The following is an 89876-nucleotide window of genomic DNA, read 5'->3' on the forward strand; positions in this document are numbered from 1 at the left end:
TGAGGCTAAGGAAGAACTTCAGGATATGTTCTCCAGGAGGTACTCCTAATGGTTTACACAAAATTATTGACACAACCCATTCCTTGCATGCAGTAACCAAATTTTCCCATTCCCATTTGCCTTCCTTGCTTTTAGGAATTATGTGATCCACTGTTACATTATTATCTTTTAAGTATTTTCCACAGTAGGCACATCTAAAGTTATCTCTCAGAAAAATAGTTTTCCTTGTTGGTGAAGAGCGGCTCCACTCTTTTTTCAAAATAGCCACTTTTATTACCATAGGTGCATTATATTCTCTATTAACAGTTTTTATTGAAAAGTGCTTGTAATATTCCAGACACTCAGCTCTGCCTGTATAGGTGAGAATAAACGCTTTTGTGTGAGAAAACAGCGTAAATGGACGATACGTTATATCAAGAACAATAACCGGCCAATTTTTCAATTGTTCCTCAAAAGCAGATTTGCAAGTTTCAATTTATTGCATGAAATGTTAAAAAAGTTAATTAACCATAAATATTAATAGTTAACCTACACTGCTAAAAACTTTGTCGGCAACTTTAAACATAACATCATCGCGAACCTTAGCATATCTTGCAGTTGTGTTTGGCGATGCATGGCCTAAGAATGCCTGTATGATTCTTATGTCAACACCTCTATCAACTAAAATTGTGGCAAAAGTGTGCCTTAACTTATGGGGATGTAGTTTTACTCCTGTTTCTTCGGCTATTCTGTTAAAGATGTATTTCGCCCCCTGGTAGGTTAAAGGAAACAGTTTTTCACCGTCTAAAGAGTTTATGTATGTTTCAAGTTCTCGTGAAAAATCTTCCGGAAGAGGTATAAATCTCTCCTTACCTCCCTTTCCAACAACTCTTAAGACTTTTCTTCCCTTTGCAGTAACTATGTCTTTTTTATTTAAGGATAAAAGTTCTGAGATACGCAGTCCGCAGAAAAGGATTGTTTTCACCATTAAATAATCTCTATAACACCTCTTTCTGGCCGCCTGAAAAACCTTATTCACTTCTTCGTAAGAAAGTGCTTCTGGAACTTTTTGTTTAACCTTTCTTATCCTTAAAGACTTTTTAACAGGATTGTTTTTTATAACTTCCATGTCAACTAAAAAGTTAAAAAATGAGTTGAGGGCAGAAAGACGCCTGTTTATGAGAGAAGGACTGCAGTTTAAACTTCCTCTAAAGATCATGATGTCTGATGTTTTTATCTCTTCTACTTCTTTGTCACCTATCAGTTCTTTGAAAATAGATAGATCCTTTCTGTATTCTTTGATAGTTCTTTCAGCCAGTTCCTTTGATTTAAAGTTGAGAAACAGTTCAACTGCCTGAGAAAACTTCATATTGCCCCCAAGAGATTGATTAGCAATATCTTTCCTCTATACTCGAATTTTATCATTGACTATAACAAATGTCAATTTTCTATAGTCATTCTTTCTGAACATCGACTGAAACACAGTTGTCTGTCTGAACTCGCCTCGGCTACCTACATTTATTAACCATAAATATAAATAGTTAATAGAAAAATAGCCATATATTTTACCTATAACAGAACAGTAAATATAAATATACTCTCCAAAAGCAAAATTCGCTTGAAGGGCGAATGGTTCGATATTTTTGAGAATATCCGGATATAGCTAACCATAAAATTTTATAGTTATAAATATTTGTTAAGGATATTAAGAAGATCAGGCAAAAATTTAGTAATAGAAAAAATTTGAAGGAGGTACCAGTATGACTCGTCAGGTCTCAATGAGAGAGAAAGGAATCCTCATTATTGAAATAGCATCGTTTTTAATTGCTTCATTTTTTACTGGTATTTTGACAGTGGCTATTTTCCCATTCTGGATGTTGATTTCAACGGTTTTAGACATGGCAGAATAAAAACTTAACAAAGTATTGACATTTTCCTCCTTATCATAATTAAAACTTTAAGGAGGAAAAAAATGAGAAAATTTGTTGCTCTCGCAACGGTTGCTGCTGTTTTAAGTTCCTGCGGCTTAAAAAGAAACTGTTTGAAGACCACCCCTGAAAAACCTGTAACTATCACTATCATTCACATGAATGATATCCACTCTCACTTAAAATCGGACAGAAGAAAGTTGCTGTTTAACGAAAAAAAATACTATGTTTATATGGGAGGTCTAAACAGAGCAATAACGAAAATAAAAGAATTACAGAGGCAGTCTGAAAATCCTGTAATTCTTAATGCCGGAGATATGATTCAGGGCACGCTCTATTATGTTCTGTTTCATGGCAACGCTACGGCAGATCTTCTCAATCTTATTAAGTGGGATGCCGTTACAATCGGAAATCACGAGTTTGATAATGGAGACAGAGGCTTAAAACTGTTTTTAGATAGATTGAAAGCACCTGTGGTAAGTGCAAATATTGTTCCTGAAAAAGATAGTTCACTCTACGGATATTGGAAACCTTACAGAATAATTAAAAGAGACGGTGAAAAGATTGGCATCATAGGTATAGGGTATTCTCAGAAGACTAAAAATTCTTCCAACCCTGGGAAAGATATAAAGTTTTTAGATGAAAAGGCAACAGTAAGAAAATACATTTCTGAGCTGAAGAATAAGGGAGTTGATAAGATTATTGTCCTTAGCCATTTTGGAATGAAAAACGACATATCTATGGCAAAAGAAGTTAAGGGAATTGATGTCATTATTGATGGAGATTCCCATTCTCTTCTTGGTAATTATACTGCTTATGGTTTAAAAAGTGCCTATCCAACCTATCCAGTTACAGTTAAATCTCCAGACGGCAAAAAAGTTTGTGTTGCTTCTGCCTGGGAATATGGATATGCCGTTGGGGACTTAAAGGTAAAATTTGATGCAGATGGAAACGTGATAGATTGTAATGGTGTTTCAACAGTTGTTCTTAAAGATAAATTTTTGAAAAAGGAAAACGGGAAGAAAGTTCCTGTTTCAATAGAAGAAAGGATAGCAATAGGTAAAGAGATAGCAAAAAGTGATGGGAAACTTGAGGTATTACCGGCAGATAAAGATGCCACAAGAATTCTTGCCAGATACTCTTCTAAGGTTGACAGATTAAAGAAACAGGTAATAGGAGTATCTGCCCAATTTCTAGGACACAATAGAATACCAGGGGATAAATGGGATGGAGTCAGCTACCTGCCTGAGCACGGAAGTGAAATTGCTCCTCTTGTTGCAAAATCTTTCTACCTGAAGGTCAAAGATGCAGATATTGCTATTCAAAACGCAGGTGGCGTGAGAACTCCTTTAGATGAAGGGAATATTACTATCGGAGAAGTTTATAAAATGTTGCCTTTCAGCAATACTCTCTACACGATAAAAATGACTGGAAAAGAGGTGAAGCAGGTCCTTGAAGATGCAATTTCAAACTTTATGGATAAACACGGTTCTACCGGTTCTTTCCCTTATGTTTATGGGATTCGATACGATGTTGATCTGAGTAAACCTTACGGAAGCAGAGTCTATAACATAGAAATCATGGAGAGAAGGACAGGAATCTGGCATCCAATAAAAATGAATAAACTTTACACAGTGGTAACTAATAGTTACGTTGCTTCAGGCAAGGATGGATACGTAACATTCGTAACAGCGCAAAAACTTCACGGTAAAGGGGTGAATACCTATTTTGGATATGCAGAAAGTTTTGTGGATATGGTTAAAAATTTAACGGCTCAAAGAAAAAAACTTAAAGAGTTACCTTTAAATGAAAAACCGGTGCAGCATTTTAGAAGATAGGGGAAATTCCCCTATCTTAAAAATTTTTTCCCTTTTGCCGATAACAGTTTCAAATGAGGTAAAGGGGAAAACAATGAGAAAGATTGATAATCTGCTGTTCTTCTATGAGCTTTACCTTGAAGGGTTGGATGAGAGAAATCTTCTTCAATGGAGTATGGTTCTTGATGTCCGTAGCGAAATTGAAAAGTATCTTAAAAGAAAGAAGGAAGTTCCTTCTGCAGCAAGAAGAGTCATAAACAGGCTTGATGAAATATTGAAAAGAAAGCTTTCAAGAGCTTATTCATACGTTAACTTCGAAAGGTTGAGGGAAATGCAATTTCCCAAACCTTCTCCAGAGTTATGGTGGTACTATCCCGAGCACTTTTCATATCAGAATATTCACTTACAAACTGTTTAGTAGAGCAATTTTACCGTTCCATTTAATATTATTTTACCGTTTTCTATTTTTACTTTGAAAGCTTTAAATTCAACTCCTTTATCAAGTGCCATGTAGAAAGTTTCGGCGAACTGCGGATCTGTTTGCTCGTTAGGCTTGAAAAACTTAGCATCTCTTAAAATCATCAGAAGTATATATGTGCAAAATCCTTTTTCTTTTAGCCTTATAAGTTCTTCCAGATGCTTTTTTCCTCTTTTAGTGGGAGCGTCAGGAAAAAGGCAAATTTCATCTTTCCGCAGATTACACCCTTTAAGTTCAACGTAGTGGCTTCCATCGACTAAAAAGTCTATTCGACTTTTCCCGATAGTTACCTCTTTTTTTAAACTTTTCGGGATAAAACCTAAAATACCCTGTTTTATAGCAGCTTCTCCAATTAAAGAATGAATGGAAGTATTTAGCAATATAAAACCTTCTTTCATTTTTGCCGCTATAAGTTTTGAGTCTGTTTTAAGATGAGGAGGATTTAATGAGATCAGAATTTTCCTACCTTTTACAAGAATTTCCTTCAACCTTCCGGTATCAGCAATATGACAGGTTATGATTTTTCCGTTTAACAGACATTCACCTACAAAACGGTTTTTTCTTTGAAGGAAAGTAGCTTCTTTTAAGTTTCCAAACTTTTCTGAAAGATCAAGAAGTACTGCCATTCATCAACCTGAAAGGAGGGGAAAAACTCCCCCCTTTAAAGTGATTTTTGAATTTCAAAATCAATGTCTTTACCTAAATGGCCTGTAGCATTTGCAACGTGAACAATGACATTCTTCGTTTTCGGATTGTATTCAAGAACAGTTATTCCACAGTTTGCCTGCTTAAATGCCCAAAACTTATTGAGGTCTGTCTCCAGAACATGGCACATTATAACTTTATTTGTAGCGTCATGACCCACTATAACAATTAAGTCATCATCATCAAACTGAGACACAACTTTTTCAAAAGCTTTTACAGCTCTGTCATAAACGTCCTGGAGGGTTTCTCCACCTTCTCCCGGCATTCTCACTTCTGCCGGTTTTTCTCTCCATAGCTTTAAAAGTTTTGGATATTTTTTCTCTACGTCACTTGCTAAAAGTCCTTCCCATTCTCCGTGGTCAATTTCTTTAAAACCTTCTTCTGTTTGAACAGAAAGATTATGATGCTTTGCTATTTCGGCCGCAGTGTCGTAACACCTTTTGAGAGGACTGGCAAAAACTGCCTTTACGGGAAAATTCTTCAAAGCCTCTCCTGCTTTTCTTGCCTGTTCCTTTCCCTCTTCGTTTAACGGAATATCCATCTTCCCCTGATATCTTCCTTCTGCGTTCCAGACAGTTTTTCCATGTCTGACAAGTATTATTTTTGGCATACTTCTCTCCTGCTTATTCTATTGTCATTATTACTTCGTCAGGGTTAATCTGATCACCGGGCTTTACATAGATAGCTTTAACAGTTCCACTTATAGGTGCGTGGACTTCGTTCTGCATTTTCATCGCTTCAACAATGGCAACAACGTCTCCTTCGTTAACCTGATCACCTTCTTTAACTTTTATCTCAACAACCTTTGCAGGCATTGGTGATGTAACGTCACCTTCTTTTATTGCCTTTGGACGTTTAGAACTACTTGTAAGTCCACCGCTGATTTCTACTTCTCCGGCAGTCGGAACAACTTCAACGAGTGGTTCGACGACAACTTCTTCAAGCCTACCGTCTATCTTAATGAAATAAGGTTTTTTTCCGTCAGTTTTGTGTCCAACGCCTGCAATCTTTACATGGTAGCTTTCACCGTGAACGTTGATAATAAATTCTGTCGGAGCAAGAGGTTGAGGACACAGCTTTTCTTCCTCGAGCGTATCTGCAAGATCTTCTTCAGAAATCGCAGGAATCTCTCCTTTCTCAACTTTTTCTCTCCATTCAAAAAACTCTTTTGCAACCTGTGGAAAGAGGCAGTAAGAAAGAACATCTTCTTCGGATCTTGCAAGGCCTTCGATTTCCTTTCTTCTCCGTTCTAGTTCAGGTTCAAGCAAATCTGCAGGCCTGCAGGTAATAGGCTGCTCATCTCCAAGAATTTTTTTGATAATCTCTTCTTTTATTGGAGCTGGAGGTTTACCGTAAAGTCCTTTTACATAATTCTTGGTTTCCTGAGTAATCATCTTATATCTTTCACCTGCAAGAACATTAAGAACTGCCTGTGTTCCGACTATCTGACTTGTAGGTGTAACAAGGGGAGGATAACCGAGATCTTCTCTAACTCTTGGAATCTCCTTTAAAACTTCTTCTAATCTATCAAGAGCGCCCTGTTCTTTAAGTTGATTGACAAGGTTTGACATCATTCCGCCGGGGATTTGATGTTCAAGAACTCCTGCATCTACACCTTTAAAATTCATGTCATATTTTTGGTAGTGTTTCCTTACTTCTTTAAAGTGTTTTGCCATTTTTGCAAGAGCTTCTTTATCAAGATCTATTTCATATCCAAGTTCTTTTAGAACATAAGCCATCGTTTCGGTAGCCGGGTGTGAAGTATCTGAAGCCATTGGTGAAATGGCAACATCAAAAAGATCTGCTCCAGCTTCGGCTGCTTTGAGCTGTGTCATCTCAGCCATACCACTCGTGCAGTGGGTATGAATATGAACAGGAAGACCTGTTTCTTCCTTTATCGCCTTTACAAGGGAATATGCCTTTTCTGGAGACAAAAGGCTCGCCATGTCTTTTATCGTTATGATATCAACACCCATGTCCTTGTATTGAAGAGCAAGTTCAACGTATAGATCTTCAGTGTGAACGGGACTTATTGTGTAAGATATCGCTCCTTCTACTATCTTCCCGCATTCTTTCGCCGTTTCTACAGCAACTTCAACGTTTCTAAGGTCATTAAGAGCATCAAAAACCCTGAAAACATCTATCCCGTTTTCGGCTGCTTTTCTTACAAAAGCTTTAACAACATCATCAGGGTAATGTCTGTAACCTACCAGATTTTGACCTCTCAAAAGCATTTGAAGCTTTGAGTTCGGCATAAGTTTTCTCAGGATTTTTAATCTTTCCCATGGATCTTCTCTTAAAAATCTCAGGCAGGCATCAAATGTAGCACCTCCCCACATTTCAACAGACCAAAAACCTGCTTTGTCAATAACAGGTGCTATATCTATCATGTCTTTTGTCTTCATCCTCGTGGCAAAGAGAGACTGATGGGCATCTCTCAATGTTACGTCTGTAAACTGGAGTTTCTTTTCCATGCTCAATCCTCCTGATTAAAGTCCGTGGTGTGCTGCAATCGCAGCAGAAAGAGCCAAAGCAAGTATTTCTGGATCAGGCTCTTTGATAAAAGTAAATTCTTTTATCTTTCTATCTATGAAGGATGTGTCAAACTTACCGTGAATGAACTCCGGATCGTTTAATATCTTTTTAAAGAAAGGAATTGTTGTAGGAACACCTCTAATTACAAATTCATCAAGTGCTCTTCTTGAACGTCTTATAACTTCATCCCAGTTTCTTCCCCAAACTATTAACTTGGCAATCATGGAATCATAGTAAGGAGGAATTTTGTAACCTTTATAGACAACTCCATCAATTCTAACACCTATACCACCAGGAGAGTAGTAAGCTGTAACTGTTCCAGGAGAAGGAACAAAATCTCTTGTGACATCTTCCGCATTGATTCTAAACTGCATTGCAAAACCGTATATGTTTACACTCTTTTGAGAAAAGGAGAGGTTCATACCAGCTGCTATTCTTATCTGTTCTTGAACAATGTCTATACCTGTAACGGCTTCTGTTATGGTGTGTTCAACCTGAAGTCTCGGGTTCACTTCCATAAAGTAAAACTTTCCATATTTATCCATTAAAAATTCCCAAGTTCCAACACCATAATAGCCGATTTCTCTTGCTACTCTTACGCATATCTGCCCAAGTTTTTCTCTCTGTCTTTTCGTAAGAACAGGAGATGGAGCAATCTCAAGCACTTTCTGGTGGCGTCTCTGCATGGAACAGTCTCTTTCACCAAGGTGAACTACGTTACCGTTTTTGTCAGCAATTATCTGAATTTCTATGTGTCTTGGTTCTTCTATATACTTTTCAATAAAAACTTCTCCTTTACCAAAAGCGGCTTCCGCTTCGGCAACGGCAGTTTTAAATTGACTAACAAGTTCCTTTTCGTTTCTGGCAACTCTTAAACCTCTACCGCCGCCGCCGTGAGATGCTTTTATCATAACGGGATAGCCTATTTTTTTTGCAAGTTCCTTGGCCTCTTCAATATCACTTACCGCTCTGTCACTTCCTTCTGCAACCGGAACACCCAGTTCTTTCATAACCTTTTTTGCTTTAAGTTTGCTTCCGAACATTTTTAAATGTTCCACAGAAGGTCCTATAAATTCAACACCTTTTTTTCGACAGTACTCGGCGAAATCAGGCCTTTCTGAAAGGAAACCGTATCCAGGATGAATAGCATCAACACCTGCACGACGAGCTATGTCAACTATTTTGTAATAATTCAAATAGGCTTTAACTGGATCTCCATGAATCATATAGGCTTCATCTGCTTTTTTAACGTGAAGGGAATTCACATCTGCTTCAGAATAGATAGCAACTGTTTTAATGCCAAGTTCTTTACATGCACGAATCACTCTTGTAGCTACTTCACTTCTGTTAGCTATAAGAATCTTTTTAAACATAGTGCCTCCAGATAAGTAACCTTAGAAGGATGTTGGAGTATAAGCCGGCAAACATATCATCCACAGTTATACCAAAACCACCTGGTAACTTTTCGAATAACTTAATAGGTGGTGGCTTCATTATATCAATAATTCTAAAGATTACCAAAGCGGCCACCACTACGGGAAGGGTTGCTTTTATACCTAACATGGCAATTTCCATTCCAATTATTTCATCAATAACAACACTATCTGGATCTTTATCATCTAACTGTTCAGATAGAGATTGAGACGAAACTACACTCGAAACAAATGTTACTGCAACAATTAGCAATTGATAAACAATATTTTCTGGCCAGAAAAAATAAAGAAAAATAGCCGCAACGATGGATCCCCAGGTTCCCGGCATTTTGGGTAACTTACCACTGTAAAATCCCGTAGCTATAAATTCCCATATTTTTTTCACCTAATTCCTCCTTCGGGTAAAAGTGTCATTTGAATATAATTATCTTTCAGGAATTCTATTCCTTCCAAGAACTTTTCAAGTGTTAACTCTTCAATTTCCCTTATAAACTCTTCGTAATAGTTTAGATTTTCAAAAATGGTAGCAGAATATCCAAGTTCCTCGGCTTCAGATTCCACGCTTTCTCTCTTGAAAATTTCTGTTTTTAAAACCTTTTTCTTTGCAAGTTCAAAAGTGTCTTTGTCTATAGATGATTTAACGATATCCAATGCTTTATCCTTAAAAATTTCTACCTTTGAAGGCTCAGTTATTCCATAAATGTAAAACAGACCTGAAGAGAGAAATAGATCCTTTGCTCCTACTGCAGCATAAGCTATCTGGTTTTCTACTATTTTCTGGTAGAAAGCAGAACTTTTACCGTAAGAAAGATAAGATTCAAGAACGCTTAATACAGCAATATTAACGTCTTGAGAAAGCCCAGGAAGTTTCCAGCCTATAAGAACGTGAGCATTGGCTACCGCCGGATGTTTAACAATTTCATTTTCGGGTTTAAGTTTTGGCTCTACAACATACGGAGGAATATTTGTTTCTCCTGAAGACAGGTTTATCAACTCTTCTTTAACTAAAGAAAAGAGCTTTTCTTCATCGATATTGCCAGTAACGACAACCGTCAGATTGGATGCATGATAATTCTTTTTATGAAATTCCTTTAAATCTCTATCGGTAAATGACTGTACAGTATCTTTAAATCCTAAAATGGGATAACGGTAATTCACTTTCTCAAAAACTCTCTTATAAAAATTCCTCCAGAATATCTGCCTCGGATCATTCTCTGAACGGGCTATTTCTTCAAGCACTATCGGCTTTTCCTTCTCAACCATTTCGGGTAATAATAAAGGATAAAAAACAAGCTCCTTTAAAAGCTTGACAGCGGTGAAAACATGGTCTTTGGGAATCGTTATGTAATAGTATGTATAATCATAAGATGTTGCTGCGTTTATTTCTCCTCCGTTATTTTCAACAATTTGTTCTATAATCCCCGGTGGATAATTACGAGTTCCATTGAAAACCATATGTTCAAGGAAATGAGCAATACCTCTGTTTTCAGCATCCTCCCAGAGTGCACCCGCTTTAAGCCAGAATTGAACGGAAACCGAAGAAACATCTTTCCTGCTTTTCAAAATAACATTTGCACCATTTTCAAGCCTTTCAATAATCATGTTAACTCCATAAATTTAAGTTCTCGAAAGCAATTATAAACTATAAAGAGGTTCTGGTAATGAACGTGCTTATTATAGGAAAAGGTAAAAGTGGTCTATCTGCCGGAAGGTTGCTTGAAAAAAATGGTTACTCTGTCTTTTATTACGATGATAGGGAAGATTGTGAAATTCCCGAAGATGTGAGTTTTGTGATTAAGTCTCCCGGGATTCCTCAATCTCACCCAGTAGTAAGCTGTTTCAGAGAAAAGAATGTAGAAATTTTAGGTGAAGTAGAAATAGCTTCAAGATATATGAAAGGAAAAATAGTAGGCATCACAGGGACAAACGGTAAAAGCACAACAACCGCTCTTGTTTATCATGTGTTGAAGAAATTATGGAAAGGTAAGGTTTTCATCGGTGGTAATTTCGGTATTCCGGTTTCTGAGTTTGCACCTGAAACGGACAAAACTTCAATATCCGTAATAGAACTTTCAAGTTATCAAATAGAAGATCTGAAAGATTTTAAGTGTGATGTCTCTACGATACTAAATATTACTCCTGATCACTTAAACAGATACAAAACTTTCGAAGAGTATGCACAGGCGAAACTGAAATTGCTAAAACTTACTAAACAAAATGTAATTTTAAATGCCGACGATCGGTTATTAAAGGATTTCTTAAAAGAAAAGAATGTTTTTACTTTCAGTATGGAAAAATCTGCCGACGCCTTTTTCGATGGAGAAAAAATAGTTGTAAGAGATTTCTCTCTACCGGTCTCTTCCCTTCCCGTAAGAGGATACCACAATATTCAAAATTTCATGGCAACGTTATTAATACTTCAATCTTTGGACATAAATCTTAACGAGGCAGTTAACGCGTTACAGGATTTTAAAGGATTGGAACACAGACTCGAATTTGTAAAAACAGTAAACGGAATAACATTCATAAATGATTCAAAATCAACAAACGTTGACTCTCTGGAAAAAGCCCTTTTAAGTTTTGATAAAGTTATTCTTATCGCCGGCGGAAAAGATAAGGGAATAGATTTCAGTCCCATCAAAAATCTGGTTAAAGAAAGGGTGAAGAAAGCATTTTTTTTAGGAGAAACTGGGAGGAAATTGGAGAAATTGTTTTCCAACGTAACAGAAACTGAGTTTAAAGCAACATTAGAAGAAGCTGTTTTCTCTGCCTATAATGCAGCCAAAAGTGGAGATATTATTCTCTTTTCTCCAGGTTGTTCAAGTTTTGATATGTTTAAAAACTTTGAAGAGAGAGGTAAAATTTTCAAACAAATTGTTGAGGAATTGAAATGAAATCAGATGCCCTTGGAAAAGTAATATTCGTAGTATCGGTAATACTAACAGTAATAGGTCTAATTTTTATATATACGGGAAGCTCTTATTTTTGTAGAATGAAGGGAGAATCCCCTTATTACCTGTTTGTTAAGCAACTAATAACTTTTATCCTGAGCCTTATAGTCTGCTATGTAACCTATAAATTTTTTGATTATAAGAAGCTTAAAAATAAAGGATGGCTCTGGTCAGTTTACGGTCTTACAATTTTTATTCTAATTTTTGTTCTTCTATTTGGAAAAGAGGTTAACGGTGCAAGAAGCTGGATAAAGATAGCAGGAATATCCCTTCAACCTGCAGAGTTTGCTAAAGTGTCTCTCATAGTATTTGTAGCAAGTTATCTTGAAAGAAAATGGTATGAAATTGAGAATGACATGTCCGTATTTGCAGGATTTATGTTCCTTGTATTTTTGCCTATTTTTCTGATTCTTGCAGAAAAAGATCTTGGTTCTGCTATGATAGTTTTTATTTCCATATTTGCAATGATATTTATTACAGGTTTTCGTCTCACGTATATTTTTACACCTCTTGCAATCGGAACTTTTATGTTTGTTATTGCCGTGATAACAGCTCCCTATCGTATAGCAAGAATAAAAATGTTGTTTAATCCTTTTGCTTTCTATAAAGCTCCCGGTAAAAACGATAGCTATCAGCTGGTGCAGGCACTTGTTTCGTTTGCAAAAGGTGGCATAACAGGCGTAGGTATCGGACAGGGACAGCAGAAGCTTGCATTTTTGCCTCTTGCTTTCAGTGATTTTATCTACGCCCACATAGGTGAAGAGGGTGGTTTCATAATGGCACTTATCGTTCTTCTTCTTTTCTTCACAATTCTTGTTGTCGGACTTATGATTGCCGACAGAACCGACGATAAGCTCGGAAAATTTTTATCTCTCGGCCTCACGTTGTATATATTTCTTGAAGCAATCGTTCACATAGGTGTAAACATAGGTGTAGTTCCCACCACGGGTATCACTCTTCCATTTGTAAGTCAGGGAGGAACATCTCTAATTTCAATGTATATAGCTGTGGGATTGTTAATGAGTATAGCCCGCTCATTGCCAGAGAAGAGCCGTGTGAATTTCGAAAAAATAGACCAGGGAAGTTATAGATGAGAATTGTTGTAGCCGGCGGTGGAACCGGAGGACATTTCTTTCCGGCAGTTGCCGTTATCAAAGAACTTATAAGAAATGGTGATAAAGTTTTATACATAGGAACAGAAAGAGGAATAGAGTATAGGAAAAGCGAGCTTATTCCATGTGAAAAGCAATTTATAAATGTTTCGGGAGTAAGTGGAAAAACACCTCTAAAAATGTTGAAAGGAGGCTTCTCTATCCTATCTTCAACCGTTAAAGTTATTTCAATGATCAAACGGTTTAAACCAGAAAGAATACTCATTTTTGGAGGATATGTTTCAATACCGGTCGGTTTTGCAGCAAAGTTTGCAGGAGTTCCTCTTGTCATACACGAGCAAAATTCCATACCTGGAAAGACGAACAAACTTTTAAGTAATTTTGCAAGGAAAATTCTTATAGCAAACAGCTACTGCCTTAAATTTTTCCCGGAAGGGATTTTAACCGGCAATCCTCTGAGAGAAGAAATTTTAAAGTGTAAACTTTCCAAATCTTACGCAAGAAGCATTCTGAACCTTGATAAAGAGAAATTTACCATATTGGTTTTCGGCGGAAGCCAGGGAGCCTTGTTTTTAAACAAAATTGTTCCGGAAGCGCTGAAAAATTTTGAAAATAAAAGTAGCATACAGGTAATTCACGTTTCTGGAGAAGGGAAAGAAAATAGTTTACAGGAAAAATATGACAGACTTGGAATAAAAGCTCTGGTTATACCTTTTACAGAAGAACCCTGGCTACTTTATAGAAGCACTGATGTTGCCATTTCAAGAAGCGGTGCCCTTGCTCTGTCTGAACTCTGTTATTTTGGCATTCCTTCTATATTTATACCTTATCCTTATGCGGTAGACGACCATCAGTATTACAATGCAAAACCTGTAGCGGAAAAAAACGGATGCTTCCTTGTGAGGCAAACCGAAATAGACGGTAAAGGTCTTGCAAATTTGTTAAAAAAACTTTACACTGATGAGACCTTGAGAAGCTCTTTTTCTTCTATCATGAAATCATTTGCCATTCCAGATGCAACCTTAAAAGTGGTAAGAGAGACGGAAAATGCAGGAAGTTGAAAAGATACTGGAAGCTGTTATTTTTGTTTCAGAAGAACCTGTAACAATAGAAGAAATTGCCAGAAAACTTGAGCTTAACATAGACGAACTACAGAAAGCATTCAAACGCATAAAAAGTAAATATTCAGATGGCGGCGTAATTCTAAAAGAGGTAGCGGGTGGCTACAAGTTTTATACCGCGCCTGAAATATCTTCTTACGTCAAAAAGTTTGTTGAGGACAAACCGATAAAGCTTTCCAAACATTTGCTTGAAGTTCTTGCCATTGTTGCTTACAAGCAACCGGTAACAAAGAAAGAAATTGAGACCATCCGGGGAAGAACTGCCGACGGTGCAATTAAAAGTTTACTCGAAAAGCGGTTAATACAGGTTGTTGGACGGAAGAAAGGTCCTGGAAGACCAAAACTTTACGGAACAACCAATGACTTTCTCGTTCACTTTGGACTGAAAAGTATAGAGGATCTGCCATCAGTTGATCTGGAGGAGTTATTTGAATAAGGAATGGATAGAGGAAGCGATTGATATACTTTATGAAGATGAAGAGATAGTTGAAAATGTATCCGGAAATTTTCTCACTTTTGTGGAAGAAAGACTTCCGGAGTTTGCCAAAAGATTGCCGGAAAACTTGAGAGAATCAGACTTTTTTGAGATAATTAATATACTGAGAGATAAAATTATTGAGGGTAAAATAAACAGAGTTAAAAATATCCTGGAGGGAAAGATGGGTGTTGTTACTGTTACCTTTGAGTATGGTTCTAAAGGCCTGGAGTTTGCTAAAGAATTGGCAAAACTTACTGGATACGATGTTCTTTATAAAGAAATCCTCATTCAGACAGCAAAGAGATTGGGACTTCCCACCGATAAATTTGAAGATTTTGACGATTTTAACTATCTTGCTGCCAAGCTTTCTCTAGCGGATTTTCTCCAGTTCAGCAGAAAATTTCTCGACTTTTCCATACTAAAAGGAGAGAGCGAAGAGGAAAAAGAGGTGACGTTTGAGGAATTTAAGGAAATGCTCGTGAAAGTTATTATGAATATGGCTTTCTCAAATAACGTTATCCTTGTAGGACATGCTGCCTGCGCAATCTTAGCAGAATATCCAAATACCGCTCATATAAAAATAGAAGCTCCTATGGATTACCGTGCAAAAATGTGTGCTGAAAAACTCGGTATTTCTATCGAAGAAGCAATAGAAAGGATTGAACAGTTAGATGAAAGAGAGCTGAAATTTTACAAAGATATTGCAGGTGTAGATATCAGAAAGATAGACCTTTTCCACGTTAAATTTAATTCTGCTAAGTTAAGTCCTGCAACAGCGGCAAAGGTAGCCTATGAACTTGTTAAGAAAGTTGCAAACGACTAATCTAAACCTCAGTAATAGATAAGAAAAAAGGGGGGCTGCCCCCCTTTTTTATTTTTTATCCGACAAAGCTATAACTCCAGGCAATTCTTTTCCTGCCAGGAACTCAAGGAAAGCACCGCCACCAGTAGAAGCATGATCTACCGAATGTTCAAGGCCTAAAAGCTCAAGAGCAGCAACACTATCTCCGCCGCCGACAATTGTCAAAGCTTCCTTTTTAGAAGCAACCAGCTTTCCTATTTCCATGGTTCCAAATCTGAACTTCTCCATCTCAAAAACACCCATAGGACCGTTCCACACTATCGTTTTTGCGTCTGCCATTGCCTCTTCAAAAAGCTTTGTGGTAGCAGGTCCTATGTCCAGTCCCATCATATTTTCAGGAATCTCTTTAAACGTTGTTAACTTAACTTCCGTATTTTCTTTAAACTCTTTAGCATTCATGCTGTCAACTGGAATATACAGTTTGACACAGTTTCTATCGGCCTTTTCCATTATCTCTTTCGCAGTTTCTATAAAATCATCTTCAACGAGAGATTTTCCAACCTCATAACCAGCAGCTTTTAAAAACGTGTAAGCCATGCCGCCACCTATAAGCATCTTATCGACAACTTTAAGCAGATTTTCAATCACTTGAAGTTTACTAGAAACTTTAGAGCCACCAATGATTAAAACAAACGGTCTGTCTGGATGCTCAAGAACTTTTTGAAGATACTCTATCTCTTTATGAAGCAAGAAACCAGCAACTGCAATATTCACAAATTTTGTTATTCCATAAGTTGATGCATGCTTTCTGTGAGCAGTCCCAAAAGCATCGTTAACATATATGTCTGCAAGTTTAGCCAGCTTTTTTGCAAATTCTTCGTCATTTTTTGTCTCTTCAGGATAAAATCTCACATTCTCAAGAAGGGCAACTTCACCGTCAGAAAGACTGTTTACTTCTTTCTCTACCTCTTCTCCTATGCAGTCTGGAATAAACTTCACAGGCTGTTCCAGAAGTCTTGCCAGCCTTTCGGCAACAGGTTTTAAAGTGTAACGGGGATCTCTTCCTTTTGGTCTGTCAAGGTGGGAACAGAGAATGATTCTGGCACCGTGATCAATAAGGTAGTTAATTGTAGGTAGAGCCGCTCTGATTCTTTTGTCATTCATTATTACTCCGTTGTCTATCGGTACGTTAAAATCAACTCTTACAAAAACTTTTTTCCCTTTTAACTCTGAAGGGGGAATATCCTTCAAACACATTTTATTGAACATGCTTTTACAAACTGCCATTCTCTCTCCTCCTCATAAGAATGCTTACCGAATTATATTCAATTATTCGTTATTTGGAAGATTTAAGCCAGTCCCCTTAAAGTGTTAGCGATGTGTCCGGTTCGATTTATCCCTGAAAATATCTTTTCCATTTCCTCTTCCGTGTATGTTTTATAGACAAAATCAAACCTTGGAATAAAAGGAGGTAAATCCTTTCTCAATCTGTTCAAATTGAAAGCTCTATCCCAAAGAAGAATTGTTCTACAATTTTCAAATTCCACTTTAAACCTATCCTTTATTTTTCCAGCAACTTTTTCTATCCTGTAATCAGAAAGGCATTTTTCGAATATTTCCATATTTTTGTTTGGGCAGAAAAAGAAAACTTTCTTAATACATGTTTGAGACTGGAAAAGCGGTGTATCCTGATAGATGGTAATAATGTCACAAAAATCAGATAGTGATTCTATATTCTGCCTATCATCTTCAACACTTATCGTTAGATAAGAAAAATGGTTTTTTAGGAAAACGGCACTTTCCCTGTTAAGAGTATAAATTGTGTAATCGGCAAATAGATTTAACCCATTAAGTTCTTTAAGCATTTCAATCCCGTAATAGTGGGGAACCAGAATGTTTTTAATACCTATCTTAAATGCCTGATGAACAAACTGGCGAAAACTCTCTTCTTCATATGTTTTCAAAATCAACGGCATAACCAAACCGAGGGACATCCCCTTTTCAATAAGCTCTTTCAAAAGATTAATATTAAAAGTTTTAACGAAGAGTACAAAATCTTTTTTCAGCCGTTTTGAAAACTTTAAAAATGCCGGAAGATTATTTTTATCTACAACAAAAATAGCAGATAATCTTTTTTCGTTTTTAAAGCTTTTCTCAAAAGTTCTATAATGTTTTTTCGGAAATAGATCCTTTTCAATTAGTCTAAACAGCTCCTTTCTTATCTTTGAAAGCTCGCTTCGCCTTACGAAGAATTCTTCCTCAATTTTTACGCTGTTTATTACTGCTTCAAAGGAAAAATCCCCGCTTTTTTTAAATTCTTTAATAATGTCATCGGCACAAATAGGTGCCTTCTGAGCAGGTTCGGTTCTCATAGAAAAAAAGTAAGATTTTGCGACCTCTCTAACACGATTTTCTGCTTTTACATCTATTGACCCTTCTCTTAACCTGATGGAAAGAAAGATTTGAGGTTTAAAAGGCTTCAGATTATAAACTTTTACGGGAAACCTGTTTTGAACTCTTACGGAATGAACAAGATAAACTTTACTCCCTTTTCGAAAACGTTTATGCAAAGAAATAAAAACAGTATTTCCCTTTACATTTAAAACTTTTGCAGGCACAGGCTCCTTATTTTCAAAAATCAGGATACCATCATGCCTGCTTAAAGGAAACGAAAGCCTATCAAGAATCATCTGTCCTTTTTTAGCACTTTTAACCTTTCCTATAAACAGTCCGTAATTCCCGGGAAAATTGGGATCTATCGAATCATCAGGATGATCGGTAACAAAATAACCATTCCACCTTTTTCGTGAAAAGACAATAGCAGATAGTTTTTTTAATCTTTCACGTTCCTTTTTATCAAGAAAAATCTTTCCTTTCGCGATATCTATAAATTGTCTGTAAACAAAAGCGTTAACAGCTACGTAAAGCTCATCTTTTAATCTACCTTCTATCTTTAAACTATCAATTCCTATCTCGTAAAGTTTCTTAACAAAATCAAAACCTGCAAGATCTTTAAGATTAAAAGCAAATCCATTCACATCACCTTTAAAAAGCATCCTGCATACCTGAGAACATTTGCCTCTGTTTCCAGAATTTCCTCCGAGGAAAGAAGAAGCAAAACAGTATCCGGAGAAGGAAAAACAGATAGCGCCATGTATGAAAACTTCCAGCTGAATTGAGGATGCCTTCCTTATACTTTCTATCTCTTTTAAAGTTAATTCCCTTGAAAGGATAACCCTTTTAAAGCCAAAATCCTCTGCAAACTTAATGCCGCTTACATTGTGAAAACCCATCTGTGTGCTTGCTATTAGAGAAACCTTGGGAAATTCCCTTTTTATTAAAGAGGCAAGACCTATATCCTGAACAATAATTCCGTCCGGTAAAAAATCATATATATCGTCAATAATCTTAAAAACTTGATCTATTTCTTTTTCTTTCAGCAACGTGTTAAAAGTAAGATAGAGTTTTGTTTCTCTCTTCCTGGCAAACGTAAGAGCTTTTCTATAATCTTCCAATGAAAAATTTATAGCTCCGGCTCTGGCGTTTAAACTTCCTATTCCAAGGTAACAAGCATCGGCACCGTAATCAAAAGCAGCAAAAGTGTGATTTAAGCTACCAGCTGGAAGAAGCAGTTCCATACTTTATTCCATATACGTGGCAGACGATGTTTCTGTCTCCTGTATAGTTACCTTACTACAGGTAACTCCCATAGGTTTAATACTTTCATTAATAAATTTAAAGAAAAATCTGGCCATATTTTCTGAAGTTGGTGATTCGCTAAAAATCGCTATACCATCAAGAAGTCTTTGATAAAAATCGATCTCCACAATGCTTTTTTCTGAAAATGCGGGACATGAAAAGCTGTCAAACGTTAAGTAATGAAAATTATCAAGAGGAACAGATTCAACATCTATTTCTCCTGAAACAAATGTAAAATTCTTATTCACTCCATAAAATTTTAAAGACGGCTTCATTTTTTCTATCTCTGGAAGAACAACTTTCCCATCTTCAAGAATACCGAGCTTTTCAAGAAACATCACACTACCTGTATCTTGAGAGCTTAAAATAAGTTTGTGATCAAAACACCTATCAAGAAATCGTTTAAACCATGAAAGATGACCAAAATCAGTAACCATCTGAGAGCGGTCAAGACTGTCCGAAGCAAGATATACCGTAAGTTTGTAGTTATGACCATGTCCGGGTAGACGGCGACACTTGGGATACGTATTTTTTGTCCATTTCGGATTCAACTGTTGTGAAAATACAGAATGAGCGGCAGAGAACGTAAAACTCTTTGAAATTTCAAACATTATTCTCCTCCATATTCGATTGAGAAAAGTTTAAAAATGTCAGTGTAGTGGTTCCATAATGGCGTCTTTCAATAATCCAGCGATTATCTTCAGGTAAAAACGGATTTTTCTTCGGCTCTTCAAGCATCAACAGTCCATTTTCATCTAAAAGGTCGAGATTTTTAACAAGATTAACAATCTTTGTGTAATATCCCTTTTCATAGGGAGGATCGGCATATATGAAGTCAAATTTTTCACCGCTGTTGCCCAGTTTCTTTAGCACTTTAACATAATCATCACAGATGATCCTGTATCTGTCAGGAGAAATACCAAGGCTTTTTAAATTCTTTTTTATTAAATCACAAAAACGCCTATCAGATTCGACAAAAACGACTTTTTTTGCTCCCCTGCTCAAAGCTTCTATTCCGACATTACCTGTTCCTGCAAAAAGGTCAAGAAATTTTGTTCCTTCAAGATATTCATCAAGAATGGAAAAAACCGACTCTTTAACTCTGTCTGTCGTCGGCCTTAGAAGCTTTGTATCCTTTCTTTTAGGCATCGAATAAAGACGCCTTCCTTTATACTTTCCGCCGATAATTCTCATATATTTAGCTCCATAACCTGTTTAGAATGAGACACAGTATAATTATACGGTATATTTAAGGAGGAATGGCAGATGAAAAAATATCTCCTATATATTGTGCTAGTTTTTCTACTTTCAGCAATATCAGCACTTGCGGAAAACAACCTGCTTTCCTTTATTGAAAGTCTCCAGAGGGTTAAAACACTCAAAGTTTCCTTTGTTCAAATAACCCGACTTGATCCTGATCTTGATGAGAAAGATGTCTATGAAGGAGAAATATATTACAAAAGGCCCTCAAAATTTAAATGGGTGTATACAAAAAATTCAGAAATGGAAATAGTCTCCGACGGAAAAGAGGTCTATACCTGTATTCCCGAGGAGAAAAAACTTTTCAAAAGTTCTTTAAAAGAGGGAATAGACTATCTACCTATGATAAGAATACTTGAATCCCCACAAGAATTTAACAACTATTTTAGAGTAGTTTCTGACGCAAAGTTTAAAGATAAAGTGGCTTTTGAACTTGTTCCTTTAAAAGATAATTTAACCTATAAAAGAGTAATAGTAGTTTTTAGACAGGACAAGATCGTTCCTATTTCTTTTCAGGTATTAAACGATGATGGAAGTGACATTACTTACATTATTAAAAGCTGGGAAGAAAATGTTAAACTTCCCGAAACCGTTTTCAAGCTTGATAGATGCACTTTCAAGGAGGCTAAATGAAAAGGAAAGATTACATAGCAAAACATTTAAGTTCATTGATAGGAAGCGATAAAGTTAAAAGTTCTCCCGATTTCTGCATAAGCTACTCATATGATGCCACACCTACAGGTGGGAGAGGTATTCCGGATGTTGTTGTATTCCCCGAAACACCTGAAGATGTCTCCAAAATTCTTTCTTTTGCCAATGAAGAACTGATACCGGTATATCCACGGGGAGCAGGTTCAGGATTAACAGGAGGAGCCGCTCCGGAAAACGGAGGGATAGTTCTAACCACTGAAAAGATGAATAAAATTATTGAAATAGACGAAGATAATCTGGGAGTTTTAACCGAATCTGGTGTTGTAACATACACTTTACAGCAAGAGGTGGGAAAACGAGGACTTTTCTATCCACCTGATCCTTCAAGTTACAAATACTCTACTATAGGTGGAAACATTGCAGAAAACGCGGGCGGTCCCAGGTGTGTGAAATACGGAGTTACAAAAGATTATGTGCTTCAGCTTGAAGCGGTTTTTCCTGACGGCACGATAACCACGTTAGGAGCAAGGACGGTAAAAAGTGTAGCCGGTTATAATCTTAAAGATCTAATAATAGGAAGTGAAGGAACTCTCGCCGTTATTACAAAAGCCTATCTCAAGTTGATTCCCACACCTGAAGATGTAAGAACGGCAATGGCAATTTTTGACAATGTAGAAGAAGCAGCCCAGGCAGTTGCAGATATGTTCAAGGCAAAAGTAATCCCAACGGCTCTGGAATTTCTTGACAGAAATTCTATCGTTGCTGTGGAAAATTACGCCAAATTAGGATTACCAACTGATGCAGGAGGTCTATTGATAATTGAAGTTGATGGATACCGAGAAATCGTTGACATACTTATAGATAGAGCCTTAGAGGTTTGCAAAAAGGCCGGTGCAAAAACAATTAAGAAAGCCAAATCGGAAAAGGAGAGAAAAGAGATATGGAGAGCCCGTAGAGAACTATCTCCTGCTATTGTTCAACTAAAACCTAAAAAGATAAACGAAGATGTTGTCGTTCAAAGAAGCAAAATACCTGAATTGATAAAGGGAACCTACAAAATTGCCGACAAATACGACTTAATGGTTGTTAACTTTGGCCATGCTGGAGATGGAAATATACATGTCAACTTCATGTTTGAACCCCACGAAGCTGATAAAGTTGAAAGTGCTGTAAGAGATCTATTTAGATTTACTATAGAACTTGGCGGTTCTGTTTCAGGAGAACACGGGATAGGATTTATGAAAAAGGAGTTTTTGCCCCTTGAAGTAGGTAAAGCAATAGAAAAAATGGTAGCAGTTAAAAAAGCCCTTGACCCCAATAACATACTTAATCCGGGTAAAATTTTTGACATTTAGTCCGATAAATATTTATAACTATCAATAAGTAATGGGGTGTTCCTATGGACATAGCAACGCTGATAGGTCTTGTTGCAGCCTTCCTGTTAATTGCTATAACAATATTCATCGGTGGAAGTGCCGGAGCCTTCATAAACATTCCATCTCTTTTAATTACCGTTGGTGGCGGTTTTTCTGCAGCAATGGCCGGTTTTCCTATGGCTGAATATATAGGCGGACTGAAAGCTTTCCTTAAAACCATAAATCCCGGGATGCCAGATCCCCTTGAGACCATTGATTTTCTGGTAGATATAGCCAAAAGAGCAAGGAAGGAAGGTATTCTTTCACTTGAATCCAGTATTGACGATTTCTATGCTAGGGATCCTTTCCTGGGAAATGTGATGCGCATGCTGATAGACGGTCTTGATATATCCGAAATTGAAAGTAACGCAGAAGCGGCAATGGCACAAATAGAACAGAAACTCTCAACGGAAGCTGCTGTGTGGGAGACTTTAGGAGATCTTTTCCCGGCTTTCGGTATGATCGGAACGCTTATCGGTCTTATCCAGATGCTCCAGAACTTAAGTGATCCTTCTGCCCTCGGTCCCGGTATGGCTGTTGCTATGATTACAACGTTGTATGGTGCCATTCTGGCAAACGTTCTTTGCATCCCAACAACTAAAAAATTGAAATATTACAAAGACTTAACAATGACTTTTAAAGAAGCCTACCTTATGACCGCTCAAGCTATTGAGAAAGGTTCAAACCCTAACATTCTTAAGCAGAAGCTCAGTGGACTCTTCGGCGTTGAACTTAAAGAGGAGTAACCTTTGAGGAAAAAAAAGCAGGAGTGTAAAAGTTTCCCGGCGTGGCTTACAAGCTTTGGTGACTTAATGTCACTACTGCTTACATTCTTTATTCTTCTCTATTCCATGAGTACCATATCCCTTGAAAAATTTAATCAGGTTATAAAAGGATTAACTTCTGCTTTCGGTGGAGAGGTAATTTTCAAGGAAGGAGGCATCCCGGGCGGGAAAAAAGCAGGAGTTAACTTTCCTAAAATGTATCCTAAAATGAGAACCAGAGAAGAGGTTGAAAAACAGATAGCTGAAATCCACAAGTTACTTCAAAAAAACGGAATGAAAGCCAGCGTGGCAAAGTATGGAACCGAAATAAAAATAAGAATAAATACATCAAAACTTTTCCCACCGGGAAGTGCAGAACCTTATAAAAGTGCGATTCCGATAATAAAGGAAATGTGTGAAAAGTTAAAAGCGGTAGAGCTTCCTCTCAGGATAGAAGGCTACACAGATAACGTGCCAATTAGAACAAAACTGTATCCATCAAACTGGGAACTTTCGGCAGCAAGAGCTACTGCTATTCTCAGACTGTTTATAAAATGTGGTTACGATCCGAAACTGCTTTCTGCTGCAGGTTACGGACCGACACATCCCATAGCCCCAAACAACACACCTCAGGGTAGAGAGAAGAATAGACGGATAGAAATAGCTGTTGAACTGCCTCAATAGGGAGTAACATGAGAAAGAAAAAAGAGGAGTGTAAAAGTTTTCCGGCATGGCTTACAAGCTTTAGCGACCTTATGTCACTACTGCTTACATTCTTTATTCTTCTCTATTCCATGAGTAGTCTTGATGTATCAAAAGCTGCCAAGTTTTTATCATATTTCCAGGGAGAAAGAGCAAAATATTTTAGAAAATTCTCAGTAGTAAAACCGATTAAACTTTATACGAAAGACCTTGCCAGAAAGTTTGGGAAAATTCTGGCAAGACTTCTTCCCATATCAGGTTATCAAATAGTTGTAACCAAACAGTATGTTATGTTAAGGCTTTTTAACAGAATTCTCTTCAAAAAAGATTCAATCGAACTAACACCTCAGGCAAAAAAGACGCTTGACCAGATAGCAGAAACTATTAAGAAACTTGGCGGAAATTACACCATCAGAGTTGAAGGATTTACCGATATTAATGCTCCCTCAAAGAAAATGCCTGGAATAAAAGATGCGTGGGATCTCTCTTTAAGAAGAGCAACTGCCGTTGTAAGGTATTTAATATCAAAAGGTATTCCGCCAGATAAGCTAACTGCAGTAGGATACGGTGATACACGTCCTCTTTATGTATGGAATAATCCTATATTAAGATCCAGGAACAGAAGAGTAGAAATCTATATACAGGTTTCAAAAGAGAGAAAAGAGATTGAAAAAGAGATACAAGAAGAATACCAAAGGTTAAAATATAGAAAAGAAGGTGTAATAACAAATGAAACAAAAACAGGAAAAAATACCGGAAATAAAGCGATATCTCGCCCTTGACGTGGGATTTAAAAAGATAGGTGTTGCCATAAGCCTTTCCGGTATTGTTGCCAAACCGGAAAAGATCATCTTCAGAAGAACAAATGCCGAAACGTTTAAAGAAATAGAAGAGCTTATCAGGAAGTTCGGCATAACTACCATTGTTGTCGGACTTCCTTTATCTTTTACAGGTGAAAAAACAAAAATGGCAGAAAAGATAGAAAGATTTACAGGTAAACTTCAGGATTACCTTACTAATTCAGGTTTAAATGTGGAATTTCTGTTTCATGATGAATCACTCTCTTCAGTAACAGCAGAAAATCTAGAAACGCTGAAAGAGAGAAAAGAAAAAGATGATGTGGCAGCCGCTGTCATCCTTCAGGAATATCTTGACTCTGTAAAAGATTGATTATTTTTTCTTCCAGTTCACTAACAGTAGCAACCGATATTTTAATGTTACATTTTCCAGGCATAGAACGTTTATAAAGTTTATCGTAGTAATAAACCATTAAAAGTTCTATCGCCTTTCTGTAACTTCCTTCATTTATTGCAGATTTTATCTCCTTATATATCTCCTGTGGAAGATACTTTTCTATCCTTTTCAGAGGTTGAAGATAAACATCAGAAGAATATCTTCCAACACGATAATCTTTCATTGAATATTCAACTCTTGCCTCCAGAGGCAGTTCAACCATTATGTTTATACCTTGTTCCATCTTTTTCCAAAAGGGCTCAGGAATAAAAAGCCTTCCTATTCTTTTGCTTTCACCTTCAACAAGTATAAACTTTTCATTGCTCAGCTTCCTGAGTTTTGCCCACAAAAGAGCATCAAACATCTTTTGAGATGGCTGCTTCAAACCTATGCTTCCGAAAACAGAACCTCTATGTCCGGCAAGCCCTTCAAGATCAATCACTGAGAAACCTTTTTTGGCAAGATTCCTCAAAAGATGGGTTTTTGCACATCCGGTAGGTCCATATATCACATAGAGTTTTTTATCTCCAAGAATCCTTTGAATATCATCAAGTATAAATTGTCTGAAAGCTCTGTATCCTCCTTTTAGCCTGAAAACAAATACACCTGCAAGATTACAAAAAGTTGCAACGGCAAGACTCCTCAGTCCACCTCTCCAACAGTAAATGACCACGTTTTCGTGTCTTTTCTTTATCTCTGCTACTCTTGAAACAATAGAAGGAATCTTAGGAGAAACAATTTCGACAGCTTTAAGCCTGGCTTCTTTTTCCCCCTTTGTCCTGTAAATCTCAGATACAATCTTTTTCTCTTCAAGTGTGAAGAGAGGAACGTTATAAGAACGCGGAATGTGAAACTCTTTAAACTCTTCAGGTGTTCTAACATCTACAAAGGTAAAACCCTTTTCAATCGACTGTTCAATATCAATCTCTTTGATCACATTCACTTTCTATCTCTCAAATAATCCTGTAAAATTTCTACATCTTAAAATATGTGGAAAGGGTATGGTTTCAAGGTCTGATCCAAAACTGGAAATAATGCAACTTATTCTGGAAGAGAAATATCCGGAAGCACTAAAAAAGCTAACGGATATTCTTAAAAAAGAACCTAGTAACAAACAGCTTAAAATGCTTTTGTTTGATATATACTACAACATGGGAAATGTAAATAGAGCTGTTGATATTGCCATAGAAACATCACAGTTCTTGCTTGATGAGGGATTTTACGACACGGTAATTGGATACCTCAAAAAAGTTACATACTATGTGAAGCATCCAGAACTATATAAAATCTTATTTCGTGCACTCACCAAACGAAGGCTTGATTATGAAGCCTTTCAGTCTCTTATAGACTTCTGCAAGTATGCAATAGAAAAGCATAAATATCTAAAGGAAGCAGAAAATTTCCTTGATATAGTTATTGACCTTTCTCCAATCCCGTCTCTTGTGGAAGAGGCAAAAAAATTAAAAAAAGCCCTTCAAACGAAGGGCCAATAATTAGTCTATCTCTTCAAGAACTTTAGGAATAAGATCGTTGAGTAGTTTGGGATTAGCTTTACCTCTTGTCTCTTTCATAACCTGACCGATAAGAAATTTAACGGCTTTGGTTTTCTTCTTATCATCACCTTCCTTATACTGTTTAACTGCTTTCTCATTTTTGGAAAGCACATCAAGAATAACCTGCTTTAATGCACCTTCATCAGAAATTTGAACAAGACCTTTTTCTTCAACAATTTTGGAAGGATTTTTGCCTGTTTTGACCATTTCAGGAAGAACATCCTCTTTAGCAACTCTTAAAGAAATTGTTCCTTTATCTACAAGTGAAAGAAGTTCTGCAATATCTTCCGGGTTAACAGATGTGGTGCTTATATCCTGTTTCTCTTCGTTTAACACGCCCAGGAAGTCAGAAATAATTATGTTAGCAACTTTCTTTGCCTCACCGCTGTAAAATTTAGCTGCTTTTTCAAAGAAATCGGCAAGTACCTTTTCTCTTGTAAGAATAGAAGCATCATAAGATGTGATTCCGAATTCAGCTACAAACCTTTCTTTTGTTTCATCAGGTAATTCAGGTAAGGAAGATTTAATGGATTGGAGCCATTCGGAATCTATTATAAGAGGCGGAAGATCAGGTTCTGGGAAATATCTGTAATCTTCAGCTTCTTCTTTTGTTCTCATCGTTTTAGTTATACCTTTCTGTGAGTCATAAAGTCTTGTTTCCTGGACAACTTTTCCGCCGCTTTTAACAAGAGCAATTTGTCTATCTATCTCATACTCTAAAGCTTTTTGTATGAATCTGAATGAGTTAACGTTCTTTATTTCTGTACGAGTTCCAAGTTTATCGCTGCCCTTTGGACGTATTGAAATGTTTGCATCACATCTTAAAGAACCCTCCTCAAGATTTCCATCATTTACACCTATCCAGACAAGAATATCTCTAAGTTTTTGCATGTATAGCCTTGCTTCTTCAGGCGTGGAAATATCGGGTTCACTAACAATCTCTATGAGAGGTGTTCCGGCTCTGTTTAAGTCAACGTATGAATTTTGGTCGAAACCTTCACCGTGAATTGTTTTTCCTGCATCTTCTTCCATGTGTATTCTGCGGATACGGATCTTCTTTTTTGTTCCGTCAGATTTCTCTATCTCCAGCCAGCCATGTTCTGCAAAAGGAAGCTCATACTGAGTTATCTGGTAAGCTTTAGGAAGATCCGGATAGAAATAGTGTTTCCTTGCAAAAACAGAATATTCATTTATCTTACAGTTCAAAGCAAGAGCAGCCTTTACAGCAAACTCAACTGCTTTCTTATTTAATACAGGTAAAGAACCTGGCATTCCAAGGCACACCGGACAAACGTTTGTGTTTGGTGGATCTCCAAATCTGTTCCTGCATGAACAGAAAATCTTTGTTTCTGTTAAAAGCTGAGCGTGCACCTCAAGCCCTATTACTGCTTCGAACTCCATAATCCCTCTCCTTTAATCAAGCTGTACATATACCTCTTTTACTTTCTTCTATAAATTTCAACATTTCTTCTATTTCAGGAAGATCGCCGAACTCATCCCTTACCTTTTCCATTGAAACCTTTAAAGGTTCATCCGTTTTGAACAACATTTCAAAAGCTGTTGTTAAAGCTCTTATTGTCTCCCGGCTGAATCCCCGTCTTTTAAGTCCGATAATATTTATACCTTCAAGTTTTGCCCTGTTTCCAATTGCAACTGTAAATGGTGGAACATCTCTACCAACAGCTGAAGCACCACCTACCATTGCATGTTTTCCTATTCTGACAAATTGATGAACTCCGGTCATGCCTCCAATTATTGCATAATCATCTACTTCAACATGTCCCGCCAGCGTGGCGACATTGGCAAGGATAACATGATTTCCAAGTTTGCAATCGTGAGCAATATGGGAGTAAGCCATAATCAAACAATCTTCTCCAACCTTTGTCACCATTCCGCCACCTTCAGTTCCTCTGTGAATGGTGACATATTCTCTAATAACTGTTCTATTGCCAATAATAACTTCCGAAGGTTCACCTTTATACTTTAAATCCTGCGGAGGAACACCTATCGTAGCTGAATATATCGTGCAACTTTCGCCTATTATTGTCTTTCCTTCAATGACAGCTCCCTGCTTAACAACAGTTCCTTTACCTATTTTAACCTCACCACCGATATAAGAAAATGGACCGATTTCTACACCTTCATCAAGTTCAGCACCCTTTTCTACAACTGCCAGCTTATGAATTTTTACGCTCATTTTTTCACCACTGATGCCATGATTTCTGCTTCCGCAGCAACTTTATCTTCAATATACGCAACACCCTTCATCTTTGAAACACTTGGTTTGAGAATTATAGGCTCAAGAACAAGTTTTAGCTGATCTCCCGGCCTTACAGGTTTTCTAAATCTTGCTTTATCAACACCCATAAAGTAGATAACAACCTCTCCAGCTTTCATCTCGAAAGATTTAAGCATCAAAATGCCACCGACCTGTGCCATAGCTTCGATGATAAGAACACCAGGCATTATTGGATGTCCGGGAAAGTGACCTATAAAGAAAGGTTCGTTAATTGTTACGTTTTTAATGCCCACAATTCTTTTTTTAGGCTCAAATTCTACAATCTTATCAACCAGAAGAAACGGATACCTATGAGGAAGTATCTCTGTAATTTGAAAAATATCAAGCTCTTGATTCAATCTTCACCTCCTTCTATAAGAACTACCGCCTGTGCTGCTATACCTTCTTCCTTTCCTTCAAAACCTAATCTTTCCGTAGTTGTGGCTTTAACAGAAACATATTCTACAGGAATTTCAACAGCAGAAGCTATCTTCTCTCTCATTTCGTTTATATAGGAAGCAAGTTTTGGTTTTTGGGCAATTACAACAGAATCTATATTAACAACTCTATAACCTTTTGAAAACAATTCTTTAACTACTTCCTGAAGTAGTATTAAACTGCTTATTCCTTTATAGGTATCATCACTATCGGGGAAAAGTTTACCAATATCACCGAGAGAAGCAGCGCCAAGAATCGCATCACAAATGGCATGAAGAAGGACATCAGCATCTGAATGACCAAGAAGACCTTTATCATGGGGGATTTTTACTCCACCTATTATAAGCGGTCTTCCTTCTATCAGTCTGTGAACATCGTACCCTATACCTATTCTAAACATGAGGTTACACTAACCTGCTTCTTATGAATTTTTCTATTTCTTCCCTTATTACTTTTTCTGCCATATCAGGTATAACTTCCCACGCAACAGACTTAATAGTCTCTTCCATTTCTTTTCTAAACTCTTTCAGTAATTCCTGTTTTATCTCTTGTTTCAAGCTATTAATATCAATCTGGGAAGGAACAGAAGCAGGAGTCGCTGTGGTCTTTTCAATAACAGTTTCCTCAGTTTTTTGAGAAACCTGAGCGGTTTTTTCTTCAACAGGAGAAATTTCTTCTTTTATTTCTTTATATTCTATTTTTGGCTGTTCTTTGGAAATCCCAAAAGCTTGAGCAAGTTTCTCTTTTTCTACTTTCTCTTCTTCCTCAGTTTCAGGAATTTCCAGAGAAAGCCCTCCTTCAATAGGTTGAATAGCTATGGATTCTTCTTCAGATTGAGGCTCTATAGAAATAGGTTCCAGTTCGGATTCATCATCTATATTAATTAAATTTTCTCCTGAAGGTTCTATCTCTATAATCTCTTCTGTCGGCGTAATCTCTACATCTTCCGCATGCTCCTTCTTCCCACCGGTTAACACTATTCCCGGCTCTTCCTTTTTAACTTCCACTTTTGACTTTTCAAGACGTGCTTCATTTATAAGCCTGAAAAGCTCATCAACCGTAAAAGGTTTCGGTAAGATAAACTTTACACCCATCTGCTTTGCCTTTTCCTCATCAAATCCTTCACTTTTAAGTCCTATGAGAATTACAGGAACTCCCGCCGCTAAAACGTTGGGAATAATTTCATAAGCTTTTCCATTTTTAAGGCTCACATTTATAACTGCTACTTCAGGTTTTTCAGTGTTTACTTTATTTAAAACCTCTTTTAAAGTTTCCGCATGAATTAGCTCTACACCTCTTGGTTTAAGCACCTTTTCCATCAAAGTGTGCCATGTTTTTTTTGCATCTGCATAAAGAACCTTCATTTTATTTCCCTCTCTTTTACCAATTTAATGAGGTCTTCAAGAATCAAAACAAGCTGCTTTGAATTAAGGGCTATTTCATCAATACTTTTCAAGAGATCTTTCTTATCGTCCTCCTTAAATGCATACATCAAACTAATCAAGTCACCCTTCACAGCTTCTTCATTTATCTCTTTAGCCATATTAAGAGCTTCTTTTATCTTATCTACATCTATCGGTTGAGTTTTAGATTCTTCTTTTTTCTTCTTGTTCTCTTCTAAAGATAACTTGATAGCTTCTACTTCAGCTCTAATTATGTCAACTTTATCTTTAATTTTCGTAATCAACTGCTGGTCAAAAACAGTAGAAGGCAGAGAGGCATCAAGAAGATTGTTGAGTTCGGAAATTACATCGTTCAAAGTTTCTGCACTTTTTATTGACAATCCAGATTCTTCAAGATTTACTTTTAATTTTTCTATCTCATCAAGAATCACTTTGATATTTGTCTTTTGTTCATCCAATATTTCTTTAGTTGAAGATGAAACAGTATCTATCAATCGATTAACTTTATCCTGAAGCGATTTAACAATTGTTTCAAACTCTCTCAAAACAGGTGTGTAATCCTTTGCAGGCTTTGATGAAAGCTTACCTATTATAAAGCCTATAACAATACCAATGGCTCCAAAAACCCCTGCTACTATTGTTGTCATTATTCCTGCATCCATAATTATCTACCCACCATTTTTTTAATGTCTATATTGTTGTCTAATAGAATATCATAAATTTTAGCGATAGGTAAGCCCATTACATTAAAGAAGTCTCCTTCTATTCTTTTAACCAAAAGTGCTCCATATCCCTGTATCCCGTAGGCTCCTGCTTTATCAAAAGGTTCACCGGTATTTAAATACCAGGATATTTCACCTTCTGACAAATCTCTAAAAACGACTCCACTTTCTTCATAACCTTTTATTATCTTTCCCGAAGGCAATCTAACAGCAAAACCTGTAATAACGGTGTGTTTTTTGCCTGAGAGCATTTTTAAAAATGTTCGGGCCTTCTCCCTATTTTTAGGTTTTCCAAGGATTTGATTATTAATAACAACTATAGTATCTGCGGCAAGGGCTAATTCTTCACTTTCTTGTTTTTCACAACCGGCTAAGATTTTGGATACGGCATTTTCGACAGCAGTCTTCAAAGGAGTTTCATAAATTCTTTCCATAGCTGAAAATGAACTGTAAACTCTAAAAGGAATTCCTATCATTTTTAATATTTCTCTTCTTCGCGGTGATGAAGAAAGCAAGAGAAACCGCTCGTATCCTTTCATAAAATCCCCAATTTTTCAAGCATTTTTTCAGCTGCGGCCTGTTCAGCTTCTTTTTTTGACTTTCCTTTAGATATAGTTCTTATGTTATTTACCCTGCATTCAACTGTGAATTCTTTTGAATGTTCAGGACCTTCTTCCCTGATAACTTGATACTCGGGAATTGTTTTAAAGTCTCTCTGGGTAACCTCCTGGAGATAACTTTTGTAATCCTTGTATGTTCTTGTATTTTCCAGTATTTGCCACATCTCCTTCAAAAATACATTTTCGAAAATACGTTTTGCCGTTTCAAAATCAGAATCAAGATATATGGCACCAAATAACGATTCAAATACGTCACAGAGAATTGATTCTTTATCTTTACCACCTGATTTTATCTCTCCTCTTCCAAGAAGAATGTAAGAACCGAGATCTACTCTCCTCGCAAGTTTTGCTAAAGAAGGTTCGCTAACCAGAAAAGCCCTGATCTGAGACAGTTCCCCTTCAGTCTTTTGGGGAAATTTCTCAATTAGTTTTTCACTAACTATCAATCCTATTACCGAATCCCCTAAAAATTCCAAAACCTCGTAATTCTCAACTTCTTCCTTTTTTTCAAAAGCATAAGAAGTATGAGTAAGAGCTCTCATAAGGAGCTCTTTATTTCTAAACTGGTAACCTATTTTTTCTTCCAGATGTCTTATTTTATCCAGGAAAAAACCCAACGGCTTACCCTTCCTCATATTTCTTCATAACAAGGCAGGCGTTTGTTCCACCAAATCCGAAATTACTCTTAAGAACATATCTAACATCGGCTTTCTCAGCTTTATTGGGAACATAATAAAGATCACATTCAGGATCAGGCTCTTCATAATTAATCGTAGGAGGAATAATTCCAGTTTTTAATGTAAGAACGGAAGCCACACACTCGACCCCGCCAGCAGCACCTAAAAGGTGTCCTATCATAGATTTAATGCTACTTATCTTAACCTTGTAAGCATACTCACCAAAAACAGATTTTATAGCCATGGTTTCATACATATCGTTAAACTTCGTAGACGTTCCGTGAGCATTGATGTAGGTTATATCTTCTGGCTTGATACCTGCATCGTTTATTGCATTCTTAATAGCTCTCGCCGCTCCTTCACCACCAGGAGCAGGAGCTGTTATGTGATAAGCATCTCCGCTTGTTCCATAACCAACAACTTCTGCAAGAATCGGAGCACCTCTCTTAACCGCATGTTCATATTCTTCCAGTATTAAAATACCACAACCTTCTCCCATCACAAAACCGTCTCTATTCTTTTCAAAAGGACGGCTCGCCTTCTCAGGTTCATCATTTCTTGTGGAAAGAGCTCTTGCAGCTGCAAAACCAGCAACACTTAATGGCGTAATGGCACTTTCAGTTCCACCTGCAATCATAATATCAGCATCACCATACTGGATAGTTCTAAAAGCTTCCCCGATTGCATGAGTTCCTGTAGCACAAGCAGTAACAACAGAAATATTGGGCCCTTTAAAACCAAACCTTATGGAGACAAAACCGGAAGCCATATTTATAATTTCCATCGGAACAAAAAAAGGAGATATTCTTCTTGGTCCTTTCTTCATCAAAATTTCATGTTGTTTTTCAATGGTTCCGATTCCACCTATACCTGAACCAATCAAAACACCCGCTCTCTCGAGATTAATCGAATCAAGATCAAGCTTTGACATCTCTATAGCTTGAACAGATGCAGCAACCGCATATTGAATGAATTCGTCCGTTTTTCTCACATCTTTTTTATCAAAGTATTTGAGAGGATCAAAATCTTTAACCTCTCCAGCTATCTGAACCGGAAAGTCTGAAGCGTCAAACTTTGTAATCCTTGTTATACATGATTTACCTTCTGTAAGATTTTTCCAGAACGTATCGACATCACTTCCTGCAGGTGAAACTACACCTATACCTGTTACAACCACTCTTCTTTTCATGTTCTATCTCCTGAAAACGGTAATTTCTTAAAATTTCAATAACTAAAAAGTTAAGGTAAATTATATAAAATAAAAGCCGTGCAAGGCTATGCAGAAACACAAAACTAACTATAATTTTAAATCAGGCAAAAGAAAATCTCAAATCAAGAGGGGAGGCGGAAATGGTAATAGAGATAAGACCTCAGGAGAAAGATTATGATACCCTTGCTCTTCGTGTATTTTTAAAAGCACTGGAGATTATAGGTGGTCCCAAAAAACTGTTTGAATACAGGAACCTCACATGGGTGCCAAGTTTAATGGAAGCTTGCTATGCCGTTGTTTTAAAAGAAGAGGGGATGAAAACGGAGGATGAAATAGCGGAATTCATAGGAATAACAAAACAAACTGTAAGGAACATGCTCTCTGCAGATCCGGCTCTCGTTTTAAAGAAACTTGAAGGTGAACTTGAAAGTAAAGATGTGAAAGTTCACACCGCAGGAGGTCTGGCCAAACTTGCTTACAGAGAAGTTAAAGAAGGTAGAGATAATGTTCCATTTGTAATATCCGTATGTAAAACATACCTTTCACAGCTATTTGGAGTAGTATGGCCTGTTGAAGTGTTAACAGTAATTAAAGGATTATCTTTCCCACTAGAAGATAGAAACATTTTGAAAGAAAGACTGAAAGGGATCAAAGTTAAAGATAAGTATGCTGAAGAACTGATTGATATGATAGAATTCCCTGTTAGAAGCCCTGCTGACTTACTGCACAAACTTAAAGAGGCTGCCACCAAAGATTAAGGAGTCTTAAATGGACAAGGCAATTCTACAGCAGATTGAGAAAAAACTAACAGAATTGGGCATATCTCCTGAAAAGATTGAAAAAATAAAGAAAACAAACGAAGACTTCTTTGAAGGTCTTATAAAAAATAATCTAATATCTGAAGAGGCACTTTTACAAATACTTTCTCAGGTTTATGGCGTTCCTTCAGTCAATCTGAAAGAATTAACTTTAAATGAAGATATAGTTAAGATAATTCCTCAAAGCACTGCTGAAAAGAACATGCTTTTGCCAATTGGTAGAATAGGCCCCAACCTTAAACTTGCAATGGCCGATCCGTCTGATTTGCAAACCATAGAACGTCTAAGGTTTTCAACAGGTTTCAAAATAGAGCCTTACGTTGCTTTACCTTTCAGAATCAAACAGAAATTAGAAGAAGTTTACGGAAAAATTGAAGAAGACTTTTTTTCAAAATTACGTCAGGAGCTTTTAACGGAAAAAGAAGCAACTGAAATAGAAGATCTCGAAGAAACGCCTATAAAAGAAAATGTCGTATCTCTTGACAACCTGAAGCAGCTTGCCACACAGGCACCTATCGTTAAGCTTGTTAATGCTATAGTTCTTGAAGCTCTTAAAAGAGGTGCCAGTGATATACACATTGAACCTTTCGAAAAAGAGTTGAGAATACGTTACAGAATTGACGGTGTTCTTTATGTCGTAGGAAAATATTCGCCCGAAATTAAAGATGCTGTTGCTGCAAGGTTTAAAGTACTTAGTAACCTGGACATTGCCGAAAAAAGACTTCCTCAAGACGGTAGAATGTCAGTTAAATACAAAGGCAGAAAAATAGATTTCAGGGTCTCCACACTGCCTACAGTTTTCGGAGAGAAAATAGTTCTGAGGATTCTGGACAAAGGTAACCTCCAACTTGACCTTTCAAAACTTGGTCTTGAAGACAGAGAATATAAACTTCTTATGAAAGCAATCAAAGCACCTTACGGAATGATTCTTGTCACAGGACCTACCGGTTCTGGTAAAACCACCACGCTTTACTCTTCTCTTTTAACTGTTAATACTCCAGAAGTAAATATAATGACAGCAGAAGATCCGGTGGAATACAATCTTTATGGAATAAATCAAGTTCAGATAAAACACGAAATAGGATTAGATTTTGCAAGGGTACTAAGAGCATTTTTGAGACAGGACCCAGATATCATAATGGTTGGTGAGATAAGGGATAAGGAAACGGCTCAAATTGCCGTTGAATCAGCTCTTACCGGTCACCTTGTATTTTCAACACTTCACACCAACGATGCTCCAAGCACGGTAACAAGACTGCTGGATATGGGAATAGAAGCATTTCTGGTTTCTTCTTCTGTCCTGCTCGTTATAGCTCAGAGACTTGCCAGAAAAATCTGTCCAAAGTGTAAAGAACCATACAAATATCCAATTGAAGTGTTGATGGAAGTAGGCTTTTCAAAAGAAGAAGCAGCAACCATACAAACATATCGAGGAAAGGGATGCGACTACTGTAACGGCACAGGTTACAAGGGCAGAGTCGGTTTTTACGAAGTTTTAGAGATGTCACACAAAGTTAGAGATGCTATATTAAAAGGTAAAACCAGTGATGATATTCGCCAGATTGCCATTCTTGAAGGAATGAGAACATTGAGAGATATAGGTAGAATAAAGATCATAAAAGGTGATACAACACCTGAAGAAGTTCTAAGAGTTACAAGAGAGTATTAAGATCCGGAGGAAACAATGAAAAAAGAAAAGCTACTCAGAATATTCATAGACAGTGAAGATAAATATAATGGAGAACCTCTGTGGAAGTTTATACTAAAATCTGTGAAAGAAAAAGGACTTGCCGGGGCAACCGTTTTAAAAGCAGCAGCAGGAATAGGCTCTCATTCAGAAATACATACTGCAAATGTTTTAGCCCTTTCTTTTAATCTACCACTTGTGATAGAGATAATAGACGAGGAAGAAAAAATAGAAAACTTTGTTAAATTTATAGATACCATACTTGAAGAAGGACTGGTAACCATTCAGGACGTAAAAGTAAAAATTTACAGGCACAGGTAGAAAGATGCAGCTGGGAACAGTAGAATTAGGGAAAATACCAAGAGTTATACTTGCAATTAATGACGACAATTTGGAAGAAAAACTCTTCAAAGCAAGAGAACTGAAAATAGATCTGATAGAAGCACGAATAGATTTACTTAAAAACTTAAGCAAAGAAAACATAAAACGTTTTCTTGACACTATAGGAGATTTTGGATTTTACACTGTCGCAACTGTCAGACCCATGTGGGAAGGCGGAAAATTTTCAAAGGATGAGGAAAAAAGATTAAACACTATAAAAGAAGTGGCAGAACATCCAGTTGTTGCTGCAATAGATATAGAACTGCGGGCAGAAAAGATTATAAAGAGAGTAATCACTTATACTAAGAGCCTGCGAAAAAAAGTGATAGTTTCTTTTCACGATTTTGAAAAAACTCCATCTTCCGATGAAATATTAAACATTGCCAGCAGAGCAAAGGAAATCGGCGGTGACATTGTTAAATGCGCTTTTAAGGCAAATAGCATTCAAGATGTAAGCAATACAGCCTGCACAATGAAATCCATTGATATGCCTAAAATATTTATGCTTATGGGAGATAAAGGAAGTATTTCCAGAGTAGACGGCTTCTTTTTCGGCTCTCTTTTAACCTACACATTTTTCGGAGAATCAGTGGCTCCCGGTCAGATAGAAGCCGAAAACCTGATAAAATTACTGATGAAATTCTATCCTGATTACAGAAAAGAGAAATTGAAAACGGAAAAGGTAATATGAGCATTCTAAATACACAAAGTGTAGGATTAACGACACTAATACTTTATCTCTTATCAACATTTCACTATTTACTTTTCCTGACAACGAGAAAAGATAAAATAGCAACTGTAGGACTTTACGCCAGCAGAATAGGTTTTCTGACAAACGGACTTTTCATTATTCTGCTAATCATGGAAAAAGGTAGCAGTGTCCTGTTTACACCCAAAGGAGCTTTCGCACTGCTGGCCATCTCGGTAATCTCTGTTTTTCTTTACTTTTCAACCAAATATCGTTTACACGTTTCCGGGATATTCCTCACTCCCTGGGCAACACTTTTCATGGGAGTTTCCCTATTTTCAAAAGGTATTCCTAAAAACGTATTTCCTCTTGGGACAGTAGGAACCATACACATAATAAGCGCATTTTTAGGATATGCAGCTTTCATGTTCTCTACAATTGTTTCAATACTTTATCTTATACTTGAAAGTCAGCTCAAAAAGAAAAAATTTTCCGTTTTTTACCATAAAGTTCCATCTTTAAGGCTTCTTGAAAACATTATATACAAAAGTATCACTGTAGGATTTACATTAATAACACTCTCCATGTTTTCCGGAGCTATCTGGTCACAGAAACTATTTGGAACTTACTGGAGCTGGCATCCAAAACAGGTAGCTACACTGATAACCTGGTTTATTTATGCAGCAATTCTCCACCTTTATATCGGTGGAAAGTGGCACGGAAAAAAACTTTGCTATCTTTCCATTGCAGGAACAATTCTTATTGTGATAGACTTTATCGGTATAAATCTATTATTTAAAGGAGTTCACTCTTTTTGATTACGAGGTTATTAAATGGGTGACCTAAAACTATGCGTAGCTGGTATGAACCATAAAACAGCACCGGTAGAAATAAGAGAAAAATTTGCCCTAAAAGATGAAAAACTCGAAGGAGCTATTTTAGAGTTAAATTCTCTTCCGTCAGTTGACGAATGTATGATCCTCTCCACATGTAACAGAGTTGAATTCTATTTTGTTACAAGAAACGATAATCCGTTTCTTTCTGTCAAAACCTTTCTGTCAAAACTGAGTGGCTTATCAGAAGATGAATTAAACAAGTATCTCTACTTCAAAAGCCAAGAAGAAGCGGTAAGACATGGTTTCCGCGTTGCTTCCAGTCTTGACTCAATGGTAATAGGAGAACCTCAAATCATTGGCCAGTTTAAAGACGCATTTGCCAAAGCAAAAGAAATGGGAACGGCCGGCGTTGTAATAAACAGATTCTGCGAAACAGCACTTAAAGTATCCAAGAGAGTTAGAACAGAAACCGGCATAGCAAGAAATGCCGTATCGATAAGTTTTGCAGCAGTCGAACTTGCAAAAAAAATATTCGGATACCTCTCTGATAAAAACGTGGCAATTATCGGTGCTGGAGAAATGGCTGAACTTGCCGTTAAACACCTGATAACCTCCGGTGTGAACAAAGTCTTTGTTGTAAACAGAACTCTCGAAAAAGCGGAAAAGTTAGCTAAAGAATTTGGTGGTAAAGCATTTAAGCTTGAAGAAATAGAATCTGTACTGACAATGGCAGACATCGTCATAAGCTCCACAGGAGCACCAGGATACGTTATAACAAAAGAGATGATTGAAAAAGTTGAGAGCAAACGTCATGGAAGACCTTTATTTTTAATAGACATCGCTGTTCCAAGAGACATAGATCCTGCAATAGATAAAATCGAAAATGTCTATCTATTTGATATAGATAACCTTAAAGAGGTCGTAGAGGCAAATCTGGAAGAGAGAAAGAGAGCAGCCAAAGAAGCAGAAGGAATAATAGAGGGATGTGTCCATAGATTTTTGCATTGGTTGAAAGAACACGAAGTTGCTCCGCTTATAGCTGAGCTTAAACAGAAAGCTGAAAGAATAAGAAAGGAAGAGCTTGCCAAAAGACTATCAAAGATGAATCTTACGGAAGAACAAAAAGAACAGGTTGATTACCTGACACAAATAATAATAAATAAGCTTTTACACACTCCAATAACTACATTTCGTCAAAAAGCGCCAGATGAAAAAGCTTACATAAAAGTATTCAGAGAAATTTTCGGTTTAACAAAAGAGTAAACTTTCGGAGGAATCAGTTGAAAATCAGAATAGGAACAAGAAAAAGCAAGCTTGCGTTATGGCAATCAGAATGGGTAAAAGCCCAAATACAAAAAAAGTATCCGGAAATAGAAGTTGAGCTTGTGAAAATTGTAACGAAAGGAGATAAAATTTTAGATGCTCCTCTTGCGAAAATAGGCGATAAAGGTCTATTTACAAAAGAGATAGAAGATGCAATGCTTAAAGGAGAAGTAGATATAGCTGTCCACAGTCTCAAGGATGTGCCCAGCATTTTACCCGAAGGACTTAAATTACTAGCCTTTTCCCACAGAGAAGATCCGAGAGATGCCTTTCTGTCAAATGGCAAATTTACGTTTAAAACACTGCCTGAAGGGGCAAAAGTAGGAACAAGTTCATTAAGAAGAAAAGCACAGCTAAAACGTCTAAGACCCGATCTCAAAATAGAAGATCTTAGAGGAAACGTAGATACAAGAATCAGAAAACTTAAAGAAGGACAATACGACGCAATAATCCTCGCCGCTGCCGGCGTTAAAAGATTGGGGTTTGACGCAGAAATAGATGAAATCCTTTCACCTGATATAATGATTCCTTCTGTTTCTCAAGGCATTCTGGGAATAGAAGGAAGAGAAAACGACCTGAAAATAGAAAAGATTGTAAGAGATGTTATCAACGATGAAAATAGCGAACTTGCCGCAGCTGTGGAAAGAGCATTTCTCAAAACGGTTGAAGGCGGTTGTCAGGTTCCAATGGGATGCTATGCCGAAGTAAAAGAAAAAGGTATATACGTAAGGGCATTTATCGCCAGCCTCGACGGGAAAACATTTCTTAAAGAGGAAGGGCTTTTCCCGAAAGAAAATCCCAGAGAAACAGGAAAGAAAATAGCAGAAAGACTCCTGAATCAAGGCGGGAAAGAGATACTTGAAAATCTCAAAGAGGAAACAAAATGAGGGCCTTCTTTCCCTCAAAACTTTCCCGAGAGCAGATAACGATACTCAATAAACAGGGAATAACTCCCGTAACTATTCCTTTAATAAAAACCGTTTCTCTTCCGTTTCCAGCAGAAATTGTAGAAATTTTCAGACCTGACTTTATCGTATTCTCAAGCAAAAACGGCGTTAAACATTTTTTCTCCAGAATTTCGGTTGACCACATTCAAAACACCAAAGTAATAGCCGTTGGAAAATCAACTGCAAAGTTATTAAAAGATAGAGGAATAGAACCGCTAATTCCCGAAAGCTTTAGCGGTGAAGGTCTTATAGAACTGATAAAAAAGAACAAACTCAAGGGAAAGTTTTTGCTGATAAAACCTAAAAAAGCAAGAAACCTGTTACCCGAATTCCTGAAAAAAGAAGGAAACATCGTCCAAGAAGTTATAGCCTATGAAACCGTAACAAATACGGAAGCAGCAGACGAAATGGCAAGAGAGGTAGCAAAGGGATTTGAAATAGCCACTTTCACAAGCCCGTCAACGTTCAAAAGTTTCTTAAAACTATCAGGAGAAAAAGGGAAACAACTGCTTAGAAAAACAAAAATTATTCCGATAGGACATGTAACTGCAGAAGCAATACAAAAAACCGGCTTTAAAGTATGGAAACTACCGCAAGAATATACGTTAAACGGTATAATCAAACTGATAATAGAATATGGAGGGAAAAGATGATAACTGGAAAATTTCCTCAACTGAGGTTAAGAAGATTAAGGAAGAATGAAAACATTAGAAGAATGGTTAGAGAAACAAATCTAAGTGTTGATGATCTAATCTATCCACTATTCATTGTTGAAGGTGAAGGAATAAAAGAAGAGATTAAATCAATGCCGGGACAGTTCAGATATTCAATCGATAAAGTTGTTGATGAAGTAAAAAAAATTAAAGAACTGGGAATACCGGCAATTATCCTTTTCGGAATACCGGAACACAAAGATGAACTTGGCTCTGACAGCTTTTCCGACAACGGTATAATACAACGCTCCATCAGGACCATAAAAGAAGCTGTTCCAGAAATGTATGTAATTACTGACGTCTGCTTCTGTGAATATACATCTCACGGCCACTGTGGATACCTTAAATGTAACGGAAATATATGTGATGTTGATAACGATAAAACACTTGAGCTGCTTAAAAAACAGGTTGTATCACACGCCAGAGCTGGAGCTGACATGGTAGCTCCGTCAGGTATGATGGACGGTATGATAAAAGCAATTAGAGAAGGTCTAGACGAAGCTGGATATACAGACATTCCGATTATGTCATATGCAGCAAAATATGCATCTGCTTACTACGGACCGTTTAGAGATGCAGCAGAATCTGCTCCGTCTTTTGGAGACAGAAGAAGTTATCAGATGGATCCAGCTAACATAAACGAAGCTTTAAGAGAAGTTGCTCTTGACATTGAAGAAGGAGCCGATATTGTTATGGTAAAACCAGCTCTTTCCTACATGGACGTTATTAAAGCAGTAAAAGATACATTCAAATATCCAACAGCAGCTTACAATGTAAGCGGTGAATACTCCATGATAAAAGCTGCAGCAGCAAATGGATGGATAGATGAGAAAAGAGTTGTTCTTGAAACCCTTTTATCAATGAAAAGATCCGGTGCCGATATCATTCTTACATACTTTGCAAAAGACGTTGCTAAGTGGCTTAGCGAATAATTGGGGGATTCTTCCCTCTTTTTTATTTTTATGTGTTAAAGGAATATTTCATAGCATTGTATAGAAACATAAGAACGCCATTCACATCTTCACTACTTCTGGGATCACATGAAAGCACAGGTAAATTAAACTTAGAAAGCTTTTCAACATTAAAACCGGGATTAATATCTCTTTTTGTCAAAAGTATTAACTTTTTTGCCTTATCCCATGAAGGTGTTTTTGAGAAAAAATCAACATAAAATTCAGTTTCACTTAACGGAAGTTCGGCTGAATGAAGCAAGAGAATAGCATCATAATCGCTCCCAAGTGTATCCCAGAGAAAAGAAAACCTTTTCTGTCCAGGAAGGCCGACAAGAACAAAATCTACACCGTTAAGATTAATATGAGATATATCAAGTCCTATTGTTGTGGTGCCGGATAGCTCTTTAATCTCTTCAGGATCAAAGTTTGAAACTTCCACGCCGTCATATGCTTCTCTGTTAGCCGTCCTTATAAAAGTTGTTTTTCCAGAATTAAATGGGCCAGCTACAAGAACCTTTATTTTGTTATCCATTAGAATTAGAACCTCCTTCTTTTTATATATGATAACAAAAATAATAAGAAAGATACAAGCGTAATGGTTGAACCTGAAGGGACGTTAAAAGTTAAAGATAGAATTACTCCCAAAAATGCCGAAGTAAGGCCGAACAAAATAGACAGAACAATCATTCTTCCAAAACTATCAGTAAGTTCATAAGCTGAAGCAGGCGGCATAACAAGAAGGGAAAAAACGAGAAGAGCACCTACCGCCTTCATTGCTCCTATAACCGCAACAGTAATAAACGACGTTGCCGTAAAGGTAACAATCTCTACGGGAATACCTGAAGCTTTTGCTATCTCTTCGCTGAAAACAGTCAGGTATATCTCTTTATAGAAAGAAAAAGTTAAAATAGCTATTAAAACAGCTGTTATAGCCAGTATCCAGACATCACTGCTTTCCACCATTAAAGGACTTCCGAAAAGATAATAAAGGGCTTCCGATCTATATTTCCCTGAAATTCCAAGGAAAAGAACGGCAAGTCCCATACTTGTAGCAAAAAGAATACCTATAGTTGCATCAAACGTGAGGCGACCTTTATAGCTTAAAAACCATATTGCAGACGAAGCTACAAAAGCAAAAAGAAACCCCCAGAAAAGCGGAAAGCTTCCCAGTAAAAGACCAAAGGCTATACCAGCAAAGGCAATATGAGCCAGCCCTGCCCCTATAAAAGACATCTTACGTAGAAAAACATAAACACCAACTATCGAACAGATAAAGCCCGAAAGCACCGAGCCGATTAACGCCTTGATGAATATACCATACTTTAAAAACTCTAAAGGATTTTCTACACTTATCATTTTTAGTTTTTATTTAAATTCAGCAAAGGCACAAGATTTTTATCATAAGGAGTAATTATAAAGGTATTATTCGGACCGTTAGCAAGACTTTTTATCGTTTGCAGATAATACCATTGAAGGTAAGCTTTTGAGAGAGAATCAGCAATTATCTTATTCGATTCGGCTATACCTTTTGCCTCCGTTATTTTCCTTTCGGCTTCAAGTTTTTCCTTCTCTATAACAAACTTCATCTTCTCTGCTTCTTCTTTCGCTCTTAGCTTCTCTTCTATCTTTTCAACAACCTTTGAAGGAAGCTTAACGTTTCTCAAAAGCACATCAACAACCTGAATATTGTCACTCTTTAAACGATTTTTAATCTCGTCAAAGATCTTTTTTTGAAGTTCTGCCCTTTTAGACGAATACAAATCTTCGATTTTATACTGAGCAACAATATTTCTCACTGACTCCCTTGCTATCGGAACAATAAGCTTATCCGCATAATCTTCACCAAAATTCTTGTATATTTCATCCGCTTTTGAAGGCACTATTCTGTATAAAACAGTAACATCCAAAACGGCAGGTAACCCCTCTATACTAAGAGCAGAAATTGGATTTCGCGTCCTCTGAGTCATATCAATTTTTTCAACCCTTGTTGAGAAAATGACTACTTTATCCGCCCCGGGAATAACAAGATGGAACCCTGGATAAAGCTCCTCTTTATCTATTTTTCCCAACCGCAACCTTACCCCCACTTCCCCAGCATCAATTGTAATAAAACAGTTAAGAAGAAAAATAATAACTCCGAAAAACAAGATCATTACAATTATCGGACGGGCGGGAAGCTTCTTACTCTTTTCCTCCATCGTCTTTCTTCTCCTCTTGTTCCCTTAGCCACTTTAAAGCCTTCTGATGCTTTATAATCTCACCGGTTTTCATATAAACAGCGTATTCGGCAATATTCGTGGCATGATCACCAACTCTTTCAAGAGAACGTGTAACAAGTATTAATCTTAAAGCTATGTGAGCCGTCTTTGGATCACTCTCAACAATTTCTATAAGTTCATCAGTAATTCTTGCATAAAAACTATCGACTATATCATCTTTTTCTATCACTTCCTTGGCCATTTCTATGTCACCCTTCAAAATAGAAAGAATGGCATCTTTAAGCATCTCCTTAACTATTATTGCCATACGCGGAAGATCAACGTAAGGCTTTATAGGCGGATATTCTGAAAGATAAATAGCTATTTCACAAATATCTCTTGCCAGATCTCCTACCCTTTCAAGATCCCCTATACTCTTTAAAATTGATACAACAAATCTCAAATCGGAAGCCTCAGGTTGGTAAAGGGCAAAAATCCTCACGCATTTTTCTTCAATCTCAAGCTCTTTAAGGTCAATCAACTTATCATACTCATAAGTGGAACGTGCCTTCTCTGCATCTCTTTCTATCAAAGCTTCCATGGCTTCCGAAATGATTCTCCTTGCCATATCAGAAATTTCGATAAAATCTCTCTTTAACTCGTCAAGTTCTTCAACATATTTGTTCACCATAAGGACAAATCCTCCCTGCTTTTATTTTGTCAACAGGAATAAGTATAAGATATAAATTATGAATTTTTTTTAAATTTGGAAGTAAAAAGGAAGGAAATGGAAGAGGCTATACCACCTCTTCCAAACGGAAAGATTAACCTTTGTAATTCTCTACAGCCCTTACTATAAGAGCTTTAGCTTCTTCAGAACCTTTGTATTCTTTTAGCTTCACCCACTTACCTGGTTCAAGATCTTTATAATGCTCAAAGAAATGCTTAATCTCGTTAAGAACAGCCTCCGGAAGATCTGTTATCTCTTTAACATCTTTATACTTAAGATCGAGTTTATCCACAGGAACTGCAAGAATTTTCTCATCCTGACCACTCTCATCTTCCATTATCAAAACGCCAATAGGCCTGCATCTTATAACACTTCCAGGAACAACCGGAGCTCTTGAGATAACTAAAACATCAATTGGATCACCGTCATCGGCAAGAGTGTTAGGAACAAATCCGTAATTTGCAGGATAAAACATCGGTGTAAATAGAAATCTGTCAACAAAAACAGCTCCGCTATCTTTGTCAACCTCATACTTAATGCTGGAACCTTGTGGAATTTCAATTACCGCATAGATGTCTTCCGGAACATTTTTCCCTGCCGGGATTTTTTTTACATCCATCTTCTCCTCCTAAAGTTGTTTTTCTGAATTTTACACTATACAAAGCATCAACCTAAACCTTTTTGGATAAAAAGTAACTGCCGGCAAAAAAGACAATAGAACCTAATATTAGTAATCCTGCAAGATCGGGCAGTATCGCGGAAAGAGAGAGTCCTTTGATTAATATTCCAAAAGCACCATCTATGTAATATTTTAGAGGCGAAAGATAAGATAGGTATTGAAGAACTTTAGGCATAGCTTCTATGGGTGTCCAGGAACCAGAGAGGTAAAGTATTGGAACAAGCACGAGAACTGAAAGCTGAGATACCTGAAGCATATTTTCAGAAATTGCAGCTATAAACATGGATAGACCAGAAGCAGCAAATACAAAAACAAGCGTAAAGACGGCAAAATCAAGTAAATTTCCTTTTACTGGAATTCCCAAAACACCCTTAACCATGAAAATCATCGAAAACATCGTGCAGAGCAGTATTACTACCGACATTGCAACAACTTTTGCAAGCATAAAAGTGTAGTTGTGAACTGGAGAAACCACTAACATTTCTATGTTTCCTCTCTCTTTTTCCCTTATGATTGCAGCAGAGGGAAGAATGAGAAGAAACAGAGTAACAACCGTCAGTAGCTCGGAAATCCCCATAAAATTTTTACTTGAGGCATTTTGATTAAAATAAAGTCGGGCATCAGGCTCTATCAATCCAACACCGCTTTTAAAAGGGAAATGCTCCATTATAAAATTGTAGGTAATTTGTGCAGCATAAGCGGAAAAAAGATAACTTGCCACTATTTCAGCACCGTTTATTATCATACCTATTTCAGCTCTTCCTTTTTTGAAATCTCTTTCAAAATTGTCAGGAATCTTTATAACAGCAATGGCTTTATCTTCCAGCAGCTTATCTTCCAGCAGCTTATCATTTAAAACATAGCCCTGAAAATTGAAGTAAGGTTTATGAAACTTGTAAACATACTCCCTTGAAATTGGAGTCATATCATAATCCTGAACGAAAAATTTTGCATTTCTAAGAGTAAGACTTATTCCGGTAGCAGCAAAATATATGTCAAGCGTAAAAGCATATATGGCAAATATGAGCAATCCTTTACTTCTGATAAATTGAAGAAGTTCTTTGTAAATAAGCGTTGAAAACCTACCGAAAAACTCTTTCATCTTTCCCTCTTTCTAAAAAGCCTCACATTAAGAGCGAAAAATAGCACATAAAAACTCACCAATGCTGCAACATGAGGAATTAGAGGTAAAATTCCAGCGTCTTTGAAGAAACAGGATTTTAAGATCTTCATATAGTAGTAAGTAGGGATTATATGAGCCATTAAAAGACCGTTCTTGTTCATGGCACTTATAGGTGTCATATAACCAGAATAGAGAATGGAAGGAACAATCGTCAGTATTATAGAGCCAACAAAAGCAGAAACCTGAGTATTTAAAAAAGTCGAAAGAAGAAGTCCGAAAGCTGATGCAACAAAAATAAAAAGAATAGAAGCCAGCAAAAAGAAAAGAAGATTGCCTTTAAAAGGCACTTTAAAAACGAACAATGTCATTAAAAATATCATCAAAAAGTTTATGAAAGAAACAATAACCGTGTAAATTTGCTTGCCCAAAAGAAATTCAACCTTTGTAATCGATGAAGTGTATATGTTATAAATTGAACCTCTTTCTTTCTCTTTAGCAATTAAAAGAGATGCCATAACTGCCGGTGACATAAAAAGAACAACTGCCATCGTTCCCGAAGCCATCAAGTATTCCTGTTTTAAGTTTTCATTAAACCAGTACCTTGTCTTTAAACGCACCGGTAGAGAAACATTGGTCACCTTTGCCAGACGATCAAGATTCATCTGATTAATAACTGCAGTAACGTAGCTTTTAGCCATCTCTCCCCTGTACGGAAAAGTGCCATCAACAATGATGAAAACTTTTTTGTTCTTACCGCTTTTTATGTCTTTTTCAAAATCTGGCGGAATAACCAGACCAAATCTTGCTTTGTTATCTAGTATAAGTTTATCTATTTGCTTTTCGGAATTTACTTCTCCAAGAAAATGGAAATACTCTTTTGTAGCGGAAAGCTTATACACAAGTTCTCTACTCAAGCTGGAATGATCATAATCTACAACAACAAAAGGTATCTTATCAACATCCAATCTCATACCGTAACCGAAAATAAGCATCATTGTAACAGGCACTACAAAAACCACAATCGTCCCTATTCTATCTTTAATCATCTCCTTAAACTCTTTAACAACTATCGTTTTAATCTTCCGTAAATTCATGTTCCCTCACAGCATATACAAATACATCTTCCATAGAAATTGGAGCTTCCTTCATATAAACAACATTAACACCTGCTTTCTTCAAATCTTCAGAATTTAAAGAAATTCTGGAATATATTCTGATTCTCCTCCCGTATAAAACTGCATTAAACCCATTCGCCAGGAGCTTATCCACATCAGAAAAGGGATTTTCTGTTTTTACTTCATAGATTTTCCCTATTTTCTTTAAAGTCTCTGACTTTAAGTAAGGAGGAGTTCCAAAGGCAATCATTTTTCCTCTATTCATTAACAAAATTCTGTCGCAATATTCGGCTTCATCCATATAGTGAGTGGTTACTATTATAGTTACACCTATTTCTCTGGCGAGAAAACGTATTATCTGCCAGAACGCATCTCTCTCTGCAGGATCAACGCCGGATGTAGGTTCATCGAGAAACAGAACCGCAGGACCGTGAATCACAGCACACATAAGAGCCAAACGCTGTTTAATACCTAACGGTAAATCTTCGACAATAGTGTCCCTATACTTCTCAAGACCAACAAGAGAAATAGATTCTTCTATTCTCTCTTTCAAAACATCTGTTGCAAGGTTATATATCTTTCCCCACAGGAAAAGGTTCTCATAGACAGTTAAATCAGCATAAAGAGAAAATTTCTGAGACATATACCCTATTACTGTTTTTATTTTTTCGCCTCTCATTCCGGCTATTTCACAAACACCGGAAGTCGGATTGTAAAGTCCCGTCATAACCTTTATGAGAGTTGTTTTTCCAGCACCGTTAGGCCCCAACAATCCGAAAATTTCTCCCTTCTTAACGGTAAAAGAGATGTGATCAACAGCCGTAAAATCTCCAAATTTCTTAACAAGATCTTTAACAACTATAGCATCTTCAGGCACGGGAAAATCAATGAAAAAAAATGGCTTTAAAACAACTCTCTTTAATCCCGTTTTAAGCAAAAAGACATCCTCGACTCCTGGCTCAACTTTTTTAAGTTTAAGACGAAGGCTTTTTAATTCTACGGGTTCCTTATCTGTAACAAATCTGAGCACACTGCCTTTCAGTCTGGGAATCTTGTAAAATCTCCAAGCAATTTCATAGGCCTTTTCAACATCCTCCCCTTCGGCTTCATAAACGGTTAACTCTTCTTCAAACAGCTCTTCGGGATTTGCAGTAACTATAATTTTTCCGTTCTTCATTATTGAAAGGACCGTGCTCCTTTCAGCTTCGTCAAGGTAAGACGTAGAAATTACAGCCGTTATACCTTCATCTTTCACAAAGTTATAAATAAGCTTCCAGAGTTCTCGCCTTGAAACCGGATCTACTCCCGTGGTAGGTTCATCGAGAATAATAATCTCAGGAGTGTGAATAAGACTGCAACAGATCCCGAGCTTTTGCATCATTCCACCGGATAGTTTCCCGGCTTCTCTTTTTCTAAAAGGAAGCAACCCTGTGGTTTTTAAGAGGAGGTTTTTTCTCTGTTCTCTAACATCTTCAGGAACATCGTGAAGATCTGCGAAAAAATCGATGTTCTCTTCAACCGACAAAGTGTGATATAGATTTAAACCAAGACCCTGAGGCATAAAGGCTATTTTATCTTTAAGCTTCTCAGCAACCCTGTCATCTTTTATATCAATGCCAAACAGTCGGACTTCACCATCATCATATTCAAGGACACCCGCAATGGTTTTAAGTGTCGAGGATTTACCTGCCCCGTCAGGTCCCACAAATATGTAAATGTCCTGCTTTTTGACAGAAAAAGAGATACCATCAACAGCTACTATTTTTCCCTTATTGTAAGTTTTTCTCAGGTTTCTAACATCAACAACATTCATTTCCCAATCTCTATGTAACCATCAGCAGGCATACCGGGCTTTAAAACATGATCAGGATTTGATTTAAGCTTAAGTTTTACACCGAAAACTTCTTTTACCCTTTCCTCTTTCGTCTGAACTTCCTTCGGTGTAAATTCAGCTTTTTGAGCGATATAACTAACATATGCGGGAAACTTCTTACCAGGATAAGCATCTACCTCTACATAAGCAGGTTGTTTAAGGTGAATAAGTCCTACCTTTTTCTCAGGAATAAAGCCTTTTAAATAAAGCTTGTCCATGTTAACTATTGAAAAAAGGCGAAATCCTGCGGGAATCACTTCACCAACATTCACATATTTCACGGTAATAGTTCCATTTACCGGTGCTTTTATTACTGTATCTGATAAATGAGCTTCCGCTTCATCAACAACCGCCTTAGCCTGATTGACTCTATCTAAAAAAGCAAGATACTCTTTCTCTTTTGCCTTTACAGTTGCCTTTAAAGCGTCAATCTCATTATCCAGTGAAGCAATATCACTGTATTTACTCTTAACAATTTCCACACCTGCTTTCGCTATCTTTACGGCCTTTTTAGCTTTCAAAAGGTTTTCCTTTCCACTTTCAAAATCAGCTTTTGCAACCTTAAAAGCCATAACCGCCTTATCAAATTCAGAACGGGGTATTATCTTTTTTTCATAAAGTTTCTTAAACCTTTCATAGTCAGCTTCCGCCTTTTCATAAACAGCTTTTGCCTTCTTTAAAGCCTCTTCAGCTAAAGCAACATCTTTATTAGCCATAGACTCTTTTTCTCTGGCTATCTTTAACTGAAAATCAAGCTGACTCTTCAAAGAATTTCTCTTATCTATCAAAGCTGCTAAACGTTCTTTATAGGCGTTTACCTCTTGCTCCTTTGCCTGAGCTGCCTTTTGTGCAGCTTCAAAAGCGGCTTTTGCCTGCTCAACCCGTGCAAGGACAGCCTTTGAATCCAGAATCGCAAGCGTTTCGCCTTTTTTAACGTTATCTCCCTCATCAACGAAAATCTTTGTAACTCTTCCGGGAACTTTAGTCCCCACGTCTATCTCATCTCCTTCTATCCTACCGCTTACATAAACATTCTTTTCCGCTTTCTGAAAAAGAGAACAGGAACCTGTTAAAACCATTAAAAAAGCAAACAAAGGTATAAATCTCTTCATATCTCTCTCCGTTGAACCATGATTCACTATTCGTTAAAGTATAAAAAATAAAAGCTCTTAAAGTCAACTTTAACCACAGTTGACGACCAGGACTAACAGGAATACATTCCAGCCTAAACAGAGTAGGGAGTTTCTAATGACCTGGGTTAGTCTTGGACTTACACTTATTATAGGATTTGCACTGTTCACTTCCACAGCGTGGGGCATTTATAAAACATACAAAATTCACAAAAGTTACGGGGAAAAGAACCGTGACAGACATTAAATCCTTAACATTTCCCGAACTTCAGAACTTCGTAGTTTCCATAGGATTCAAAAAATACAGAACTTCACAGATAGCAAAATGGCTTTACAAAAAACTTGCAACTTCCTTTGATGAAATGACTGATATATCAAAAAAAGGAAGAAAAATTTTAAAAGAAAATGCTGAAATCTATAACCTTAAAATAGTGAATAAAGAGGTTTCTAAAGACGGAACCATAAAATACCTATTTGAATTAAAAGACGGTAACCGTATTGAAACAGTTTTCATACCTGAAAGAGACTGGAATACAATTTGTGTGTCAACTCAGGTAGGCTGCCCGATAGGTTGTAAATTCTGTTTTACTGCAAAAGACGGGTTTACAAGAAACCTGACAACTTCCGAGATTGTTGATCAATATTTATCGGTTCAAAGGGATGTAGGCATAGAAAATCGCATATCCAACGTGGTTTTTATGGGAATGGGTGAACCTCTTCTCAACTTTGAAAATGTCAAAAAAAGCATTGAAATACTCACTGACGATAGAATGATCGGACTGTCAAAAAGAAAAATAACAGTTTCTACCTGCGGTATTATTCCAGGAATTAAAAAGATGGCAAAAGAAATGCCAAAAATAAAGCTTGCACTGTCTCTTCATGCCACAGAAGATGAGACAAGAGAAAATCTAATACCCCTCAATAAGAAGTATTCCATAAGAGAAATAATGAAAGAACTTAAAAATTACCCGGCCGATAATATTAGACGAATAATGATTGAGTATCTTATGCTCGAAGGAATAAATGACTCTCCGGAAGATGCAGTGAGACTGTCAAAACTCGTAAAGGGTATTCCTGTAAAGGTGAATCTAATTCCGTTTAACCAATATCCTGGATCATCATTCAAAACACCTTCCAGGGAAAAGATAGAAGCTTTCCAAAAAATCTTATGGGACAGAGGAATTGCGACTTTCATACGGGATTCTAGAGGACAGGATATATCAGCAGCATGCGGGATGTTAAGAGGAAAAGATAAAGAGACTTCAAAGCAATAAAACTATCTTTATTAATTAACCATTTTCTAAAATTTGTTAAGCAAGAGTGCCAACATTATCTTCTCTTTTTTTTCCAACCTCTTTTAACATTACATCAACAAACTTTGAATCTGGCTTTTTATTAACTTCTATCTGAATGTAATTACCTGTCAAAACGAGATTCTTATCAGATCTATTTAAAGCAACTGCTCTTAATGTTTTACCTTTAAATTGCTTTCTAAACTGCAAATTCTTCTCTGTGCTTAAAGCTAACAGCTCCCGGGACCTTTTTTTCTTCTCTACCTGAGAAACATCATCTTTCAAAAGAGCCGCTCTGGTTCCTTTCCTGGGAGAATAGGTGAAAACATGAAGATAACCGAAAGGCAATGCTTCTATAAACTTTTTCATGGTTTGAAAATCTTCATCCGATTCTCCCGGAAAACCAACTATAACATCTGTCCCAATACAAACGTCTTTTTTCAAATCAGCCAGTTTAAAAGCCAACGATTCATAATACGAAAGAGTATATTTTCTTCCCATTTTCTCTAAAATTTTTTCACTTCCGCTCTGAAGAGGAATGTGAAAGTGAGGAGCTATCTTGTCGCTACTTACAATCTCAAGGAGCCTATCAGAAAACTCTTGAGGCTCAATAGAACTTAATCTTATCCAGAAATTTCCCGGAATTTCAACAATCTTTTCTAAAAGATCCGCAAGAGTTACATTTCCCAGATCCTTTCCGTAAGCCCCAAGATGTGTTCCTGTTAGAACTATTTCTACGTACCCGCTATTCACGAGCATCTCAACATGTTCAATCACCTTTTCCGGTATCTCACTTAACATTCTTCCACGAGCTTTAGGAATTATGCAGTAAGAACAAAAAGACTCACAACCCTGCTGTATTTTCAAAAAAGCCCGACTCTTCTTTCCATAATCCGCATTCATTAAAGGTTGAAATTCTGTTACATTCCATGTCCCTTTTAAAAAAACGCCCTTTGTGCGTCTTTCCACAATCTCCACAAGCCTAAACTTCTCAACATTTCCTGTAACTATATCAGCCTCTTTTATTGAAGAAACAATTTCAGGATAAACTTCACTGTAACAACCTGTAACAACAACAAGAGATTCTGGATTTATTCTTTTTGCTCTCCTGATAGCTTTTCTAGACTTAGCATCGGCAGAAGCCGTAACCGTACAAGTGTTAATCACATACACATCTGCCACTTCAGAAAACGGAACAACAGTATACCCCGCTTTTTTGAAAGCCTCTTCCATAAAGGCTGTCTCATGAAAATTCATCTTGCAACCAAGTGTATAAAATGCAACCTTTTTCATCTGCTCTCCGAACAGAAATTTTTACCAAATTTATATCCTAAAAGAGAAAATGAAATTTGTCAGGAAAAATTTTTATTGATGAAAAAGGAAATAGGGAAAAACAACAAAAAGCTCCGCTCAACTTTGTAACTTCATCTTTCAATCCTACAATTATATCTGTTTTAACAAATACTTCCGGAATAATATTCCTTAAATCAAGATTCATATAACTTTCAAGGAGTTTTATCGCTTTATCTTTGTCAGGTAAGGGATAGATGTCAGAAAATCCACACTCCTTTCTAAACCAAGTAACAGTAGTTTCAAAATCTCTGCTTAGCTTTTTCAAAAATCTTTTACAAATAACTTCAGGTTGAGACATGCCGCAAAAGAGCGGTGTCGGAGAATACAAAATCAATTTATTAATTTTCTCTGGAAAGTAAACAGCCATCAAGATAGCAACAGAAGCTCCAATAGACCATCCCACAACAGTAGAACTACTTTTTATACTTTTCCCAAATTTTTTAGCAACCTCATAAATATTGGTTATCTGTAATGGTGAATTACCATGCCCAGGAAGCTCCAGATGGAAAGCATTTGCAAAGGGTGTTTTCATCCATATATCCTTATTAAAAGACCAACCATGAATTGTATAAACCATTTTTGCCTCTCTTACTATGGTATTTACTAAATTATATATCTGCAAAATCTAAAAACAGAGAAAAATAAATTACGGAATAATTGTTCATATATCCGAACACATCTGAAAACAATCAAATATTATAGCTCTTGAAAATATAATCATTTTCGCCATCTTTTGTATAATGAAGCAAAACTGAGCGAACGAGGGGAAGATGAACGAAGATTTTTTCTCAATGTGGGAAAATATAAAAAAGCCAGTTTTAATACTAAAAGACAAAGGTGAAATCGCATATTGTAATTCAGCACTAAAAGAATTATTCAACGTTGAAACAATAGACAGAGCAACACATTGCTATAAATTGATATTTGACTCTAACTACCCCTGCTTTGACGAAGAAAGGCTAATATGTCCCGTTAAATTACTGATGAAGAACCACAGAGATTCCTGTATAGTCCTTCGAACAATAAAAGTTAACGAGAAGAACAGAGAATATCTAATAGAATGTTTCCGTGAAAACAACTTTATAGTCGCAATTTTTACTGAAGTAACAGAGATAATAAAAGAATTTGGAAAAGAAAAAATAAAAAGCATAAAAGAGTTTGCGTCTTCCCTTGTTGGAGAAGTTTCAAAAAATAGTAGAACATTTATAACGCTCATATCAATATCAAATTTTGATGAGATAGTAAAAATCTATGGTATAGAAACATCCATTGTTGTTTCCGGAAAGCTCGAATCAAAAATCAAAAAATTCCTCAGCATGTCAGGAGTAGAGTCATTTGCAATATCTGACGGAAACATAGTTACAGTGTTTAAAAATGGTTTTTCAACTGAAGAAATAAAGAAAATAGAAAGAAAAATACTAAGTATGTTAACAGAATTTGAAGTAGAAGTACTGGATGATAAAGTGCCGGTAAATACAGTTCTCGTATCAGTTTTTCTAAAAAAAGAGGAGTTCAGCACCGTATCAGATTTAATATCAGTTCTCCTCCTCATGAAAAGTCGTCTCTCTTTTGCAAATGAGAAAAAAGTCTCTCTTGACAGCATACAAGGAATAGAAAAAATAATTCTCAAAAAGAGAAAAAAACTGAAATTAATCGTCAAAAGCCTTAATGAAAATAAAATAGATATCTTCTTCCAGCCTATAATCAATATAAACTCTGGTAAACTTGAGCATTTTGAAGTTTTAATGAGAGTTAGGGAAAACAACGAAGTGATTCCAGCAGGTTATTTTATAGACGAACTTTATGAAAACAATTTAAGTGTAGAATGTGATATAAAAGTTCTTGAAAAGTTAAGGGAATACAAGGATATTCTGGGAAAGTTTGGCTATCCAGTATATATAAATGTATCCCACCGAGCTTTAGGCTCTCTATTTTACAGAGACGAATTAAAAAAGACCATAAAACTCCTTGCAAAGTCAAATGTCAAAGTAAACGTTGAAATTACCGAACAAGTTTTATTCGAGAATTTTAAAATTTTAGAGATAGCATCAAGAGAACTAAATTTTTCAATAGCAATAGACGACTTCGGAAGCGGTTACTCTTCATTCAAACTGGTTTCTGAACTTGTTAAAAGAGGAATGTTGACTGCCATAAAATTAGACAGTTCTCTTGTTAAAAATGTAATGGATGATGAAAATCTGATCAGAATCATATCTTTAATATCTTTTATGGCAAAGATTTTCCGCGTTAAAACAATAGCAGAATATGTAGAAAATGAAAAAATCGTCGAAATTCTAAAAGAATTAAACATAGATTACGCCCAGGGATACTTTTTCTCAAAACCTATTCCTATAGACGAAGTAGAAAAGGTTGTTGAAAAATTTGGAAGCAACTGCGAAAGATGGTAGTAGCTTTCTGGAAAATTTGCCATATAATCTACACTTATGGAAACCCCAGGTATTGTACTTAAAAAGGAGAAACTGTCTGAAAGGCTATTTCATCTATCCCTATATACGGAAAGAATGGGAAAAATAAACGCTTTGATAAGATTGGAACTTAAGGATTTCCCGCTATCTGTGGAGCCGTTTTCTCTATCTATTTTTAATCTGAAAATCACAGGTGAAAGAACAGAAATAATGAAAGTTAAACTATTAAAGCATAACGTTCCTAAAGACATAAGGAAATTCAAATATTTAAGTTTAATTGCAAAATATGTTGATAGTTTCACAGGCAGCGCACCGGAGAAAAAAATTTTCGAACTAACCAGATTCTACATGATGAACGTAAAAGACCGCTTTTTGCTCGCAGCAACAATGTTTATAATAAAACTTGCTTTCTTTGAAGGACTATTTCCAAATCTAACCAGATGTGCAATTTGCGGTTCCTCAAAAAACATATCAGGATTTTCATTAGAAGAAGGAAGCATAGTGTGCAACAAATGTTCCAGAGGTAATCTGATTCCGTGGAACGAAACTCTTTCAAAAGAAACAATTTACCTTCTCAAAAATTCTTTTTTTTCTATCAAATTTTGTAGAATTAATAGTCTAAAACGGATAAGAAATTTGTTCGAAAAACATTTATCTTATAGAATTGGAACAGAAAATGTTATCTAAAGACAAGCAAAAAGCTTTAACGGTATCAGGAGACACGATAGTTGAAGCCAACGCAGGCACAGGAAAAACACGGTTAATAGTTGAAAAAGTCGTCTCTTTAATAGAAAACGGATACCGAATTGATGAAATTGTATTGATTACATTTACAGAAGCGGCTGCAGGTGAACTAAAAGAGAGAGTAAAAAACAGGATATATGAAGAAGTCATGAAAGGAAAAGAAAAATTTCAGGATGCGATTCTGCTTCTTCCGTCAGCGCCCATAAGCACTATACACGCCTTCTGTTACGAAATATTGAAACGATTCGGATTCCGTTACGGTTACTTTGACATAGATTGCGAAATGTTAACAGAAATAGAAGCAGAAAACATGCTTGAAGAAGCGGTTTTCAAAGTAATAAGCAATATAGATATAAATCTACTAAGAAATGTTATAAAAAGAATTTCTTCAGACTACATAGCAGGACTTAACACTCTTATCAACTTCATAAAAGAGAGTATTAAACACAGGACAAGATTTGCCGTTTTTCAAGAAAACTTCTCTGCCGACAACATGTTTTTGAAAGTTGAAGAACTTTTTAATTTGATAACATCTAAAAGTTTTTCGTTAACTAAAATCGCCCGTCAAAATTATGAAATTGAAAAAAATTTGGCCAAAGAAATATTGAAAGTACTATTGGAATGTTACAAAAGCTATGAAGAAACCAAAAAAAAGAAAAAAAAAGTTGGATACAATGATCTTTTAGAGCTTACACATAAAATGCTCACCGAAAATGATAATGCGAGAGAAGAGATAGCTTCCCTTTACAAATATATAATAGTTGACGAATTTCAGGATACAGATCCGTTCCAGTGGAAAATATTAAAGCTGTTAAAACAAACCACCAATCCTCCAACTATTTTCATTGTAGGTGATCCGAAACAGTCTATCTATAGGTTTCGCTCCGCAGATGTTTCAATATGGAATGAGGCTTCCAAATATATGAAAAACCAATGTTTTTTAACCAAGAATTTCCGTTCTGGAAAAAAACTTTTATCCTTCTTTAACGCCATATTCGACAACATTTACAATCAGAACGGAAAGAAGCTTGGTATAGAACTTTCATTTCAGCCTTTTGAAGGAGAGATACCGGGCGGAGAAATTCTCTCCGTAGAATTCACAAAGGAAGAAGAATTTGCAGAAAAAGCAATTGCCCTTACACTTGAACGCTCAAAGAACAGAAAAATAGCCGTTATCGGGAGAAGCAGAAGTAGTCTCGCCGTTTTTGAAAAGATTTTAAGAGAAAAGGGAATAGTTTTCTCAGTAATCGGTTCAAACCCGTTTTTAACCGAAGGGGTAGAAGAACTTTTACATCTGCTTAAGTGGCTTAAAGACAGAGACGATTTAAAATCCTTTTTCTTTTTTCTGTCCTCACGGTTCTGCGGTCTTAATCATCATGAAGCCTTAACGTTCATCAAAGAAAAAACAACAGGCAATAAAAATAAAGATAAAGAGCTTACAAAACTTTTGGAGAAACTGGAAGATATCAGAAATCAGAAAGATAAAGAACTCCATGCAATTTTACTTAACAGAATACTGGAAATAACAGGATTCATAGAAATGCTTTCTGTTCTTGATAGAGAATCATATTTTAGCGTTCTTGAACTGGTTAAAGAAGTTGCAAACTTTGAAATGGAAAATGCCGTCCCCTTTGATTCCATGGTAGATTTTATTGAAGAACTTAAAAATTCAAGAGACGCAGGAGTAAACATCGCTCCGGAAGATGAAAACGGTTACTTTCTTATGACAATCCACGGCTCAAAAGGACTTCAGTTCAACGATGTTATTCTCCTGCCATGGAAAAGATCGCCAATAAACTCATTCTTCAGATTCACAAGCACAGGATTTGGAATAAAACTTTTCTACGAAAAAACCGACAAAACAACACCGGAAGAAGAATTTGAGGCAAGCCCTTTCTTCTTTATGCTTAAAACTGTTGACGATTATCTTGACTACCTCGAAGCAAAAAATTTAGTCTATGTATCAATGACAAGAGCAATAGAGAGACTAATTGTAGGTATCAACACTCAAAAAAGTAGCAAGAAATTCCCATACGGGAAAAACCTCGATAAACTTGTCCCAATAGTCGAAAACTATAAGATAACAAAATTTCCCGAAATAGAAATCCCGAAGAAAGAAGAAACAAAACTTTTTACCATACCGGAAAAAGAGATCAATACAATAAAGGTAATATACCCAAGCACTCACGAGGCAGAAACGGAAAAGAGCAACTCGGAGACAAAAATTGCAGCACCAGAAGGCATGAGTCCTGCAGAATACGGAACTGTTGTCCATCTACTGTGTGAAGCATTTGTTAAAAACGCAACAAAAGAAGAGGCAATAAGGTATGCAACATCGCAACTCATTTCCCCACCATCGGTATTAATTAAAAGGCTTAAAGAAATATACGATTTCCTTCACAAAAAATTTCCGCAACTAAGAAAAGGAGAAGCTGAGATAGATGTAAAATATTTCACAGACAGAACGTTTTACTCCGGCAGAATAGACATACTGCTGGAAACAGAAAATGGAGTAGAGGTCTGGGACATAAAAACAGGATTCTTTAACGAAGTGCTCTTTGAGCAGTACAAAGAGCAACTCTTTTTCTACAAAAAAATACTGGAAGCAGCCGGCAAGAAGGTTTCTGGACTAAAACTTCTATACGTTGACGAGAAAAAGGTAATAGAAATCACTTAAATGATATACTTAACATATAACCTTTTAAAGGCAGAATGTTGAAAAAGCTAATACCACTACTTATTATTCTTCTTTCAATTATCGGATGCGTTCCAAAAACGCCCGAAATCGGCTACACAGTAAAAATACCGTCTCAAAAAATAGAAAAACAGTTAAAGAAACACTTTCCACTGATAGAAGAAACCGATTCCTTAGTAATAAAACTTGAAAATCCAACCGTAAAGATTGAAAACAGGAAAGTTTACACCGGTATAACTATAAAGATTAAAACTCCCCTCCTTATAATCCTATCTGGAAAAGCTTACATTTCAGGAAACATCAAATATAAACCTGAAACAGGCAGGATTTATCTTGTCAACCCTTCGATAGAATATCTCGCTATTAACGGTAAAGTTGTAGTATCAAGCAACATGCCCCAAATTAAAGAAATTTTAAATGATATTATCAAGTCAACATTTAAAAAAACACCTATATATACGCTGAAAAAAAGTTACAGAAAACAGGTAAAATCCATAAAGTTATCCGAAAGGGCTCTACTTGTTAAAATAGGTTTTTAATTAATCTATCTTTAGATTCTCTATCCCTTTCTCAGGCTCAGGGTACTTCATGTTAAGAGATTCCAATTTTTTCACAATTATTTTAGCAACAAGATAATTTCTGAACCATTTTTTGTCTGAAGGGATAACAAACCAGGGAGCGTATATCGTGCTGGTTTCAAATATGGCATCGTTATAAGCCCTGATATATTCATCCCAGTGTTTTCTCTCTTTTACATCCTCAACGTGAAGCTTCCAGCGCTTTCTGGGATTGTTAAGCCTTTCAAGAAGCCGCTTTTTCTGCTCCTCCTTACTTATATGAAGATAAAACTTCAGTATAGTTGTCCCTTCATCAAAAAGCATTTTCTCAAAATTTCTTATATGCTCGTATCTCTTCATCCAGACCTTTTCAGGAACAAGACGGTGAACCCTGACAACCAAAACATCCTCATAATGGCTCCTGTTAAATACGGCAATCTCCCCTTTTCCGGGAGTGTGCTTATGAACACGCCATAAAAAATCGTGAGAAAGCTCCTCCTCCGTAGGCTTTTTGAAACTAACAACCTTTATACCCTGAAGATGAACTTCTTTAAAAACATGCTTTATGGTTCCATCTTTACCAGCAGTGTCCATTCCCTGCAAAACTATGAGTATCTTACGTTTACCTTCCGCATAAAGAACATCCTGAAGCTCGCATAACCTTTTTCTAAGCCTGTGAAACTCCTCTTCAACATCCTTTTTACTTTTAAAATCTTCTGTAAAACCTGAATCTATCTTATTCAAATCAAATAGCTTGTCTGGTGTTACCACATAACGCTCAAACATAAAATCACACCCCTGTTATAGGTAGAGAAGGATAAGCGTTCAACGTAAAAGGATCCCCTATTCTCTCCGCCTTTTCAAACCTTAAATATCCTACATACGCAACCATGGCACCGTTATCTGAGGTAAATTCTATTTCAGGAAGGAAAACTTTCACTCTCTCAGTATCCTCAAGCTCCTGCAATCTTTCTCTCAAATAACTGTTAGCCGATACACCTCCCGAAACGGATATCCTTCTTATTCCTGTTTCTCTGACAGCCTTTCTCAACTTTCCAACAACGTAATCTATCGCTGTTTTTTGAAAAGATGCCGCTATCATCTCTTTTGGATAGCCGTCCTCAATTAAACGTCTTACAGCGGTTTTCAAACCACTGAAACTCATATTTACACCGCGGGCTTGAGGTTTTGGAAGAACAAGATAGTTTTCCTTGTAATTTCGAAAAATCCTATCTATAGCAGGTCCCCCCGGATATCCAAAATCAAGCATTTTGGCAACTTTATCAAAAGCCTCACCGATAGCATCGTCAAGTGTTTTTCCTAAAAGTTTATAATTTCCGAGAGAACGAACAACCGAAATCATAGTATGGCCACCGCTAACAACAAGAGAGATAAATGGAAATTCCGGCTCTCTCTTTATAAAAGGAGAAAACATGTGGGCTTCTATGTGATGAACCCCTTTAAAAGGAATATATCCTGCAAAGGCAACACCTTTACCAAAAGTTAATCCTACCAGTAATGCCGGGAGAAGTCCTGGAGTATAAGTAACCGCCACAAGATCTATATCTGAAACATCTACATTTGCTTTCTCCAGAGCTTCTCTAAAAATAACATCAATATTTTTTAAGTGCTCTCTGGCTGCAATCTCAGGAACAACGCCACCGTAAGCTCTGTGAGCCTCATACTGAGAAGAAACAACGTTTGAAAGAACCTTTTTTTCGTTAGAATCATAAATAGCAACAGCTGTATCATCACATGAAGTATCAATTCCCAGAACTTTCATTATTCACTTTCCCTTTTCAAAATTATTATTTGATTTTGCAAAGTTTTCACCGTTAAATTAAACAACTCCCTCAATTTGTTGTAATCTTTCGGCGAAATCCTATCTTTTTTTAAAACCATTTCCATGTTGAAATTTATTTTATCATTTTTGTCTCTCTTCCACCATACATTAATTGAACCAACATCATTTGAGTATCTGAAATCTTCAGGCATGAAAAACAGAAAATAACCAGAAGGAAGAGAAATCTGAACAGAAGAGCGCTTTATCATTCTATAACCTACAACATAAGGGTATTTACGATTTTTAGAAGCCACAAGACCTATAAGCCTAGCATAACAAGGAGCAGGAAGATGAAACAGCATTAAATGTTTGGTTTTAGTTGTAAACACGGACGTATCTCCTTCAACAGTAAAAAACACACTTTTCTCATCAATATTTTTAAAATTTGAAACTGTAAAATTATCTACGTCAAAACCCGGCACTACTGAAGCTGCACTGTTTTCTACAAACCTTTCCATCTGTTTTTCGTTCTGCATTGAAAGAAACATCGCCCTTTCTCTATGAGCATAAACCCCAGTATAATAAAACTTCATTTTAGCTTGTAACGCACCTGTATTCTTTATCGTAAAATTACCTGAAAATCCTTCAACATTGGAAGAAGGAGGAAAAACAGGCGTTTTGGCAAGTATAGCTTTTTTACTATCAAGGTCAACAATCAAAACTTTTCTCCCCTGATCCATAGCAGGAAGCTCTCCAAACGGAACAGTATCACTTGTAGTATCAAGGAAGAGCCACTTACCCTTCCACCTTATAGCGGCAATTTCATGGTTAAAAGCCGTAGGCATAGGCATGGAAACATCCATATTCGCAATTCCAGCCGTAGGAATTAAAACAGGATACCCCTTAACTCCGATAACTTTTAGCATAGCTATAAGCAGCGTTGCATGATCTTTACAGTCACCATATCTGTTCTTTAGAATTGAAGAGGCTGTGTGAGGTTTATAACCGTTTATTCCAAACTCAAGTCCAACATATCTTATATTTTGAGCAACAAAATCATAAATAGCTCTTATCTTTTCTTCTTCCGTTTTTTTACCTCTTATCACCTGTAAAGTAACCCTTTTTACGAATTCATCAGGCTTAACTGCAGAAGAAGCTAAATTGGAATACCATTTTGCTACTTCATCCCACGATTTAACAGATGTAAAGGCAACTTTCCTGGCAACTTCCTCAAAAGGAGGCATTGCAGGTTCTTCCTGAATAGGAGGAACGTTTTTCATACAGAAATAATAAACCTCATCATTCCCTTCTCTTCTCTTTTTAGGCTTTAAGGAAAAGTTATACTCCTTATATTTCACTTTTTTACCAATTGGAACATAAACTTTAAAAGATGCTTCTTTAACAGGATACGAACTCTGAAAAAAGTTCTCCGTCCAGAACTCATTTTTCATGTAAGGCTTTACAGTATCAAGTTCAAAAGCATAGCTTATAATAGCTCCCGGCTTAATAGCAGGCATTGAAATCGTTTGATATTTTAAATCAGAATATATAGGGGCAAAAGCTTGAAAAGGCGGATAGACAATATTAAAAGCATCTTTAGAAGGCTTGACCTTTTTTCCGTCCGGTAATTCCGTATATGCATAAAGTATTTTTAACTTTTGATGTTCCGTTGAAAACGGAATGGTAATCTCACCAAAATCGTTTACTCCCTGTCTATTTAGAATCTTTACCGCTTTCTTTTCTACCCATTTCTTTCTGCCGTCAGGATAGAATTTAACAATTACCCTATCGTATAGAATCTCTGCACCATAAACAGCTGCTCTGGCATAGGAAGTGAACAAAAAAAGAAGTGAAAACAAAACAAGCAAAAATCTCATAACTATCCTCCGCAGAAAGTAGATATAACACAAGGTATAATTTAAGAAAACCTCGGGAGAAGTGAAGATGGGAAAAGAACTATTACGAAAAATACCTTCTGTCGATAGAGTATTAAAAATGTTCCCCGACGGCAGCAAAGAGACAAAAGAGGCTGTCAGGAAAGGACTCGACAAGCTGAGAAAAGCCATTTTAGAAAACCAGCTACACGAAATTACCGATGAAATCATTAGAAAATTTATAACTAAGGAAATAGAAAAGGCGAAAAAATTTAACCTCCGAAGGGTTATAAACGCAACAGGCGTCATAATCCATACTAACCTTGGGAGGGCTCCTATAGATAACGAAGTTGCAGAACATCTAAAAGAAATAATAACCGGATATTCAAACCTTGAACTTAACCTTGAAACAGGAAAACGAGGCATACGATATCAAAATGTAAAAGAGCTTCTAAAAGAGCTTACCGATGCCGAGGATGTCTGTGTGGTAAATAACAATGCAGCGGCCGTTCTTCTTGTTTTATCGGCACTTGCAGCAGGAAAGGAAGTTATTGTATCAAGAGGAGAACTTATCGAAATAGGCGGTTCATTCAGAATCCCTGACGTCATGAAACAGAGCGGAGCCATACTGAAAGAGGTGGGAACAACAAACAAAACTCACCTTAAAGATTACGAAGAAGCGATATCTGAAAATACCGGGCTTCTGCTGAAAGTCCATACCAGCAATTACAAGGTGCTGGGATTCACAGAAAGCGTAGATTCAAAACAGCTGGTAGAACTTGGGAGAAAACACGGCATTCCTGTTTACGAAGACCTCGGTAGTGGCAGTTTCATAGATGTAAGACATTACGGGTTATCATACGAACCAACCGTTCAGAATATTGTAAAAAGTGGCGTTGACGTTATTTCCTTCAGCGGAGATAAACTTTTAGGTTCTGCCCAGGCAGGAATAATCATAGGAAAAAAAGAACTTATAGAAAAAATCAAAAGACACCCTTTAAACAGAGCGTTAAGAATAGATAAAATGACTTTAGCAGTTCTTGAAGCAACACTGAAACTTTACAAAAACGAAGAATACCAGAAAATACCCGTATGGCGAATGATTTCAGAGCCTGAAAATTCAATAAAGGCAAGGGCAGAAAAACTTCATAAACTTTTAGCAGAGAAACTTCCTGATACTTTTTCTATTTCCGTGAATAGAGAAGAAGCTGAGATAGGCGGAGGAGCTCTTCCGCTTGAAACGCTACCTACATTTGTTGTTGAAATTTCGATAAAAGACAAAAGCGAAGAAGCATTTTACGAACTGTTAAGGAAAGAAGAACCACCCGTAATAGGAAGGCTAAAAAACGGAAAACTTCTTCTTGATATGAGAACGGTTAAAGAAGAAGAAATAGAGGTTCTATCAAAATCTGTTTTATCAGTAGCGAAAAAACTCATAGACGGATAAAAAGGAAGGCCGCCTGAGCGGCGGCCCTTTCATCTTGGGGAGGAGGGAGGGGGATAGGGGGTTGTCACTATTAATAATAGTTCCCAACTAGCCTTTGTCAAGTGCAAAATTACAACTTTTGTAATTTTTTGATGCAAAGTTCAAAATTGAATTACCGTTCTTCACACAATCAGAGAAAAATATGTATAAGTATCACAAGGAAAAAAATCTGAAGCATTGAGGTTACCGCTCCAAACAGCAACGCTTTTGGTCCCTCTTTTAAAAGTTCTGAAAATTTAACTCTCATCCCGATAGCAGTAATAGCAACCACAAGAAGATACTCACCTACAATTTTGATATATTTAACAGCCCATATCGGAAGATACCCGGAAGACGCAAGAACACTAAGTGCAAAAAAGCCAATTATGAACATAGGAACTGGAAACTTCTTAACTTTAGTATCACCCTCATTACCAAATATATAAGAGAAAAGGACAACGAGAACACCTATCATTAAAATTCTAACCATTTTAAAAAGTATGGCAAATCTTGCCGCATCAAGGTTTAAAAATGTCCCTGCAACCACAACTTGGCCAACTGATTGAAGTCCACCACCTATAAGAGCACCGCTCTTTATAACATCATAATGGAACACTTTTACAGCAAGAACAGGCAAAAGGAACATAAGTATTGTCCCCATAAGATTAACAACAGCAACAGGAATACCAACTTCGTCTTCATGAGCTTTTATAACAGGAGCAACAGCTGCTATGGCTGACGAACCGCAGACAGCATTACCTGTTCCCATAAGAAGAGAAAAGTTTCTTGAAAACCCGAGTAATCGGCCTATTAGATAATTAACCGTTATAACAAAAGCAACAAGAATAACTACCATCGCAGCACCTTTAAGACCTATATCAATTAATGCATGAAGATTTAACCCAACACCAAGCAAGGCTATTGCAAGAGCAAGTATCTTCTGCTCGGAAAATTTAATTCCCGGCTGAAAGGATTTATCCCTGGCAAAAGTATTTCCTACTACTATACCGATAAGTATTGCAAACGTATCTGCTCCCAGAGACGGAAAAAGTTTTCCCAAACCAAGAGAAACCAACGCAACAGCAACACAAGCCAACAATCCTTTGAAAATCTCTCTCATTTTTCACCTCCTTACACCACTTGGAGGTGGTAATATGTGTCTTTCTTCCATCTAAGTCAAGAGGTATTGCAAATTTTTCTTAAAAACTTATGAAGCATAATTTTAAATTAAAAAAGATGTGGAGGGAAAATGAAACTTTTTCTGGATGACATACATTTTCCGCCTAAAGGCTTTAAGTTAATACGCACAGTAAACCAGCTTAAAGACTTCGTCAAAAAATATGAAGATAAAATAGAGATTCTGGATCTAGATTATGACATGGGAATGAACAGCGTAGATGGCGGAAACGGAATCGATTTCCTGAAATGGCTGGAAGAAGCCGTTTTTACAGGAAAGCTGAAACTTAACAAAAATTTAAGGATAGTATGCCACTCATCTAACACTGAAAAAAGAATGGAAATGGAAGAGATTGCTGCAGGAATAATAGCTTTTTTAAGGAGCCAAAAATGAGAATTTGCATTATACCTGAAACAGGAATAGATGAAAGTTTACTTTCATTTCTTGAAGAAAAGCTATCCAGGATATTCGGCAACGCAAAAGTCAAAACAGGATTTTTGATACCTGAAACGGCTTTCAATTCGTATCGCCAGCAGTTTAACGCGGAAATGGTGCTTAAATCTCTCCCAATACCGGACAGAAAAAAGTGTAACCTTATCTTAGGAGTAACAGAAAAGGATCTGTTCGCAGACGGACTCAATTTTGTTTTCGGAATTGCCGAGCCTCTATCCGGAAAAGCCTTAATTTCCACCGCAAGGCTTAAAAACAGCTTTTACGGACTACCGGAAGATAAAGAACTTTTGAAAGTTAGAACCTTAAAAGAAGCGGTTCACGAAATCGGCCACCTTTTAGGCCTTCCCCACTGTCCCGATGAACGGTGCGTAATGAGTTTTTCAAATTCCATAACGGATGTAGATCGTAAAAGTTTCTATTTCTGCCCAAGATGTCTAAAGGTTATCTACTCTGCAATGTGAAATACAAATGCAACCAACGTTTTTAAGATGTATAATACTATTCCAGTAAAAAAGGAGGGTAAGAATAGATGAGACTGACAAAAGAAGAGGTAAAACATATAGCTCTTCTCTCACGGTTATCCCTTAAAGAAGAAGAGATAGAGATGTTTCAGGAACAACTCAGCGACATTCTAACATTCGTCGAAAAACTTAACGAACTCGATACAGAAGGAATAGACCCTAAATTCCAGATTATTCCGCCGGAAAATGTTTTAAGAGAAGATGTGCCCGGCGTTAGTTTTCCTTATGAAAAGACATTTATGAACGCCCCAGAAACAGATGGAAAACATTTCATCGTTCCAAAAGTCGTCAAGAAATAATGGAGGAGAAGAATGGAATTGATCAATAAATCGTTGAAAGAGCTGTCTGAACTCATAGCCAGAAAAGAGATTAAACCTTCAGAAATAACGGAAGAGATTCTCAAAAGAATAGAAGAAACAGAAGAAAAACTTAATGCCTACATTACGGTTAATGAAAAAGCAGAAGAAGAGGCAAAGAAAAAAGACGAAGAATTAACAAAACTGTCAGAAGATGAAATTCCTGTCCTCTTTGGCATTCCAATGTCCATAAAGGACAATATAAACGTCGTAGGTCAAAAAATGACCTGTGCTTCAAAAATGTTAAAAGATTTTATAGCACCGTATGATGCAACAGTCATAAAGAAACTAAGGGAAAAGGGAGCAATATTCATCGGTAAAAACAATCTTGACGAATTTGCAATGGGTTCATCAACTGAAACTTCATACTTCGGAGTAACCCACAATCCATGGGATCTGGAAAGAGTCCCTGGAGGCTCTTCAGGAGGCTCGGCGGCCGCCGTAGCAGCCCGCTCAGCAATAGCATCACTCGGCTCTGACACGGGAGGTTCAATAAGACAGCCGTGTTCCCTCTGTGGAGTTGTGGGAATAAAACCTACATACGGCAGAGTCTCAAGATATGGACTTACAGCATTCGCCTCTTCTCTTGACCAGATAGGTCCCATAACGAAAAATGTGGAAGACAACGCATTTCTTCTATCTCTGATATCTGGATTAGATGCAAAAGATGCAACCAGTGCAAAACTTCCCGTTCCGGACTACACAAAAACCTTAGACAACAATATTAAAGGTTTAAAAGCTGGACTTCCAAAAGAGTATTTCATAGAAGGTATCGAACCTGAAGTAAAAGAAAAAATAATGGAAACGGTAAAACACCTTGAAAGCCTCGGCGTTGAAATAGAAGAAATATCCCTTCCTCACACATCTTACGCAGTTGAAACATATTACATAATAGCACCAGCAGAAGCTTCATCAAACTTAGGCAGATTTGACGGCGTAAGATACACCTATCGGGCAGAAAATTACACAGACCTCGTTGACATGTATTGCAAAACAAGGGCAGAAGGCTTCGGCAATGAAGTAAAAAGAAGAATAATGATAGGAACCTATACGTTGAGTGCCGGTTATTATGACGCTTACTATCTGAAAGCACAAAAAGTAAGAACTCTCATATATCAAGACTTCCAGAAAGCATTTGAAAAGGTAGATTTCATCGTTACTCCTGTCTCACCAACAACAGCATTTAAAATAGGAGAAAAAACAGACGACCCTATTAAGATGTATCTGTCAGACATATTTACAATAGCACTTAACCTTGCAGGACTTCCAGGACTTTCCATGCCGTGCGGATTTGACAGTAAAGGGCTTCCCGTAGGAATCCAACTTATAGGAAAAGCTTTTGATGAAGAGACGCTTTATGCCGTTGGATACAAACTTGAGAAAGCACTTAATTTAAACAACCTGCCGCAACTTTAATTCGTCGGGGATTAATCCCCGACAATATACTCCTGAAATATTCTCGGCGTTTTGGCTACGGTTGTTATCCTTAAACTCTTTAATTCCTGATAGTATCTCTCAAGATGAGAAAGTGTCTGTTTTCCAGGTTCATTATATTTACGCCTTGCCGCCGCAAGCCCAGCTCTTCTTCCAAACACAAAAATATCAAGAAGAGAATTACCCATTAAACGATTTTTGCCGTGAATACCACCAGCAGCTTCACCGGCAACAAAAAGATTCTTAACGGTAGTTTCACCTTTCTCGTCTATCAAGATACCGCCATTCTGATAGTGAAGTGTCGGATAGACTAAAAGAGGCTGTTTCTCAATATTTATTTTAACCCTCATAAACATTCTAAACAGCGCAGGAAATTTCTTCTTTAAAAAACCTTTTCCGTATCTTTCCTCTATAACAGGCGTATCAAGCCAGACACCAACTCTTCCTGAAGGTGTTTTTATTCCCTTTCCTTCTTCACACTCCTTTATCATAGCAGCTGCAACAACATCCCTTGTTTCAAGTTCGTTAATGAATCTCTCCCCTTTAGAGTTAACGAGATGAGCACCAAGACTTCTAATGGCTTCTGTAACTAAAACTCCTACCATGTGATCAGGATAAACTATTCCGGTTGGATGATACTGAAAAGAATCAAGCCCTTCTAGCTTTGCACCTGCTCTGTAAGCCAGGACTATCGCATCTCCGGTTGCACCAAAGTTATTTGAAGTTTGAAAACCCTGAATGTGAAGACGACCGGAGCCACCAGTAGCAAGAATCACGGATTTCGCCTTAACAAGAACAAAACGCTTTCTCTCAAGATCAAACAATATTGCTCCATTACATTCTCCGAATTCATTGGTTGTCAATTCAACTGCCGGCGCAAACTCCAAAATTTCTATCTCCGGTCTGTTTCTGATCTCATCCTTTAAAATCTTTATTATGTTAAGTCCGGTATAGTCTCCTATGGAAAGAATTCGAGGAGCTATTGAACCACCGGCTTTTTTAGTAAGAAGATTCCCCTTCTCATCTCTATCGAAATTAACACCGAGATCAAGAAGCCATTTAACAATGGAAGGTCCGTCATCAACCATAGCCTTAACCAGCTCTCTCCTGCCCTGAAACTTTCCGGCAACCATAGTATCGGCAAAATGTCTGATAGGAGAATCATTCTCAGAAACACTTGCCTGCATTCCGCCGAGAGCCATTATGGTGTTGGAATTACCGAGCCTCAATTTTGTTGCAAGGATAACTTTTGCACCTGCCGAATGGGCAAAAAGTGCAGCAGTTATTCCTGCACCGCCTCCGCCAAGAACAAGGACATCTGTTTCAAGATCAGGCTTTTCAAAATTAATTTCTCTATAATCAAAACTGCTGAAAGCCTCAAGGAGATCAGCAATTTCGTGAACAGTTCTGTCTCCCCTGTTAACTCCTACTCTCAAAGCTCTAAATCCAGAAAGTCTGTAATCGGGATGAAAGGAGGATAATAGTTTTTCTTTTTTCTTCTCATTCAAAATAGGCAACTGCTGCTTTTCCCTACTTTCCCTTGTCTTTTCAACAAGCTCCATATTTTCAAGAAGATTTTCGGAATACATTAAGCCTCCTCTCTTATTCTTTTACAGAACTCCACAAGCTCCTCATCACTCATCTGAAGAATCCTCCCCCACTCTTCATCATATTTCATTTCTTCTATCTCTTTAAGACGTTTCTTCAAATTCTCCGGAAACGGTTTCTCATGGCTTATAGCTCTCTGAACAAATAGGGATATAAACTGAGGGGCAATACCGTAAGGACATCTTGAAGCACACAAACCGCATAAAATACAGTCAAGCATCATTTCTGTGGCTTCTTCATACTTTCCTTCCTTCAAAAGTTTCATAACTTTTGAAACATTTATCCACTCTGGACAGGCAATGGTGCAAAAACCGCAGTTTTTACAGGTATCAAGTTCGGGATAGATTTCTCTCAGCTTTTCTATCGGCTTACCCATTTCAGAAATAATATAATTTGCTGTTCGTGAAGGGAAAAAAGGCATAACGGTTATATTCATTCCTTCTTTAACTATTGTCTGACAGCCAAGACCAAATCTTACCCTCTTACTTCCCTTCTCAAGGTAAGCTATCGCACAGGCCCCACAAAGTCCTGAAAGACAACCAACTCCCCGCTTTATATCATGTCCAGTGTCCCACAAAGCCTCTATAACGGTATAACCCTCTGGAACCTTTATTTTTCTACCCTCTATATATATGGAAACAAGTTTTTTACTCATAAGCCTCCTCTCTCAGAACATTTACAAATGCAATGGAAAATTCCCGTTCGTGAGATATGCTGAAAAGAATACGATACCCTTTCACAGGTATTTTAACATCAAGATGTTTGCCACCACCCAAAACTACAATATCTTCAAACCTGAGGGAAGTGTTAATATGAGAAAAAGCTTTTATTACAGCTTCCTTTAGAGCAAACCGGGCAGCAATACAACCCACTATTTCACCACGTCTTTTATGGAAGCAATATTCAACACCCTCGGGGAAAACTTTTTCTATAAACTTATCGCCCCACCGTTTTAAAGTGTCCTCTATCCTTTTATTAGAAACGATATCTACCCCACAGGCAACAATCATCTTACCTCGTTTATCAACTTTTTCATCTCTTTTATCGCATCCGAAAGACCTTTTAAAACTGCATTGGCAACGATGGAATGCCCTATGTTCAATTCTTCTATCTCTTTAATCTCAGCAACAGGCCCAACATTCTTGTAAGTTAAACCGTGTCCGGCATAAACTTTTAGCCCTAACTCTCTGGCATATCTTGCAGCTGACTTTAACCTTTCAAGCTCTCTTTCCTTATCTAAATCTGTAACAGCATTGGCATACTCACCAGTATGAAGCTCGACAGCGTCGGCACCAACATCGGCAGCTGCCTCTGTCTGTTCATGGTCAGGATCTATAAAAAGATTTACAACAATACCTGCTTCTTTTAAACGATTAACAACTTCTCTTATACGCTTCTTTTGCCCCTTAACATCAAGTCCTCCTTCCGTTGTAATCTCCTCCCTCTTTTCTGGAACAAGTGTAACCTGATGAGGTTTTACAGACAGTGCAATCTCCACCATTTCCTTTGTTGCTGCCATTTCAAGATTTATCTTTGAATGAATAACTTCTTTTATCAACTTTAAATCTCTATCTTTTATATGCCTTCTATCTTCTCTTAAATGAAGTGTTATCTGGTCTGCACCGGCAAGATCCGCAATAACAGCAGCATGAACAGGATCGGGTTCAAAAGTTTTTCTCGCTTCCCTGACAGTTGCCACATGATCTATATTAACTCCAAGTCTTATCTTAGCCATGACTTCCTCCTGTAAAAGTTTTGTTTCAGTTAAATTCTACAACTTTTCACTGGTATAATTAACTTACAAACTGGAGGCGATAGATGTATAAGTTTGAAGATCTCGTAAAAATTATGGAGATGCTCCGTTCCAAAAATGGATGCCCGTGGGACAGAAAGCAGACGTATGAAACACTCTTGCCTTACCTTCTTGAAGAAACTTACGAATACATTGACGCCGTTAAAGAAAAAGACTTCAAAAATATGAAAGAAGAATTGGGAGACATTCTACTTCAGGTTGTATTCCATTCTCAAATAGCAAGAGAAGAAGGCAAATTTTCCATAAATGAAGTTATAGACGAAATATGCCGCAAGTTGATATTCAGACACCCTCACGTTTTTGGTGACAGAAAGGACATCAAAAATGCTCAGGATGTTCTCACAGCCTGGGACGAACTTAAAAAAGCGGAAGGGAAGGAACAAAAATCTACATTTGACGGGATACCTAAATCACTACCACCTCTTGAACGTGCCTTTAAAATTCAGAAAAGAGCAGCAAAAACAGGTTTTGACTGGAATAATATAAAAGATGTTCTTGAAAAAGTGAAAGAAGAATTACGAGAAACAGAAAACGCCATAGAAAAAGGCACCAGAGAAGAAATTGAAGAAGAAATAGGCGATTTACTATTTGCAATTGTAAACCTTGCAAGATTTGCAAATGTTGATCCAGCCGTAGCACTACATAGAACTAACGAAAAGTTCATAGACAGATTCAGGAAAATGGAAAGTCTTGCAGAAAAGGAAGGGAAAAAGCTTTCCGAAATGAGCCTTGAAGAGATGGATAAACTATGGGAATCCGTTAAAAAGGAGGAAAGGGATGTCAGTATTTAAAACGATTCTTTACCCAACAGATTTTTCAGACCTTGCAGAAGTAGCAAAAAATTATGTCCTCAAGCTTAAAGAAGCAAATGCCGAAAAAGTTATTATTCTTCATGTAATTCATCCGATGGAATTCAGCCTCCCACAATTTGATGACCCGTTTGCGTTAGACGTTGCTGCTATATACGCTCATATTCCGGAAATCGAAAAAGCCATTCTGGATAGACATCAAGAAAAACTCCAGCAACTAAAACATGAATTTGAACGGGCAGGTTTTAAAGTCGAAACGGTTATGACCGTCGGAGATCCGAAAGAAGAAATTGTAAAAACATCTGAGGAAAAAAATTGCAATCTAATAGTCATTGGATATCACGGAAAAGGACTGCTTGAAAGAATTCTTGAAATTGGAAGCACGGCAAAAGCTGTAATTAGAAAAGCAAAGTGTCCGGTACTCGTTGTTAAAAAGGAGGAAAGGGAATGAGAAAAATAAAGGACATAAGACCTTTAAAGTGGGAAGGTGATGCTCTTTTACTCCTTGATCAGAGAAAGCTACCCCACAAAGAAGAATGGATAACGTGCAAAACCTACGAAGATGTGGCAAAAGCAATAGAAGACATGGTAGTGAGAGGCGCTCCGGCAATAGGTGTTACGGCTGCCTACGCTGTAACACTCGGTGCAAAAGAACTATCACAAAAAGCAAAAGATGTTAACGAATTCAAAATGTTAGCCGAACTGGTAATCAATAGACTCGCAACAACAAGACCTACTGCGGTCAACCTATTCTGGGCATTAAAAAGAATGAAAAGTATCATAGATGCAGGGCAGAATATAAATGATATTCTTCTGGCCCTTGAAACAGAAGCCAAAAACATAGAAACGCAGGATATTGATAGAAACAGAAAAATAGGAATGTATGGAGCTGAACTTCTGGGTAATAAAGAAACAATCCTTACACACTGCAACACCGGAGCTCTTGCAACTGCTGGATACGGAACAGCACTTGGAGTGATAAGAGCCGCTTATGAAATGGAAAAAGACATCCTCGTTTATGTTGACGAAACAAGGCCTTATCTTCAGGGAGCAAGGCTCACAGCATGGGAGTTACAAAAGGAGGGAATTCCTTACTATCTCATTACAGATAACATGGCAGGATGGTTCATAGCAAACGACGAAATAACCTGCATAATAGTTGGAGCCGATAGGATAGCCCTCAACGGGGACACCGCCAACAAGATAGGCACCTATACCTTGTCTGTTTTGGCCAAAGAACACGGCATACCCTTTTATATAGCCGCCCCATCTTCAACATTTGATTTCTCAATTAAAACGGGAAGTGAAATTCCAATAGAAGATAGGCCTCCCGAAGAAGTCCTATACTGCCATTGTAGTGATTGTAGAATAGCTCCAGAACATGCAAGGGTAAAAAATCCAGCATTCGACGTAACCCCACATGAAAACATAACCGGAATTATTACAGAGAGAGGTGTTATTCTCTCTCCGAATGAGACAAAAGTAAAGAAATTCTTTAATCTGGATGAAGAATGTTAGATTTTGTGAAGGGGAAAGTTGTTTTCAAATATTCAGACGGCATATCCATAGGATGCGGGGGAATAGGAATAAAAGTTTTTGTCCCCCTTTCCGTTCTTACAAAAGTTTCTCAAGGTGACAAAGTATTTTTATTTGTTAAACTCATATTTCCTCCGGAAGGGACTCCAGCTGTCTACGGATTTGAAACCGAAGACGAAAGAAAACTCTTTGAAATTTTAACAAGAATACCCAAAATAGGCTCCAGAACAGCTTTAAACATTCTGTCCCACTTCTCTAAACAGGAACTCATAAAGATAGTTGAAGCAAAAGATGCAAAAACACTTGCAACTGTTCCCGGACTGGGAAAAAAGCTATCAGAACGGCTGATATTTGAACTTGCTTCAAAATTGAAAACAGAAGAATCCCAAAAAGACAAAGAGTTAATTGAAATACTTGAGAATTTAGGTTATCCAAGAAGAGACATTATAAAAATACTCTCAAAAATAGATACAGAAAACTTAAGCTTTGAAGAAGCAATTAAAAAACTGACACTGCTCCTTTCAGGAGGGAAGTTTGGAGGATAGATCTCCATTAAGGCCCCTTTCATTGGAAGACTTTATAGGGCAGGATAAAGTTAAAAAGCTACTTAAAATAGCGCTTGAATCGGCAAAAAAGAGAAACTCCACAATTGATCACATTCTCTTCTACGGTCCACCGGGAACAGGCAAAACGACACTCGCAACTATAATAGCCAGAGAAATGGGAAAAGAGATAAAAATTGTTTCTGCACCTATGATTGAAAAGAAAGGAGACCTTGTCGCCCTGATTAACTCCCTCCAGGAAGGAGACATACTTTTCATAGATGAAATACACAGACTTACAAGGCATATCGAAGAAACCCTTTATTCGGCTATGGAGGACTTTCGAATAGACATTGTATCGGGTGGGGGATTAAAAGCAAGAAGTTTCAGTCTGAACCTCCCTAAATTTACTTTAGTAGGAGCAACAACAAGACTAAATCTTCTAACAGCACCTTTTAGATCAAGGTTTGGATTAATCTGCAGATTAGAACTCTATACAGAAAAGGATTTGACACATATAGGCAGAAAAAACGCCGAAAAATTAGGCATCTATCTTACAGATGATGCCTTATACGAACTATCCAGATGTGCAAGAGGAACACCAAGAATTCTAAACCAAATGTTAAGAAGAGTAAGAGATTTCGCCGTAGTTCATGAATGGTCGGTGATAGACAAAGAGAAAATACAGCTGATTCTTAAAGAGCTGGGAATAGATGAAAATGGCCTCGATAGAATGGACAGAAGAATTTTAAAAACAATAGCCAGAACATTTAAGGGTGGCCCTGTGGGATTAAACAGTCTGGCACTTGCACTTAATGAAGATCGGGAAACTCTCGAAAACATACACGAACCCTACCTAATTAAGCTGGGATTAATCGTTAGAACGAGCAGAGGAAGAAAAATAACCGAAAAAGGATTGAAAATCATAGGAGAAAAAACCGGTAATTTATTGCTGTAAAGCAGTGTTGAAATTTTGACGAAATTCAAATTTATTTAGAAAATGCTTATCAGATAAAGTTCAATTTGATTGAAAGTAATATTTAATTGCAACCAGAAAAAATTTCAGTATAATTTTACTCATTAATAAAGATTATGACCTAAATATATTAAGGAGGAGAGATGAAAAAACTTGCCTTAGCAGGATTATTCGTCATTTCTATGCTTTCTGGATGTATGACAGAAGTAAACAAAACACCGGTTATCATTTCAGAAAACAGCTCCTGTGCAGTTATGCCTTTCATAAATTACTCTGAAACGCCTTTAGCCGGTGAAAGCGCTGCATCAATTGCGTTTGGTGTTCTAAAATCAAAAGGATACAATGTTTCAAAGGCATTTGATTCCAAAGAAAAAGATTTTGATTCTTTAGAAATAAAAAATATAGAACGACAACTTAAAACAGAAGGATACACCTGTGTCATAGGAGGATATGTCAACGAGTGGCGCTACAAAACCGGCATAGACGGAGAACCTGCTGTGAGCGTAACAATATACGTGGAAAACTTAAAAACCGGCAACGTAATTTCTACCCTGACAGTTTCAGGAACTTCATGGGGTCACAAATCCATAGGTGTTCTCTATCAGGAACTTTTAAACAAGGAGTTTTAATTAATGGCAAAAAGAGATATTGCTGTTAAGTTTGTTGTTGGTGAAGCGGTTTTATTTTTTGTAATACTTACGCTTATCGGCTTTTATTTCAATCCGAAAGATCCTCTTTTTATCCACTCAACGGTAAATCCATTTGTCCTACTGGGACTTACAATAACACTGTTTTACGGTCTCATAGGAGGCCTTGTATTCCTAGTTATATCTGTTCCTATTTTTAAATTTATTTACCCTCAATTTCCCCTCTCTTTTTTCCTATGGACATTATTACTTATTCTAATAGCCGGCGAATTCTTTTCCTACTGGAAAAGACGTATCGAACTATCGGAAGAAGAAAGCACATATTTTAAATCGAAACTTCGTAAACAAACCAATGACTTTATCTTACTTAAACTCTCCCACGATCAACTGGAAAAACATTACCTTGTAAAACCCATAAGCATAAGAACTGTTCTCGAAAAAATCAAGAAAGAACTAATAAACAATAGAGAAAAGGCATTTGAAAATCTAATGAGTCTCATAAGCGAAGCATTCTTTGTAAGAAAAGGATCTTTATATATTAAAACATCTAAAGAAGAAAGTTTTAAATTAGCCAGTTCTATAAGCAAACCTGTGGAACTTGATATGGATGATCCACTGGTAAGAGAAGCTATAGAAGAAGGAAGAACGGTATTCCTCTCATCCTCATCATCACAGTCAAAATATCTTGCAGTAATTCCAGTATTTGACATTGCCAATGACGACGAAATCATTGCGTTTTTTCTGGTTAAAGATTTACCGTTCAGATATCTTAACGCAGACAACATACTTTCAATAAATGTAGCCCTGATCTGGTTCATGGCAGAACTTGAAAAAACAGAGATGGTAAAAGATCTAATAAATGAATTTAGATATTTACCTGTTGACTTTATAGTCGAAGTTCAAACTGTAAAAATCCTTCAAGAAAAATTCGGAATAGATAGCTACATCGTTGTCTATAAAATTCCAGAAAACATGGAAGATATAATTCAATTCATCCACAACAGAATAAGAGGAGTTGACTTCCTGGTATATCACAAAATAAACGATCATTATATTGTATATGTTTTACTTCCACTTTCTTCTCTTTCATCAGCTGAAGGGTTTTCAAATAGAATATCAAACGAACTTAAAAGACGTTTCGGAAACGAAATTAAAGATAAAATCGCTGAGAAATTCATTAAAATCGACGGAAATATCTTTAAAATCTTAAAAAAAGAGGCTAACCAAATTTGGGAGGAAAAATAATGCCAAAGTTTTCTCCCGAAGATCTTATTATGCTACACATTTTCCTGTCAATAATTATAAGTATTGCTATTGTCATCTTGATGCCCAGACACTTTAAAAGAAGCATACGTAACATTCTAACAATATTTTTATTTAATTTACTCATTCCCGCGGCAGGTTATATATTTTCGATGATAAACTTTCTGATAATAGCACGTCTTAAAAAAGCAAATCTTTTTGAAGCAAAAAAACTACCTATAAGGGATATCACACTCGAAAAAGTAAAAGTAAGAAGTAGAAAGCTTGGAGAAGCAGCACTCACCCAGCTTATAAAAACTAAAAAAATAAACAACGAACACGCATTGCTAATCATGGGAAACTTCATAAATCCTCAAACGATAGAAGCTGCCAAAACTGCACTGTTTTCCGACAACGACGAGATCAGACTCTACGCTTTTGCCATTCTCTCAAAACTTGAAAAAGAAATTGACGATAAAATATCTTTTTTAAAAACCAAACTCCAAAAAACAGACGATAAAAAAGAAAAAGCATTTATCCATTTTGAGCTTGCATCTTTATACTGGGATATGGTCTATCTAAAAGTGGTTGATAAAGAACTCATTCCATTTATCATAAAAGAAGCACTGAACCACATTCAAAATTCTTTAAAACTTCACAAAACACCGGAGATAGAACTACTTGCCGGGAAAATCCACCTAAAGTTAAACAACAAAAAAGAAGCAAAGAAATTTTTATTATCAGCTTTCAATCAAGGTGATAAACTGATGAAAATGAAAGTTGTTCCCTACCTTGCGGAAATAGCCTTTTACGAAAAAGACTACAAAACTGTAGAAAAACTCTTCTCCATTATCGAAGCACCTTTACATCCGGAAGTATGTTTTATGAAACTTTTCTGGACAGGTAAAAAATGGTAATAGTTGATAAAAATAAAGCTTCCGACATACTTATAGTTGCGGAAGGAACATATCCTTACGTAAAGGGGGGCGTAAGTTCCTGGATCCACAGCTTAATAACGGGGCTATCCGAATTTAATTTCGGAGTAATCTTTCTCGGAAGCCGGGAAGAAGAATACGGAGACATAAAATATAGGTTACCGGAAAATCTCACCTACCTATCAGCAAATTTCATATTCAGCGATAAAGAAAAACCGCCACCAAAAATATTAAACTCAGATCCTGAAAAAATAGAAAAAGTAAGGGAACTTCACAAATGGTTTAGAAGAAGCGGAGAAAAACAGCTCCCCGAAACATGGAAAAAGCAAAAATTTTACATAAAAGAGGTGACAGAAGAAGAATTTCTATACAGCAGGGAAGCATGGGACTTTATAGCAGACAGCTACTTTGAACTTGCAGGTGATGTTCCCTTCATCGACTATTTCTGGACAGTAAGAAATATTCACGACCCTGTGTGGCGTGTAGCTTCTGTAATGGAAAATATGCCTGATACAAAAATTATCCACAGTCCATCTACCGGATACGCAGGATTCCTATCAGCAATGGCAGGAAGAGAAAAAGGACTACCATTTATCTTAACAGAACATGGAATATACACGCGAGAGCGAAAAATAGATATTGTAAATGCAGACTGGATTGCCGATAGAGGATTCTTTTTCCAGAAAGAAGTTGGAGAGATAGATTACCTTAAAAAAATGTGGATAAGTTTTTTCAGAGGAATTGGTGCTTTTTGTTACGACTCTGCAAACATAATCATTTCACTGTTTGAAGATGCAAGAAAACTTCAAATTGCCCTGGGAGCACCGGAAGAAAAGACAAAAGTTATTCCTAACGGAGTTAAAGTTAAAAATTTCCTGGAAGCCCGGAAAAAACACCCTCAAAATCCTCCTCCAATAATCGGTCTAATTGGAAGAGTGGTTCCCATAAAAGATATTAAAACATTCATAAAAGCAATGAGAATTGTAATAGATAAAATGCCCAAAGCAGAAGGATGGATAGTCGGACCTACCGATGAAGACCCTGACTACTACGAAGAGTGTTTAAAACTTGTCAATGCCCTTAATCTCGAAAACAGAGTTAAATTCCTTGGCTTTCAGGACTTAAGAGAGATCTTCCCAAAAATAGGACTCACAACCCTCACATCCATAAGTGAAGGGATGCCACTTGTCGTTCTCGAATCATTTGCCGCAGGTGTACCATGTGTAACAACAAACGTCGGTTCATGTAAACAACTGATATACGGCGGATTAAACGAAGAAGACATCAAAATAGGAAAAGCAGGTGAGATCTGCCACGTTGCAAATCCTGGAGAATTGGCAGAAGCATATATAAAGCTACTAAACAATAGAAAACTCTGGAAACAATACCAGAAGGCCGGCATAAGCAGGGTAGAAAAATTTTACGACTACGATATGTTTCTGAACAACTACCGTAATCTTTACAGGAGCTTCATCAATGGCAGGAATAGCATTTGAACTTAAAAAAATATTAAAAGAAAATAAACTGACATCGTTATTTTTTGCATTTACATATTCAACCTCTCTTAGTGCCGGACCGTGGATAATATCTATTATAAGTATAATAATAGCAGGTATGGTTGCCGAAAGAACAACAGCCTCCCACGAAATGGTTAGGCAATATCAGATAGTTATAACTTATATAACCGCCTTTAGTCTCATACTGTCTGGCGCTTTTCAACTACTATTTACAAGATACGTGGCGGATAGGCTATTTGAAAAAGAACACGAACAAATCCTTCCCAACTTTATGGGAGTTCTCCTTTTAAATATGTTTATAGGCCTTACATTTGGCGTTTTCTTTAGTCTGTTTACATCACTAAAAGAAATCTACCAACAAATGCCGTGGTTTGTCATTCTTTTCATCTTATCTCTGACTCTTATGACAGGTTTCTGGATAATAAACACACTGCTTACCTCTTTCAAAAGTTACAAATACATTCTTCTATCCTTCATCTTAGGATTTGGACTGATGATAATAACCGCTCCCTACTTTGGAAAATTTGGACTGAGCGGATTAATGCTCTCATATTTTTGCGGTGTAAGCATAATATTCTTAATGTTAATAGGATACATCTTTAAACATTATTCTTCTGAAAAACTTATAGAATTTGACTTTCTCAACCGAGACAGAGTCTATATATCTCTCGCATTTGTAGGACTCTTTTACAACGTAGCAATATGGGCTGACAAATTCGTGTTCTGGTTTTCAAACATAACAGGAGAATCGGTCATCGGACCTTTCAGAGCATCTATTGTTTACGATGTCCCAATATTCCTTGCTTATTTAGCAATAGCTCCGGGAATGGGTATATTCTTTTTAAAACTTGAAAGCGAATTCGCCGAGCACTATGACAGATACTACGCTGCCGTAAGGGAAGGAGAAACATTAGACAGAATATACGAATTAGGGCACGAACTTGTTGTAGCCGTCAGAACACTAATACAGGAAGTCTTCAGAATACAGGCAATTGCCGTTATTCTGATTTTTCTAATGGAAATAGTTATCTTTAAATTTTTTCACCTTTCTTTACTATATTTGCCCCTATTTAATGTTCTCCTTCTGGGAACATACCTCCAGCTCGTAATAATGGTAATCCTTTCCGTCCTTTTTTACTTCGATCTAAGAACTTACGCACTCTACACAACACTTACATTTGCTATTTTCAACTTCCTGTTATCAAAGATAAGCATAATAGCCGGACCATTTTTCTACGGTTACGGTTTCTTCTTATCGCTTATCATAAGCTTCCTTGTAGGTATATTTTTGCTCAGGAGGTTCTTGAATGAAATTCATTACAGGACTTTTATGCTTATTTAGCATTTTTATAGGAAACTTCGCATACGGAGGAAACAAACCATCAGTGGCAGTAATGTATTCAAATCCTCCTGAAGAAATCCTTTACCTTTATGACTGGATAATCGTTGATCCTACAACTTTTGATATAAAATTCCATAAAGAAAAATACTATATGAAAAGGCATGGAAAAATCATAGCTTACGTAAGCTTAGGAGAAGACAATGAAAACCACATGCCCCAAACATGCATTATAGGAAAGAACAACACTTGGAAAAGCAAAATAATAGATATACGAAAGCCAGAATGCCAGGAAAAAATCTTTAAAAGAATAAAAATACTCTCAAAAGATTACGACGGATTCATGCTCGACACACTGGATTCCTATCAGTTAGTTCTACCCAAAAAAGAATGGAAAAACTATGAAAACGCAGAAGCTGAACTTATCCAAAAAATAAAAGAGCTATACCCTGAGAAAATTCTTATACTAAACAGGCCATTTCGCATATTCTCAAAAGTTAAAAAATTTATTAACGGTGTCGTGGCAGAGTCTCTGTTCTACGGACTGAATAAAAATCACGACTATATCAAAATGCCTGAAAATGGAACCCAATGGTTAATCAATAAATTAACAGGAATAAAAAATTCAGGCATTCCGGTAATAGTTATCGATTATACTGACAACAGAACCGTTGCAATGCAGGATGCTGAAAAAATAGAAAATCTGGAATTTATTCCATGGGTAACTGACAAAAATCTTAAACATATAGGTGAAGGAATTTACCATTTCATACCAAGAAAAATAGCCGTTATTTACGATGAAACGATAGATGATAACCCTGCTCATCAAATGGCACAACTACCGCTTGAATGGCTGGGATACGCACCGGTTCTATTTAAGTACAACTCTAAAAACCTTCCTGAACTTGACGACTCGTACAGAGGCATTCTTATCTGGCTGATGAACGGAATCAAACCTGAAAATAGAAAAACTTTTGAAAATTGGTTATTAAAAGAAATTAAAACAGGAAAAAAAGTCTTTCTTGTAGATCCTTACAATCTGTTTGATTACAACTTTCTAAAAAGATTAGGCATTAAAGCTTTTGACAATAAAGCACCAGTAACAACAGAATTCAAACTTATAAAATCACCTGCGGACTTTGGATTTGAAATAGAAGGTAAGCCCGAGCCCACAGATATACTACTCAAACCATTCAATGGAACCCCCATTGTCAAATATGAAAATCGAGTCGGACAACCGTTCGTTCCAGCTGCTCTTATGAACTGGGGCGGATACGCAAATCAGGATATCCTCATTAAAACTATGCAGGATATAACTTTGTGGGTTTTAAATCCGTTTTCTCTCTTCCAGAAAATTTACGGATATATACCAGCTTATGATGTAACCACGGAGAACGGAAGAAGAATAATGACCGTCCACATAGATGGTGACGGATTTGAAGGGAAGGCAGACTTCCCGCCGTTTAAATTCTCAGGAGAAGTTATAAGAGATGAAATAATTAAAAAATACCCTGTTCCTCACACAGCTTCTGTTATCGTAGGAGTAATAACCGACCTCCACCCAAAACTGTCAAAAAAATTTAAAGAAATAGCGAACAGCATCTTCTCTCTTAAAAACGTAGAACCAGCAAGCCACTCATACTCTCACCCTTTTGACTGGTATGACACTTTAAGAATGTCAGAAGGCTTACCGCCCCAAAATAAAGGTCTTGAATACGGGCACAACTTACCTATCCCAGGATATAAACCGTCGTTAAACAAAGAAATTATCTGGTCAATAAACTATATAAACAGATACTTAACACCGAAAAACAAAAAAGCGAAAGTTTTTCTATGGACAGGAGACTGCGTACCTCCGAAAGAAGCCATAGAGCTAACATACAGGGCAAAAGTTTACAACGTAAACGGTGGAGACACAAGCGCAACATTTAATTCTCCATTTCTCTATCTGATCTCTCCTATGGGAATAAACAAAGGAAAATACTTTCAGGTTTATGCCCCTGTTCAGAATGAAAACATCTATACAAATTTATGGAGAAATTTTGGTGGATACGTAAGGGTTATACAGACATTTAAGCTAACAGATAAACCTCGCAGATTAAAGCCTATAAACCTATACTATCACTGGTATTCGGGACAAAAAATAGCCTCTCTCAAAGCATTAAAAAAAGTATACAAATGGGCTCTTTCCCAAAAACCTATACCCGAATATCTATCAAACTATGCCCAGAAAGTAATGGAATTCAGAGGAGCCGCTTTAGCAAAGCGGAAGGGAAAATGGATTTTCAAAACCGCAGGCGGTTTAAGAACCATTAGAATCCCGGTATCAAAAGGTTATCCTGATATCAAAAATTCTAAAGGTGTTATTGGATACAGAAAAATAAACAACAGTCTGTATATAAATCTTGATAATTCTGGAAATTACGAATTAAAATTCTCAAAAACGGACAAAAATCCTTTTGTAGTCATAGAATCAAATGGTATAGTAACAGACTTTAAAAAAGAAAAAGGAAATTATAAAATTTCTTTTAAGGGATATATTCCCCTTGAAATAACCATACGAGAGGAAGGATGTGATGTTAAATCTTCCGGGAATCCCGAAATTTTCAAAGAAGGAAGCATTATCCGGTTCCGATTCAAAGAAAAGACTGGAAGTATTGAAGCAACTTGCAAAAATTAAAGTTTTTTCCAACACAGAAATTTTTGTTTTTGTCCTTTTGTTTATAGTATTGGCTGCTTTTCTTTTTCCAAGAGGAGAACTTACCGAAGCCATATTAAATGGAAAGGAAAATTTAAATTTCGGACTTTCAAGAGTATACATAGAAAGCCTTCTTAAAATAAAAAAAGATCCTAAACTCATTATGGTATTAATAAAAAATGATATAAAGAGTGGAAACGTAAAAGAAGCAGAAAAACTTTTGCAAGAACTGGAAAAGTTAAAAAATTCACCAATTTCTAAAGAAGAACTTCTAAAATTAAAACTTGCAATCCTTGAGGAAAAATATGCTCTGGCAAGTCCGGATAGTAAAAACACCATCAAAAAACAGATCAAAAACACCATCAAATACTTGGTTGTGACAAATTTCAATCCAGAGACAATCAAAAAGATCTATAATGAAGCTCTAAAGCTTGGCTTCATAGACATAGCATATATTGCAGCAGACAAACTGGCAGCCGCAGACAAAAATCCGATAATCTGGCATAAAAAAGCATTTAAACTTGCCGTAACCCTTAAAAATTACGATGAAGCTTTCAAACATATAGATTTTTTAATAAATCACTCCCGGGGAAGTAAAAAAATAAAATTTTTGCAAAAGGCATTTAATCTCTCGGTTGCAATAGGAAATTATGACAGAGGGTACCTCTACGGAGAACATCTTCTAAAGAGCAAAAACTTTTCCAGAAAAGATGTAAACACTCTAATTAACATGGCGCTTGCAGTAAAAGACTACAACAGCGCATTCAAGTATGCTTATGAAGCCTTCAAAACAACCGGAGAGAAGTATTACTTCAAAAAAGCCATACAAATAGCTCTCTGGGCAGGGAAAAAAGAGCTGGTGAAACATCTTATAACAAAATACGGAATGCACTATCTAAACGATCCTGACATGACACTGTTTTTACTCAAAACATCTATGGCACTAAACGACAGAAATCTTTCTCAACAGCTTGCCAGTGAAGCCGTAAAAATCTACGGGGGTAAAAGGTGAAAAAAATAAAAACCTTCTGGCTTTATGCCTGCTGTATCCTGGCACCATCAGTGGCTTTCGCCGGGAATAATGTCTATTCATGGCAACTGGGAACATTTAAAAACCGAATTCAGGCAGAAAAATTTCTTGAAAATTTACCCGAGGCATTAAAAAAGAAATCCTTTATCTATACAACAGATTCCGGGAAAATAACCGTCAGATTTGATATATCCAAAACGGTCAAAAAATTAAAACATGAGAAAAAATTACTCGAAAAATACGGAATTTCCGGTGCCTTTATAGCTCCAATGGATCTTAACAAACTGAAAAAACCGTCTTTAAAGAAAGAAAAAAGAAGCATTTATTATTCAATCCAGCTTGGAACATTTCAAACCTTCAAGCAAGCGGCTGATTTCCTTAATAAACTCCCTCAAAACATAAAAAAGGAAGCATTCATATACCAAACCGACAAGGGACTCTACACCGTAAGACTTGGAGTATCGGAATCCATAAAACAACTTAAAAATCTGTCTAAAAAGCTTCCCCTATTAGGAATCAAAAATTTCTTCTTCGTCCCCACATCTATCAAAAAAATTGAAACAAAAACACATATTAGAAAAACAAAAAAAATTAATAACCGGGAAGAGATTTTGAAAACCTCTCTATACATTTTCTTGGGCAATAACAACTTAAAAAAAGCTTACAAAGTCGCTAAAAGAGGAACTGAGCTTTTTCCGAATCACAAATTCTGGTGGGAATGGCTGGCGAAAATTTCCCTCTGGCTTGACAATCAACCGGAAGCACTGCAGGCTTATAAAAAACTATACTTTGATTTTAATGAAGAAAACGTATTTCACAAAACATATTCTCTTGCTCTAACCCTTGGAGATGATGAAGTTGCAAAACAACTTATAGAAGAAGAGATTAAAAAAGGACATAAAATTTTATTTTACAAAGACCTGATTGCCTTCTTCCAGAAAATGGGAGATATTAACGAAGGGATAAAACTTGCAGAGAAGATTTACGGCAACAATCCGCAACTGATAAGAGAAGCCGCTCTTATCTACTGGTTCTACGGAGAAAAGGAAAAAGCACTGAAAGAACTACAAAAACTTAAAACACTTGGAAAATACAACTATAATGATGCTCTGATAGAGGCAAAAATTTACATTTCCGATCGAAACTTTAATAAGGCGCTAAAAGTTTTAAAAAATAATGCTGCGTCTGTTCCTAAAAACTTCACAGACTACTGGCAACTTATGGGAAACCTCGCATGGGCATTGGGAGACTATGAAACGGCTGCCAGATCATCAGAAGTTTTGGTTAATACGGGAAAAGGACAGGACTTTGATTACTCAAGAATCGTCCTTTTCTACGCTTCAAAAAACCCTGAAAAAGCCATGAATTATGCACTGGAGGGATACAAAAAAACTGGAATAGAAGACTTCATGATAGACTTTTTAAGCCTTGCAAGTAAACTTAAAAAATGGCAACTGATTGTAAACACAATAGATTCCCTTCCGGAAGCTGAACGCAAGCAACTACTATCTGAAAACTATCCACTATCAGTATATGTTCTTGCTCTTTCAAATACAGGAAAGGTAGAAAAAGCTAAAAAATTGATGGAGATAGAACTCCAAAAACGCAACAACAAAGAGCTTATAGAACAGTATATCTACTTTTTGATGGATAACCAGGACATAAAAGACCTTAAAAAAGCTATCTTTACCTACAAAAAATATGCAAAACTCAACCCTTATCCTTTTATAGCAGCTTATCTATACCTGCAAAATGGCAAAGAGGCGTTAAAACTCATAAGGAAAATAAAAATTCCACCTTCCGATTTTTCTTTAATTTTAACAAAAGCCGACATTCTGGAACTTTACGGCAAATCTGAGGAAGCCGAAGCTATCAGGTTTAGATTATTTAAAAAAATGAGAAAATTTATCAAAAAACAAGGAATCTTCAAAGATCCAGATGCCCTGGTATCCTACCTTCGGGTTGCAATGTATTACGAACCACCGGAAAAATTTGAAAAAGAACTTCAGTTATCTCAAAAATTTCTGCCTGAAAAGGTCTATAAAGAACTTTACTACTCCTTTTTAATAAAATCTGGCCAGACCGGCAAGGTAAACTACGTAGTAACCAGACATCGGGAAGAAGTATCAAAATGGCTTCAACTAAACCTGGCACTTTACAAAGATGACCGCTACAAGATGATGGATTTAACATCTAACTACGGCCCAATACTACCTATAAGAGACAGAGTAACTGCCCTAACCCTTGAAGGAAAACCGGGAAACGCTCTGAATACCGCTTTTAACGAACTGGAAAACAACCCTTACGATGAAGAACTCTATAAACAGTTAAGAGATCTAAACACAGAATACAGAAACTACGGAGCTGTATCAGAAACATTTGAAGACCGCTCAGGACTCTATGACATGAAAACCATCCTATCATTTAAATACGGAAGAAAGGGAAATGGAATATATTTTGGCATTGATCAATCAAACATAAAATTTTTAAACAAAAATGACTATAAAGACGTATACGACAGATATGTCACAAACTTATACATAGAAAAAATCTTTTCACCAGAAAGCATAAAATTCAGGATTAACATCATTAAAAATAAAGGTTTAAATTCTGGAATAACCTTAAGTTACAAAACGCTTCTCCATCATAGAACAGAAGCAAAAATAAAAGTTTCATCGGCAACCGCAGCCGATGAATCAGTATATCTCATATCTGCCGGCTACAAAAGAAATATAAGTATTTCCGTTTCATATCCCTTCTTAAATTCTCTAACCATAACATCTAATATTGAATGGAACAAATACTTTTCATCTGACAGGGAACAACTTGGAACAGGAATCAACCTTTACGAAGAACTACTATACAAATTAAGATCAGGATACCCCGACTTCACATTTAAAACATACATGTTAAAGACAATTTACAGCGAGAAAAATCATGTAAATACAGATGTTGACGATATGACTTACTATCCACCGGCAGATGCTATCCCCGAAAGCTCTTTTGAGACGGGAATCGGATTTGAGTTTGGCTATGAAAATATGTATAACTACGTAAGGGTATGGCGACCATTTTTTAATATAAACATAGGTTACAATACCGTTTACGGATGGGGACTATCAACAGGAGGCGGAATAGGAGGCATGCTCGTCGGAAAAGACAATCTGAATCTGGGATTCAGTTATTCAATAAATCCATCAGCAACAGGAGAGAAAATCTTAACTATACAGGTTAACTATAAGAAGTGGTTTTAAATCCAAGCATCATCAGAAAAGCGAGAAAACTTACAACGGCGGAGAAAATAAAAGCAATATCTATACTGCAGGTTTGCCATAAGTAACCGGCAATTACAGAAGCCGGGAAAACAAAAATACCGAAAACAGTGTGATACGTTCCTATAACAGTTCCCTTTTCTATTGCTCCGGCAATATCGGTAGTGTACGATATTTTGTGTAAGCTTGAGAAATGGGATAACCTCCTGGGGAACACCCCACAAATACCAACCCCAGGAGGCAAAAATGGAACTACAGAAGATTTTACCAGACCTAGTTAAGGAAGTGGTAAAGCAAACCTTAGAGTCAATCATGACGGCTGAAAGAGAAGTGTTTCTTAAAGAACATGGAGGAACAAAGAACGGCTTTTACGTTAGAAACTTAGATACTGTTATCGGTAAGCTTGAAAATCTGAGAATTCCAAGAGATAGAGAGGGAAAATTCAGAACAAAGTTGATAGAACCTTATAGAAGAAGAGATATCAATCTTGAAGACTTAATACTTGGGATGTTTGCCTCTGGTATGAGTGCAAGAGCAGTAGCCCAGGCTCTTGAAAGCGTGTTTGAACTTAAATACTCACCCTCAACCATAAGCAAAATATCGCAGGTAACCTTAGAGGAAATA

89 protein-coding genes are annotated in these 89876 nt (G+C 36.8%); 48 read left to right on the plus strand and 41 right to left on the minus strand.

Annotated features, from left to right (window positions below; genetic code table 11):
• Both BLW93_RS01155 and BLW93_RS01160 read right to left on the minus strand, forming a co-directional pair.
• Nucleotides 1-442, minus strand: a 442-nt coding sequence (locus tag BLW93_RS01155) for an HNH endonuclease (protein WP_076712281.1), incomplete at its 3' end; no start/stop codon positions are given.
• An 81-nt stretch (nucleotides 443-523) separates the two neighbouring features.
• Nucleotides 524-1348: a tyrosine-type recombinase/integrase gene (locus BLW93_RS01160; protein ID WP_076712282.1), complete on the minus strand. Its 825-nt coding sequence runs from the start codon at nucleotides 1346-1348 to the stop codon at nucleotides 524-526.
• 391 nt (nucleotides 1349-1739) lie between these two features.
• Here BLW93_RS01160 and BLW93_RS08790 point away from each other — a divergent pair, with 391 nt between their 5' ends.
• The 3 genes from BLW93_RS08790 to BLW93_RS01170 all read left to right on the plus strand — a co-directional run bounded on the left by BLW93_RS08790 (nucleotide 1740) and on the right by BLW93_RS01170 (nucleotide 4142).
• Nucleotides 1740-1889 carry a hypothetical protein gene (locus BLW93_RS08790; RefSeq protein ID WP_158025366.1) on the plus strand — a complete coding sequence of 50 codons (150 nt, stop codon included), beginning with the start codon at nucleotides 1740-1742 and terminating at the stop codon, nucleotides 1887-1889.
• 62 nt (nucleotides 1890-1951) lie between these two features.
• The gene (nadN, locus tag BLW93_RS01165) at nucleotides 1952-3745 is read left to right on the plus strand and encodes an NAD nucleotidase (RefSeq protein WP_076712283.1); all 1794 of its coding nucleotides are present in this window, start codon (nucleotides 1952-1954) and stop codon (nucleotides 3743-3745) included.
• Between the two features lie 73 nt (nucleotides 3746-3818).
• Nucleotides 3819-4142: a hypothetical protein gene (locus BLW93_RS01170; protein WP_144443982.1), complete on the plus strand. Its 324-nt coding sequence runs from the start codon at nucleotides 3819-3821 to the stop codon at nucleotides 4140-4142.
• On the opposite strand, the gene sfsA is transcribed toward BLW93_RS01170, so the two are convergent.
• From sfsA to BLW93_RS01200, 6 genes are read right to left on the minus strand one after another with little or no spacing between them, the layout of a single operon-like run.
• The gene (sfsA, locus tag BLW93_RS01175) at nucleotides 4139-4828 is read right to left on the minus strand and encodes a DNA/RNA nuclease SfsA (protein WP_076712285.1); all 690 of its coding nucleotides are present in this window, start codon (nucleotides 4826-4828) and stop codon (nucleotides 4139-4141) included. The two genes, BLW93_RS01170 and sfsA, sit on opposite strands and share 4 nt — an antisense overlap.
• 35 nt (nucleotides 4829-4863) lie before the next feature.
• On the minus strand, nucleotides 4864-5517 hold the full coding sequence (locus BLW93_RS01180) for a histidine phosphatase family protein (RefSeq protein WP_076712286.1): 654 nt from the start codon (nucleotides 5515-5517) through the stop codon (nucleotides 4864-4866).
• A gap of 13 nt (nucleotides 5518-5530) precedes the next feature.
• Nucleotides 5531-7381 (minus strand): sodium-extruding oxaloacetate decarboxylase subunit alpha, encoded by a 1851-nt coding sequence (oadA, locus tag BLW93_RS01185; protein ID WP_076712287.1) that lies wholly within the window; start codon nucleotides 7379-7381, stop codon nucleotides 5531-5533.
• Nucleotides 7382-7396: 15 nt separating this feature from the next.
• Nucleotides 7397-8815 carry an acetyl-CoA carboxylase biotin carboxylase subunit gene (gene accC, locus BLW93_RS01190; RefSeq protein WP_076712288.1) on the minus strand — a complete coding sequence of 473 codons (1419 nt, stop codon included), beginning with the start codon at nucleotides 8813-8815 and terminating at the stop codon, nucleotides 7397-7399.
• Nucleotides 8808-9260, minus strand: a complete 453-nt coding sequence (locus tag BLW93_RS01195) for a phosphatidylglycerophosphatase A family protein (protein WP_076712289.1) — start codon at nucleotides 9258-9260, stop codon at nucleotides 8808-8810. Before BLW93_RS01195 ends, accC begins: the two co-directional genes overlap by 8 nt.
• Nucleotides 9257-10477, minus strand: a complete 1221-nt coding sequence (locus BLW93_RS01200) for a M16 family metallopeptidase (RefSeq protein ID WP_076712290.1) — start codon at nucleotides 10475-10477, stop codon at nucleotides 9257-9259. The genes BLW93_RS01195 and BLW93_RS01200 overlap by 4 nt, the downstream gene beginning before the upstream one ends.
• A 59-nt stretch (nucleotides 10478-10536) precedes the next feature.
• Here BLW93_RS01200 and murD point away from each other — a divergent pair, with 59 nt between their 5' ends.
• Genes murD through BLW93_RS01225 form a run of 5 tightly spaced genes read left to right on the plus strand, consistent with a single transcriptional unit; the run spans nucleotide 10537 to nucleotide 15360 of the window.
• On the plus strand, nucleotides 10537-11769 hold the full coding sequence (gene murD / locus BLW93_RS01205) for a UDP-N-acetylmuramoyl-L-alanine--D-glutamate ligase (RefSeq protein ID WP_076712291.1): 1233 nt from the start codon (nucleotides 10537-10539) through the stop codon (nucleotides 11767-11769).
• Nucleotides 11766-12920, plus strand: a complete 1155-nt coding sequence (locus tag BLW93_RS01210) for an FtsW/RodA/SpoVE family cell cycle protein (protein WP_076712292.1) — start codon at nucleotides 11766-11768, stop codon at nucleotides 12918-12920. The genes murD and BLW93_RS01210 overlap by 4 nt, the downstream gene beginning before the upstream one ends.
• Complete coding sequence (gene murG / locus BLW93_RS01215) at nucleotides 12917-13999, plus strand: undecaprenyldiphospho-muramoylpentapeptide beta-N-acetylglucosaminyltransferase (protein WP_076712293.1); 1083 nt, start codon at nucleotides 12917-12919, stop codon at nucleotides 13997-13999. Before BLW93_RS01210 ends, murG begins: the two co-directional genes overlap by 4 nt.
• Entirely contained in the window at nucleotides 13986-14495 is a 510-nt protein-coding gene (scpB, locus tag BLW93_RS01220; RefSeq protein ID WP_076712294.1) for an SMC-Scp complex subunit ScpB, read from the plus strand. The genes murG and scpB overlap by 14 nt, the downstream gene beginning before the upstream one ends.
• On the plus strand, nucleotides 14488-15360 hold the full coding sequence (locus BLW93_RS01225) for a cytidylate kinase-like family protein (RefSeq protein ID WP_076712295.1): 873 nt from the start codon (nucleotides 14488-14490) through the stop codon (nucleotides 15358-15360). Before scpB ends, BLW93_RS01225 begins: the two co-directional genes overlap by 8 nt.
• A gap of 48 nt (nucleotides 15361-15408) precedes the next feature.
• Here BLW93_RS01225 and BLW93_RS01230 read toward each other — a convergent pair whose 3' ends face one another.
• From BLW93_RS01230 to rsmD, 4 genes are all read right to left on the minus strand, one after another.
• Nucleotides 15409-16608, minus strand: coding sequence for a phosphoglycerate kinase (locus BLW93_RS01230; protein ID WP_076712368.1), 1200 nt, complete (start codon nucleotides 16606-16608; stop codon nucleotides 15409-15411).
• Between the two features lie 80 nt (nucleotides 16609-16688).
• On the minus strand, nucleotides 16689-18977 hold the full coding sequence (locus BLW93_RS01235) for a peptidase U32 family protein (RefSeq protein WP_076712296.1): 2289 nt from the start codon (nucleotides 18975-18977) through the stop codon (nucleotides 16689-16691).
• 3 nt (nucleotides 18978-18980) lie between these two features.
• Nucleotides 18981-19649, minus strand: a complete 669-nt coding sequence (locus BLW93_RS01240) for a 6-pyruvoyl trahydropterin synthase family protein (protein WP_076712297.1) — start codon at nucleotides 19647-19649, stop codon at nucleotides 18981-18983.
• Nucleotides 19642-20232 (minus strand): 16S rRNA (guanine(966)-N(2))-methyltransferase RsmD, encoded by a 591-nt coding sequence (gene rsmD / locus BLW93_RS01245; protein WP_076712298.1) that lies wholly within the window; start codon nucleotides 20230-20232, stop codon nucleotides 19642-19644. The genes BLW93_RS01240 and rsmD overlap by 8 nt, the downstream gene beginning before the upstream one ends.
• A 72-nt stretch (nucleotides 20233-20304) precedes the next feature.
• Between rsmD and BLW93_RS01250 the strand changes: the two genes are divergently transcribed.
• Genes BLW93_RS01250 through ruvX form a run of 6 tightly spaced genes read left to right on the plus strand, consistent with a single transcriptional unit; the run spans nucleotide 20305 to nucleotide 25000 of the window.
• Nucleotides 20305-20931, plus strand: coding sequence for a LolA family protein (locus BLW93_RS01250; protein ID WP_076712299.1), 627 nt, complete (start codon nucleotides 20305-20307; stop codon nucleotides 20929-20931).
• Nucleotides 20928-22304, plus strand: a complete 1377-nt coding sequence (locus BLW93_RS01255; protein ID WP_076712300.1) for an FAD-binding oxidoreductase — start codon at nucleotides 20928-20930, stop codon at nucleotides 22302-22304. Before BLW93_RS01250 ends, BLW93_RS01255 begins: the two co-directional genes overlap by 4 nt.
• A 44-nt stretch (nucleotides 22305-22348) precedes the next feature.
• A complete protein-coding gene (locus tag BLW93_RS01260; RefSeq protein WP_076712301.1) occupies nucleotides 22349-23110 on the plus strand; it encodes a motility protein A in 762 nt (253 codons plus the stop codon).
• A gap of 3 nt (nucleotides 23111-23113) precedes the next feature.
• Nucleotides 23114-23812 carry an OmpA/MotB family protein gene (locus BLW93_RS01265; protein WP_076712302.1) on the plus strand — a complete coding sequence of 233 codons (699 nt, stop codon included), beginning with the start codon at nucleotides 23114-23116 and terminating at the stop codon, nucleotides 23810-23812.
• 8 nt (nucleotides 23813-23820) lie between these two features.
• On the plus strand, nucleotides 23821-24612 hold the full coding sequence (locus tag BLW93_RS01270) for an OmpA/MotB family protein (protein ID WP_076712303.1): 792 nt from the start codon (nucleotides 23821-23823) through the stop codon (nucleotides 24610-24612).
• Nucleotides 24560-25000: a Holliday junction resolvase RuvX gene (gene ruvX, locus BLW93_RS01275; RefSeq protein WP_076712304.1), complete on the plus strand. Its 441-nt coding sequence runs from the start codon at nucleotides 24560-24562 to the stop codon at nucleotides 24998-25000. Before BLW93_RS01270 ends, ruvX begins: the two co-directional genes overlap by 53 nt.
• Here the strand turns inward: ruvX and mnmH are convergent.
• Complete coding sequence (mnmH, locus tag BLW93_RS01280) at nucleotides 24963-26006, minus strand: tRNA 2-selenouridine(34) synthase MnmH (protein WP_076712305.1); 1044 nt, start codon at nucleotides 26004-26006, stop codon at nucleotides 24963-24965. The genes ruvX and mnmH overlap by 38 nt on opposite strands.
• Before the next feature lie 58 nt (nucleotides 26007-26064).
• On the opposite strand from mnmH, the gene BLW93_RS01285 reads away from it, so the two are divergent.
• The gene (locus tag BLW93_RS01285) at nucleotides 26065-26556 is read left to right on the plus strand and encodes a tetratricopeptide repeat protein (RefSeq protein WP_076712306.1); all 492 of its coding nucleotides are present in this window, start codon (nucleotides 26065-26067) and stop codon (nucleotides 26554-26556) included.
• Here the strand turns inward: BLW93_RS01285 and gatB are convergent, their stop codons facing one another.
• The 9 genes from gatB to fabF are packed head-to-tail and all read right to left on the minus strand — an operon-like array spanning nucleotide 26557 to nucleotide 33943.
• On the minus strand, nucleotides 26557-28017 hold the full coding sequence (gene gatB, locus BLW93_RS01290; RefSeq protein WP_076712307.1) for an Asp-tRNA(Asn)/Glu-tRNA(Gln) amidotransferase subunit GatB: 1461 nt from the start codon (nucleotides 28015-28017) through the stop codon (nucleotides 26557-26559). It abuts the gene before it with no gap.
• 16 nt (nucleotides 28018-28033) lie between these two features.
• Nucleotides 28034-28813 (minus strand): acyl-ACP--UDP-N-acetylglucosamine O-acyltransferase, encoded by a 780-nt coding sequence (gene lpxA, locus BLW93_RS01295; RefSeq protein ID WP_076712308.1) that lies wholly within the window; start codon nucleotides 28811-28813, stop codon nucleotides 28034-28036.
• On the minus strand, nucleotides 28810-29253 hold the full coding sequence (gene fabZ, locus BLW93_RS01300) for a 3-hydroxyacyl-ACP dehydratase FabZ (RefSeq protein ID WP_076712309.1): 444 nt from the start codon (nucleotides 29251-29253) through the stop codon (nucleotides 28810-28812). The genes lpxA and fabZ overlap by 4 nt, the downstream gene beginning before the upstream one ends.
• Nucleotides 29250-29732: a 2-C-methyl-D-erythritol 2,4-cyclodiphosphate synthase gene (ispF, locus tag BLW93_RS01305; RefSeq protein ID WP_076712310.1), complete on the minus strand. Its 483-nt coding sequence runs from the start codon at nucleotides 29730-29732 to the stop codon at nucleotides 29250-29252. The genes fabZ and ispF overlap by 4 nt, the downstream gene beginning before the upstream one ends.
• Before the next feature lie 4 nt (nucleotides 29733-29736).
• Nucleotides 29737-30696: a response regulator gene (locus BLW93_RS01310; protein WP_076712311.1), complete on the minus strand. Its 960-nt coding sequence runs from the start codon at nucleotides 30694-30696 to the stop codon at nucleotides 29737-29739.
• Nucleotides 30693-31397, minus strand: a complete 705-nt coding sequence (locus tag BLW93_RS01315) for a hypothetical protein (protein ID WP_076712312.1) — start codon at nucleotides 31395-31397, stop codon at nucleotides 30693-30695. The genes BLW93_RS01310 and BLW93_RS01315 overlap by 4 nt, the downstream gene beginning before the upstream one ends.
• A gap of 2 nt (nucleotides 31398-31399) precedes the next feature.
• A complete protein-coding gene (locus tag BLW93_RS01320; protein ID WP_076712313.1) occupies nucleotides 31400-31996 on the minus strand; it encodes a Maf family protein in 597 nt (198 codons plus the stop codon).
• Entirely contained in the window at nucleotides 31993-32694 is a 702-nt protein-coding gene (rnc, locus tag BLW93_RS01325) for a ribonuclease III (RefSeq protein WP_245791974.1), read from the minus strand. The genes BLW93_RS01320 and rnc overlap by 4 nt, the downstream gene beginning before the upstream one ends.
• A 4-nt stretch (nucleotides 32695-32698) precedes the next feature.
• Entirely contained in the window at nucleotides 32699-33943 is a 1245-nt protein-coding gene (fabF, locus tag BLW93_RS01330) for a beta-ketoacyl-ACP synthase II (protein WP_076712315.1), read from the minus strand.
• A 161-nt stretch (nucleotides 33944-34104) separates the two neighbouring features.
• Here fabF and BLW93_RS01335 point away from each other — a divergent pair, with 161 nt between their 5' ends.
• From BLW93_RS01335 to hemB, 9 genes are read left to right on the plus strand one after another with little or no spacing between them, the layout of a single operon-like run.
• The gene (locus BLW93_RS01335; RefSeq protein ID WP_076712316.1) at nucleotides 34105-34722 is read left to right on the plus strand and encodes a bacterio-opsin activator; all 618 of its coding nucleotides are present in this window, start codon (nucleotides 34105-34107) and stop codon (nucleotides 34720-34722) included.
• Nucleotides 34723-34732: 10 nt separating this feature from the next.
• Nucleotides 34733-36451, plus strand: a complete 1719-nt coding sequence (gene pilB, locus BLW93_RS01340) for a type IV-A pilus assembly ATPase PilB (RefSeq protein ID WP_076712317.1) — start codon at nucleotides 34733-34735, stop codon at nucleotides 36449-36451.
• 15 nt (nucleotides 36452-36466) lie between these two features.
• Complete coding sequence (locus BLW93_RS01345) at nucleotides 36467-36790, plus strand: DUF190 domain-containing protein (protein WP_076712318.1); 324 nt, start codon at nucleotides 36467-36469, stop codon at nucleotides 36788-36790.
• A gap of 4 nt (nucleotides 36791-36794) precedes the next feature.
• The gene (gene aroD / locus BLW93_RS01350; protein WP_076712319.1) at nucleotides 36795-37541 is read left to right on the plus strand and encodes a type I 3-dehydroquinate dehydratase; all 747 of its coding nucleotides are present in this window, start codon (nucleotides 36795-36797) and stop codon (nucleotides 37539-37541) included.
• A complete protein-coding gene (locus BLW93_RS01355) occupies nucleotides 37538-38356 on the plus strand; it encodes a cytochrome C assembly family protein (RefSeq protein WP_076712320.1) in 819 nt (272 codons plus the stop codon). Before aroD ends, BLW93_RS01355 begins: the two co-directional genes overlap by 4 nt.
• Before the next feature lie 15 nt (nucleotides 38357-38371).
• On the plus strand, nucleotides 38372-39637 hold the full coding sequence (gene hemA / locus BLW93_RS01360; RefSeq protein ID WP_076712321.1) for a glutamyl-tRNA reductase: 1266 nt from the start codon (nucleotides 38372-38374) through the stop codon (nucleotides 39635-39637).
• 17 nt (nucleotides 39638-39654) lie between these two features.
• Nucleotides 39655-40584: a hydroxymethylbilane synthase gene (gene hemC, locus BLW93_RS01365; RefSeq protein ID WP_076712322.1), complete on the plus strand. Its 930-nt coding sequence runs from the start codon at nucleotides 39655-39657 to the stop codon at nucleotides 40582-40584.
• Nucleotides 40581-41297: a uroporphyrinogen-III synthase gene (locus BLW93_RS01370; protein WP_076712323.1), complete on the plus strand. Its 717-nt coding sequence runs from the start codon at nucleotides 40581-40583 to the stop codon at nucleotides 41295-41297. The genes hemC and BLW93_RS01370 overlap by 4 nt, the downstream gene beginning before the upstream one ends.
• Nucleotides 41294-42289 (plus strand): porphobilinogen synthase, encoded by a 996-nt coding sequence (gene hemB, locus BLW93_RS01375; protein WP_076712324.1) that lies wholly within the window; start codon nucleotides 41294-41296, stop codon nucleotides 42287-42289. Before BLW93_RS01370 ends, hemB begins: the two co-directional genes overlap by 4 nt.
• A gap of 28 nt (nucleotides 42290-42317) precedes the next feature.
• Here the strand turns inward: hemB and BLW93_RS01380 are convergent, their stop codons facing one another.
• The 9 genes from BLW93_RS01380 to BLW93_RS01420 form a co-directional block, all read right to left on the minus strand.
• A complete protein-coding gene (locus BLW93_RS01380) occupies nucleotides 42318-42842 on the minus strand; it encodes a hypothetical protein (protein WP_076712325.1) in 525 nt (174 codons plus the stop codon).
• Between the two features lie 5 nt (nucleotides 42843-42847).
• A complete protein-coding gene (locus tag BLW93_RS01385) occupies nucleotides 42848-43666 on the minus strand; it encodes a metal ABC transporter permease (protein ID WP_076712326.1) in 819 nt (272 codons plus the stop codon).
• 2 nt (nucleotides 43667-43668) lie between these two features.
• Nucleotides 43669-44508 carry a prohibitin family protein gene (locus BLW93_RS01390; RefSeq protein ID WP_076712327.1) on the minus strand — a complete coding sequence of 280 codons (840 nt, stop codon included), beginning with the start codon at nucleotides 44506-44508 and terminating at the stop codon, nucleotides 43669-43671.
• Complete coding sequence (phoU, locus tag BLW93_RS01395; RefSeq protein ID WP_076712328.1) at nucleotides 44492-45199, minus strand: phosphate signaling complex protein PhoU; 708 nt, start codon at nucleotides 45197-45199, stop codon at nucleotides 44492-44494. Before phoU ends, BLW93_RS01390 begins: the two co-directional genes overlap by 17 nt.
• A gap of 133 nt (nucleotides 45200-45332) precedes the next feature.
• Nucleotides 45333-45857: an inorganic diphosphatase gene (gene ppa, locus BLW93_RS01400; protein ID WP_076712329.1), complete on the minus strand. Its 525-nt coding sequence runs from the start codon at nucleotides 45855-45857 to the stop codon at nucleotides 45333-45335.
• Between the two features lie 52 nt (nucleotides 45858-45909).
• On the minus strand, nucleotides 45910-47019 hold the full coding sequence (locus tag BLW93_RS01405; protein WP_076712330.1) for an ABC transporter permease: 1110 nt from the start codon (nucleotides 47017-47019) through the stop codon (nucleotides 45910-45912).
• Complete coding sequence (locus BLW93_RS01410; protein ID WP_076712331.1) at nucleotides 47016-48134, minus strand: ABC transporter permease; 1119 nt, start codon at nucleotides 48132-48134, stop codon at nucleotides 47016-47018. Before BLW93_RS01410 ends, BLW93_RS01405 begins: the two co-directional genes overlap by 4 nt.
• Nucleotides 48115-49968 (minus strand): ATP-binding cassette domain-containing protein, encoded by a 1854-nt coding sequence (locus BLW93_RS01415; RefSeq protein WP_076712332.1) that lies wholly within the window; start codon nucleotides 49966-49968, stop codon nucleotides 48115-48117. The genes BLW93_RS01410 and BLW93_RS01415 overlap by 20 nt, the downstream gene beginning before the upstream one ends.
• Nucleotides 49965-51140 (minus strand): HlyD family secretion protein, encoded by a 1176-nt coding sequence (locus BLW93_RS01420; protein ID WP_076712333.1) that lies wholly within the window; start codon nucleotides 51138-51140, stop codon nucleotides 49965-49967. The genes BLW93_RS01415 and BLW93_RS01420 overlap by 4 nt, the downstream gene beginning before the upstream one ends.
• Before the next feature lie 251 nt (nucleotides 51141-51391).
• Between BLW93_RS01420 and rlmN the strand changes: the two genes are divergently transcribed.
• Nucleotides 51392-52432: a dual-specificity RNA methyltransferase RlmN gene (gene rlmN, locus BLW93_RS01425; RefSeq protein ID WP_076712334.1), complete on the plus strand. Its 1041-nt coding sequence runs from the start codon at nucleotides 51392-51394 to the stop codon at nucleotides 52430-52432.
• Nucleotides 52433-52468: 36 nt separating this feature from the next.
• Here the strand turns inward: rlmN and mtaB are convergent, their stop codons facing one another.
• Both mtaB and BLW93_RS01435 read right to left on the minus strand, forming a co-directional pair.
• Nucleotides 52469-53743, minus strand: a complete 1275-nt coding sequence (mtaB, locus tag BLW93_RS01430) for a tRNA (N(6)-L-threonylcarbamoyladenosine(37)-C(2))-methylthiotransferase MtaB (protein ID WP_076712335.1) — start codon at nucleotides 53741-53743, stop codon at nucleotides 52469-52471.
• A gap of 37 nt (nucleotides 53744-53780) precedes the next feature.
• Nucleotides 53781-54380 carry an alpha/beta fold hydrolase gene (locus tag BLW93_RS01435; RefSeq protein WP_076712336.1) on the minus strand — a complete coding sequence of 200 codons (600 nt, stop codon included), beginning with the start codon at nucleotides 54378-54380 and terminating at the stop codon, nucleotides 53781-53783.
• A gap of 193 nt (nucleotides 54381-54573) precedes the next feature.
• On the opposite strand from BLW93_RS01435, the gene BLW93_RS01440 reads away from it, so the two are divergent.
• Genes BLW93_RS01440 through BLW93_RS01455 form a run of 4 tightly spaced genes read left to right on the plus strand, consistent with a single transcriptional unit; the run spans nucleotide 54574 to nucleotide 60207 of the window.
• Nucleotides 54574-56211 (plus strand): EAL domain-containing protein, encoded by a 1638-nt coding sequence (locus BLW93_RS01440; RefSeq protein ID WP_076712337.1) that lies wholly within the window; start codon nucleotides 54574-54576, stop codon nucleotides 56209-56211.
• Nucleotides 56212-56247: 36 nt separating this feature from the next.
• Entirely contained in the window at nucleotides 56248-56916 is a 669-nt protein-coding gene (gene recO, locus BLW93_RS01445) for a DNA repair protein RecO (protein ID WP_076712338.1), read from the plus strand.
• Nucleotides 56906-59650 carry a UvrD-helicase domain-containing protein gene (locus tag BLW93_RS01450; protein WP_076712339.1) on the plus strand — a complete coding sequence of 915 codons (2745 nt, stop codon included), beginning with the start codon at nucleotides 56906-56908 and terminating at the stop codon, nucleotides 59648-59650. The genes recO and BLW93_RS01450 overlap by 11 nt, the downstream gene beginning before the upstream one ends.
• A gap of 35 nt (nucleotides 59651-59685) precedes the next feature.
• Nucleotides 59686-60207, plus strand: coding sequence for a DUF1439 domain-containing protein (locus BLW93_RS01455; RefSeq protein WP_076712340.1), 522 nt, complete (start codon nucleotides 59686-59688; stop codon nucleotides 60205-60207).
• Here the strand turns inward: BLW93_RS01455 and BLW93_RS01460 are convergent, their stop codons facing one another.
• From BLW93_RS01460 to BLW93_RS01470, 3 genes are read right to left on the minus strand one after another with little or no spacing between them, the layout of a single operon-like run.
• Complete coding sequence (locus tag BLW93_RS01460; RefSeq protein WP_076712341.1) at nucleotides 60208-61011, minus strand: PPK2 family polyphosphate kinase; 804 nt, start codon at nucleotides 61009-61011, stop codon at nucleotides 60208-60210.
• Nucleotides 61012-61015: 4 nt separating this feature from the next.
• Nucleotides 61016-62008, minus strand: a complete 993-nt coding sequence (gene tsaD, locus BLW93_RS01465; protein ID WP_076712342.1) for a tRNA (adenosine(37)-N6)-threonylcarbamoyltransferase complex transferase subunit TsaD — start codon at nucleotides 62006-62008, stop codon at nucleotides 61016-61018.
• The gene (locus BLW93_RS01470) at nucleotides 62008-63885 is read right to left on the minus strand and encodes a DUF3857 domain-containing transglutaminase family protein (protein ID WP_076712343.1); all 1878 of its coding nucleotides are present in this window, start codon (nucleotides 63883-63885) and stop codon (nucleotides 62008-62010) included. Before BLW93_RS01470 ends, tsaD begins: the two co-directional genes overlap by 1 nt.
• 67 nt (nucleotides 63886-63952) lie before the next feature.
• On the opposite strand from BLW93_RS01470, the gene selA reads away from it, so the two are divergent.
• Nucleotides 63953-65329: an L-seryl-tRNA(Sec) selenium transferase gene (gene selA, locus BLW93_RS01475; RefSeq protein WP_076712344.1), complete on the plus strand. Its 1377-nt coding sequence runs from the start codon at nucleotides 63953-63955 to the stop codon at nucleotides 65327-65329.
• Nucleotides 65330-65498: 169 nt separating this feature from the next.
• Here selA and BLW93_RS01480 read toward each other — a convergent pair whose 3' ends face one another.
• Nucleotides 65499-66467, minus strand: coding sequence for a YeiH family protein (locus BLW93_RS01480; RefSeq protein WP_076712345.1), 969 nt, complete (start codon nucleotides 66465-66467; stop codon nucleotides 65499-65501).
• A 129-nt stretch (nucleotides 66468-66596) separates the two neighbouring features.
• Here BLW93_RS01480 and BLW93_RS01485 point away from each other — a divergent pair, with 129 nt between their 5' ends.
• The 4 genes from BLW93_RS01485 to gatA all read left to right on the plus strand — a co-directional run bounded on the left by BLW93_RS01485 (nucleotide 66597) and on the right by gatA (nucleotide 69270).
• Nucleotides 66597-66917: a cyclic-phosphate processing receiver domain-containing protein gene (locus BLW93_RS01485; protein ID WP_076712346.1), complete on the plus strand. Its 321-nt coding sequence runs from the start codon at nucleotides 66597-66599 to the stop codon at nucleotides 66915-66917.
• The gene (locus tag BLW93_RS01490; protein WP_076712347.1) at nucleotides 66914-67438 is read left to right on the plus strand and encodes an archaemetzincin family Zn-dependent metalloprotease; all 525 of its coding nucleotides are present in this window, start codon (nucleotides 66914-66916) and stop codon (nucleotides 67436-67438) included. The genes BLW93_RS01485 and BLW93_RS01490 overlap by 4 nt, the downstream gene beginning before the upstream one ends.
• A 68-nt stretch (nucleotides 67439-67506) precedes the next feature.
• Nucleotides 67507-67797, plus strand: a complete 291-nt coding sequence (gene gatC, locus BLW93_RS01495; RefSeq protein WP_076712348.1) for an Asp-tRNA(Asn)/Glu-tRNA(Gln) amidotransferase subunit GatC — start codon at nucleotides 67507-67509, stop codon at nucleotides 67795-67797.
• A gap of 12 nt (nucleotides 67798-67809) precedes the next feature.
• Nucleotides 67810-69270, plus strand: a complete 1461-nt coding sequence (gene gatA / locus BLW93_RS01500; protein ID WP_076712349.1) for an Asp-tRNA(Asn)/Glu-tRNA(Gln) amidotransferase subunit GatA — start codon at nucleotides 67810-67812, stop codon at nucleotides 69268-69270.
• Between the two features lie 11 nt (nucleotides 69271-69281).
• Here the strand turns inward: gatA and BLW93_RS01505 are convergent, their stop codons facing one another.
• The 4 genes from BLW93_RS01505 to BLW93_RS01520 are packed head-to-tail and all read right to left on the minus strand — an operon-like array spanning nucleotide 69282 to nucleotide 72631.
• The gene (locus BLW93_RS01505) at nucleotides 69282-70877 is read right to left on the minus strand and encodes an FAD-binding protein (RefSeq protein ID WP_076712350.1); all 1596 of its coding nucleotides are present in this window, start codon (nucleotides 70875-70877) and stop codon (nucleotides 69282-69284) included.
• Nucleotides 70877-71551, minus strand: a complete 675-nt coding sequence (locus BLW93_RS01510; RefSeq protein ID WP_076712351.1) for a 2Fe-2S iron-sulfur cluster-binding protein — start codon at nucleotides 71549-71551, stop codon at nucleotides 70877-70879. The genes BLW93_RS01505 and BLW93_RS01510 overlap by 1 nt, the downstream gene beginning before the upstream one ends.
• A complete protein-coding gene (locus BLW93_RS01515; RefSeq protein WP_076712352.1) occupies nucleotides 71544-71906 on the minus strand; it encodes a holo-ACP synthase in 363 nt (120 codons plus the stop codon). The genes BLW93_RS01510 and BLW93_RS01515 overlap by 8 nt, the downstream gene beginning before the upstream one ends.
• Nucleotides 71903-72631 (minus strand): pyridoxine 5'-phosphate synthase, encoded by a 729-nt coding sequence (locus BLW93_RS01520; protein ID WP_076712353.1) that lies wholly within the window; start codon nucleotides 72629-72631, stop codon nucleotides 71903-71905. The genes BLW93_RS01515 and BLW93_RS01520 overlap by 4 nt, the downstream gene beginning before the upstream one ends.
• 83 nt (nucleotides 72632-72714) lie before the next feature.
• Between BLW93_RS01520 and mazG the strand changes: the two genes are divergently transcribed.
• The 14 genes from mazG to BLW93_RS01595 all read left to right on the plus strand — a co-directional run.
• Nucleotides 72715-73500, plus strand: a complete 786-nt coding sequence (mazG, locus tag BLW93_RS01525; protein WP_076712354.1) for a nucleoside triphosphate pyrophosphohydrolase — start codon at nucleotides 72715-72717, stop codon at nucleotides 73498-73500.
• Nucleotides 73487-73969 (plus strand): universal stress protein, encoded by a 483-nt coding sequence (locus tag BLW93_RS01530; protein WP_076712355.1) that lies wholly within the window; start codon nucleotides 73487-73489, stop codon nucleotides 73967-73969. The genes mazG and BLW93_RS01530 overlap by 14 nt, the downstream gene beginning before the upstream one ends.
• On the plus strand, nucleotides 73966-75036 hold the full coding sequence (mtnA, locus tag BLW93_RS01535) for an S-methyl-5-thioribose-1-phosphate isomerase (RefSeq protein WP_076712356.1): 1071 nt from the start codon (nucleotides 73966-73968) through the stop codon (nucleotides 75034-75036). The genes BLW93_RS01530 and mtnA overlap by 4 nt, the downstream gene beginning before the upstream one ends.
• Nucleotides 75030-75599, plus strand: a complete 570-nt coding sequence (ruvA, locus tag BLW93_RS01540; protein ID WP_076712357.1) for a Holliday junction branch migration protein RuvA — start codon at nucleotides 75030-75032, stop codon at nucleotides 75597-75599. The genes mtnA and ruvA overlap by 7 nt, the downstream gene beginning before the upstream one ends.
• Nucleotides 75589-76554, plus strand: a complete 966-nt coding sequence (gene ruvB / locus BLW93_RS01545) for a Holliday junction branch migration DNA helicase RuvB (protein WP_076712358.1) — start codon at nucleotides 75589-75591, stop codon at nucleotides 76552-76554. The genes ruvA and ruvB overlap by 11 nt, the downstream gene beginning before the upstream one ends.
• Nucleotides 76555-76715: 161 nt before the next feature.
• Complete coding sequence (locus BLW93_RS01550; RefSeq protein ID WP_076712359.1) at nucleotides 76716-77201, plus strand: hypothetical protein; 486 nt, start codon at nucleotides 76716-76718, stop codon at nucleotides 77199-77201.
• A 3-nt stretch (nucleotides 77202-77204) separates the two neighbouring features.
• A complete protein-coding gene (locus tag BLW93_RS01555) occupies nucleotides 77205-78464 on the plus strand; it encodes a PelD GGDEF domain-containing protein (protein WP_076712360.1) in 1260 nt (419 codons plus the stop codon).
• A complete protein-coding gene (locus tag BLW93_RS01560; protein WP_076712361.1) occupies nucleotides 78464-79378 on the plus strand; it encodes a hypothetical protein in 915 nt (304 codons plus the stop codon). The genes BLW93_RS01555 and BLW93_RS01560 overlap by 1 nt, the downstream gene beginning before the upstream one ends.
• On the plus strand, nucleotides 79372-80892 hold the full coding sequence (pelF, locus tag BLW93_RS01565) for a GT4 family glycosyltransferase PelF (RefSeq protein WP_076712362.1): 1521 nt from the start codon (nucleotides 79372-79374) through the stop codon (nucleotides 80890-80892). Before BLW93_RS01560 ends, pelF begins: the two co-directional genes overlap by 7 nt.
• A complete protein-coding gene (gene pelG, locus BLW93_RS01570) occupies nucleotides 80873-82255 on the plus strand; it encodes an exopolysaccharide Pel transporter PelG (protein WP_076712363.1) in 1383 nt (460 codons plus the stop codon). Before pelF ends, pelG begins: the two co-directional genes overlap by 20 nt.
• Nucleotides 82221-84932: a bifunctional glycoside hydrolase/polysaccharide deacetylase family protein gene (locus BLW93_RS01575; RefSeq protein ID WP_076712364.1), complete on the plus strand. Its 2712-nt coding sequence runs from the start codon at nucleotides 82221-82223 to the stop codon at nucleotides 84930-84932. Before pelG ends, BLW93_RS01575 begins: the two co-directional genes overlap by 35 nt.
• Nucleotides 84829-85962 (plus strand): tetratricopeptide repeat protein, encoded by a 1134-nt coding sequence (locus BLW93_RS01580; RefSeq protein ID WP_076712365.1) that lies wholly within the window; start codon nucleotides 84829-84831, stop codon nucleotides 85960-85962. The genes BLW93_RS01575 and BLW93_RS01580 overlap by 104 nt, the downstream gene beginning before the upstream one ends.
• Nucleotides 85959-89234, plus strand: coding sequence for a tetratricopeptide repeat protein (locus tag BLW93_RS01585; RefSeq protein WP_076712366.1), 3276 nt, complete (start codon nucleotides 85959-85961; stop codon nucleotides 89232-89234). Before BLW93_RS01580 ends, BLW93_RS01585 begins: the two co-directional genes overlap by 4 nt.
• Before the next feature lie 204 nt (nucleotides 89235-89438).
• The coding region (locus tag BLW93_RS01595) for a transposase (protein ID WP_245791970.1) at nucleotides 89439-89876 on the plus strand (438 nt) is incomplete at its 3' end.

The organism is Desulfurobacterium indicum (assembly GCF_001968985.1).
GTDB classification, from domain to species: domain Bacteria; phylum Aquificota; class Aquificia; order Desulfurobacteriales; family Desulfurobacteriaceae; genus Desulfurobacterium_A; species Desulfurobacterium_A indicum.

Excerpts from the sequence above, each read along its gene's own strand:
- BLW93_RS01160 (WP_076712282.1), bottom strand. The coding sequence starts at position 1,348 with ATGAAGTTTTCTCAGGCAGTTGAACTGTTTCTCAACTTTAAATCAAAG.
- BLW93_RS08790 (WP_158025366.1), top strand. The coding sequence starts at position 1,740 with ATGACTCGTCAGGTCTCAATGAGAGAGAAAGGAATCCTCATTATTGAA.
- nadN (WP_076712283.1), top strand. The coding sequence starts at position 1,952 with ATGAGAAAATTTGTTGCTCTCGCAACGGTTGCTGCTGTTTTAAGTTCC.
- BLW93_RS01170 (WP_144443982.1), top strand. The coding sequence starts at position 3,819 with ATGAGAAAGATTGATAATCTGCTGTTCTTCTATGAGCTTTACCTTGAA.
- sfsA (WP_076712285.1), bottom strand. The coding sequence starts at position 4,828 with ATGGCAGTACTTCTTGATCTTTCAGAAAAGTTTGGAAACTTAAAAGAA.
- BLW93_RS01180 (WP_076712286.1), bottom strand. The coding sequence starts at position 5,517 with ATGCCAAAAATAATACTTGTCAGACATGGAAAAACTGTCTGGAACGCA.
- oadA (WP_076712287.1), bottom strand. The coding sequence starts at position 7,381 with ATGGAAAAGAAACTCCAGTTTACAGACGTAACATTGAGAGATGCCCAT.
- accC (WP_076712288.1), bottom strand. The coding sequence starts at position 8,815 with ATGTTTAAAAAGATTCTTATAGCTAACAGAAGTGAAGTAGCTACAAGA.
- BLW93_RS01200 (WP_076712290.1), bottom strand. The coding sequence starts at position 10,477 with ATGATTATTGAAAGGCTTGAAAATGGTGCAAATGTTATTTTGAAAAGC.
- murD (WP_076712291.1), top strand. The coding sequence starts at position 10,537 with ATGAACGTGCTTATTATAGGAAAAGGTAAAAGTGGTCTATCTGCCGGA.
- BLW93_RS01210 (WP_076712292.1), top strand. The coding sequence starts at position 11,766 with ATGAAATCAGATGCCCTTGGAAAAGTAATATTCGTAGTATCGGTAATA.
- murG (WP_076712293.1), top strand. The coding sequence starts at position 12,917 with ATGAGAATTGTTGTAGCCGGCGGTGGAACCGGAGGACATTTCTTTCCG.
- scpB (WP_076712294.1), top strand. The coding sequence starts at position 13,986 with ATGCAGGAAGTTGAAAAGATACTGGAAGCTGTTATTTTTGTTTCAGAA.
- BLW93_RS01230 (WP_076712368.1), bottom strand. The coding sequence starts at position 16,608 with ATGTTCAATAAAATGTGTTTGAAGGATATTCCCCCTTCAGAGTTAAAA.
- BLW93_RS01235 (WP_076712296.1), bottom strand. The coding sequence starts at position 18,977 with ATGGAACTGCTTCTTCCAGCTGGTAGCTTAAATCACACTTTTGCTGCT.
- BLW93_RS01240 (WP_076712297.1), bottom strand. The coding sequence starts at position 19,649 with ATGTTTGAAATTTCAAAGAGTTTTACGTTCTCTGCCGCTCATTCTGTA.
- rsmD (WP_076712298.1), bottom strand. The coding sequence starts at position 20,232 with ATGAGAATTATCGGCGGAAAGTATAAAGGAAGGCGTCTTTATTCGATG.
- BLW93_RS01250 (WP_076712299.1), top strand. The coding sequence starts at position 20,305 with ATGAAAAAATATCTCCTATATATTGTGCTAGTTTTTCTACTTTCAGCA.
- BLW93_RS01255 (WP_076712300.1), top strand. The coding sequence starts at position 20,928 with ATGAAAAGGAAAGATTACATAGCAAAACATTTAAGTTCATTGATAGGA.
- BLW93_RS01260 (WP_076712301.1), top strand. The coding sequence starts at position 22,349 with ATGGACATAGCAACGCTGATAGGTCTTGTTGCAGCCTTCCTGTTAATT.
- BLW93_RS01270 (WP_076712303.1), top strand. The coding sequence starts at position 23,821 with ATGAGAAAGAAAAAAGAGGAGTGTAAAAGTTTTCCGGCATGGCTTACA.
- ruvX (WP_076712304.1), top strand. The coding sequence starts at position 24,560 with ATGAAACAAAAACAGGAAAAAATACCGGAAATAAAGCGATATCTCGCC.
- BLW93_RS01285 (WP_076712306.1), top strand. The coding sequence starts at position 26,065 with ATGGTTTCAAGGTCTGATCCAAAACTGGAAATAATGCAACTTATTCTG.
- gatB (WP_076712307.1), bottom strand. The coding sequence starts at position 28,017 with ATGGAGTTCGAAGCAGTAATAGGGCTTGAGGTGCACGCTCAGCTTTTA.
- lpxA (WP_076712308.1), bottom strand. The coding sequence starts at position 28,813 with ATGAGCGTAAAAATTCATAAGCTGGCAGTTGTAGAAAAGGGTGCTGAA.
- ispF (WP_076712310.1), bottom strand. The coding sequence starts at position 29,732 with ATGTTTAGAATAGGTATAGGGTACGATGTTCACAGACTGATAGAAGGA.
- BLW93_RS01310 (WP_076712311.1), bottom strand. The coding sequence starts at position 30,696 with ATGAAGGTTCTTTATGCAGATGCAAAAAAAACATGGCACACTTTGATG.
- BLW93_RS01315 (WP_076712312.1), bottom strand. The coding sequence starts at position 31,397 with ATGGATGCAGGAATAATGACAACAATAGTAGCAGGGGTTTTTGGAGCC.
- BLW93_RS01320 (WP_076712313.1), bottom strand. The coding sequence starts at position 31,996 with ATGAAAGGATACGAGCGGTTTCTCTTGCTTTCTTCATCACCGCGAAGA.
- fabF (WP_076712315.1), bottom strand. The coding sequence starts at position 33,943 with ATGAAAAGAAGAGTGGTTGTAACAGGTATAGGTGTAGTTTCACCTGCA.
- BLW93_RS01335 (WP_076712316.1), top strand. The coding sequence starts at position 34,105 with ATGGTAATAGAGATAAGACCTCAGGAGAAAGATTATGATACCCTTGCT.
- pilB (WP_076712317.1), top strand. The coding sequence starts at position 34,733 with ATGGACAAGGCAATTCTACAGCAGATTGAGAAAAAACTAACAGAATTG.
- BLW93_RS01345 (WP_076712318.1), top strand. The coding sequence starts at position 36,467 with ATGAAAAAAGAAAAGCTACTCAGAATATTCATAGACAGTGAAGATAAA.
- aroD (WP_076712319.1), top strand. The coding sequence starts at position 36,795 with ATGCAGCTGGGAACAGTAGAATTAGGGAAAATACCAAGAGTTATACTT.
- BLW93_RS01355 (WP_076712320.1), top strand. The coding sequence starts at position 37,538 with ATGAGCATTCTAAATACACAAAGTGTAGGATTAACGACACTAATACTT.
- hemA (WP_076712321.1), top strand. The coding sequence starts at position 38,372 with ATGGGTGACCTAAAACTATGCGTAGCTGGTATGAACCATAAAACAGCA.
- BLW93_RS01370 (WP_076712323.1), top strand. The coding sequence starts at position 40,581 with ATGAGGGCCTTCTTTCCCTCAAAACTTTCCCGAGAGCAGATAACGATA.
- hemB (WP_076712324.1), top strand. The coding sequence starts at position 41,294 with ATGATAACTGGAAAATTTCCTCAACTGAGGTTAAGAAGATTAAGGAAG.
- BLW93_RS01380 (WP_076712325.1), bottom strand. The coding sequence starts at position 42,842 with ATGGATAACAAAATAAAGGTTCTTGTAGCTGGCCCATTTAATTCTGGA.
- BLW93_RS01385 (WP_076712326.1), bottom strand. The coding sequence starts at position 43,666 with ATGATAAGTGTAGAAAATCCTTTAGAGTTTTTAAAGTATGGTATATTC.
- BLW93_RS01390 (WP_076712327.1), bottom strand. The coding sequence starts at position 44,508 with ATGGAGGAAAAGAGTAAGAAGCTTCCCGCCCGTCCGATAATTGTAATG.
- phoU (WP_076712328.1), bottom strand. The coding sequence starts at position 45,199 with ATGGTGAACAAATATGTTGAAGAACTTGACGAGTTAAAGAGAGATTTT.
- ppa (WP_076712329.1), bottom strand. The coding sequence starts at position 45,857 with ATGGATGTAAAAAAAATCCCGGCAGGGAAAAATGTTCCGGAAGACATC.
- BLW93_RS01405 (WP_076712330.1), bottom strand. The coding sequence starts at position 47,019 with ATGAAAGAGTTTTTCGGTAGGTTTTCAACGCTTATTTACAAAGAACTT.
- BLW93_RS01410 (WP_076712331.1), bottom strand. The coding sequence starts at position 48,134 with ATGAATTTACGGAAGATTAAAACGATAGTTGTTAAAGAGTTTAAGGAG.
- BLW93_RS01415 (WP_076712332.1), bottom strand. The coding sequence starts at position 49,968 with ATGAATGTTGTTGATGTTAGAAACCTGAGAAAAACTTACAATAAGGGA.
- BLW93_RS01420 (WP_076712333.1), bottom strand. The coding sequence starts at position 51,140 with ATGAAGAGATTTATACCTTTGTTTGCTTTTTTAATGGTTTTAACAGGT.
- mtaB (WP_076712335.1), bottom strand. The coding sequence starts at position 53,743 with ATGAAAAAGGTTGCATTTTATACACTTGGTTGCAAGATGAATTTTCAT.
- BLW93_RS01435 (WP_076712336.1), bottom strand. The coding sequence starts at position 54,380 with ATGGTTTATACAATTCATGGTTGGTCTTTTAATAAGGATATATGGATG.
- BLW93_RS01440 (WP_076712337.1), top strand. The coding sequence starts at position 54,574 with ATGAACGAAGATTTTTTCTCAATGTGGGAAAATATAAAAAAGCCAGTT.
- recO (WP_076712338.1), top strand. The coding sequence starts at position 56,248 with ATGGAAACCCCAGGTATTGTACTTAAAAAGGAGAAACTGTCTGAAAGG.
- BLW93_RS01450 (WP_076712339.1), top strand. The coding sequence starts at position 56,906 with ATGTTATCTAAAGACAAGCAAAAAGCTTTAACGGTATCAGGAGACACG.
- BLW93_RS01455 (WP_076712340.1), top strand. The coding sequence starts at position 59,686 with ATGTTGAAAAAGCTAATACCACTACTTATTATTCTTCTTTCAATTATC.
- BLW93_RS01460 (WP_076712341.1), bottom strand. The coding sequence starts at position 61,011 with ATGTTTGAGCGTTATGTGGTAACACCAGACAAGCTATTTGATTTGAAT.
- tsaD (WP_076712342.1), bottom strand. The coding sequence starts at position 62,008 with ATGAAAGTTCTGGGAATTGATACTTCATGTGATGATACAGCTGTTGCT.
- BLW93_RS01470 (WP_076712343.1), bottom strand. The coding sequence starts at position 63,885 with ATGAGATTTTTGCTTGTTTTGTTTTCACTTCTTTTTTTGTTCACTTCC.
- selA (WP_076712344.1), top strand. The coding sequence starts at position 63,953 with ATGGGAAAAGAACTATTACGAAAAATACCTTCTGTCGATAGAGTATTA.
- BLW93_RS01480 (WP_076712345.1), bottom strand. The coding sequence starts at position 66,467 with ATGAGAGAGATTTTCAAAGGATTGTTGGCTTGTGTTGCTGTTGCGTTG.
- BLW93_RS01485 (WP_076712346.1), top strand. The coding sequence starts at position 66,597 with ATGAAACTTTTTCTGGATGACATACATTTTCCGCCTAAAGGCTTTAAG.
- BLW93_RS01490 (WP_076712347.1), top strand. The coding sequence starts at position 66,914 with ATGAGAATTTGCATTATACCTGAAACAGGAATAGATGAAAGTTTACTT.
- gatC (WP_076712348.1), top strand. The coding sequence starts at position 67,507 with ATGAGACTGACAAAAGAAGAGGTAAAACATATAGCTCTTCTCTCACGG.
- gatA (WP_076712349.1), top strand. The coding sequence starts at position 67,810 with ATGGAATTGATCAATAAATCGTTGAAAGAGCTGTCTGAACTCATAGCC.
- BLW93_RS01505 (WP_076712350.1), bottom strand. The coding sequence starts at position 70,877 with ATGTATTCCGAAAATCTTCTTGAAAATATGGAGCTTGTTGAAAAGACA.
- BLW93_RS01510 (WP_076712351.1), bottom strand. The coding sequence starts at position 71,551 with ATGAGTAAAAAACTTGTTTCCATATATATAGAGGGTAGAAAAATAAAG.
- BLW93_RS01515 (WP_076712352.1), bottom strand. The coding sequence starts at position 71,906 with ATGATTGTTGCCTGTGGGGTAGATATCGTTTCTAATAAAAGGATAGAG.
- BLW93_RS01520 (WP_076712353.1), bottom strand. The coding sequence starts at position 72,631 with ATGGCTAAGATAAGACTTGGAGTTAATATAGATCATGTGGCAACTGTC.
- mazG (WP_076712354.1), top strand. The coding sequence starts at position 72,715 with ATGTATAAGTTTGAAGATCTCGTAAAAATTATGGAGATGCTCCGTTCC.
- BLW93_RS01530 (WP_076712355.1), top strand. The coding sequence starts at position 73,487 with ATGTCAGTATTTAAAACGATTCTTTACCCAACAGATTTTTCAGACCTT.
- mtnA (WP_076712356.1), top strand. The coding sequence starts at position 73,966 with ATGAGAAAAATAAAGGACATAAGACCTTTAAAGTGGGAAGGTGATGCT.
- ruvA (WP_076712357.1), top strand. The coding sequence starts at position 75,030 with ATGTTAGATTTTGTGAAGGGGAAAGTTGTTTTCAAATATTCAGACGGC.
- BLW93_RS01550 (WP_076712359.1), top strand. The coding sequence starts at position 76,716 with ATGAAAAAACTTGCCTTAGCAGGATTATTCGTCATTTCTATGCTTTCT.
- BLW93_RS01555 (WP_076712360.1), top strand. The coding sequence starts at position 77,205 with ATGGCAAAAAGAGATATTGCTGTTAAGTTTGTTGTTGGTGAAGCGGTT.
- BLW93_RS01560 (WP_076712361.1), top strand. The coding sequence starts at position 78,464 with ATGCCAAAGTTTTCTCCCGAAGATCTTATTATGCTACACATTTTCCTG.
- pelF (WP_076712362.1), top strand. The coding sequence starts at position 79,372 with ATGGTAATAGTTGATAAAAATAAAGCTTCCGACATACTTATAGTTGCG.
- pelG (WP_076712363.1), top strand. The coding sequence starts at position 80,873 with ATGGCAGGAATAGCATTTGAACTTAAAAAAATATTAAAAGAAAATAAA.
- BLW93_RS01575 (WP_076712364.1), top strand. The coding sequence starts at position 82,221 with ATGAAATTCATTACAGGACTTTTATGCTTATTTAGCATTTTTATAGGA.
- BLW93_RS01580 (WP_076712365.1), top strand. The coding sequence starts at position 84,829 with ATGTTAAATCTTCCGGGAATCCCGAAATTTTCAAAGAAGGAAGCATTA.